A 115,343-nucleotide genomic window follows, 5' to 3' on the forward strand; every position below is an offset into this window, starting at 1 on the left:
CATGGATGATCCGGTCAAGGCGCGCAAGATCGTCGCGACCTTGCCACTTGCATTGTCGGGTTTGGCGGTAGCCAGCATTACGTCGGCCGGCACGCTCCCCGCGGCGGTCGCGCTGATCGCCGGCGCGCTGCTGTTTCTGACTGCGTCATGCCAGTCGATCTGGGCAATCCAGCACGAGATCGTTCCATTGCGCCGTCAGGGCGGCGTAGGCGGATTCATTCATTTTCTGAGTAACCTCTCCGGAATAATTGGACCCGCTCTGACCGGTTTTCTGATCCAGTATTTCGGCGGCTATCACAGCGCTTTTCTGTTCGGATCGCTGATTGATTTTGCCGGTGTGCTGGCCATGCTGTTTTTTATCCGGAGCCACCCGCCTGCGACCATACGCGCGGCCGCACGATCGGTTCTGTAAGCATCGCTATCTTTTTCGAGTCGATCTACTGCCATGAAACACGTCATCGTTGAGCCTGAGCAAACCGATTATCAGACACGTTCGCGGATCGTTGCGGTGGAGGCGCGCACCATCCGCGTGCCGCTTGACCGCCACACTGCATTCTCGACCCGTCTCGTCACTGCCCGCGACTACACGGTGGTGCGCGTGACGACAGCCGACGACCATTTCGGCATCGGCTTTTGCTACAGCGGCAACCGCGCCGGCATGCTGGTCACGTATGCCGTGCGCGAACTGTTCGCGCCGCTGTTGCGCGGGCGCTCCGCGCTCGATGTCGAAGGCTCGTGGTGCGCCATGTACGACGAGTCGCTGCTGCAAGGACGTGCCGGCTCGGTCATGCGGGCGCTGTCCATCCTCGATATCGCCTTGTGGGACCGCAATGCACGCGCCGCGGGCCTGCCGTTGAGCCGCTATCTCGGCGGCACCTATAGCCCCACCGTGCCGGCCTATGCCAGCGGCGGTTACTACCTTGAAGGCAAGACGCCCGAGCATCTCGGCGAAGAGATGGCGGGCTACGTGGCGCTGGGGTTCCGTGCCGTGAAAATGAAAGTGGGGCGGCTCGATCCGCGCAGCGAGGAAGCGCGGATCAGGGCGGCACGAGAAGCAATCGGCGACGACGTACTGCTGATGCTCGATGCCAACAACGCGTGGTCCGACGTTCCGACCGCACTCGAATACATGCGCCAGTACGAGCCTTTCAACCCGTACTGGATAGAAGAGCCGTTTAGTCCGGATGACATCGAAAGCCATGCGCAACTGAGCCGGCGCACGCCGGTGACCGTGGCGACCGGTGAGATAGAAGCGGGGCGCTGGCGGCATCAGGCGCTGCTCGACAAGCGCGCGGCCGCGATCCTCCAGTCGGACGCGGCGGTATGCGGCGGGATCAGCGAATGGCGACGGATTGCGGCGTCGGCCGCGGCCGTGGGTGTGACAATGTGTCCGCACTGGTTCCACGACCTGCACGTGCATCTGGTGGCATCGACGACCAATGCGCGCTATGTCGAATTTTTTCCCGACGATCAGGTGCTGAATTTCCGTCGGCTGGTGGATACGCAACTATCGTTCGCAGACGGCAAGTTGACTGTGCCGACGCGTCCTGGCCTGGGGTTCGACTTCGATGAAGCCGCATTGAACGAATACGCGCTGGACGATTGGGCGTGAAGCCGAAGCAATGAATAGCTGGAAAACCCGCCGGTTGCGCATGCAACCGGCGGATGTTTCTTCAGCGCATCAGGCGGTGACTTCGACCCCCGGCATCGAGAAGCCGACTTCGCGCAGTGCGCCGGCGAGCGCATCGCATTGCACTGGCGTGAGATCGACGAGAGGAGGGCGTACGACGCCCCAGTCGGGATCGTTCGAATACACGCCGATCGCTGCCTTGAGCGCAGGGATCATCGGGAACCTGGCGAACACCGCACGCGTGGCATCCAGTGCCGCCTGACGGGCATCGGCGTCGGCCGATTGCCAGTGACGATACAACTGCACGATAGCCGCCGGATTGACGTTTCCGGTCGCCGTGATGCAGCCGACGCCGCCCGCACGCATGGTGGCCAGCAGGAAGTTTTCGCTGCCGGCGAACACATCGAAGCCATGCGGCTGGAAACGCTCGAGCATGGCGTGGGTGTTGCTCCAGTCGCCCGAACTGTCCTTCACGCCGGCGATCACGCCCGGGAAAGCAGCGAGCAGCCGCTCGATGAGCGCGAGGCTGAGCGGCACCTGGGACACGGGCGGGATGTGATACAGATAAATGCGCAGTGCGTCGGAACCCACCCGTTCGATGATCTGCGCGTAGCTGCGGAACAAGCCTTCGTCGGTGACGCCCTTATAGAAGAACGGTGGCAGCGTCAGCACATTGTTCACCCCCAGCGACAGCGCATGGCGCGTCAGTTCGACTGTGTCGGTGAGTGCCGAGCAGCCTGTGCCCGGCATCAGACGATCGACCGGAATGTCTGCGCCAACCAACGTTTCGAGCAGCTTCATTTTCTCGCTGACGGCGAGCGAATTCGCTTCCGAGTTAGTGCCGAAAGCAGCGAGTCCGACGTCCTGTTCGATCAGCCATCGGCAATGACGGACATAGCGGTCGCGATCAGGAAGAAGGTCTTTTGTGAACGGCGTGACCACGGGCGAGTAGACGCCGCGGGGCCGGTTGACTGAGGTCATCGCGTGTTCCTTTTGATTGGGGTGGGGGTGTTTTGCGCCATTCAGCCGGCGATCTGTTGCGCAGACGAGCGGACGTGGAGCGCTTCGGGATTGACACAGGTCGACGAGAGCTGGCCGTCGAGTGCGTCGATGAGATTGCGTACCGCGCGCATGGCCATGTTCTCGCGCGTCTGTTGCGTAGCAGAACCGATATGCGGCACCGCTACCACGTTTGGTAACTGGAGCAGCGGCGAGTCCGGCGACACCGGTTCGCGTTCGAACACATCGAGACCGGCGCCGAGAATGCGGCCGTCACGCAGATGCTCGATGAGGGCGGCTTCGTCGACGACCTGTCCGCGAGCACAGTTGATGAGAATGGCCGACGGCTTCATGGTCCCGAGCTCGGTGCTGCCGATCAGTCGCTCGGTGGCGGGCGATAGCGGCACAAGCACGCAAACGAAATCCGCAGTCGCGAGCAATTCGGAAAGCGGCCGCCATTGCGCGCCGTAGCGCTCCTCTGCTTCGGGGTTGCGCGAGCGGTTGGAATAGATCACGTTCATGCCGAAGCCGAGCGCGGCGCGCCTGGCAACCGCGCTGCCAATGCGCCCAAGCCCGACGATGCCCAGCGTCTTGTGATGCACGTCGACACCGAATTGCGCCTCGCCGACCGTACGTGTCCACTGGCCGCGCCGCGTCCAGTCGGCGAGTTCGGCAATGCGCCGGGCGCTCGCGAGGATCAGACTGAACACGAGATCGGCGGTGGTTTCGGTGACTTCGTCCGGCGTATTCGTCAGAACAATGCCGCGACGGGAGAGTTCGGGGACATCGAACGCATCGAAGCCGGCCGAAATGGTGGACGCGACTTCAAGCAAGGGCGCCGCATCGAGGATCTCAGAGGTTATCTTGAGATTGTTCCCGACCATTCCATGAGCCGGGCCCAGGGCGCGCCGGAACGGCGCGAGGTCGCCGGAGGAAACGTCGACCAGTTCGACGGAACAGTGCTCACGAAGAAGCCCCAGCACGGCAGGAGGCAAGGAACGATAGGCCACGACATGCTTCATGAAGACCTCGGTGGAATGCTGTTGGAGAGAGTTGCCAGGCGGCATCGACCGCGACAAAAAAAGATTCGCTTGCGGACAGACTATAAGTATCGGTAAGATTCCCGTCAAGATTATTGATAATCTCATCGAAGATCTAGGAGCGGTAATGAGCGAGAAGAAAAGCGGCTTGCGGCAGGGCCTGACGAACTATGGCGATGAGGGGTTCTCGCTTTTTCTGCGCAAGGCGTTCATCAAGGGCGCGGGCTACACCGACGACGCGCTGTCGCGTCCCATCGTGGCCATCGCGAACACAGGCAGCGCCTACAACCCGTGCCACGGCAACGCGCCGCAGCTGATCGAGGCGGTAAAACGCGGCGTCATGCTGGCTGGCGGGCTGCCTGTCGAATTCCCGACGATTTCGATCGCCGAGAGCTTTTCGCATCCGACCAGCATGTACCTGCGCAACCTGATGTCGATGGACACGGAGGAGATGATCCGGGCCCAGCCGATGGATGCGGTGGTGCTGATCGGCGGCTGCGATAAGACGGTCCCAGCCCAGTTGATGGGTGCGGCGGCGGCGGGCGTTCCCGCTATTCAACTGGTAACGGGCGCCATGCTGACGGGCTCGCATCGCGGTGAACGGGTGGGGGCATGTACGGACTGCCGTCGTTTCTGGGCGAGTTTTCGCGGCGACCAGATCGACGAAGCCGAAATCGAAGCGGTCAACAATCAGCTCGTCGCAACGGTCGGGACCTGTTCGGTGATGGGAACGGCAAGCACGATGGCCTGCATTGCGGAAGCCTTGGGCATCATGTTGCCGGGTGGCGCGTCTGCGCCTGCCGTGACTGCCGATCGCATCCGCATTGCGGAGCGTACCGGCGCGCAGGCCGTGGCGATGATCGGACGGGACCTGAGTCCGGCGACCATCCTGACGCCCAAGGCGATTGAAAACGCGTTGCGGGTGCTGCTCGCCATCGGCGGCTCGACCAACGGCATCATTCACCTCACGGCAATTGCGGGCCGGCTCGGGATTCGCATCGACCTTGAGCAGCTCGACCGGATGGCGCGCGAGACGCCGGTCCTCGTCGATCTGAAACCGTCTGGACAGCACTACATGGAAGACCTGCATCGTGCCGGCGGCCTGACCACGGTCATGCGCGAGATGAAAGATCTGCTGCATCTCGACGCGCTCACTGTGACCGGGCGTACGCTCGGCGAGGAGCTGGATCTCGCCCCGGCGAGCTTCCCGCAAGAAGTCGTCCGCCCGTTCGCCCGCCCGATCTTCCCGCAAGGCGGTATTGCGGTATTGCGTGGCAATCTCGCGCCGGGCGGCGCGATCATCAAGCAGTCAGCGGCAAGCGCCAGCCTGATGGAGCACGAAGGGCGGGCCGTCGTTTTCGAGGACGCGGAGGACCTGGCTCGCCGTATCGACGATCCGGAACTCGACGTGCAAGCGCACGACGTACTCGTGCTCAAGCGGATCGGTCCGGTCGGTGCGCCCGGGATGCCGGAAGCGGGCTACATTCCGATCCCGCGCAAGCTCGGCCGCCAGGGTGTGAAAGACATGGTGCGCATTTCGGATGGCCGCATGAGCGGCACGGCCTCCGGTACAGTGGTCCTGCACGTCACGCCAGAAGCGGCGATCGGCGGTCCGCTCGCAATCGTACAAACGGGCGACCGGATTCGCCTGAGCGTGGCACAACGGTCTATCGAACTTGCCCTCAGCGACGAGGAAATTGCGGCTCGTCTCGCCGCGCTGCCGGCGCGCGAGGTCGATCCGGACGAGCGCGGTTATCGCAAGCTCTTCCTGAAGACGATCACACAAGCCGACGAGGGCTGCGACTTTGACTTTCTGCAAGCTACCCGGATGACCGCGACCGTGCCCGGCGACGGAAACAAGGGTTAAAGGTCATATTTTCGTATAGGCTCGCGGCTTAGATCATTTTGCGGATCCTTTTTTTATGAGCAACGCTGCCAGGCCCAAACGCTCTGATGCGCCCACTGCGAAGACGGTCGAACGCGACCGCAATATCGACGAGACGCTGCGCAGCGTCTCGGACGAACTCGAGGAGCAGATCGTCCTTGGCGTTCTGCATCCGCGCGAACGGCTTGTGGAAGACGATCTGTGCGAGCGCTTCAACCTGAAGCGGCACGTCGCCCGTCAGGTGCTGGCGGAGGTGGAGCGGCGCGGCCTGGTGGAGCGCCGCAAGAATGTAGGCGCGCTGGTCAAGTCATTTACACCGCGCGAGGTCACAGAACTGTATGCGCTACGCGAACTGCTGGAAGCAGACGCGGCGAGGCGCATCGTTTTTCCGGTCAGTGGCGAAGTACTCGATGCATTGACGGCAATTCAGGCAGAGCACGACGAAGCAGCCATCGCCGGTGATCTGCGGCGCGTGTTCCGCGCGAACATGGCTTTTCACCATGCGTTCTTTGCGTTGTCGGAAAGCCAGGTTCTAACCGAGGCGATTCACGAGTATGAACGCCGCACGCATGCCATTCGTTCGGTATCGATCGTGTTTCCTCAGTATCTGGAGAAGGCGCGTGCCGAGCATCACCAGATGATCGACGCGCTCCGAACCGGCGACCGGGAATCGTTGATCAAGTTATGCCGGGAGCACCTGGTTCCGTCGCGCGATGCGTATCTTGAAGCGCACCATCGCCGCTCGGCCGGCTACGCCGTACAGAAAGGCGAAACCGATTAACCGTGTTTACCTGAATCACAGAGAGGGTATCAATGACTCGAGTACTGATTACCGGCGCGGCCGGTCACATTGGACGTGTGCTCCGCGCCGGTTTCCAGGGCCACTATGCACTGCGCCTCGCCGATATTGCGCCGCAGGCGGCGGCGCAGCCAGGCGAGGAAATCGTGACTGCGGACATCACGCGGCTGGAAGATCTTCTGCCGGCCATGAAGGGCGTCGACGTCGTCGTGCATCTCGCCGGCATTCCTGACGAGGCTAGCTGGGAGCGCATCCGCGATATGAACATCGAGGGTTGCTACAACGTGTTCGAAGCGGCGCGGCAAGCAGGCGTCAAGCGCGTGGTGTTCGCGAGTTCGAACCATGCAGTGGGTTTTCATCGTCGCGACCGGATGATCGACAACAGCGTCGCGCCGCGCCCTGATAGCCGCTACGGCATCTCGAAGGTGTTCGGCGAGGCGCTAGGCCGGATGTACGCCGACAAGCACGGCATGTCGGTTGCCTGCATCCGGATCGGCTCGTTCCGCCCGGACGACCGGCCAACCGTGCCGCGCCACCTGTTCACATGGATCAGCCATCGCGATATGGTGCAGGTGGCGCGCCGCTGTATCGACTATCCGGACTTCCACTTCGCGGTCGTGTATGGCGTGTCCAATAACGCGCGTAATCGCTGGGACAACGCCAACGTGCGCTTTCTCGGGTTCGTGCCGGAAGATGATGCCGAACTGCATGCGGCTGAGATCGAGGCAATGGGAAAGGCGGAAGACGCGCGTGAAGCGCTGTTTCATGGTGGCCCCGGCTGCCTTGTCGAATTCGACGGCGATCCACTCCGGATCGAGTGAGCGCGGCGGGTTGAACATCCGCTTCCATACTCGAGTCGCCCTGCGAAAGTCGCCCTGCGACAAGTGCCCCTCGGTTCGCACCGGTGGCACCTGTTCGCAGGGCAGATCTTGCGGCTACTTCCCGCGCTTCGTTTAAACGACCAGCGGGCCCACCTCGAAACTGAAGGTCGCCACGCCATCCACTCCGCCCGCGACCTTAACGCCTGGGCGTAGTGCGCCAACGCCAGCGGGTGTTCCGCTAAAGATCAGGTCTCCCGGCTTCACAGTCACGGCCTGAGAGACATAGCTGATGATGTCTGCGACAGGCCAGATCATCTCGCTGAGATCGCCTTGCTGACGGACTTCGCCATTCACGGACAACCATATCCGGCCGCTGGATGGATGCCCCACCTCGGATGCCGGTTTGATCTCGCTCACCGGCGCGGACGCGTCGAAGCCTTTCGCCCAGTCCCACGGGCGGCTCAGTTTCTTCGCCGTCGCCTGGAGATCCCGGCGTGTCAGATCGACTCCGACTCCATAGCCCCAGACAAAATCGAGTGCGTTTTCGGGAGTGATGTCCTTTCCTTCCTTGCCGATCGCAATGACGAGTTCAATCTCATGGTGCAAGTCGGAGGTAAGGGGAGGGTACGGAAGTACGCCGCTCGCTGGCACGACGGCATCGGCAGGCTTGGAAAAAAAGAACGGAGGATCCCGGTCCGGGTTGGCGCCCATTTCGCGCGCATGGTCTGCGTAGTTGCGCCCGACGCAGAACACGCGGCGCACGGGAAAGCGGCTTGTCGAGCCGCTGACGGCAACGGAGGTGATCGTGGGTGGTGTCACTGAGTATTCGGTCATGGTAAGCCTCGCGATTGGTTTTGGCCTACCCACGATATCGCCCGGCGAACGCACCGTGCAGGACAAATCCGCTGATCACCAGGACGATCTTACGGCGCGCCTTTGCGCGCGGTTGCGCCACCGTTTAGTTGAGCCGCACTCCGGTCCGCACGCCGGTGCATGTCGCGAAAGTCGCTCGGAGATTGCCCCACTGACTGACGAAACCGCCTTGAAAAATAGGCTTCGTCGCGAAAGCCGACCAGAAACGCGATGTCCTTGATGCGCCGGTTGTCATGGGCCAACAGATCTTTTGCGCGTGCGATGCGTCGCTCGGTCACCCACTCGACAAATGTCCGGCCCGTCTCTTTCTTGATCAGATGCGTCAGGTAGTTCGGCGATAAAAATGCAGCGGCGGCGGCAGAGGTCAGGGACAGCGCGTCGCTTGCGAGATGTGCATCGACATGACGGTGCACGCGGACCAAAGCGTCTCGTCGGCCGAGTCTCTGGACGTTCCGCGAGGAAAGCCGGAGTAGCTGATCCGCATGTCGCTGGCAGACGATCCCTATGAGCTGAAGAAGGTACCCGCGCAGGAGGGCGGTCGCACCGAAGCGCCGCGTCTCGTTGACCTCCAGCATGCGTGACAGAACCGGCTCGATTTCGGCGAGATCGGCGTCCTCCAGAATGAAGTCGATGTGCTCCTGAAGCCTGAATGGGGCGAGTTCGGGCGCCCGCGTGATGGACACATCCTCGAGGTCCAGGGGATCCGCGATTCCATCCGTATTGGCGCGTAGAAACGCTTGCGTAAAGTTGATGACAATAAAGCGCGAATGCGCGGGGTGGGGAATCAGATGCAAGCGATGCGGCAGGATAAAAGCGACCGCACCCGCAGGAAACGGCCGGCGTACGCCACCGATGTGCTGTTCGGTATCGCCGCCGAGGTTGATCTGGATCTGAAAGTATTCGTGCTTGTGCGGCTCTTCAATCGCGGGGCGTGAGGATTGGTCGCGTATGTAGAAATCGAGGCGATCGCTTCGCTCGGGCATTGCATAAGTGCGTGATACCGCGGCCGGTGAAGCCTTCATGGCTGCGTGCTCCAATTGATTCATGGTCGCCGGCGCGTTGCACCCTTGACGGCGCCATCGGGCGCAAGGCTAGCCTGAGGATATGCATGGCTGCACCCGGGCGCCTGATGAGGCGCTTCCTCGCTGCGGACGATATACTGTATCAGACCATAAGTCGTCATGTGAAGACGTACCGCTGTGAAGCGGTGAGCACAGGCCGCTCATACGCGTGTGGATGCTTCCAGTTCCGCGAGACGTTTGCGCAGCAGGCGATCCTCCTGGAAGCGGCTGGTTTCATCACGGATCACGGCAACAATGCCGGTGAGCGCGTTCTGCGGCGAACGCAGCAAAGCAACCGTAAAGGCGATCGACAGCGCCCGTCCGTCCTTATGCACGGCGGGCACGCGCAGCACGTCGTTGCCATAGCGGGTTTCGCCGGTTGCCATGGTCTTGTGATAGCCATCCCAATGGCGGCCGCGCAAGCGTTCCGGAATGATCAGGTCCAGCGACTTTCCCAGCGCCTCGCCTGGCGTAAAGCCGAACATACGTTCGGCTGCGGGGTTCCACAATATGATGCTGCCGCCGGCATCGGAAATAATGATCGCGTCGCCGATCGCGTTGACGAGTTGCTGGAAGTCGATCGCTCCTTGCATGGCGCTCCCCTGAATGTAGAACCGCAGATCCTGTCCGCGGGCCCGAACACGCAAACGGGCCCGCGGCGTAACACAATTAAACCGCTTTGACTTCGCGCAGGTTGAAGATGTCCTGCTTGCTGTAGCCAAGACTCGTCAGCACTTCGTCGGTATGTTCGCCGAGCAGCGGCGACGCGGTGACTTCCGGTTTCATGTCCGAGAACTTGATCGGGCTGCCGACCGTCAGATACGAGCCGCGTTTCTTGTGCGGCACTTCGACGATCGTGCCGCTCGCGCGCAACGACGGATCGTTGGCCAACTCCTTCATTGTCAGCACCGGCGCGCACGGAATGTCGAACTTGCGCAAGATGTCGACCGCTTCGAATTTGGTCTTGTCGGCGAGCCATGCTTCGATGGTGCCGAAGATCTCGAAGATATGCGGTTGACGTGCTTCAGCCGTCTTGTAGGCTGGATCATCGATCCACTGGGGTTTGCCGAGTGCCTTGCAGATCGGGTCCCACGCATGGCCCTGGATCGTGAAGTAGATGTAAGCGTTCGGGTCCGTTTCCCAGCCCTTGCACTTGAGCACCCAGCCCGGCTGACCGCCCCCGCCCGCATTGCCGCCGCGCGGCACCACATCGCTGAATTCGCCGTGCGGATATTGCGGATATTCCTCGAGATACCCCACGCGATCCAGCCGCTGCTGGTCCCGCAGTTTCACGCGGCACAGGTTCAGCACGCTATCCTGCATCGACACCGCGACCTTCTGGCCCTTGCCGGTTTTGTCGCGCCCCAGCAGCGCAGTCAGAATGCCGATCGCCAGATGCATGCCGGTGTTGCTGTCGCCCAGCGCCGCGGCGCTGATGGTCGGCGGACCGTCCCAGAAACCGGTGGTAGACGCGGCGCCGCCTGCGCATTGCGCGACGTTTTCATAGACCTTCAGGTCGTCGTAGTGATGGCCGTCGCTGAAGCCCTTCACCGAAGCGACGATCATCTTCGGATTGAGTTCATTCAGGCGTTCCCACGAAAAGCCCATCCGGTCCAGCGCGCCCGGGCCGAAATTTTCGACCAGCACGTCGGATTCACGGATCAGCTTTTCGAGTACTTCCTTGCCTTCGGGTTTTTTCGTGTCCAACGTGAGCGACTTCTTGTTGCTGTTGAGCATCGTGAAGTACAGCGCATCGGCGTCGGGAATGTCACGCAACTGGTTTCGCGTGACGTCGCCTGAACCTGGTCGCTCGACCTTGATCACGTCGGCGCCGAACCAGGCGAGCAATTGCGTGCACGCGGGGCCGGCTTGAACGTGGGTGAAGTCGATGATCTTGATGCCTTCTAGAGGTTTGGTCACTTTGGTATCTCCGTGGTTACTCTGGATTACTTTTTCATCGCCGCGCTTTGCGGATTCAGATTGGTCAGGCGGCCGCTTTCGGTGCCCGCCGCTTCATCGATGACGGCATTGATCAAGGTCGGCTTGCCCGCTGCAATTGCTTCGAGCAGCGCCTTCGTCAGTTCTTCCGGTGTGGTCGCGTGGTAGCCGACACCGCCGAATGCCTCGATCATCCTGTCGTAGCGCGCGCCCTTGACGAACACGGTCGGCGCGACGTCCTTACCACCCGTCGGATTCACGTCGGTGCCGCGATACACGCCGTTGTTGTTGAACACGATCGTGCACACCGGTAACTCGTAACGGCAGATGGTTTCGAGTTCCATCCCGCTGAAGCCGAATGCGCTGTCGCCTTCGATCGCGACGACCGGCTTGCCGCTCGTCACCGCCGCGCCGATCGCGAAACCCATGCCGATGCCCATGATTCCCCACGTGCCCGAATCGAAGCGCTTGCGCGGCTCATACATGTCAATGATGCTGCGCGCGTAGTCGAGCGTGTTCGCGCCTTCGTTGACGACGTTGATGTCCGGGCGTGTCTTCAGCACATCGCGGATCGCGCGCAATGCGCTGTGGAAATTCATCGGCGACGGGTTCTTGTCGAGCGTGGCGGCCATCCTGGCGAGATTCTTGTTCTTGCGCTCGGCGATTGCGCCGGTCCACTCGGCGCCCGGCTTCGCAAAGCCCGCATCGAGGCCTGCGCGCAGTGCCGCCACGCACGAAGCGATATCGCCGATCACCGGTGCGGCAATCGCGACGTTGCTGTCGATCTCGGTCGGCGAAATATCGACCTGGACGAACTTCTTCGGCTCCGCGCCCCACGTTCTGCCCTTGCCATGTGACAGCAGCCAGTTCAGACGCGCGCCGATCAGCACGACGACGTCGGCCTCCTGCAGTACGAACGAGCGCGCCGCCGACGCCGATTGCTCATGCGTATCGGGCAACAGGCCCTTGGCCATCGACATCGGCAGATATGGAATGCCGCTTTGTTCGACGAACGCGCGAATCTCCGCGTCAGCCTGCGCGTACGCCGCGCCTTTGCCGAGCAGGATCAGCGGGCGCCTGGCGCTCTTCAGCACATCGATCGCACGCCTAACCGATTCCGGCGCCGGCAACTGACGCGGCGCGGCGTCGACCACTTTTACCAGCGACTGCTGCGCCTTCACAGCGTCCAGCGTTTGCGCAAGAAGCTTGGCCGGCAAGTCCAGATACACGCCGCCGGGGCGGCCCGACACGGCGGCACGAATCGCACGCGCCACGCCGATGCCGATATCTTCCGCATGCAGCACGCGATACGCAGCCTTCGCATACGGCCTGGCCGCGTTCAACTGATCCATTTCTTCGTAATCGCCCTGCTGCAGATCGACGATTTCGCGCTCGCTCGAGCCGCTGATCAGGATCATTGGGAAACAGTTGGTGGTCGCGTTGGCGAGCGCCGTCAGGCCGTTCAGAAAACCCGGCGCCGACACAGTCAGGCAGATGCCCGGCTTCTGCGTCATGAATCCCGAAATGGCCGCCGCGTTGCCCGCGTGCTGTTCGTGACGAAAGCCGATGAAACGCATCCCTTCCGCTTGCGCAAGCCGTGCCAGGTCGGTGATGGGAATGCCGACCAGTCCGAAGATGGTGTTGATGTCGTTCAGTTTCAGCGCGTCGATGACGAGATGGAATCCGTCGGTCGTCTCGGCCGCCTGTTGTTTCAGGTTATCTTCTGCTGCGGGCCTGTCGGCTTCTGCCATGACGTCTCTCCTTGGTGGCGGGGCATTGTGAAGTTCGTCGTGAGCCGCGCGCTCACGTTGTTATTCATTCAGGCGAGCTGCCGGATACCGGCTGCAGCCGCGCTTGCGCGACGAGCGTCGCAGCAGGCACTCCGGAGTTTTCGATCCAGCGCTTTCTCATGGGCGCGAGGATGAACTTCGCGCAAACGGCTGCCGCGATCGATACAACAGCCGCCGAAATGAACACGGTGCTCCACCCGCCGTTCGCCGAGAGCACGGATGCTATGGGCACCAGCATCGACGCCGTACCCTTCGCGGTATAGAGCGTCCCCGCATTGGCCGCGGCGTATTTGCTGCCGAAGGTGTCCGCGCAGGTCGCCGGGAAGATCGAGAAGATCTCGCCCCAGCACAGGAACACGGCGGCGGCGAAGAACATGAATGCGTACGGGTTGTGGCCGAACTGCATCAGCCCTAGCAGTGCGACGCCTTCGCCGAGAAAGATCATGAACATCGTATTTTCGCGGCCGATGCGGTCCGACAGGAAACCGCACAATGGACGCGTGAAGCCGTTGCACAAATTGTCTATGGACAGCGTCATCGTCAACAGCGGCAGCGTGATACCCATCAGACTCACCGGGAGCTTGGCAAAGCCGTATTCCTTCGCGATCGGCCCAAGCTGTGCCGTCGCGATGATGCCGCCGGCCGCGACCAACACGAACATCAGATACAGCACCCAGAAAAGCGGCGAACGGATCATCTCGCCAGGCGTGTAGTCGATCTTGCTGGCGACCACGCGTTTGGCCGCGACCGCGGTTGCGGGCGGCTTCGGCCGCGTCAGCATGGTGGCGAGCAGCAGAATGCAGACGCCCTGAAAAATGCCGAAGAACATGAACGTGTGCTCGTAGCCCGAACGCTGGATCATGTTGGCGATGGGAATCACAGTGACGGCCGCACCGGCGCCGAAACCTGCCGCGGTCAAGCCGGCCGCGAGACCGCGCTTGTCCGGAAACCATTTGAGCGCCGTGCCGACACACGTGCCGTACACGCACCCCGCGCCGATACCGGCGATCACTGCCGCGACGTATAGCTCGGCGAGACTGCTCGCATGCGCGTCGATGACCCAGCCGAGCGCCGCGCATAGCGAACCGCCGATCACAACCGGGCGCGGCCCGAACTTGTCGACGAGCCAACCTTCCACGGGCACGAGCCAGGTTTCGGTGACGATGAAGACCGTGAACGCGGTTTGAATTGCCGCCTGGCCCCAATGGTGCGCGTTGTCCATGGGTACGACGAACAGCGTCCACGCGTATTGCAGGTTTGCAACGAGTCCCATGCACACGATACCGATCGTCAGTTGGACCCAGCGGTTATGCCTGAGCGCCGTACTGCCACCCTCGGCTACGTTGGTATAGGCCATGTCTTCCGTCTCCTGTAGATTCCGTCGCGCTCGAGCGGCACGTTGGACTTACGTGATCGAATCGCTTCATCGCGGGTCTGTCTGCGGGCAATGAAGCGCCAATGGTCGGCCAGAAATTGAACTAACGAAAACCCTTACCCATTTGCCCGCAATAATTGAGTAAAAAGCGTTTGCAGGCAGCGCGTTTGAGGACATGCTGCGCGTGAACAGCGATAACTAAAAATTAAAACATTTTATGATTTGTATTAGGCATCCCTAATATATGGGCTCGCCGAGGCTGGCTGTGAGGTGCTGAGGCGTACGTATTACGCGGGAAGGAACAAGCGCCTGCCGCCCTTCGTGTCTACGTTTGAGGAATTTCCGATCAACGGGAGGCGCGGATTGCGAAGCTGACCTATATCGACGCGAAGCCATTGCTCAGACGGCTGGGCGGTGCATCGAGGGCCACTGTCCGGGCACGCAGATGTCGGCGCTGTCATAGCTCGACGGACGAATGTATAAATAAAACAATATCGTCTTCCGCAGAAGCTTTAACCATTGTTTATTGTTCTAGTTGAGCGTTCGTCTGACGAGCGCGGTCTCAGCTGCCTCCAGCTGCTCTGAAGCAGTTTATACCTTACTAAATGATAAAAAGGTATAAATTCGGCCGGCTGTCATTTATACCTTATAATCGAAAAATCAGGTATAGGTGCCACGATCATGCCGAACTTCCACAACGACGCGCTTCAAACCCTCTATTCCTCTGTCACCGAACACGCCAGCACACAAACGTCCATCCCCCTGCATTCTCCGGGCTCGGCTGCACAGAAGACAGTCGACGGGAAGACGTATCTTTACTGGCGAGTTTACCTGGCATCCGGCAAGCATAAGGAAACGTCGTTAGGCCGGTCGGGAGAACCGGCTACCGATGCGGCGCTCGAGGCCAAGGTGCTTGAGAGCGCGGAGATGCGGGCAATCGGGTCAGATGTTCAGTTGTTGCGTAAGGCCGGCTTTGCCGCTGCCGATAACTCTTCGGCGCTGACCATTGCAACGCTGTTCAACGCGGGCATCTTCAACCACGGCGGGGTGCTTGTCGGCTCGCACGCATTTGGCGCGCTTCTGAATAGTCTGGGCGTTCGTCTGCCGGCCAATTACAAGACCGAGGACATCGACATCGGAAGCACCGGTTCAATTTCGCTTGCCATCCCGGAAGACCGTAGCTTTCTCGAGATTCTGCGCGACAGCAGTATTTCGTTTCTCGAAGTACCCGAACTGGACGCACGTAGACCGTCAACGTCATTCAAGGCAAGAGGCCAGCCTTTGAAAGTCGATCTGCTGGTTCCGGGTACTGAGGCGTATGAAGCCAGGCCGCTGCCGCACATACGCGCGCACGCGACCGGGCTTCCGTATTTCAGGTACCTCGTGTCCGACACGACCCGTGGCTTTATCCTCGGCAAGGAACACGTCGTTCCGGTGCAGTTGCCTGATCCTGCGAGATTTGCCCTTCACAAGCTCATCGTCAGCACGCTACGGGACGCGTCACGCGCCGCCAAAGCGGATAAAGATCGTCGTCAGGCCTGTGTGCTGATTGACGCTCTCATGGAAAAATTTCCAGACTGGCTAACGATTGCGGCGGACGAACTGGAGGAGGGCGCCCGCCCGAAAGTTGCCCAGGCTTCGGCGCTCGCTTTGCGGCTCAGCCAGGGTTTGTCGGAGCGCACACGCGACTTCCTGGGCAATCTGGTCACTTAGGTATCCGGACGATGGCGCGACCGCAGCGTGCGCCGCCCGCGCCGCTTAGTCGTTGTGCCAGTCAGACTGGCGCGGCCGTCACGTTCGGACGGAACGACTACAACCTGAAACCGGCTGATGAACTCGGGCCGGGTTCGCATTAGTGGTTCAGACAGAAGCACGCGCGCGCGGCTTCGGCAGGCGACAGGCCGGTGTGGAAGTAAGCCTGCAATCGCCGGACGATCGCTTCATCAGGTTCCCATGGCACGCGAATGAAGCCTTCTCCGACGGCTTTTTCGTACACGGCGTTTGCCCATGCGCACAGGTCGAGTTCGGACGAAAGAGGCAGTGCTATCTGGTCGGACTGGATGAACATGACAATCTCCACAACATCGAAAATGCGCGTGGTCAAATCGCGCAGATGCGGATAACGGCAGCGGATAGATACGACATTTCCTCGTTTCAACGATTGGGATGCGCTATGGTCTTAATCATCGCAACAAGCGCAGTCGCCACGACGACAAGAAAGCTGGACATGTAGATAAGCACGATGGTCATCATCGGCTGCTCCTCCTTCAGAAATGCCACAATTGCAGCGGCCACCACCGGCTGACAGCATGGGCGCACGATTGCGCAGCGGGTCCACGGCCCAGGCCGCGAGACGAACAGTGAGCATCAATCGTAGAGAAACCGGATTCAGGTTCGCGTATCGATCGAACGAACCGGTGATGAACAGGACTGACCATGTCGCGCGCATCACGCTCGCACATTGGCCTTGAAAACAATGTACAGGTCGGAGGCACGCGAAACCATTCTACGAACGGTTCGAACGCCGGCGCATGTGGATAGGAATCTCATACCCGCGTATAACTCGCGCAACTGCTGAAGGCGACGAAATGTGTCCTTCGCAACGAAGTGCTTGTTCGAAAGGCAATATCCGCAGGCGTGAAGCCGTGCGGCCAGGAATCGTCCTGACGACGCGGGGGGAACTGAAGCTGTGCGGGTCTTGATTGTGTGGCTCGGCGCGACGGCAGTCTTCTGACGAGCTGGCAACGCGCTATGGCTGACCCAGCGCAAGATTGAGCAGCCGCTCGACAGTGGCGGCGTCAACGGGCTTCTCGAGGAAAGGAGGGGCGCCTCTGGCCTGAATTTTGGCCTCAAGGGCCGCAGTCGGGAATCCCGTGGTGAAAATGATCGGAAATGCGTATCCAAGGGCCAGCAGGCGGTCGTGCAATTCGATTCCGGACAAGCCCGGCATCCGTATATCCGAAATCAGGCATGACGTTTCGCCGATTAACCCGGATTCCAGAAATTCTTCCGCCGATGTAAACGCTCGTGCCTGCCACCCTAGCGAACGAACCAGACTTGCGGTCGCCACCCGGGAACCCTCATCGTCGTCGACAATGGAAATAATCTGAGAAGACACAAGCGACGGGCCTCGGCACACTGAAAGCGGAGCGTGCCAGACGGAATCGTGTGGCATGCGACTTAAATCAATCGTAGACCAGAAGCCGCCGCACGGAAATGATACGAATGTATAAACGGTTCATGAGCATAGCGCCGATTCGGGCGCGTCTCGATCGTGCTCTCGAGCATTACCGACTGTTGCCCTCGTTACCGTGCCGGTTTGCCCTTCAAGACGCGCCCCCGCTAATCGAAGGCAGGCTAAGCTGGAAGATGGCCCCGTGCCCGGCATTGTTGGACGCCCACACCTGTCCTCCGTGGGCTTCGATGATCGAACGGCAGATCGACAATCCCATGCCCATTCCTTCGGCCTTGGTGGTGAAGAAAGCGTCGAACAGCCGGTTGGCGCTTTCCGGATTGATGCCCGGGCCGGAGTCCTGTACAGCGACCACGACGTATCCATCGCTATCCCGATGGGACTCGATCAGTAGTTCACGTGGGTCATCACGGATGTCAGTCATCGCCTGGATACCGTTTATGACCAGGTTGATGAGGACTTGCTGAAGCTGAACCCGATCGCCGAGCAAGGGAGGCAACCCGGAGGCAAGCTTGAGGTGCAACGAAACACGTTGATTCAGGACTTCGCGTTGAACCAGGGATACAACGTCATTGACCACATCGTTGATTTCCAGTTGTGTCTTCCGCGGCGTGGCCTTTCTGGTGAGCGTGCGGATACGCCGGACAATTTCACTCGCGCGCCTACCTTCGCCAATCATATGCTCCACGCAGGCCCGCACCTCTTCTGGCTGCGGATTCCTGTGACCGAGCCATCGCAGGCAGGCTTCGCCACTGGTTACGATCGCACCGAGCGGCTGGCCTACTTCGTGGGCGATGGATGCACTCAGTTCCCCAAGCGTCGTTACGCGGGTTGCATGAGCCAGTTCCACCTGCAACGCCTGCAACTGCTCCTCCGCCTGTGTGGCCGCGGTCCGTCGCGCTGCGAGTTCCGCCTCGGCCGCTTTCTGATCGGTCAGGTCGAGCACGAACGCTACGCCGTTTTCCCCCGAGCCCTCCATTAGCGCGCCGCCGACCAGAACCGGGATGCGCCCGCCGTCCTTGCGGATATATTCCTTCTCATAGGGCTGGGAACGCCCGCGCTGCCGTAATTCTTCAAGCGCCCGCGCATCGGCGGCGCGATGTTCCGGCGGCGTCATGGCGGCCCATTGGACGTGGCCGGACAGCAGTTCCTCTCGCGAATAACCTACGATCCGAAGAAACGCGTCGTTCGCGTCGATGGCGACACCGGCCACGTTCCAGAAGAACACTCCGATGATGTTCGACTCGACCAGTCGCCGGATGCGTGCTTCGCGCTCGCGTAGCTCTTCCTCGGCGAGCTTGCGCTCGCTGTTCTCCCGCTGCAGGTCGGCATAAAGCAGCGCGTTCTCCAGCGAGATCGCCGCCTGGGAGGCCAGCAGTTCCAGCACGGTCACGCGTTCGGGTGTGAACGCATGCGTAGCCAGATTGTTCTCCAGATACAACAGGCCGATCAACGTGGAGCGCCGCATGATCGGCAGGCACAACACGGACTTCGGTTGCCGGCGGGCAAAATGGTCGTCTGCCGCAAAGGGGTTGGATTGCATGGCATCCGTCAGCAAGACCCGCTCCTGGCAGCGCCGCACGTAATTGATGATGGACGCGGGGAGCGCCGATTCGCGCATGGACGATTCCGGCAACGCCTGCGTGGACAGCGGCCACCCCAGATGCCGCCGTACCTGGATCGTCTGCTGGTCGACGCTCGCTTCGGCCGCGAGGACCAGGCTTTCGTTGCGGACGAGCAGCAAGTGGCAGGTCTGCGCCCCGGCATTTTCAAGCAGGATGTGCATCAGCGTGTCGACGAGATCCTCGAGCACGATCTGGCCGGAGATGGCCTGCGAGGCCTTGGTGACCGACAGCAAATCCAGTTGTGCAACATTGCCGAACGCAGTGGCCGCCGATAAAGCCGGCTCTTCGCGCAGTTGCGGCGCGTGCTCGTCGATCTGCCTGACCTTGCCGTCGGCGCCCCAGCGCGCAAAGCCGTCACGCGCTTTTCGCATGTATGTGTCGGCAATTGTCTCGAATCCACGCGTCCGGTAGAACGCCGATGCGCGCTCATAAGCGATTGCCTCGTTCTGAACGAAGTGGTGCTCGCGTGCCGATTGAATGGCCTGTTCGTAAAGCCGCATGGCGTCGGAGTCGCGCCCCTCGAGTCGGGCAATCTCCGCGGCTATCAGCACGGCGCGATCCGTGAAATTCTCGGGGCAGTTGTTCGCCCACTTCTGAAGTTGCCTATGGTGAGCGGACAACGCCTCCAGATGCCTGGCTCGTTCGTCAGCCGATACCGAATCGCAGTGTGCTGCGCGCGCCAGTGCGTCATAGTAATGATATTCCGCCACCTCGAAGCAGAATGGCGTCGTCCACAGCAACAGCTCAGCATTCGACGCCGCCGCGATGGCGCAAGCGTAGTCACCTGCATGGAAACGCGCTTGCAACTTGCGAATCCAATACCAGCAGGTGACGAGTGCCAGCTTCAGATCCGCGCCTAAATGTTGCTCGAACCGGCCTTCGTCGAACGCAGTATCGTTGAACGAACCGAAATTGGGCGTCAGACCGCGGAGCGCCTTGATCAGCCCGAGTTGCGCAGTCATGACATCGGCGACGAATTCGAACTGCATTTTGTGCGCGAGCTCGAGGCCGATTTCGGCTTCTCGCTGCACATCGCCGAGCGGATCTCCCGCACCTAGAAGATTGGTGACCAGGTTGTTGGCGCAATAGCCGGAAAACGTGAGGTCGCCGGTTTGGTTAGCCATGTCAAAGGCGAGCCGCAGTGACGCGCGACCCGCACGTATGTGCCCCGTCCAGGGAACGATGAAGGCGCCAAAGCACGCGTAGACACGGGCTTTGAAGCGATCCATCCTGTACTTCTCGACCAGATCGACGCCGAGCTTGCCGAACCGGAACCCGGCCCGGTAATCACCGAATTGCGGCCCGAGGGTCATGCCGAGCATGACGTAGGCGAATCCCGATCCATCACTGTTTCCGTGCTCGAGGCTCAGATTCGCCATTCGGCCGGCGATGAGGCAATACAGGTTCATGTCGGTGGCATGGGCGGGCGGCTGGACGGCTGTGAGTACGTCCAGGGTGGCGCGGCAGACCGGATCGGTCATCAAAGGCAAATCGAGAAGCTGCTCGATCGAGCGGTTGCCCAGTCGTTGCCACAATCGCTCGTACTCCTGTTGCACCTCCTCCTTCCGCGGGTGCGCCGACCACGTGACGCCGACGGCACGGAGATAGTCGAGGCTCACTTCAACGGCACGGTCGGCTTGTCCCGCGTTCATATAAAGTGCCATGCGCAGGCATGCGACGACAGCCTTATCGATAAGGTTCGCGGCGCGGTGCGAAAGCATCGACAGCCGTTGTTCCGCCGCCGTCAGGTAGCCGTTCAGGAATTCGCATTCGGCACGCTGAAAACCGAGCGAGAACGTGAGCGCATCGTGCCGGTTCGTGCCATCCTCTGACACCAGCGCGTCTCCGGCAGTAAAGTAGGCCAGTGCCGATGCATAGGCCGTCGCTGCCTTGGCACGCATGCCAGCGGTGAGATTAAGCTCAGCGACGCGCTCGCGCTCCGCCTGCGCCGTGATCAGCGCAGCGCCCCGGTTGAACTGGTTCGCCACATCGAACAGATGGTCGGCAAGCTCGTCGGTCGTCATGTTCGAGAGGAGCACGCGGCCGATACGCAGGTGTACTTCACTGCGGCGTCCTTCGGGAATCAGTGAATAAGCCGCTTGCTGGATCCGGTCGTGCAGGAACTTGCCGCTGCCGTGGGTGCGCAAGATCAATTTTTCGTGGACCGCGGGCGCAAGGTGATGCTCGACCTCGGCTTGGCCGCTGACCAGCGCGAGAATCCGCAGGTCGAACCTGTTGCCGAGGCAAGCGGCCAACTGCAGCGCTTCTTGTGCCGGGACCGGCAGTTGCCGTAACTTGCCCAACATCAGATCGACGACGTTGTCGGCAAAGTCTTTCGCTTTGATCTGTTCCAGGTCCCACTGCCATGCCTGGATCTGTGCATCACGCCGTAGCAAGCCCTCCTTGTGCAACGCATCCAGGAACTGGATAAAGAAAAACGGGTTGCTCTCGGTACGTTCGCAAATGAGGTGTGTGAGCGGCTCGCAGCTCGCGGGTGGCGCATGCAGCGTGTCGGCCACCAACTGGTTCAGATGTGCGGCGGATAACGGCGCGAGTTGAATGTCGACCACCGGCGTGCCACTGTGATGGATCGCAGCGAGGCTCTTCATAAGTGGATGCGTACCGCTCACTTCGTTGTCGCGATAGGCGCCGATCAGCAGCAGATAACAGGTGTCTGGGTGCGTGAGCAGGTGCTCGACGAGCGCCAGGCTGGCTGCGTCGATCCACTGCAGGTCGTCCAGGAAGAGGACCAGCGGATGTGCCTTGCTCGTGAACACGGTCACGAATTGCCGGAAGACCAGACGGAACCGGTTTTGAGCCTCAGTCGGCGGCAGCGCCGGCACCGGAGCTTGCGCGCCGATGATCAATTCGACTTTGGGCAGCACATCGAGAATGAGCTGGCCGTTGACCCCGACCGCAGCCTGCAGTTGTTGCCGCCAGCCGGCGATCCGCGCGGCACTTTCAGCCAGCAGTTGCTGCACCAACTCGCCAAACGCTTGCGTAAGTGTGGCATAGGGAATGTCGCGCTGGTACTGATCGAACTTGCCTGAAATGAAGTAACCACGCTTCGCGATAATCGGCTTGCGCAAGGCGTCGACCAGCGATGACTTGCCGATGCCGGAGTACCCGGACACAGTGGCAAGCGCTGCCCGGCCGGTGGCCGCCATGAGTTCGAACGCACCAAGGAGCGTATCCGATTCCTGATCGCGCCCGTACAGTCTGTGTGGAATCTGGAAGCGATCCGATAGATCGTCCATGCCGACGCCGAACCGCTCGATCCGGCCGGAAGCACGCCATTGCGCCAGACAGCGGTCAAGATCGGATTGCACGCCACGCATGCTTTGATAACGATCCTCCGGTAGTTTGGCCAGCAGTTTCATCGCGATGTCCGACACCGGTTGCGGTACTGCGGGCGCGATTTCGCATGGCGGCGGCGGCATACGGGCGATATGGCAATGCGTCCACTCCAGCGGATCGCTCGCCTGGAACGGCAACTGACCGGTCAGCATGCGATAGAACACCACACCCATCGAATAGCAATCGGTCCGGTGATCTACCGGTCGATTCATGCGGCCGGTTTGCTCGGGGGACATATACGCCCACTCGCCCACGGATACGACAACGTCCTCGGGCGAGACGGTGTGTTCGTGGGTCGTCGCGAGGCTGAAATCCACCAGCAGAACATTGCCGGCTTCTGGCGCAACCAGAATATTTGCCGGCCGCAAATCTCGATGGATGACGTGGGCGGTATCGATGCTTGCCAATGCATCGGCCAGGTGAAGGGCGATAGCGAGGCAGCGAGGCAGCTCCAGGCTCGGGCCGTGGCACAAAACCGTCTCGAGCGACTCGCCTGAGAAATCTTCCAGAACCGACACCAGGCGTCCGCGGTCATCGACCAGGGAGAGCGGCTTGGCAACACCAGCGATTTTCAACGTTTGAAGGAGCAGGTATTCGCGCTTAAAACGAGCGGCTTGGGCTGCGCCGGCGTGTTCGGGAAGGAGCTTCAGAAGCACAGGCATCCCATCGGTCAAGCGGCGGGCGCGGTAGAGGTCCGAGCCCGCAGTCATGTAGACCCGATCAATGGTCTGACAATTCGCAATGATCATTGCTCCCCCTTGTCTGCCGACGACCTGGCCCGACACCTGCACGTTGCATTCTGCTGTTGAATGGGGCGCAGGCCCGCACGAACGTTGGCCTCATCCAAAGTGATCGCGTGGTGACCCGCAACGATTTACAATTAGTTTACTCGGTTGCCAATGAGATGCATGAGCATTGGCAAGGTGTCGAGCGCAAGACGAGACGCCATCAGGAGGCGACAATCGTTCAGCTTCGCGAGGTGTCCAGATGACTACCAGACCGACCCGCCGCATGACGGACGAATCCGAAGCAACCGAAGGTTCCGTCGTCTACGTTGTCGATGACGACGGGGGAATCCGGCGGGCCCTTGACCTGCTTTTGCGCTCCGTAGGCTTGCGCGTCGAAACGTTTGAGTCCCCGGACGAATTTCTCCAGTTTCCTCACTCCGCAGGACCGAGTTGCCTCATCCTGGACGTGCGACTCCGCGGGAAAAGCGGCATGGCTTTTCACCAGGAGCTCGTTGATAGCGGCATGCATATTCCCGTCGTATTCATGACCGGTCATGGCGACATCGAAATGGGCGTGAAGGCCATGAAGGCTGGCGCGCTCGATTTCTTCGCGAAGCCATTCAAAGACCAGGACATGCTTGACGCAGTTGCTCAGGCCTTGGCGCGAGACAGCGAGCGGCTCGCGGCAGAAGCCGCGTTAACCGGTCTGCGCGCTTCGTACGGGTCTCTTTCGCCGCGCGAGAAAGAGGTGATGGGCTTTGTCTTGTCCGGTCTTCTGAACAAGCAGATTGCCTCCGAGATGAACTTGAGCGAGATCACGGTCAAGGTCCACCGTGGACAGGTCATGCGAAAAATGAACGCGCGCTCGATGCCGGATCTCGTCCGCAAGGCTGAATCGCTTGGTATCAAGCCCTGTCTGCCCGACGGCCGTCATAGCTGAGGGCGCATCTTCCGGAAGCGTCGCTTTACGGGGCAAGCTCAGTGAAGCCTCCTTGCTGCGCCTATACGTCCGTATAAGCGGGTTACGCTAATGCGGCATCGGCATATCCAACCGTAGAGTAGACTCGCCCTCCGGCTAAACCTACTCTTCTCTTATCGCGACACGCGCGCTGTTAATGCGACGCGGGGCTCGCAGTTCGGCCCGACCACCACATGGCACTTTGGATGGCCGCCCGACCGGTTCCCTTCCTACGTCTCCAAGGAATCATCGTGTCACATGTTCTACGCAGCTGGATCCATATCGGGAGCAACTCATATGGCGAGTACACGTTCGTGCCGTGGCTTGGCAGGACCATTTATCGCCGTACCGTCGACTTCTCCACCATATGCATTCAGTAGCCATAAGTCGTCAGTTATTCGGCCGCTACCGTTGTTCGACTGCTGCTTCACTCTTTGCTAAGGATCGCAAACGATGTTGAGCGATGAACCCAATACGACTTCTGACATCCTGCCGGAACGTGAATCTTGTCATGCGGCTGATTTCCCTGTGCTGTCCGCGTCCCGTCATCCATCATCGCATCCGCCCAGTTCGCCTGAGTCGAACGGTGGTGACGTGCGCACCTATACCGTGACGGTTGTGGAGGAGCTGTCCAATTCGCTGTTCGCGTTGCGCTGGCACGACGCCACGCTTTGCAACTACGAGGAGCAAATCTGGGCACCATGTCTCGCTCCCGCGGCGGGGCGTTGCGCCCTGTCTGGCGAACACATCCGCAAGGGTGACCCGGTCTATCGCCCCCGAATCCGCGGACGGTTCATCCCACTCAACAGCGATGCATTGATTCTGGCCAGCGAGCTGCACAAGGCCAGCACACGCGCCTGAGACGCGCTGCAGCTGGGCGTGGGTTGACTTAGACTCGTCAGTAAAGCATCGCCAGGGCGCTGGCCCTCTCAAGGTGCGCTCCACCTTTTGACCACAGACGGTTCAAGCTGAAACCAGGACGCGTATCGAGGATCGCGTGCAATTCGCGCGATCCTCGATCGCTGTCGTCATCGATGACGGAGAGCAGCAGCCCCGTCATTCACCGGATCGCCGGAGCGAAAGCGCTGCCGGTATTCAACGGGACTGATCTGAAGCCGGCGGCTAAATGTGCGCCGAAGTGTATCCGCGCTCTCAAAACCGCAACGCTTCGCGATTTCGCCGATCGGGTGGCGGGTGCTTTCGAGGTAACGGCGCGCGGCGTCGATGCGCGCGTCGTTCAGGAATGCGATGAGACTGACGCCGCATTCCTTGGTGAAGATGCGCGACAGGTTGCGGGGACTCATTTTGAGCCGGTGCGCAAGCGACGTGGTCGTATGATTCAGATGAAGGTTGTCGAGCAGGTATTGCTGAATCGACTGGATCTGGGAATCGCTGGCGGCCTGGGTTTCCAGCAGCGGGCTGAACTGCGACTGGCCACCCGCGCGGCGCACGTACACGATCAGATACTTCGCGACGTCGAGCGCCATTTGCTTGCCGAAGTCTCCTTCGATCATGACCAGCGCGAGATCGATGCCGGCGGTCACGCCTGCGGTCGTGTAGAGGCCGCTGTCGTTCACGTAGATCTGGTCGGGTTCGACCTTCGCCTTCGGAAACATCGATGAAAGACGCGTGGCGTCCATCCAGTGTGTCGTGACCGTCCGGTTATCGATCATGCCGGCGGCGCCGAAGGCAAAAACGCCGTTGCAGATAGCGGCGATCCGCCGGGTACTCTTGTGCTGCCTCGCGAGCCATTCGCTGAGCGTCGAGTCTTCAAGTACTTCGAATACACCGAGGCCGCCGGGCACGATCACCGTGTCGAAATGCGGACACGGATCGAAGATGGTCCGGTCCGGCATGACTGTCAGCCCGCTGGAAGACAGCACGCTGCCCCGCGTCGTGCCGATCGTCAGCATTTCGTATTCGCAGGCCCCCTGACTGAGCACGCGGACCTCCGCAAAGGCGTCCTTGGGGCCCGCGATATCGAGCAGCTGGAATCCCGGGTACAGGACCATTCCGACGGTGATCTTGCGCATAGGTGTCAGTCAAAATGGAGCCGAGCCTGGCGCGGCGCATGCCGCATGCGCTCGCCTAGCGACTCGTCTCGAGTTCGTCGAAGCGCCGGGTTCGGTAAAGCACCATCGATACGATCCAGCTCGCGGCGAAGATACCAATGATGATGTAGCCCAGCGTGCCGAAGTTGTCGTTCAACGTACCGATAGCATCCCACAGCTTGCCTTCGAGCTTCAAGTGATCAGAAATCAGACCCAAAGCCTCGATCGTGCCGACCAGCAGCGCGACCACGACCGACACCAGCGTGATCGTCATGTTGTAGTAGATCTTACGAATTGGCTTGAGATATGCCCAGCCGTAGGCGCCGAGCATCAGGTGACCGTCGAGCGTATCGACCAGCGACATCCCCGCGCTGAAGAGCGCCGGGAACACCATCACCGCCCAAGGCGAGATGCCGTGCGAAGCCTGCGACGCGGACATGCCGAGCAGGCTCACCTCGGTCGCGGTATCGAAACCAAGTCCGAACAGAAAGCCAAGCGGGAACATGTGCCAGCTACGCGCGACGAGCCGGAACATCGGGCGAAAGATCCGTGCGAGGAAGCCGCGATCGGCTAACAACATGTCGAAGTCGTCGTCGACGTAGGCGCCGCCTGCGCGTACGTGGCGCCATGCCTGGAAGATCGATTTCAGGATCAGGAGATTCAGGAACGCGATCGCGAACAGGAAGAGGGTCGATACCGACGTGCTGATCAGTCCGCCCAATTCCTTGTATTGGGCAAAGCGCGTGCTCAACGCGCTGGCGACTGCTGCGACCGCGAGCGAGGCGATGACGATGATGGTCGAATGACCGAGCGAGAAGAAGAAGCCCACGGCAACAGGGCGTTGCTTTTCCTGCATCAGCTTACGGGTCACGTTGTCGATCGCGGCAATGTGATCGGCATCGACGGCATGGCGCAAGCCCAGTCCATAGGCGATCAACGCGGTGCCGAGCAGGACCGGGTGGTCCCAGAACGACACGAACGCCCAGATCCACGCGGCGACATTCGTCACCAACAGCAGGCCGTAGATGCCGAAGAGCTTGCGCTGGACCTGTGGATCGGACCCGGTAAGTACATTGGACAGTTGCTTGAGCATGGTAGATATCCTGATGAAACTTCGTTTGACGATACGGCGGGCGTTTTCGTGCCCTTGTCTGAACGCCAGAAGCAAGGGCACAGATCAGTTGCCGGACGGACGCAACGCGCGCAGATTCAGCGACGCCATGTCTGTGGCCGACAGCACCCCAGCCTGCGTCACGGTCTTTTCGAGGGCGAGCAGAAAGCGCTCGTAGTAATCCCACGGCGGCTGCCCCGCGCAGTATCCGTCTTCCCATTCGGCGATCGACTCGATGAGGTTCTGACGGAAGTCTTCCCACTCGAAATGCCCGGCCTTCGACATCGAAAGCGCGAGCCCGAATACCTGCCGTTCCCATGGCTTGTCGAACAGCAGTTTGCCTTGCATGCGCGGCGGAGAGTCCGGATGTCCAAGCATGCTGCAGGCGGCATATTCCTCGAACCGGGTAAACATGATCAGACCGCCGGCCGTGGCGATGCAGAGGGCGAGGGCACCAGCGCCACACCCATCATCGCTTCGGGCGTGACGAGCGCGGCCAGTTCCGCTTCGCTCATGCCTTCGGTGCCGGCGGGCCGCTCCGGGATGACGAACCAGCGGATTTGCGCGCTGCTGTCCCATACCTTGACTTCCGTGTCGTCCGACACCGGCACGCCGAACTCCTTCAGCACGGCGCGCGGTTCGCGCACGCCGCGCGCGCGGAACACCGGGTCCTTGTACCAGTAGGGCGGCAGACCCAGCACGGGCCAGGGATAGCAGGAGCAGAGCGTGCAGATGATGAGGTTGTGAACGCCGTCGCCGTTAGCGACTGCGGCCATGTGTTCGCCTTCCGCGCCTTCCATCCCGGCCGGGAAATCCATCTCCGCAATGGCTTTCGGTGTGTCTTCGACGAGGCGTTCCCTGAACGCCGGATCGATCCACGCGCGCGCCACAATTTTCGCGCCATTGAACGGGCCAGCCATCGTTTCGAAATGACTGAGCACGGTATCGACCGAGTCGCTGCCCAGCACTCCTTTCTCGATCAGAAGCGCTTCGAGCGCCCGGACCCTGGCTGCGCTCGCGGCCTCGCGGTCGTCGTCGTATTTGAAAAGTTCGCTCATGTTAGTTCCGTACCAGATGATGAATGGAGAGATTCAGTTCGATGTGTCGAGATACGCTTCGTAAAGATCGGCGTAGATCGTCGTGTTCGGTTCGCTCTTGTCCTTGCCCCAGATGTCCTCGGCCTTGAATGCAACGCGATAGACGGGCATCGGCTCGCCGATGCCGTCGGGACCGGTGGATACGAAGTAGGAGTAGGCGCCCGCATAAACGAGGTCGATCACACCGCGCTTGTTGCGCAGATAGCCCGGCAAACGCGTGTGATCGACGGCGGCCGGATCGGCTATGCAGACCTCGGCGCCGGGTTCGAAGCGCGGCGTCTGCTTCAGTGCGTTCAGCCCTGAGTCACCTTTTGCGAGGTAGTCGTTGATCTGCGAGGCAATGGCCGGACTCGGCTGTGCAGGCAGCGGCGCATCTGGATGGGCGCGGTAATGCGCGGTCTTCTGCGCGAGTTCGTCGACCGATACATAGCCCTGATCGATGAAGAACTGCGAAATCCCCATCAGCCACTTTTCATAGTACCGGTACTTGAAGTATTCGAATGGCTGCATGCCTTCGGCGCCGGTGCGCAGCGACGCCCAGGTCCACGTATTCCTGAACGTGGTAGGCAGCGTCGCCACCGGGTACTTTGGCAGCGCGTCCGACAGATGCGCGCTTTCCGCCATCATTACCGTATGAATGCCGAAAATGCGCTTTTCCCACGGCTCGACGAAGACCCGTGTCTCGACATTGACGGGGCCGAGGTTTTCGAGGCCGCCAAGGCTGTGCTGTAGTTTCATGGTGTGCGGTTCCTGAAGTGCGAGGTCAGTTGAGTTGAGGCTGAGGTTTGTGGCTCAGTGCTTCGCCGAGCGCTTCGGAGACGATGCCGAAGACGGCGCCGGTGACGAGCGCGGCGGCGGCCACCAGCGCGGGATTCTGGATGCCGACCGTGGTAATCGCGCGGCCGGTGGCGACTGTGGTGCCGACCGTCGAAGCGAAGCCCCACACGACGGCGGGCAGCACACTCAGCAGCTTCAGTTTCGATACCTGCACCATCGCCGCACTCCCGACACCGACGCAGATCGCCGCGGCGAGCGGCGCCGGGCCGGTATGGGCGATCGCCAGCAGCGAGAGCGATGCGATCACCAGGCCGGTGAGGTTCGACGCGACACTCTGCACGAAGCCGCGCGGACCGCCACCGACCACGAAGAACGACGCCCACGCGATGAAGGTGACCCACACCGGGACCGGTAACACCGTTGCCGTGACGTAGGTGTCGACGACGGCGAGCACGCCGATACTGACGGTAAGCGCATCAGTCTTCTTCATTGCAGACTCCTTGAGGGTAAGTGGAGCTAGTGGATACAGCTGAGAAACGATTCGCGTAGTTGCGGAAAATCCAGATTGCGGCCGATGAACACGAACTTGTTCTCGCGCGGCTCGTCCTTCAGCCATGCGCGTCCGGGTTCGGCTTCCAGCAACATATGCACGCTGTGGAAATGGAATTGCCGGGCTTCGGCGTGGAAGTTGAGGACCCCTTTCATCCGCATCAGTTGCTGGCCTTGCTGCTGCACGAGTTCGTTGATCCAACGGTTAAAACGCGTCGCATCGAGTTCGCCCTTTTCGACCAGCGCGCATGACTGAATCGACGTGTCGTGTTCGTGGTCGTGAGCGCCTTCGTCGAGCAGATCGGGCTCGATCGCAAGCAGCGTGGGCAGAGAGTATGGTGTGGTAAAAAAAATGTGCTGGTCGATAACCAACGAGGCCAAGGCAGCGTCTTTGCGGAAATCGAACAGCACATATTATTCGGCTACAGGGTGCGGAGGAAGGCCATCAGGTCGGGCTGATCACGCCATTGTTTTTGTACTTCGGCATTGCCTTGCACTTCGCATGTCGCCAGCGCCCGCGCCTTTGTTTCCAGGTTGATCTCGGCATAGATGTTGGTCGTCTCCAACGACACGTGCCCAAGCCAGCCGCGTATCGTATTGATGTCGACACCGGCCTGCAGTAGTAGCGAAGCGGTTGTATGCCGAATCACATGTGGGTGCACATTCTTGCCGGCGAGTGACGGCGCGCTGGCTGCAGCACGAATAGCGCAGCGCTTCACCAGAGCATGAATGCCGGAGCGCGTCATCGTCTGGTGGAACCGGTTGAGGAACACAGGTTCGGCGGCGGCCCTGCCTTCAGTCTGTGAGCGCAACGCCTCGATTGTGGATTTCCAGAGCGGGCAGCGGCGATGTTTGTTCCCCTTGCCGACGATGCTGGCCGAACGCGTGTGCCAGTCAATGTCGCCAATCCTGAGCTGCGCGGCTTCGCTTGCACGCGCTCCTGAATTAAACATGAAGAGCAGTAACGCATGTTCGCGCTGCCCCTGTGCTGTATTCATGTCAGAGGCTGCGAGCAGGGCGTCCATTTCCTGCCTGCTAAGGTAGCTGATCTCCGGCCGACTGGTTCTCTTGACGGGAATCAGATGAATCTGTGCCCACCATTCGACGTATTCCGGTGCATGTTCGCCGATGAAACGAGCCAGCGCATGGATGCCGCCGAGCCGCTGATTTCGTGTGCTGACCATACAGTGGCGCTGTTCTTCCATGTGCGTCAGGAACAGGCGGACCATTTGCGCGGAGAGATCATCAACGCTCAGGCGGTCGATCCGTTTGTCGACCTTGGCGGCCAGATACGGAAGCAACAGCATGAGCATGTCGCGGTAACTTTTTTGCGTATTGATGGCAAGGTTACGTTCGCCCACCAGATACTCGATCAGGAACCGCCGGATCCACGGACCCAGCAGAGATGAGTTATTCATGATGCACCTCAAGGAAGTAAGTTTCAAAGCGCGTGCCCGCTTCATTCAGCAACTCGGGCGTCAGAGTGAGGTAGCGCTGGGTGCTCGCGAGATCGATGTGGCCGAGATAGGTGGCCAGTTGCGGTAACAACAGTTGCAACTCCACGCCACCGCGATACCAGGCGATTAGCCGGTGCACTGCGCCTGAGTGCCGCAAATCATGCAGCCTCGGCTGGCAGGACGCACAGCCTTCGCGTTGGATGTTTGCCAGGGCGCGCTGTCGCTGAAAGGCCTTGCACACAGCTTTCTGGGTCACAGGGCGACCATCGCGGAAACAGAAGAACGGCGCAGCCGGTGCCTGCCCAAATCTCTGGTTGCGTTGCCGGGCATAGGTTCGCATCGCACTATTCAGATCTGCGCCTAGCGGAACCAGCCTCGATTTATAGAATTTGCTCTCGTGCACATGCAGGACGGCTTCGTCGAGATTGACGTCCTGCATGGTTAGCCGCAAGGCTTCGCCATGGCGCAGGCAAGCGCCATACAGAATCAGAATGAGTGCACGCAAAACATATGCATCCAGCAGACCGTATGGACTGCATGCCGCCGGAGCCACGTCGAGCAGGTGCTTTAATTCCTGCTGCGAATAGATATAGGGTATCAGCGGTGGCGGCAATTCCGGACTGTAGGGAGAAAGTGGAGAAGCCGAGACATGCCCACGCGAGAGGGCAAAACGAAACAGGCAGTCAAGTACCGACCTTCTCTTGCGCCAATGGTTAGTCAGCGGCCTGTTGCCAGTCAGGAAGTCATGTACATGCCTGAGCGTGACCGACGTCACATCAATGTTGCCATCAACCCGGCGGCAGAATGAGGCAAGCGTGGCCGCTTCGGAATCAAAGCGCATGCCCAACGCCCGTTTGTGGCTCACGTATTGGGCGACAACTTCGGAGAGCGTCATAGCAAACTCCCCAGATCGATTTCGGCCACACGCCTCAGTCCGCTCAGGTCAACCTTCGCATAGGTTCTCGTCGACGAAGCGCTGCGATGGCCGAGATGATCGCCGATCTCCTTCAGGGCAAAACCAGCATCGAGTAAGTGCCGGGCATTGGCATGCCTCAGGCAATGTGCGCCACGCCGCGGGATGTCGATGCCAAGCACTGCGAGACGCGATCGGACAATGTCGCTTACGCGCGCAGGTGACAACGGTCGGATCGGCGCCTCAACCGACAGGAACAGCTCACGATGAGCGCTTCGTGGACGCGCCTCCTTCAAGTAACGCAGAATGGCATTCCCAACTGTTGCCACCAGCGGATATTGCTGTGTGCAACGCTGCTTGGGACGATGGACATGAAGGATCTCGCCGCACCAGTCTATATCCTCCAGACGGAGCAGTACCACCTCGCCGCGCCTCAGTCCGTAGACAACCAGCAGCATGATCATCGCACGGTTGCGTAGATCGATCGCACTGTCGCCGACAAAACTGGCGACGAATCTTTGCACGTCATCCCAATCTGGCCCGAGCGGCAAACCCTCCTCCCTATACACCACGGGTGCTTCAATGCCGCACGCAACGTTGGTGGCCCAGCCTTGTCCTTCTGCATACCGGAAGAAATTGCGCAGCGTGCTCGCAAGCGCGTGCAATGACACTCTGGACCAGCCATGGTTGCCCTGGTACGCGAGGTAGGTGTCGACGTCGTGGATAGTGAGAGCATCAATTGCCCTGTCAGGGCGGCAGACCATCGCCAGAAAATGACCGATCTCATCACGACAGTTTGAAATCGTAGCAGGAGAGAGTCCTCGCTGGTCGCGCATGAAATCGACGTAGTGTTCGACATAGCAAACAAATGGTTCTCTCGTGGGATGCCGTTCCTCCAGACGCCCCAGAAAACACAGCCAGGCCGTGGCGGTATGGATGAACAGAAGCCGCGAGCTGCGGGACTCGTTCGTGCGCTCACTTCGAACGAGACGAATCCGGTGGTCAACCGCAAACGCGATTTCCTCGTGCGTTATTAACCGCGGGCGGGACAGATCCATGCTCTGCGAAAAAACCAGCAGGACCCACGCGATCTTGCGGATCGACTTAGGCGGATAACCCAGTTCCTGACAATGTACGAGGAAGCGTTTCCTGGATTCCACGCAGGGTGCGAGCGTGTGGGCAGCAAGAACATGCGGACGCGTAAAGAGAGTCTCAAACATGATATTCCCCCAATGTTGATCAGTGGAATATCAGTATCAGCCTGAAATTATGTCGCCATAGACGCGTCAACCTGACAGGCAATACAGGGTCATTAAGAGGCACCGCGACATTTTTTTTACCACACCATACTCGTGATTATGGGCTCGAGCCCATAAAAACGAGAAGCGGCGCATACCCAGCAGAGCGTCCGCGCGGAGTTGCGAACGGGTCGAGGTGATGAGGGCGGCGGTCGGATTCAATGAACGGATCGTTCGTTCGATGGCGATTAGCTCGCCTTCCGTGATCAGGTCGAGCTTGTTGATCAGAATGACGTCGGCGAAGGCCACCTGTTCGCGTGCAATGTCGTCATCGAGTTGTCGGCGCAGATGCAATGCGTCGACCACGGTCACGACCGATTCGAGATCCACGGCTTCGCGCAGGTCGGGATCGGCGAGGAACGTTTGCAGGACCGGCGCCGGATCGGCCAGTCCGGATGTCTCGACGATCAGACGCTGCATCGGCTCCGCGCCGGTCCGCGGACGCGCCAGCAGCGCTTTCACACTGCTGACGAGGTCCGCGCGCACGGTGCAGCACACGCAGCCGTTATTGATTTCGACCAGCGCCCGTTCTTCGGCGACGATCAGTTGCCCGTCGATGCCTACTTCGCCGAATTCGTTGACGACCACGCCGATTGATCCCGGCGCGCGTTGCTGCAGCAACTGATTGACGAGGGTGGTTTTACCCGCGCCAAGAAACCCGGAGATGATGGTGACGGGAAGCTTGCGCGGTGTGGGTGTGCGATTCATGAGAGAGTCCGTTGCTGATCGAGACTGACTCAATAGAGCGAGTACCAGGCCTGTCGCCGTCATCCGTCTGTGCGGGAACCCAGCTTGTCCCGAAAGCGCTGAAAATATGGCGGTTTTTGTCCGGAACGGAAAATGCGGACAAAATGGCACGAAGAAGCGGCACGAATCCGATGCCAAGCGCTGGTGCAGACGGGGGATTCGACGCGCCGCGACGGTGCGCAATGCTCCGTGAATATGCGGCGCGATGGGGATGACCAGCCGGAAAAGCGCTATTGAAAGCGCGGATTTCGCAACAACGGACAGCGCCTATGGCTATTCCGCTCTTGTCGGGACCGGCGTTTGGAAATGCTCGACCAGGAATTCGATGAACGCCCGCGCGCGAATGGTCTGATTGCTTGGGCTCGGATAGTAGACATACAGATCAGCCGACGGCAGCACGAATTCTGGCAGCACCACCTTCAGCCTGCCGCTGTCCAGATACTTGGCCAGATCCCACTCCGAACGAATCGCGATCCCGTGGCCGTCCAGCGCCCATCCGAGCACGATATCGCCGTCGTTGCTCGACAGCATCCCGCGCACCTTCACGACTTCGCTCTGTTCGCCGTGCGTGAAGCGCCAGATGCCGTAGGCATCGTCGTTCTGCCGATGGATGATGCAGCGGTGATCGCTGAGATCGCGAAGGCTGGATGGCATGCCGTGCAGCTTCAGATAGCCCGGCGAAGCGCACAGCAAACGCCGGTTCGACATCACGCGACGCGCATTGAGGCGTTTGTCGGGCAGCAAGCCAAACCGGATTGCCAGATCAAAGCCGCTTTCAACCAGATCGATTGGCCTGTCAGTCACTTCAACCTGCACCGCGACGTCCGGATAGCGCCTGGCGAATTCGGAAACGATTGGCGCGATCGCCGTGCGACCAAAGCCGAGGGTGGCGTTCACGCGCAGCAGGCCGCGTGGCGCCGAGCGGCCGCTTGATACCACGTCTTCCATTTCGCGGACTTCGGCCAGAATCCGCGTCGCGTGCTGGAGGTATGTCTCGCCCTCGTTCGTCAAACTGACGCTACGCGTTGTCCGGTTGACGAGTCGCACACCGAGCCGGGTTTCCATTTGCACAAGCCGTCGGGTGGCCGCCGGCGGCGTGAGATCGAGCGCTCGGGCGGCCGCCGAGAGGCTGCCGTGCCGCGCGACCAGCACAAAAAACTCAAGATCAGAAGCGATGTCAGTTTTCACTGAGAGTAAATAAACAAGTGATTTGCAGTGAATTCTAAACGTGTATCCCGCGGATAAGCTATTACGTCCCACTTCACCGCCGCTGGACGGTCATTGATTTCTGATGCCTTCGATATTCGACCGTACCGACCACCGTTTGCGAGTAACCCGAGAATGACAAACAAGATTGCCGCACAGAACCTCCGCGAAGCCGCTCTCGATTATCACGAGTTCCCGACCCCCGGGAAGATCGCCATCGCGCCGACCAAGCAGATGATCAACCAGCGCGACCTCGCGCTGGCGTACTCGCCGGGCGTCGCGTTCGCGTGCGAGGAAATCGTCGAGAATCCGCTGAACGCCGCGCGTTTCACCGCGCGCAGCAATCTCGTCGGCGTCGTCACGAACGGCACCGCGGTGCTGGGTCTGGGCAACATCGGCCCGCTCGCGTCGAAGCCGGTCATGGAGGGCAAGGCCGTCCTGTTCAAGAAGTTCGCTGGCATCGACGTGTTCGATATCGAGCTGAACGAGTCCGATCCGCACAGGCTGGTCGACGTGATCGCCGCGCTGGAGCCGACCTTCGGCGGGATCAACCTCGAAGACATCAAGGCGCCGGACTGCTTTATCGTCGAGCGCGAATGCCGTAAGCGCATGAAGATTCCGGTGTTCCACGACGACCAGCACGGCACCGCCATCGTCGTCGCGGCGGCGATTACCAACGGTTTGAAGGTGGTCGGCAAAGACATCAAGGAGGTCAGGCTGGTCTCGTCCGGCGCGGGCGCGGCGGCGCTGGCCTGTCTGGATCTGCTGGTCGACATTGGCTTGCCGCTCGAAAACATCACCGTCACCGATCTGGCCGGCGTGGTCTACAAGGGTCGTGTCGAGTTGATGGACCCGGACAAGGAACGCTTCGCACGCGAAACCGAAGCCCGCACGCTCGCCGAAGCAATTGGCGGTGCGGACATTTTCCTCGGCCTCTCGGCTGGCGGCGTGCTCAAGCAGGAAATGGTCAGGCAGATGGCGGATAAGCCGCTGATTCTGGCGCTGGCCAATCCGACGCCAGAAATTCTGCCGGAACTGGCGCTGGAAGTGCGTCCGGATGCCGTGCTCTGCACGGGCCGCACCGACTACCCGAACCAGGTGAACAACGTTCTGGTGTTCCCGTTCCTGTTCCGCGGCGCGCTGGATGCGGGCGCGACAACGGTCACGCGTGAAATGGAAATCGCCGCGGTCAACGCGATCGCCGAACTGGCCCGCCAGGAGCAGAGCGACATTGTCGCGACGGCGTATGGCATTCAGGACCTGTCGTTCGGGCCGGAATACCTGATTCCGAAGCCGTTCGATCCGCGCCTGATCGTCAAGGTCGCGCCGGCGGTGGCGAAGGCCGCGATGGATTGCGGCGTCGCCGAGCGTCCGATCGAGGACATGGAAGCGTACGAACAGCATCTGCAGCAGTTCGTGTATCACAGCGGCACGACGATGAAGCCGATCTTCCAGGTGGCGCGCAGCGTCGAGCCGGACAAGAAGCGCATCGTGTTCGCGGAGGGCGAAGAAGAGCGCGTGTTGCGCGCCATGCAGATCATCGTCGACGAAAAGCTGGCCAAGCCGATCCTGATTGGCCGTCCGGCGGTGATCGAGGAGCGTATCGCGCGCTACGGTCTGCGGCTGATCGCGGGTCAGGACTACACGGTGGTCAATACCGATCACGACGAGCGCTTCCGCGACTTCTGGCGGGAATATCACCACATGATGGCGCGCAAAGGCATCAGCCAGCAGATGGCCAAGCTCGAAATGCGACGCCGCACCACGCTGATCGGCGCGATGCTGGTGAAGCGGGGCGAGGCCGACGGCATGATCTGCGGCACAGTCTCCACCACGCATCGTCACCTGCACTTTATCGACCAGGTGATCGGCAAGAAGGAAGGCGCGAAGGTCTACGCCGCGATGAATGCACTGGTGCTGCCGAACCGGCAGATTTTCCTGGTCGACACACACGTGAACGTGGACCCGACGCCGGAACAACTGGCCGAGATCACCATCATGGCCGCTGAGGAAGTGCGTCGCTTTGGTATCGAGCCGAAGGTCGCATTGCTTTCACATTCGAACTTCGGCACGAGCAATGCGCCGACCGCGCAGAAGATGCGCGATACGCTGGCTATCCTGCAGGAGCGCGCGCCGGACCTGCAGGTGGACGGCGAAATGCACGGTGACGTGGCGCTGGACGCGAATCTGCGCCGTGAAGTGCTGCCTGAATCGACGCTGGAAGGCGATGCAAACCTGCTGGTGCTGCCGAATATCGACGCGGCCAACATTTCGTACAACCTGCTGAAAACCGCCGCGGGCAACAACATCGCGATCGGGCCGATGCTGCTGGGCGCGGCCAAGCCGGTTCATGTGCTGACGCCATCGGCGACGGTGCGCCGTATCGTCAACATGACGGCATTGCTGGTGGCGGATGTTGTGGGCAGCTGCACAAACGGCTGATTCATCGCGCGGCCTGGTCACGCAGGGATGCAGCAAAGCATTCGCGCGTTGCACCAGGCCGACAAGGACACTCTCGATCCGGCAACGCGAGCCCCATCTACTCGAACGACCCTACTGCGCCTAACGGCGCGTTGACCGCGATGCACCCTGCTGCGCGACAAACTCTGACCGGATCCAACAACCATGAATCAATCTGCAAGCAAACCCGCTGTCGGCTTTATCGGCCTCGGCATCATGGGCGCCTCGATGGCGGCGCGGCTCGCCGCAGCCGGCTATCCATTGCACGTCTATAACCGTACCCGCGCGAAGGCGGAGCCGCTCATCGCGGCGGGCGCATCCTGGCACGCCACGCCGAAGGCGCTCGCTGAAGCGTCCGACGTGGTCATCACGATCGTCGGCATGCCGGACGACGTGCGCGCGCTGTACCTCGGCGACGACGGTCTGATCGCGAACGTGCGGCGCGATGCGGTGCTGATCGACATGACGACTTCGAGCCCGCAACTGGCCGAAGAGCTGGCCGCGCACGCTGCAGCTCGCGGCGTGCACGTGCTGGACGCGCCGGTTTCGGGCGGCGATGTCGGCGCGCGTGAGGGACGGCTGTCCATCATGGTGGGCGGCGCGGCCGACGCGCTCGCGCGGGTCGAGCCGATGCTGCGTTGCCTCGGCACGAACATCGTGCTGCAAGGCGGACCGGGCGCAGGTCAACACACCAAGCTGTGCAATCAGATCGTGATCGCATCGACCATGCTGGGTGTGTGTGAAGGCCTGGCCTATGCGCACAGCGCCGGACTGGATTCGCAGACCGTATTGAGCGCGATCGGCGGCGGCGCGGCTGGCGGCTTCCAGTTGAACAATCTGGGGCCGCGTATCGCGAAAGGCGATTTCGCGCCAGGCTTCTTTATCGAGCATTTCATCAAGGACATGCGGATTGCGCATGAGGAAGCCGCTCACATGGGACGCGAGTTGCCGGGTCTGGATCTGGTACGCAGTCTTTATCAGAAGCTCGCCGAGCAAGGCTTTACTCGAAACGGCACCCAGGCGCTGTTCAAACTCTACGAGCGCTGAGGAGCGGCGATGAAGCTAGCTGATCAATGCATTCTCCCCGCGCGACCCGAGGCCGTGTGGCGCGCGCTGAACGATCCTGCGGTGCTCGAGGCGTGTCTGCCCGGGTGTAAATCGCTCGCGATGATGGATGAGCGGCATTTCGAGTCGACCGTGCAGATTCGCGTCGGTCCGGTGGCGGCGACCTTCAAAAGCAATGTGGAGCTGTCGGATTTCGATCGCCGAGGGCTTACACGATTGTCGGCACGGGCAACGCGGGCGCGGTTGGCTTTGCGAAGGTCACTGCGCGCGTGCAACTCGAAGCGGAAGCCGAGACGGCCGTGCTGGCGTACGACGCGGATGTCGAAATCGGTGGAAAGCTAATGAGCGTGGGGTCTCGCCTGATTCAGTCCGCGGCGGGCAAGAATCTCGACACCTTCTTCGGCGCGCTGAAGGCGCACATTGAAAGGGAGGCGGCGCCCGCGGACGCTATCCAGGACATCGAGCCGGCGCCGCAAACGCAGCCGGACGACGCGCCACTGACCGGCGGCGTGCAACGTCAGGTGCAGGGCGAGACGAAGCCGTCCACCATCACGCCCAATTCCAGCCGCCCGATTTCTCGTTGCCGTTCGGCCAGAAGGACAACCGCCTGATGCTGGCAGCCGCTGAGACACTGGCCGTTCCGCTGCCGCTGGCAGGTCTCGTCCACGACCGATTCCTGACGTTGCGCGCGCAAGGGCTCGGCGCCGAGCATGACTGGCCGGCGGTGGCGCTTTGCGCGTTGTCCGATGCAGGCTTGAGCAACGCGCTTCGCGGCGGCTGAGCACAATGGGGACGATGCCGCTCGCCATGAGCGGCATTCGACGTCTCGAACAGCGCGCGAACCGAGATGTCGAGCATTAGCGGATCCAGGGTGCTATCCCGGGCTCAGCTGCGGCCCATATTCGGCTCCGCCGTCGTATCACGCTGACGTCGTGGTCTCGCGGTTTCCTTGAGCAACATGACGAACGCGCTTGTGCCAAGCAGACAGAGGCCCATTACCAGCAGCCCGGCGGAAAACGAGTGGGTAAGCGAGCGCGCGAAGCCGACGAAGTAAGGCCCTCCAAATGCCCCGATCATGCCGATACCGTTGATCATGCCGCTGATTCGGGCCGTCACTTCTGGGGGCACAAGATCGGTGGCAATCGACCAGAGTACCGGCTGCGATCCGTAAAGTGTCGCGCCGGCGATCACGAGCAGCGCCATGTTCGCGACGAACGAATTGGACTCAAAGGTTTCGCCGCCAATCAGGAGGGCCAGGCCGGAAATGGCCAGCGGTATCGCGGAAAAGAGGCGCCGGTCCAGTTTGCGGTCGGACCAGTAAGTCAGGATCGGCATGAGCACGATCGCGAACGCGTAGGGAATCGATGAGAGCCAGCCGATGTCTATCGGCGAAAGCCCCGGCTGTTGATGAATCACGCTGGGCAGCCAGATCACAAAGCCGAGGAAGCCGGTATTCCAAAGCAGGATCGCGGTTGCGAAGAGCCACACCGCGGGACGCCGCAACTGCGAACCAAACGAAACCCGTATTGGCGACGCCGCTTGCGGCGCGTGCCGCCTGTTTTCCGAGTCGAGGTGTTCGAGCAGTTGCGCGCGATCGGCGGCTTTTAACCACTTCGCGTTGCGCGGCGAATCGGCCACGCCCCACAGCCACACAAATACCCACACGAGCGGGAATACGCCCTCGACGATGAACAACGTGCGCCAGTCGCCGAGCTTCAGGATGTAGCCGGCGATAGGACCGCTCGCCATCGCGGCGAACGGGTAACAGAGTTGCCAGATGCCATTTGCGCGAGCACGCTCGGACGGCGCAAACCAGTTCCTGACGAACAGCAGGAATGTCGGGAATATGCCGCCTTCGAATACGCCGATCGCGAAGCGAACCGCGACCAGCTCCTGCGCATTGTGCACAAAACCCTGCGCCATTTCGATCACTCCCCACAGCACCATCAGCATGGCGATCAGCACCTTGCCGTGGCCCTTATCGGCGATCCAGCCGCCCAGAACCTGTGAAGCGCCGTAGCCGAGAAACAGCACGCCCGACGCGAATCCGAGAATCGAGGCGGTCAGCCCGAGCTCCTTGCCCATCGACGGTATCGCAAAGCCGATGTTGGTGCGGTCCATGAACGCGATGATAAGGGTCATCATCATCACGGGCAGTAAGCGAAACCATCTTTGCTTCATCGTCTGTCTCCATGTTTCGCGTGCGTGGCGACAGGGCGGCAACGAGCCCTGCGCGACAGCACGTGTTTATCTTTGTATCGCTATAGGTTGCGAACTATCCTGGCATTGCATCGCAACGGTCCAGGCCGCCTCAGCATGCGATGCACTGCATGAAATTCTGCTCAGGCGACGCAAGAATTGAATCCCGTCTGGCGCCGCCCTGAGCATCCGGGGCCAGACCTGCCGACTCACGTGTATCGATGCGGCGCCGGTTGCCACTTCTTCCAGAAGTCGGGATCGTGGCAGATCACCATTTCACCGCCGAAGAACTCGCACAGCAGGCGCAGCCGCGCGATCGATGCAATTGCCTGTTCGGTCGTGTGCGCATTGCCGGGCGGCGAGTCGGGTTCGAGGTTGGCCGGGCAGAACACGGCGTCGCCAGTCATCAACATGAGCGAGCCCGACGGCAGACGCACCATTAGCGATTGATGTCCCGGCGTGTGGCCCGGCGTCGTGAGTACGGCCACGCCGGGCTTGATCACCTGATCGCCGCGCAACAGTTCATAGTCGATGTGGCAATCGAAGTAGGCGCGCTCGTACGGCCGCGCGGCAAAGCTGTCTGGCTGATACGCAAAGCGGTATTCCGAACCCTGTACCAGGAAGCGCGCGTGTGGGAATAACAGGTTGCCGCCCGAATGGTCCCAGTGAAAGTGGCTGTTGATGACGATCCTGACGTCCTCTGGCGTACGACCGAGGTCGGCCAGCCGGGCGCGAATGTCGTCCTCCCGGTCATAGCGCGCGATCATTTCGGAAAAGCGCTTCATCGACAGGCAGCGATCGGCGCCATCGTCGCGTTCGCAGTCATGCGGCAGAAGACCGGTATCGAACAGAATATGTTCACCGTCCGTCATCTCGATCAATGCGCCGGTCACCGGCACCTCGACCCGCGAGCCCATGCCGCGCCGCATCGTCATCGACGACTGGTCGTTGATCAGCGTGCCCAGGTTGAATAGCGCAACGCTTTTGACAAGCGTTTCGCTTGCGCGGGATAGGCTGGCTGACACAGTTATCGTCTCCTTCTATGAATCCCAGGCGCTACCGGCCACGCCAACTCATTGCGCCCGCAGAACAGCCCGATGAGCGATGGCGCAGCCAGATTCGACTGGCCGCAGACGCGCCGGGGGAATGTTTGCGACGAGTATGCTAGTCATCGCCCCTCAGAAGAAGTAGTCTTTGCTTTCTTCAAAAGATAAGATTTCTTTCGATGGACTCCCGCTATCTTCAGAGCTTTGTCTACGTGGTCGAATTCGGCTCGATCGCGGAAGCCGCCCGCCGGCTGGATCTGACGCCGGCCGCGGTGGCACAACGCGTGAAGATGCTCGAAATGGAGCTGGGCGGTCAACTCGTGCGCCGCTGCGGACGCACGGTCGGTACGACGGAGGCCGGCGAGCGTATCCTCGAACGCGCTCGCAAGGTGCTGCACGAGATCCGCGACCTGAAGTCGGATCTGGAGAATCCGTCTACGCTGGGTGGACAACTGCGCCTCGGCGGCATGGGCACGATGATGACGAGTCTGATCCCCGTCATGCTTGCCGAGCTGCTGGCGCGTCACCCTGGAATCGACTTTTATCTGGAGCCTGGCACCTCGCACGATCTGTATCGGAAGGTGGTCAGTGGCGATCTCGACGCAGCGGTCGTCGCGCGGCCGCCGTTCAATCTGCCGAAAAATTGCGACTGGCACACGTTCAGGGAAGAGCCGCTCGTACTGCTGACGCCTGCGGCGATGAAGGTGACCGATCCGCACCTCACATTGCAGACGGAACCGTTTCTCCGTTACGACCGCAATGTTGTCGGCGGGCAACTCGCCGAGAGCTACCTTCGGCAACATGGCATTACGCCGCATCAACGCTGCGAGCTCGACGGGCTTGGCGCGATTGCCGCGCTGGTGGACCGCGGTCTTGGCGTTTCACTCGTGCCCGACTGGACGACCAAACCCCTCACCGACCTATCCCTTGCCAAATGGCCGCTGCCGTATCCCTTTCAGAAGCGCGTGGTCGGGTTGATATGGGGACGTTCCTCAGTCCGTATCAGACTGGTCCAGGCCTTTCTGCAAGTGGCCTCGGAGTTCGACTGCGGCTAAAGAAGCGTTCAATTCGCGCTGTGCTCCGTTGTTGCCGCGACGAGTGCCGGCGCTGCAGCCGCTTGAGCGAGTTCATCGCTCGACCATCCGCCGCCGAGTGCATGCAGGAGTTGCACATTCGCGCTCAGCTGGCGTGTCTGGATATCGAGCACGCCGCGTTGCGCATCGAGTGCGACCGTCTGCGCCTGCACGACATCGAGGTAACCCACTACGCCCTGGCGATATTGGCGTAACGCGAGGTCGACCGAGTACTGGGCGGCGTTTGCTGCATCCCGTTGCTCACCCAGCGCAGTGCCGAGATACGACAGCAGGGCAAGGTTGTCTTCAACCTGCTGGAATGCAGACAGCACCACGCTGCGGTAACGTTCTCCCGCTTCTTCGGTGGCCGCCTTGGCGGCATCGAGCTGCGCGCGGCGGTACCCGCCGTCGAACACGTACTGCACAAGCTGCGGGCCGACCGCCCAGAACAGATTAGGCGCGCTCACCAGGCCGGCGTAGGCTGCGCTTTGCACACCACCCTGCAAGCTCAGCATGATGTCCGGGAAGTAGGCCGCCCGCGCGACGCCAATTTTTGCGTTGGCCTCGGCCACCCGGCGTTCCGCCGCGGCGACGTCGGGCCGTCGCTGCAGCAGCGTCGAGGGCAGGCCGGTCGGAATCGCCGGCAACGCGATGGCGGCGGTCTGGGGCGGCAGGCTGAATTCGGACGCGGAGGTGCCAACCAGGACCGCGATCGCATGTTCAATCAGAGCCCGTTGCGCCAGGTTCTGCGACAGTTGCGACTTCGCCGACGAAAGTTGCGTTTGCGCTCGGGAAACGTCGAGGCCCGACACGATTCCGCTGTTGTGCAACGTTTCAGTAAGTTGCAGGGCCTTCGTATACGCCACGACAGTCTCGTTCAACAGCTCGGTTTGCTGGTCGAGGCCGCGCAGGCGCAGGCAACTGTCCGCCAGTTCGACCTGCAGGCTCAGCCTGACCGAGGCCAGATCGGCCTTGGTCGCCTGCGCCTCGTCCTTGCCGGCCACCACGGAGTCGCGCACGCGGCCCCAAAGGTCCAGGTCGTAGTTGATTTCGCCGCCAAGCGTGACGGAGTTGTAGTCGTTCGGGCCGCCCGCGCGCAACGGCCGGTTGTCGGACTGGCGTTCACGCAGCGGCACGGCGCTCACACTGACCGATGGGTAAAGTCCCGACTCGACCTGCGCCACGAAAGCCTGCGCTTGCGCATAGTGAGCGTACGCCGCGCGCAAGTCGGTATTGTTGGCCAGCAGACGCGCTTCGAGATCGTCGAGCTGCGCGTCGCCATACATCTTCCACCAGCCGTTGCGGTCGATCCGGTCGGCGGGCTGTGCCGTGGTCCACGGCCCGGACGTCTTGTATTGCGCGGCGATCGGCGTTGGCGGGACCCGATATTGCGGAGCGAGCGAGCAGGCGCAGAGCGCGACGACGCTCGCGAGAAGCGCGGGAAGTCCATACTTAACCATGTGCAGCTGCCTTCTTGTCGGTCGCCGTCGCAACCTGCACGCTGTCGCCGTCAGCGAGTCCGTCGGGCGGTGTATCGATCACGCGATCGGTTGCGGCAAGCCCTGAGCCAATCTCCACTGCGTTGCCCAGGTCGCGGTTGATCTTCACCTGCTTGAACAGCACGTGACCGTTCGCACCAAGCGTGGCGACCACGACGCCGCGGCTATCGAAGACGAGCGCGCTGGCCGGTACACGGAGCGAATCGGCGGAGGCGGGCAACGAGAATTTCAGGCTGGCGAACCCACCCGGCAGCAGCTTGCCGTTTGCATTGTCAACCAGCAATTGAACCAGCGTCGTTCCCGAACTCGAATTGACCGAGTCTGCCGCCGCCACCACGCGCGCGGTGAACTGCTGGTCGGGATATTCGGGAACGCTGAGGATGGCGGTGGTGCCGTCGTGTATCGCCGGTGCGTAATTCTGCGGCACCTGGACATACACGCGTAACTGCTTGACGTCGGAGACCGCAAACAGCTCCTGTCCTACCCCGCCGCTACCGGCGTTGACCAGCGCGCCGACGTCGGTATCGCGGGCGGTCACCACGCCGTCGAATGGCGCGACGATGCGCGCGAAGGCCTTGGTGGCGACGAGGCGGTCGACGTTGGCCTTCGCGGCCGCGACGATCGCCTCCTTGGCGGTGTAGTCAGCGGTGCGTTGATCGACATCCTGCTGGGCAACGGAATCGGTGCCGCTTAGCGCTTCCCAGCGCTTCGCCGTCGTACCCGCAACCAAAGCATTCGCCTGCGCGCTCTGAAGGTCGGCGCGTGCCTGCAATAGCTGCTGGTCGAGCTCGGGTGTTTCGATTTCGGCGAGCACCTGGCCTGCTTTGACACGCGCGCCGATATCGACACTCCACGATTTCAGATAGCCGCTGACCTGCGCGAAAATCGGCGCCCGCGTAAACGCTTCGAGGCGGCCGGGCAGTTGCAGCGAGGGGCCGTTGGCGTCGCGCAAGGGCTGGATCACGTTGACGGTCGGTATGGCCTGGGCATCGGTCCAGGTCTTCAGTTTGCGGGCATCGGCGGCTCGCAGCGTGACGCCGGTAACGACGATGCCTAAGACGACTAGCAGGCCGACCACGCCCGCTACCAGAAGCGGGCGGCGCGCCGCTGTATTAGTGGGAAAAGTAGATTCAGACGACATGAGCAGGACCTCCCGAGACGGATGCCGGGGTAGCCGCGCGCCCGGGGCGCGCGTGCACGATACAAAAAATGACAGGGACGAGGAACAGCGAAGCGGTGGTGGCAAACAACAGGCCGCCGATCACGGCGCGGCCAAGCGGCGCGTTTTGTTCACCGCCTTCGCCGAGGGCGAGCGCCATCGGCATCATGCCGATGATCATGGAGAGCGCGGTCATGAGCACGGGGCGAAAACGCGTGAAGCCCGCTTCGAGGGCGGCCTTGAACGGGTCGCCGTGGACGGCGAAACGTTCGCGGCAGAAACTGACGACCAGAATCGAGTTGGCCGTCGCCACCCCCATGCACATGATTGCACCGGTCAATGCGGGTACGGAGAGCGTCGTGTGGGTCGCGAACAGCATCCAGACGATACCTGCCAACGCGGCGGGCAATGCGCTCACGATCACGAACGGGTCGGCCCACGACTGGAAATTGACCACGATCAGCAGATAGATCAGCACCACCGCACCAAGCAGGCCGAACAACATGCCGGCAAAGGCGCTGTTCATCGTCTGCACCTGTCCCAGCAAAGCGACGTTCGAGCCCTTGGGCAAGGTGCTGGCGTTGTCGTGCACGATGCGCTGGATATCGGATGCCACCGCGCCGAGGTCGCGGCCTTGGGTGGTCGCGAAGATCTCGACCATAGGCTGGATGTTGTACTGGCTGACAACCTCATTGCTGCTGGTGCGTTCGACTCTCGCCAGACCACCGAGGATCTGGGCGGTGCTGCCGCCGCTGGCCGTGATCGGGAGATTTTGCAAGGCGGCGAGCGAATCGAGGCTGTATTGCGGCGTTTGCATCACGATCGGATAAGACACACCGTTCGCGTTGTTCAGCCAGAACGTGGGCGCGACCTGGCTGGAGCCCGCGAGGCTCACCACCATGCTGTTCGTCACGTCGCGCTCGGTGATGCCGAGCAATTGAGCGCGTGTACGGTCGACATCGACATTGAAAGTCGGGTTGCCGTGCGACTGCGCGATCCGCGCGTCGACCACGCCCGGAACATCGCGAACCTGGCGCAGCAGACGGTCCGCATACGCGTAGTTGGCGTTCAGGTTATTGCCGCGAATCTGCAGGTCGATCGGCGCCGGCGAGCCGAAGTTCAGGATCTGACTGATGATGTCCGCTGGCGGGAACGAAAACGTGACGCCGGGGAATTCCCGCGGCAATCTCTCGCGCATGGTGCGAACATACTCTTCGGTTGGACGATGGCCTTCGTTCAGTGCGATCTGGATGTCACCGTCCTGCGAGCCGACCGTACCGGTGTTGTTGTACGCGGTGTTGATGCCGCTGACCGGCAGACCCATGTTGTCGACCACGGTGCCGAGATCCGCTGGCGGAACGATGTGGCGGATCGCGCTTTCGACATCCGCAAAGATCTGCGCGGTTTTTTCAACGCGAACGCCAACCGGTGCGCGCACATGCATGAGGATTTGTCCGGAATCGACCGAAGGGAAGAAGTTGCGGCCGAGGAACGGCACTAGCGCAAACGAAAGGGCGACGAAGCCGAGGAAGCCACTGACGAACGGGCGCCGGTGGGTCAGCGCGAGTTCGAGCAAGCCGCGGTAGGCGCTACGCACCTTTTCAAAGCGCGCTTCGAAGCCACGCTGGAAACGCCCGAGCGGGCCGGGGCGCTTCGTTTCATGGGCGTGCTCGTCCTGCACATGCTGTTTCAGCAGGTATTTCGCCATCGTCGGCACAAGGGTTCGCGACAGGATGAACGACGAGATCATCGCGAAGATCACCGCTTCAGCCATCGGCACGAACAGGAAGCGCGCGACGCCGTCCAGGAAGAACATCGGCACGAACACAATACAGATACACAGCAGCGAGACGAACGCCGGCGTGACGATCTGCGCGGCGCCGTCGAGAATAGCCGTCTCCACCTCCTTGCCGTGTTCGAGGTGCCAGTTGATGTTCTCAATCGTCACCGTGGCATCGTCGACCAGAATCCCTACCGCCAACGCGAGACCGCCGAGCGTCATGATGTTCAAAGTCTCGCCGAGCGCGGATAGCGTGGCGATGGAGCCGAGGATGGCGAGCGGAATCGAGGTTGCGATGATGATCGTCGAGCGCCAGCTGCCAAGGAACAGCAGGATCATCAGGCTCGTCAGGACGGCCGCGATCACACCCTCGCGCGCCACGCCGGTGATGGCCGCCCGTACGAACAGCGACTGATCGCCGATGGTTTCGATCTGCAGGTTATCGGGCCACGACGCTTTCCCTGCAGCAAGCCGCTCCTTGATGCCGGAGATGATGCCGAGCGTCGAAACCGACCCGTTCTTGAGCACGGACATCAGTACCGAACGCCGGCCGTCGACGTGCACGATATTGGTCTGCGGCGGGCTGCCGTCGCGCACATTCGCAATGTCGCGAATATAGACCGTGGTGCCATTGACCGCCTTGACGGGCAGGTCGCCCAAGGCTCTGATTTCCGACGGCGCATTGTTCAGTTGCAGCGTGTACTCGTAGTCACCGATCTTTTCGGTGCCGACCGGCGTGATCAGGTTCTGGCCGGCAAGCGCATTGGCGACATCCTGAGCGGACAGGCCGCGCGCCTGGAGCGCCTCCGGGTCGACGTCGATCTGCACCTGACGTGTCTTGCCGCCGAACGGGTAAGGAATCGCTGCGCCCGCGACCGTCGTGAGAACCGGGCGCACCGCATTCAGGCCCAGGTCGCCGAGGTTCTGTTCAGAGAGTCCCTTGCCGGACAGCGCCAACTGGATGATCGGCACGGTCGACGCGTTGTAGTTCAGGATCAGAGGAGGCGTCGTACCCGGAGGCAACTGCCGCAATTGAGTTTGCGCGACTGAGGTCACCTGCGCGTTCGCCGTGCTGATATTCACGCCCGGCTGGAAGAAGATCTTGATGATCCCGAAGCCCGCAACCGATTCCGCCTCGGTATGCTCGACGTCGTTCACGGTGGTGGTCAACGTGCGTTCGAATGGCGACGTGATGCGGCCGACCATCTGGTCCGGCGGCAGCCCCGTGTATTGCCATACGACGCTGATGACGGGAATCCTGATATCCGGAAAGATATCGGTCGGCGTCTTCATCGCGGACAAAGGACCGATGATGAGAATGAAGATCGCCAGGACTACGAATGTGTAAGGTCGCCGAAGGGCGATGCGAACTAGGCCGAGCATGAGAATTCCGGGGCTTGGGGAAAAGATCAATCAAAAAGCTTGCGCGTATCTTTCAATTGCCTGGCGTTAGCAGAGAAGATATACGCAATGAAGAGGGTTGCCTTGGACACATGCCGATGTGCTGCAACGCACCCAAAGCGCGAATGTACACAAAGATCAGCATTCCTGCTGAAGGACAAATAAGACGCCAGGCACGTATGAGTGCCGGGCGAGTTCGCTGTCACAGCGTTCACGATGAACGTCACCGTAAATACGACATTTGCGCAAAACAGTTGTGTGCGAAACAAGTGGATTAGGAAGTGACTCTTGCGCCGCCGAGTCGATCGCCGGCGCGCGGCGATATCACCGGACGCGCGAAACGCGAGACTCTCCGTCGCGCTCGAGCTGGCGCGACGTCTTCGGATTTCTTTCGCGCTGTCGTCGGCGCCATGCCTGTCGTAGCAATTAGTTTCCGTGTGGAAAGTATGAAACCGTCAAGTGCCTTCTTGTGATCGCAAGATTTGGCTGAAATAATCGTCTCGCATGCTTGCTTGATCGGCATGTCTCAGTTCTTCTGATTGCGGCGTACCGAAGGCATAAAACGGGGGACCTGGGGGAGACCGTAGCGGCGCGCGACCAGTGAGTGTCGCGCGCCCGTGGCGGCATTGATCTCCGCGCGGACATTTCGGAGCGGCGGTCGACGAATTCTTTTCTAACGTACAAATTTTAAGTGCCGCTGCCCGAGAGCGTTCGGATCCGATCATGCTCGAAGCCGTCGGGCGAGCCTGGTCATTCAGCGGATTTCAAGTTTAAGTGCAGTGGCCTGCGGGGCGTATTGCCGCCTGCGGGCGTATCAAACTTCATTCGCGCAACACCATAAGCCTACAAAAAACCGCGCAGCTCGATCAATGCTGGAGCCAGTATTCTCTGCAACTGGGGAGGAGGCGACGCATTGTTGCAAACCAATGGCGGGTTGTGCGGGACGGCCGTTGGGTATTCTTGATCCTCGCAGATACGACTATCACGGGTGGAAAGGATGACGAAGCGAATCGTTGTTGTAACGGGCGGTATGGGCGGCCTTGGAGAAGTGATCAGCACGAAACTGCACGACGCCGGTTATGCCGTCGTAGTAACGCACTCGACGATCAATACGGGTTCGGCCGACTGGCTGGCCGGGATGGAATCTCAGGGGCGCATTTTTCGTGCATATCCGGTCGATGTGGCCGACTATGATTCATGCCAGCACTGTGTAGCAAGAATTCAGGTTGAAATCGGCCCGGTCGACATTCTGGTGAACAACGCCGGGATCACCCAGGACATGACACTCAGGAAGATGGACAAGGTCAACTGGGACGCGGTGATTCGCACCAATCTGGACTCGGTGTTCAATATGACGAAGCCGTTGTGCGAAGACATGGTCGCGCGCGGCTGGGGGCGGATCATTAACATTTCGTCCGTCAATGGTTCGAAAGGCTCTATTGGCCAGACCAATTACGCGGCAGCCAAGGCCGGCATGCACGGCTTTACCAAATCACTGGCGCTGGAAGTCGCGCGCAAAGGCGTAACGGTCAACACGATTTCGCCAGGCTATCTCGCTACAAAGATGGTCACTTCGATTCCACAGGAGATTCTGGACACAAAGATCCTGCCGCAGATTCCAGCCGGTCGTCTGGGCAAGCCAGATGAAGTCGCGGCCCTTGTCAGGTATCTGTGCTCGGACGATGCAGGCTTTGTGACCGGGTCCAATATCGCTATCAACGGCGGCCAGCATATGCATTGACGCGGCGGTCCGTGACATCGCAGCGTCAGCGCCGCCAACATCCAGCGTAAAGGCTTTTGCCAGTACGCTTTCGTTGATCCCTATCGTCACGTTGCCTCGTACGACCCGTCCCCTGTCTGAAGTGCCCGATCGCCCACACGTCCGGCAACGGAACGCAAAATCGCGATGAATTCCTGCATGGGCTGCGACGGCAACTCGTACTTGCGCGTGACGATACCGTAGCTCGTCATGGTCCGCTTGATGGCAACGGGCAGGTGCCCGAGCAGACCCTTGCTTACATATTTTTCGACGGCGGCACGCGGCTGCAGCGAGATCATGTCGGTCGCCTGCAGCAGTTCCAGTGTCGAAAAGATTGAAGGCGTTTCCACCATACCCACCGGCGCGGGAATGCCCGCGCCCGCGAACGTTTCGTCGAACAGTTGTCTGATAGCCGTTGCTTGCGGATAGAGAATCCATGGCCACGCGCCGAGATCGGCCAACTCCAGCCGCCGCCGCTGCAACAACGGATGATGCTGTCCGACGACCACCCAGACCGGCTCCCCGGACAGTACTTCGAAGTCGAACAGTACTTGATGGCGCGGCTCCGTCAGACGGCCAACCATCACGTCAAGTTTCCTTTCTTCGAGCCAGATCGCCAGTTGGTCACTGCTCTGTTCGACCAGTTTGATGACCAGTTGCGGCCGCTGCTGGCGGATCTCCCTGATGCCCGTCGTCACCACCTGAGCGGCCGAAGCCGAGATAGCGCCGATCGTGAGATGACCGTAGCCGCCATCGCTCAAGGTGCCGAACTCGCTCAGGAACTTGCCTAGATCGGCGACCGCCGTGGTCGCGTAGCGCACGGACAATACGCCGAGATCGGTTGGGCGCATCTCCCGTGGTAACCGTTCAAACAACTGGGCTCCGAACATCGATTCGATGTCACTCAGGATTTTTGTCGCCGCGGGCTGCGTGATGAGCATCTGTTCGGCCGCGATGCGCAGGTTGTGCGTGCGCCCGAGGGCATCGAGCAGTTGAAGATGTCTGAAGCGCAGCCTTGCCAGGACGCTCGACGTACGCACCGCAAATTGTCTGGACATGGGGTAAACACGCAAGAACTCATAACCGGATGGAATCGATTGTACGGAATAAGCGATTGGATGTTTATCGGTTCGCTGCCTAAAGTTGCGGCTGAGGTTGCGGCTGAGGTTGCGGCTGAGGTTGCGGCTGAGGTTGCAGCCGAGCGAATTAACGCGCGAACTGGCAGCAAGCCACGCGCGCCAGACCAACATCCGTGGAGACAGACATGACATCCCCGCTTTCACTCAGCGTAGCGGACACGCTTCCGTCGGACGGGTTGTCCGGCACACTCGTCGGCCGCGCCTGGGTTCCTGCCAGGCAATCAATGCCCGCAGGTCCCGCCGTAGTCGTTTTGCGCGCCGATGGCGTGTTCGACATTTCCGACGCAGCACCGACCATCAGCAGCTTGCTGGAGCGGGAAGATCCGGTCGCGACAGTGCGAGCTGCAAGTGGCCGCTGGATCGGCAAGCTGGACACGATCGTCGCCAATACGGCCGACGTAGCAGGCGGTGCGGTACGCAAACTGGAGCGCGCCCATCTGCTCGCGCCTTGCGATCTGCAGGTCATCAAAGCAGCAGGGGTGACCTTTGCGGCGAGCCTGATTGAACGGGTGATCGAAGAGCAGGCAAAGGGCGACCCACAAGGCGCGGTGCGTGTGCGGGACCAGATCAGGTCTCTCGTCGGCGATAGTCTCACCAGCATCCGGCCGGACTCCGCCGAGGCGCGCGAACTGAAGGCGCTGTTGGTCGAGCAGGGGCTATGGTCTCAATACCTGGAAGTCGGGATCGGCCCTGACGCGGAAGTCTTCACAAAGGCGCCGTTGCTGGCAGCTTTAGGTACGGGCACGGAGATCGGGCTGCATCCAGATTCGGCCTGGAACAACCCGGAGCCGGAAATCGTGCTGTCGATCGACAGTCGCGGCCGAACGCTCGGCGCGACGCTGGGCAACGACGTCAATCTGCGCGACTTCGAAGGACGCAGTGCGCTCCTGCTTGGCAAGGCGAAAGACAACAATGGCTCGTGTGCGATTGGCCCTTTCCTGCGGCTTTTCGACGAGACTTTCTCGATCGATGATGTGCGCCGTGCGACGGTCGATTTGCGCGTTGAGGGCAGCGACGGTTTTGTCTTGCGAGGATCGAGTTCGATGGATCAGATCACGCGCGACCCGCTCGATCTCGTTTCGCAGACGATCAGCTCGACCCACCAATACCCGGATGGTGCGCTGTTGTTCCTCGGGACGCTCTTTGCGCCCATCGAAGATCGCGACGCCGCTGGCGCTGGCTTCACACACAAGCTGGGCGACATCGTGAAGATTTCGAGCCGGCAGCTCGGCACGCTGGTCAACAGGGTTAACTACAGCGACCGCATCGAGCCATGGACCTTCGGTGTGCGCGCATTGATGGCGAACCTTGCTGCACGAGGACTACTAGGCACGGCGTCTCTCTGATCACGCACGAACCCGCTCTAAACCGCTATAACAGACCGGCATACCCGGCTTCCCCACGGAGACAGACGAGATGCAGACTCAACACGTTACACAAGAGCCGTTGGAAAGCGCAGTGCGCAAAGCGCGCCTGCGGCTCGCGCCCTTCCTCGCGCTGATGTTCGCGCTATCCATGCTCGACCGTTCGAACGTCGGCTTTGTCAAGCAGGCCCTTCAAGTCGATTCGAACATCGGCAACGCGGCGTTTGCGCTCGGAGCCGGGATCTTTTTCATCGGCTATGCGGTGTTCGAGATCCCGAGCAATCTGATGCTGCATCGAGTGGGTGCAAAGCTCTGGTTGAGCCGGATCATGGTCACCTGGGGGCTTGCGTCGGCGGCCATGATGTTTGCGCACAACGAGACCTCGTTCTATGTGCTGCGCTTCATTCTGGGCGTGGCCGAAGCAGGCTTTTCACCGGGCGTCATCCTCTATTCCACGTACTGGTTCCCCGCGCGTGAACGCGGCAAGGCGCTCGGCATCTACTACTTCGGTTTGCCCGTGGCGCTCGTGCTGGGCAGCCCGCTGTCAGGTTATCTGATGGAAGTCATGGGTGGCCGGCTCGGGCTGCACAACTGGCAATGGATGTTCCTTATCGAAGGTCTCGCTGCGTCAACGGTCGGCATCATCGCGTTCTTCTATCTGGTTAGCAAACCGCGCCACGCGAAGTGGCTGACGTCCGCCGAAAAGGACGCGCTGGAAAACGCCATTGCAGCGGAAGACCGGCACAAGGTCGCGCATGGGCCGGCTACTGCGCTTGGCGCGCTGCGCAACTGGAACGTGCTTCGCTTCGTATCGATCTATTTCGCCATTCAGGTCAGCGTATATGGCGTTATCTTCTACTTGCCGACGCGGATTTCGGAGCTGACCGGTACCGCCATCGGCTCGAAGGTCGGCCTTCTAACCGCCATTCCCTGGTTGTGCGCACTCATCGCATTGCGCTTCATCACCGGCTACGCGGACGCGAACGGGAAGCATCGGCAGCTCGCCGTCGCCATGCTGGCGATGGCCGCAGCAGGGATCGCACTGTCGACCCTCGGTAATCACATCGGACCCGTGCTCGTCGCATTCTGTATCGCAACGGTCGGCTTCGTTGTCGTCCAGCCGCTCTTCTGGACCCTGCCGACGGCCTACCTGAGCGGCACCGCGGCAGCGAGCGGCATTGCAATGATCGGCGCGCTCGGCAATCTCGGCGGTTTCATCGCACCGACTTTAAAGACGGCAGTGGAGACGCTCTTCCATAGCCCGCGCGCCGGCATGTTCACCCTGGCATTGGCAGGGGTCATCGGCGTGCTTCTGCTTCTGAGCATCGGCGTGCATTCACGCCGCGCAACCGAAGCGCCGATAGGCTCGCCTGAAGCGACGCTTCACTAGGCAGATGCAGGCACGCTGCACACGATTTAACCGGACATTCACATGAGCATTCTCGGACATCATTACATCGGCGGACGACGCAGCGTTTGCGTGTCGAATAATCCGCTCTTCAGCCTTGATGCCGTAACGGGCGAGCCAGTGCGCGCGGCGCAGATCGAGGAGTCTGCGTCATGATATTCGACGCCGGAAACGCAATGGCCGATGCATCGGTAACCGTAGAGCCAATCGTGCAACTGCATCCCGATGACGATGTCGGCATCGCGCGGCACCAGCTTGTCGCGGGCATGCGCATGCGCCGTGATCTTGCCGTACGTGGGTTGATTCCAGCGGGTCATAAGCTTGCTGTCCGTGGTATCGAAGCGGGCGCGCCAGTACGGCGCTACGGGCAAATCATCGGCTTCGCGACGCGTGACATCGAAGCCGGGGAGCACGTCCATACGCACAACCTTGCGATGGGCGGCTTCGATCGGGACTACGCTTTCGGCGCAGATGCAAAGCCCGCGCCGACGGCCGCAGCGACAGCTCGGTTCATGGGCATCGTACGCGCCGACGGACGTGTCGCAACGCGCAACTACATCGGCATTCTGACGTCGGTCAATTGCTCCGCAACGGCGGCTCGCGCCATCGCGGATTATTTCCGTCGCGATATCCATCCGCAAGCGCTTGCGGACTATCCAAACGTTGATGGCGTGATCGCGTTGACGCACGGTCAAGGCTGCGCGATCGATTCCGAAGGCGAAGCGCTGGAAATGATCCGGCGCACGCTCGGTGGTTATGCACGGCATCCTAATTTTGCAGGCGTACTGATCGTCGGGCTGGGCTGCGAAACCAATCAGATCGACCGGCTTGTAGAAAGCCAGGGTCTGACGCCCGGCGCGGCGCTGAAGACGATGACCATTCAGGCGACCGGCGGCACGGCGCGCACGGTGGCAGCGGGCATCGAACAGGTCAAGGCGATGCTCGTGGAGGCAAACAACGTGCGGCGCGAGCCCGTCGATGCAAAGCATCTGGTGATCGGCTTGCAATGCGGCGGCTCAGACGGCTACTCCGGCATTACTGCAAATCCGGCACTGGGCGCGGCAGTCGACCGTCTGGTCTCGCATGGTGGTACGGCGATTCTCTCCGAAACCCCCGAGGTCTACGGCGCCGAACATCTTTTGACGCGCCGGGCCACGTCACGTGAAGTCGGTGAAAAGCTCATCGAGCGGATTCACTGGTGGGAAGCTTACTGCGCACGCATGAATGCCGATCTGAACAACAATCCATCGGCTGGGAACAAGGCCGGTGGGCTGACAACGATCCTCGAAAAATCGCTTGGCGCTGTAGCGAAAGGCGGCACAACCAATCTTGTCGATGTGTACCAGTACGCTGAACTGGTCCGCGCACACGGTCTCGTTTTCATGGATACGCCGGGCTACGATCCGGTTTCGGCGACCGGGCAGGTCGCGGGCGGGGCGAACCTGCTCTGCTTTACGACCGGTCGCGGCTCCGCCTATGGTTGCGCGCCGTCGCCATCGTTGAAGCTGGGAACCAATACCGCCTTATGGCGGCGGCAGGAAGAAGATATCGACCTGAATTGCGGGTCGATTCTCGACGGCGAACGAACAGTCGACGAACTCGGTGAAGAGATCTTCCAGCTCATGCTTGCGACCGCGTCGGGCCAGGCGTCGAAAAGCGAGATTCATGGATACGGCCAGAATGAATTCGTGCCCTGGCAGATTGGCGCCATCACATAAGGGGGCGGTTGCGTTTCCTTTGGTTGCGTCTCCAGATGTCCGACGATAGCGGCGATTGAATTACCATGCCAATAGAAAGATATGATCCAATTGTGCGGGTATCGTGCTTAATCGTCTCTGCAGAAAGAGTGCCAACGTGGATAATTGCCCGCGGTGGCGACTGATGCCCGAGCAGCTCCGCGCGGAGGTATCGCAACCATGATTAGGACCGCTAGCTAGCGGGAGCCCGGTCGGTGACGCAGAAAAAACGTTCATGCTAGGATCGCCGCCTCACTGTTTTCCAACAGATCGGGATCGCAGGCGCCTGTTGTCGCCGCGATTCCGGCACCCAAGAGGATTCTGATGACTCATTCTGCCCTGACTCCGGGCGCCGTCGCCGTAATCACCGGCGGCGCCGCCGGCATCGGCCTGGCTGCTGCCAAACGCTTTGCACAGCTTGGGCTGCGCGTCTGCATTGCCGACCTCGGCACCGACCGCGTCGCGCGAGCGGCGGAGGAAGTCGCCGCGCTGAGCGCAAACGGCACGCAAGACGTCTTCGCGGTTGAGACCGACGTCAGCGTCGCCGACAATGTTCGCCGCCTGCACGCAAGCGTCGTCGAACGCTTCGGCGGAACAGATGTGCTGATGAACAATGCCGGCATTCAGCCCGGCAGTGGGATGTTCGGTCCAACCGAGAACTGGGAGCGCGTGCTGGGTGTCAACTTATGGGGCGTGATCCACGGCACGCAGGTATTCGTGCCGGACATGATCAAGCGCGGTCGTCCGGGGCTCGTGATCAACACCGGTTCAAAGCAAGGCATCACGACGCCGCCGGGCGACCCCGCCTATAACGTTGCGAAAGCCGGTTTGAAAGCGTTCACCGAAGCGCTGCAGCACGAACTGCGCAACACTGCCGATTGCCGGATCAGCGCGCATCTGCTGATTCCTGGCTTCGTGTTCACGGAACTGACCCGGAAGGGCCGCGTGGAAAAGCCCGTCGCCGCATGGACGCCCGAGCAGACCGTCGATTTCATGTTCGAGCGTCTCGACGCCGGCGACTTCTACATACTGTGTCCCGACAACGACGTGCCGCGCTCGCTCGATGAACTGCGCATTCTATGGGCGGCAGGCGATATCGTCGAGAACCGGCCTGCGTTGTCGCGCTGGCATCCGGATTACGCTACGGCATTCGAAGCGTTCATCAAGCAGGCCCGTTGACTCAAGGGTCGGCACAATGTGGCAATAAAGCGCAACCTGTCCCGATCCCGCAGTGGAAGTGCTCGATCCGCGAACCGCATCATGCCCGGTCGGCGGCGCCATCGCACGCCGCCTGGTCAAGATGCGGATTCATGCGGGTTCAAGGCGTGCGTTGGCGCTCGCTGAAGGGAATGCCGCCTCTTGACTTGGAGTCTGGTGGAGACTCCACGACCTGCACGACAACCTGTTCAGCGGTGACACCGAAGCTGTCAACTACAGCTTTGGTAATCCCCGACATCAGCGCTTTCTTTTGCTCGGCTGAGCGCCCTGCTACAGCGTAAACAACAACTTCCGGCATAACGTACTCCAGCGGGTTGGCAAGGAACTGCAGCTGCAATCATAGCGGCACTGCATGGAGTGTGCTCGGGCCCCGGCCCCCGAATCTACTCTACGGTGGGATATGCCAATGCCGCGTTGGTGTAACTTGCCTATACGCGGGTATAAGCGCGGTGACCAGCGCCACGAAAACTCGCGATCCGGGGCTGCGTTCATTGATAAATACAAGTTAAGACCAGGTTAAATGGACCTGAACGATCCATATGAAATTGCGGATAAACTTCGGACCCAGTTTTCCAGCTTGTCGGGACCTCCGATTGGAGAGTACTAACCTTCGGAGAAGAGAAATGAAAACTGGGAATGCGGCAATGTCGCTGCAAGTGCGTATTGCGTTGACGATGGGCTTTCTTGCTGTCCTGATGGTGACGATCGGTGTTCTAGGTTTGCTCGGCACCAGCCGGGCCAATCGCGCGAACCAGGATACCTACGAGAACAAGCTGACCGCCGCGACGAACATCGGCAACGCGGAAATTTACATTGCGCGTACTCGCCTCGTGCTGGACCGCGTCGCCTTGCATCCGGACGATCCGAAGGCTGCCGGACTGATCGAACGTGCCGTCGGTTATTTCGACGAGTCGGAGAAGTGGTGGCAGAAGTTCGTCGAGCAGCCGCACGAACCCAACGAAGCGAGTCTGATCGGTGATGCGAGCGAGCGCCGCAAAGCCATGCGAGGCGGTGTTTCCGCATTCATCGTTGCGATCAAGGCGAATGATCGCGTCCAGGCCGACAAGATCACGATGACGCAATTGGGCGATCTCTACAACGACATGAACATTGCGAATCAGAACGTCAAGCAGGCGCTGTACACCAACGCGAAGAGAAACTACGATGCGGCCGAGTCGAGCTTTCGCACGTTCTTTACGCTGTCGATTCTGATGATCGTGGTCGGTGTCGCGGCCGCCGCTCTGAGTTGGGCCGCCCTGCGCCGCGCGATCATGAGTCCGCTGAACCAGGCGCTCGGGCATTTCGAGGCGATTGCAGAAGGCGATTTGAACCGTCGCGTCGAGATCGCCAAAGAAGATGAAATGGGCACGTTGCTGCGCGGCGTGGAGATGATGCAGACGAGCCTCGCCCGCACCGTGCGAGCCGTGCGCGGCAGTAGTGAATCGATTGCGAGCGCAACGGCGCAGATCGCTTCGGGCACGATGGACCTGTCTTCACGCACCGAAGAGCAGGCAGCGTCGCTCGAAGAAACCGCAGCCAGCATGAGCGAATTGACAGCTACGGTGAAGCAGAACGCGGACAGTGCGCGCACGGCGAGCTCGCTCGCGGACAGCGCCTCGCTGGTCGCCACACGCGGCAATGAGGTGGTCGAGCGTGTGGTCGGCACCATGGGGAGCATCGAAGCGAGCTCCCGCAAGATCGCCGACATCACGGGGATTATCGAAGGGATAGCCTTTCAGACCAATATTCTTGCGCTGAACGCGGCCGTTGAAGCTGCGCGCGCGGGTGAGCAGGGACGCGGTTTCGCGGTGGTCGCCTCGGAAGTGCGCAGTCTCGCCCAACGCTCGTCGACGGCGGCGAAAGAGATCAAGTATCTGATCACCGAATCGGTACAGACCGTGGCGGTCGGTACCGAACTCGTGGCGGACGCGGGCAAGACGATGCAGGAAGTTCTGGATGCCGTGCGTCAGGTCACCGACATTGTCAACGAGATCGCAGCCGCCGCGGAAGAGCAGCGTACCGGCATCGAACAGGTTGATACCGCTGTCAGCCAGATGGATTCCATCACGCAGCAAAACGCCGCGCTCGTCGAGCAAGCGACTGCCGCCGCTCAGGCGCTCAACGAGCAATCCCGTAACCTGCACGGTTTTGTCGACGTGTTCAAGCTTGCCTGATTTTTTTCTCCGCCAAAACAACACAATAACGTTACCCAACGATCGCAGCCGGCGCAGCTTTCTCAACTACGGGCGGAAGCGTACCCGAGTGAGTTCTTCGCACGCCTGCCACAAGCGGCCGGCATTCGACGTGTCCTTTGCCTGCCTGCCGACGCTCGCCTCGCCAATCCTGCTTCCGCGTGCCTCCAGAAAGCCTTGTGGACCATAGTAGCCGCCGCCACTGACGTCACGCGAAGTAGCCGCGTAAAGGGTTGGCAGAGCGCCTGCGTAATCGGTGTTGAGCACGGCACCGATGAAATGACTAAGGAGCTCACGGGCAGCTCCTGAAATCGCGGAGCGATTCCCGCCCCGAAACAGATTGGTATTGGCGACGCCAGGGTGAGCGGCAACCGAGATAACACGGGAATTCGCAGCGCGCAAACGCCGGTCGAGCTCGAACGCAAACATCAGATCCGCGAGCTTCGACTGCCGATAGGACCGCATCGGCGAATAGGCTTTATTGGATTGGAGGTCGTCGAAATCGATCTGTCCGTGCTTGTGCGCGATGGAAGCAATCGTGACGATGCGTGGCCGGTCAGGCGATCCAGTTGCCGCCAGTTCGAGAGCGGGCACAAGGAGCGCAGTCAAGGCGAAATGGCCGAGTACGTTGGTGCCAAACTGCAGCTCGAAGCCGTCGGCAGTCTCGCGTCGCTGCGGCGGCGCCATGACGCCAGCGTTGTTGACCAGAATGTGAATGGGGCGTTGCCCGGTGAGTTCCCTCTGCGCGAACTGCCGTACGGACGCAAGGGATGCGAGATCGAGAATCGCCAGTTCGGCACGAACGTCGGGCGCGGCGGCGTTCAGACGGGACAAGGCCTCTTCTCCGCGTTGTTTATCGCGGCAGGCAAGTATGACTTGTGCGCCTTTGCGCGCCAGAGTCAATGCGGCATGGTAGCCAATGCCACTGTTCGCGCCGGTGATGAGAACTCGCTTGCCGATTTGCGGCGGTATATCGGCTATGGTCCACTGTCTGTTCATATTGCTCCGGGTCAGCATAGGCGTAGTCGTTCGAGACTACCATTAGTCAGTCTGGGACGTCGCTATCGGTCAAAGATTGTAGTTCCCGGCGATCCTGGACATGTGCGTCGCGTGCTGCGTTCGGGGGATTCTGGTGCGCGTATGAGAGGGCGTGGTCGTCAATGTGATTGGCTGAGAACAAGCTTTCGTTTTCGTAATCCTGCTCGACCTCGGCCTGCAAAGCGCACATGTCTCGAATATGGCGCGCAACCTGGCGGTGCGCAGCACTGCGATGAGCCGTGCCAACACGCTTTACATGACGATCCGCTTTGCGGGCGGGGCGACCGGCGCAACGCTTGGCAACTATGCGTGGAGCGTATGGCATTGGTCGGGCGTGTGCGGCGTTGGGCTCGTCTTTGCCAGCGCCGCGATGCTGCCGCAGATCATTCCCGCGTTCGGTCAGCGATCGCTTGCGGCGGAACGTGAGAAAAGCGCCGACCATGAGGTGCGTGAAGCGCGATAGGCAATCGAGCGATCGGATCAAACGGATCGCACTGTCTCAGGCGTATGGATGGACTCTTCGCTGATCACGTCGATGGCTGGAGCAATGCCGAAGCAGGTAACAACGTGCACTGATGTTCACGGCAAACCTCACCTGTTGTTCGCAGCGGCCGTTTTGGAGCGCGGTGAGAGCATCCAAAGAAGCTAACAAGTGCATTGCATGCGGTTAGCCGCGACTCAACTGGAGAACATCATGAACGCATCAGACACCTCGGCAAATAACGGCCATTTCCGTCAACTGGAAGGGAAGGTCGCGCTCGTTACGGGCGCAAGTTCTGGCATTGGCAAGGCAACGGCGATCCTGCTCGCCCAACGCGGTGCGAAAGTCATTGCCACGGCGCGGCGTCGAGCCGAACTGGACGAAGTCGTGGCCGCGATCACGGCGGCGGCCGGCGACGCGACCTCGCTCGTGGTCGATGTGACGAAAGAGGACGACATTGCCGCGATGGTGAGGCTTGCGGTCGATACTTATGGCAAGCTTGACATCGCGTTCAACAACGCCGGCACGGAAGGCATTTTTGCGCCGCTCGTCGAACAGAACAAGGAACGCTTTGACATGGTGTTCGAACCGAACGTGCGCGGTGTGTTCAACAGCATGAAATACGAGGCGGAAGTCGTGCTGAAACAGGGTTTTTGAAGCATTATCAACAATGCGTCGATGGGGGGGCGTGATCGGGTTCGAAAACGCGTCATTCTATATTGGCACGAAGCATGCGGTGATCGGAATCACGAAGACGGCATCGATCGAATGGTTCAGGCGCGGCGTGCGCGTCAATGCCCTGTGTCCGGGGCTGATCGAGACGCCGTTCCATCATCGTGGCATCTGGCCGTCGGTCGAAGTGCGGCATGCGTTCGCCGCCAGCACGCCGGCGGGCCGGTTCGGTTCCGCCGAGGAAATGGCGCCGGTCGTCGCGTTCCTCGCATCCGAAGATTCGTCGTATGTGTCCGGTCATGCGCTGCTTGCAGAGCCGGCTATTCCGTCGCCTGAAGGTTCCAGTGCGGCGCGCGGATCGTTCATTTTCAAGAGGTCATCATGAATATCAGCATCATCGGAGCGGGAAACATCGGCAAGGTACTCGCGCGCCGTTTCGTCGAAAACGGGCATGCCGTGCGTATCGCGAACTCGCGCGGAGCGGCATCGTTGGGGGACATTGCGAAGGAAACGGGCGCGACGGCAAGCGACGTGCAGGACATCGTCGCCGACGCGGACGTGATAGTCGTGACGATTCCGCAAGCCAAGGTGACGAATTTGCGGAAAGGTCTGTTCGACAACGCAAAGCCGTCGGCTGTCGTCGTGGATACAGGTAACTATTACCCTCGTCAACGTGACGGGCGCATTGACGGCATCGAGGCGGGCGTGCCCGAAAGCCGCTGGGTCGAGGAGCAGATCGGCCACGCCGTCGTCAAGGTGTTCAACAACATCTATGCCGCGCACCTCGAAGGGATGGGCAAGCCCGTCGGCACGTCGGGACGCATCGCGCTCCCCGTGGCAGGCGACAACCCGAACGCGAAGGAAGTCGTGTTCAGACTCGTCGATCAGATTGGCTTCGACCCAGTAGACGCCGGCACGATCGCTGACTCATGGAGGCAGCAGCCCGGCTCGCCTGTCTATACGGGCGATTTCGATGCACAAGGCGTCAAAGATGCGCTGGCGCGCGCGACGACGGAGCGTACCGAAAGCTGGAGGGCGACGGACACAAGTCCTGGCACGTTTGATCATCCGGCCTGACGTGATGTCCGGATGAACCGAGCCCGCGCGCGACCAGCAGTCAGTGTCACGCCAAGGCCGACTAGCGCCGACACATTCGGCGCTAGTCGGCCAACAAGAGCCGTTGACGATCTTGAGTCGGGTGGCGGAAATCAGTTTGATACCGGCCGTTCGACGGGAGAGGGGAAGGAGATCGGCAGTAGCTGCGCGAGTGCAAGCGCCCATGTTGCGATACTGCCGCGACCGCCGCCGTCACTCTGTTTCGCTTTCGTCGGTGTCGGCATTGGCAGCGTTGGCTTCATGGTCCATGGCAGCAGCGGCCAGTTGCTCCGCAAGTTCCGGGTGCGCTTCCTTGCGTTCGCTATAGCGGTCAGTGAGATATTCCGAACGGTCCCGTACGATCAGCGTGAACTTGTACAGTTCTTCCATGACATCGACGACGCGGTCGTAGTACGCGGATGGCTTCATTCGTCCGTCAGCGTCGAATTCCTGCCATGCCTTCGCCACCGATGACTGGTTGGGGACCGTCACCATCCGCATCCAGCGCCCTAGCACGCGCAGTGCGTTCACCGCGTTGAACGATTGTGACCCGCCACACACCTGCATCACTGCGAGGGTGCGCCCCTGAGTGGGACGGACCCCGCCGCTTTCCAGCGGTAGCCAGTCGATCTGATTCTTGAACACAGCGGTTAGCGTGCCGTGACGTTCGGGGCTGCACCAGACCTGGCCCTCTGACCACTCCGACAGATTGCGCAGTTCTACGACCTTTGGATGATCCGCGCCAACGCTATCCACAATTGGAAGGCTATGTGGGTCGAACACTCGCGTCTCAGCTCCGAAGTGCCGCAGGATGCGTTCAGCTTCGAGCGTCAGTTGGCGGCTGTAAGACGTAGAGCGCAGCGATCCGTAGAGCAGAAGAATCCGCGGAGCGTGTTGAAGCACGACGCGTGGCGTGAGCTTTTGCAGGTCGGGCGTATCAAGATGACGCCCACTGATGTTTGGCAGCGTGTCGATCACTTTTCGATTCTCCGGCCTTTGCTGTCGATTACTACCTCGCCATCTTCCTTCGTGAAGGGCTTGTTCAGTGGCTCGGGCAAGATTTCGAGAACGAGTTCGGAAGGACGGCAAAGGCGCACGCCATGCGACGTGACAACAAACGGGCGATTGATGAGGATCGGGTGTTTCAGCATCGCATCAAGTAACTGCTCATCGTTCAGGGATGGGTCGCCTAAACCGAGGTCGGCATAAGGTGTGCCTTTCTCGCGCAGCGCGGCGCGCACAGTGAGGCCCGCCTGCCCGATCAGCGTCTTTAGCGTGTCACGATCAGGGGGAGCATTCAGATACTCAATAATCTCCGGCTCAATGCCCGCGTTGCGGATCATTGCCAGCGTATTCCGTGACGTGCCGCAGTCCGGGTTGTGATAGATCGTGACGTTCATCACTTTTGTCCCTTGAGACGGCTATCTGCTTCGTACCAGTGCTGCGAAAGGTTCACCGCGCCAACGACCAGTAGCATGACGGGCACTTCAATCAGCACGCCAACCACTGTCGAAAGCGCCGCGCCCGACTGGAACCCGAACAGACTGATGGCCGTGGCTACCGCGAGTTCAAAGAAGTTGCTCGCGCCGATCAGGCTCGATGGTCCCGCAACGCAGTGCGCAACGCCCAGTCTGCGATTGAGCAGATACGCAAGGCCGGAATTGAAAAACACCTGAATCAGGATCGGGACCGCCAGCATCGCGATAACGAGCGGCTCCCTGACGATGGCCTGTCCTTGAAACGCGAATAGCAGCACCAGCGTCGCCAGAAGCGCGCAGATCGAATACGGACCGAGATGCGCGATGGTCCGCTGGAAATGAGCCTCGCCTTTTGCAAGCAGTCGCTTGCGCAGCACCTGGGCAAGGATGACGGGAATGACGATGTACAGGCCAACAGAGATAATCAGCGTGTCCCACGGCACTGTGATAGCGGACAGGCCCAGCAGTAGCGCGACGAGCGGTGCAAACGCCACGATCATGATCGAATCGTTAAGCGCGACCTGTGACAGCGTGAAGTACGGATCGCCCTTGCACAGTTGTGACCAGACAAACACCATCGCTGTACACGGCGCGGCGGCGAGCAGGATCAAGCCGGCGATGTAGCTGTCGAGTTGATCGGCAGGCAGCCACGGCGCGAACACATGACGGATGAAGATCCAGCCGAGCAAGGCCATCGAAAACGGCTTGACGAACCAGTTGACAAAGAGCGTCACGCCGATACCACGCCACTGGCTTTTCACTTGCGTCATGGCCGCGAAATCGATCTTGACCAGCATCGGGATAATCATCACCCAGATCAGTACGCCGACCGGCAGGTTGACCTGTGCCACTTCAATGCGGCCGACCGTCTGAAAGAGTTGCGGAAGTCGCTGTCCGAGCAGAATGCCGCCAACAATGCAGAGAGCGACCCAGACCGTCAGGTAACGCTCGAAAAATCCGATTGCCGGGCGTGCTGCGCGGACCGCTGTGTCAGTGCTGCTCATTTCATTCCTGCAATAGTGACCACGAATTCAGTCGGAGTGCTGCTGGCTTTGGAGATATCCGACCGTTCATGCGAATGGTGGTGTGACCAGCGCGAAGCAGCCCGATCGGTCAGTTCCCATTTGCAGTAGTCATACCGGGTCTCGGCAACAATTGGGTAAGTCGCTTGCTGCGCAGGCTGTGCCGGCGCAACAGTTCTCCGTCAGGAAACCGATCAGGCCCGTCATGGCGTCGAAATTCGCCGTGTAGATGACGAAACGTCCCTCCTGCCGTGGCTTCACCAGGTCTGCATGCGACAGATCCTTCAGGTGAAAGGAGAGACTCGACGGCGATAGCCCAAGCTGCTGTGCAATTTCGCCAGCCGCCATGCCTTCAGGGCCAGCAACGACCAATAGGCGGAAGATCGCAAGGCGCGATTCATGGGCGAGCGCGCTCAGGGCGCGTACAACGAGGTTTGAGTCCATGCCCCGAACAATAGAGCATTCATTTCTACATTTCAAGTATTATTGAAATGTTGGTTTCGCCCGACTCCGTTGAACTCGATCCAATCGGCCCTTCAGGGAAATGCAACGACTCTGGTAACGCGGTAAAGCGGTCACTCGGCCATCCGGGGCGCATGGCGTTTCAGAGTCGACAAGAGGCGGCCGTACCTGCTCGGCCGCGGCCATTCACCGAGCTTGCGTCGGGCGAGGGACGCATGGTCTAAGTTACACGATGACGGCAGTTGGTGCGTATTCCCGCCCACTGCCAACAGGCGGAAGTTGGCAGCAGAGCACGCCGTCGTGCCGGTCACGCTTGTCGACCGTTAGCGAGGCTATTCTTGAACAACACTTCGCGCCGGACAGCGCCGAACAAGAAAGCAAATTTTCGTAAGCATTCAGCCTGGTGATGACCGCGGACCAATCCCGACGCAGCGCGTGCATCGTCGATACATGCTGAACCAGGCAACCGGTTCTCCCTGTTCGCGCCACGCATAGCTCATAAGCTGACGTGCGTGTATTCGACAGCGCACTCGCAGCGTGTGGGATTCGCATGGTTTGAGCGTTACAAAGAAGTCCTCAGCGGTTCTTTCATCGCGCCCGTCGGTCTAGCCTTCTGGGTGTTTGCGGTCCAATAGGCCACGCGGATAAGAGAACCTTCTTTACTGCCTTTTTACTTGCCGCCGGGTTTGAACCGCGTCAAAATTTGAAGAACATCAAATGAAGGAGTGACGCCATGCGTAATCGATGTCGTCGACCGTCGAACAGCTTCACTGCCTGACCGGCAGGACGTCTGCGCGCCCTTTCCCAGCCGCCGTCTTGCCAACAGGCAGATGGTGTGCGCCGTAGTCACTCTCTCCGTGCACCCTGATTAGCGCCATCTGAACGCGGCGATTGCGTGCGTCCGCCTGGCACTGCGTCGCGAGCATCAACTCGCGGCTGTGCTCGTCCGCGCCCCTTTAAATTATTGGCGCGGTCGGGCGCGTGCATAAACATGTGCGTATCAGATGCCTACAAGGAGCCGCCATGCCGGACAGTGACAGTTACCCCATATGCCGCTCACTTTTACCTTTTGCCTGAGGGAAGCGAGTAGACGTTCGTCGCTGCGCGTATGACGCGCCCAAACTTCAGGTCTGCTGGCTTTCCGTGAACCGCGTTTAGCCAAATGCTCGGAGAAATATCATGAACTTCGGTCTCCTCGTGTCACAACTGCCCCGCGTCCAGGAATCGCGCGTCCACTACGAAGCCGTGCTTGCCGTGCATGCTCCCGAACCGCACAGATTCGTCGCATTCTGGCAGCGTCTCAAAACTCGCGCCTCATAGTTTTCAGCGCTAATTCGGCACACGCAAGAATGTCACGTACGAACTAGTGCGGCTGGCAGACAGCGACTGCTGAACACATCTTGACTCCCGCGTCGTCGTCGTAACGACGACATGCATGCGGGCGATTGATATACAACGTGCAAAGCGTCGGCGCCATACCGGAGGTTGGTCATGAAGGTTATTGAACGCAACAATGCTCCGGAAGCAGTGCAGTGTCTGAGTGCACATGAACTGGCGACGCTCCTGGTGCTATTTCAAGCACCTTGCGATGTGATGGCGGCTACGCCGGACGTAAGGGCACTTCGCGATGCCGGCTTCGCCAAACTGGTTGACTCTGGACAAGGCACAGCCAGGTTCGCGATTACAGACGAAGGAAATGTCGTGTTGCGGATACTAAGCGCTGGATGATTCGGCGGCTGAAGTTGCAAGCCTGGTGCCTGCGGTCACACTGCGACCAAACGAATGGGTGCGTTAATTTTCTGAGCCTGCGGCTCCATGACTCATGATAAGGCTGGTATTGCCACCAGTCCCAACCAACGCGGGAACCATACGGATGGAAATCGACCAGAAAGATAGAGTGCTTGAGACGCGGCTGGTGGGGGTGCGCGGCCTCGTGCAGGGCATTGGCTATCGGGAAGCCTGTGTACGCCGCGCCCACGCGCTGGCCGTCACCGGCTGGGTTCGTAATCGCATGGACGGTTCGGTCGATGCGATGCTGCAGGGCTCGCCAGAACAATTGGCAGCCATGTGCGCCTGGCTAAGCGAGCGCACGTCTGCTGCGCTGGTCGACGAGCTTCAAGAAACCGAGGCGGAGCCACCGTTTCCTCGCTTTGGCATCTTCGAGCGCTTGCCACCCTATAAGGAAGGCGACCGATTCGCCGCGCTATGTTTCATCTGAGTTGTCCGAGGGAACGGGCGACGCCGGAATCGCATCCGTGACACAATATTCATTGGCAGTTCTCGACCTCGCAGAGGTTGATTCCAGTGTATCGAGCGCGCACATTAACAGGGTGTTTGTGTGTAACGTAACGTCTCGCTTGAAAAATTATTGGAGTTGACCCCGTCCCGCCATGTCCACATGGACGCAACAGCACGACGTCTGCGCCGCCCCCTGGGCGCCAATGACTGTGGAAGCGTATGCTGCTGTAAATCATCAGGAGACGACCATGAGCCTTGCAGGCAAGACACTATTCATGTCCGGCGGCAGTCGCGGCATCGGACTCGCGATTGCACTCAGAGCCGCACGCGACGGCGCGAATGTCGTGATTGCCGCAAAGACCGCCGACCCAGACCCGCGGCTCGAGGGTACGATTCATACGGCGGCTGCCGCTGTTGAAGCTGCTGGCGGCAAGGCGCTCCCTCTTGTGGTGGATATTCGCGACGAAGAACGCGTGAAAGCCGCGGTTGCCGAGACCGTTGCTTTATTCGGTGGCATCGATATCCTCGTGAACAATGCCAGCGCCATTCGACTCACTGGCACGCTAGACACACCCGTCAAACGGTACGACCTGATGCATGGAGTCAACGGCAGAGGCACGTTCGTATGCGCGCAAGCGTGCCTGCCTCACCTCCTCAATTCGCCGAACCCGCACATCCTCACGCTGTCACCGCCACTGGTCAGCGACGCGAAGTGGTTTAGCGATTTTCCGGCATACACCATCGCAAAATACACGATGAGCCTATTCACGCTGGCTCTTGCCGGAGAGTTCAAAGACCGAGGAGTCGCAGTCAATTCGCTATGGCCTCGAACAGCTATCGCGACCGCTGCTGTGCGAAATGAGATTGGCGGTAAGGACATGATTGCCGCGTGTCGCAAGCCTGAGATAGTTGCCGACGCGGCCCACTATATCCTGACGCGCCCAGCTAAAGAGTGCTCGGGAAACTTCTTCCTCGACGACGAAGTCCTGCTCGCAGCCGGTGTGCGCGACTTCGCACAATACGACGTGCAGGCTGGGGCTGCATTGCAAGCCGATTTCTTTGTGGAGGCGTTGCCGGGCATGTTGCCGGCGGATAACATGATGAAGCGTACATCCCGCAACCCACCCCGCTAAAAAGTTATGGTGTGCGGAAACGGCCGCAGTCACTTACGCTGGAATCGCTAGCTTCGTTGACCCGGCCGAGCATTCCTGAGGTGCGTGGTTGCTCGATTCGCTGGCCGAACAGTGAGCGCGGACGGGCCCGCCGCAACCTCGCTCAAGCGAACGGATAGCAGTCGTTGCCCAACACCAACGCGGGTTGCGGCGACCGTCTACAATCAGCGAGGTGTAGAGCGTGAATGCGGACATGCGGCACAGCATATGCCTCACGCGCCGTGCCTACTGAATCCGGAGGAAGCATGAGTCAAACTGAGACTGCCCTGATTGTGGGTGCGGGAAAGGGATTGAGTGCCTCCCTCGCGCGGCTGTTTGCAGCAGAGGGTATGCAGGTTGCGCTCGCGGCCCGCGACACCAGCAAGCTGACGGACCTTGTCGGCGAGACTGGCGCGCTTGCCTTGAATTGCGATGCAAGTCGGTCGGACGATGTCAAGGCACTCTTTGACCGCATAGATAACGCATTCGGCGCTCCTGACCTCGTTGTGTACAACGCGAGCGGCCGCTATCGCGCTGCAGTCGAAGACATCGACCCAGAGAAACTTGAGGATGCGCTTAAAGTGACCGCCATCGGTGGCTTTCTCGTAGCTCAGGCCGCAGCGGTTCGAATGCTGGCGCGCGGCAATGGCACCATCATCCTGACCGGCGCGACTGCAAGCGTGAAAGGGCTACCTGGTTCGACGCCATTTGCGATGGGCAAATTCGCGTTGCGAGGGATGGCTCAAGCTATGGCCCGGGAATTCGCCCCAAGGAATATTCACGTTGCCCACGTTGTCATCGACGGTGGTATCGCCAGTAGCCGGGCGCAATCGGACGATGGCAGCACTGACGACAAATGGTTGGACCCTGATGCGATAGCAAAGGAGTATCTCCATATTCATCGTCAGCACCGCAGCGCCTGGACATGGGAGGTCGAACTTCGCCCTTGGGTTGAAAAATTTTGATGAGCATGTCGACCGAAGAATAGGGAAGGCGTCGGCTCCACATTGGCGGCATCGGCTTCGTACACCGACCCCAATTGCCGTTTCGTCCGACGCGCTGCAAGTCAAATGCGCCTTTGGTCAGCCTTCGAAAGGTGCTCGACGACGGACACGCAGGTATGAGATACGTGGCGAACGTCCCCGGGAGAGGCTATTGTTTTGTCGCCCCTGTTTCTCGCACCACTACGCCTGAGCGGCTTCAGCGCATGTCAGAGCAAAAGTGTTGAGACAGGACAGGTAACGGTTAAGCTTGTCTTTGACATCGAGGATGTAGAAGGCTTCAAGAAACAGTGTTCGATGCAGGGACTTGATTTTGGGTCCACACATAAAGCGGACGGATACTGTTTTGCGAACGCCAAAGATCCCGACGGAAACTCGGTCTCGATATCGAGCGGCTTTTGCCTGAGTAAAGGGCTCGGACCGATCGTGCATCGGTGTGAGACAATCGTCCGGTCTTGCAAAGGGGAAAATGATCTGCCCGCATGGGCGCCTCCTCTAATCAGACAACGTATTGCTCACGATTGTGGGATTTCAGGAGGCCGTTTCTGTCCTTGGGAAAGAAGCGGCTTTTCTTCCTGACGACGCGAGTGTTCTCTATGACAGAGGATTCCAGGTATATGCTGGAGTCGCTTCGCGAGGAGGCGGACTTCACACTCTACCGCGGCAGAGAGGTCGGCAATCCGATGCCGATCCTGGCCTTGGCGCTCGCCGCTGGACAGCCATCATCCCAGAGCCTGCGGCGCCTCGAACACGAGCACTCGCTAGCCGCCGAACTCGATGCGGCCTGGGCCGCCCAGCCGCTCGCGCTAACCCGTCACCAGGGGCGAGGAATCCTCATTCTCAAGGACCCTGGCGGTGAACCCCTGGATCGGCTAATCGGGCAGCACAAGGGACTCCCGCTCGATCTGACCCGCTTCCTGTGCATCGCCATCGGTCTGGCGGCAGCACTGGGCCAGGCTCACCGGCAAGGCCTCATCCATAAGGACGTCAAGCCGGCAAACGCACTAGTCGACGACGCCGGTCGCGCGTGGCTCACGGGCTTCGGCATCGCGTCCCGCTTGCCTCGCGAGCGGGTGCCGCCTGTGCCCCCCGAGATCATTGCCGGAACACTGGCCTACATGTCGCCGGAACAGACCGGGCGCATGAACCGCTCGGTCGATTCCCGCAGCGATCTTTATTCTCTCGGCGTCACGCTTTACGAAATGCTGACCGGCAGCCTCCCTTTCGCTGGTTCCGATCCGATGGAGTGGGTGCACTGCCATATTGCCAGACTGCCAGTATCGCCCCGCGAACGGATGCCAGATATCCCCCTTCCGGTATCGTCCGTCATTATGAAGTTACTCGCCAAAACCGCTGAAGAGCGATACCAGACGGCGGTGGGCCTGGAGCGTGATCTTCAGCGATGCCTCAAGGAATGGGAATCTGGTGGGCGCGTCGGTGAGTTTGCGCTCGGCGAGCACGACATGCCGGACCGGCTGCTGATGCCCGAGAAACTGTACGGGCGGGAATCCGAAATCAATACGCTGCTGGCGTCCTTCGATCGGGTCGTGGCGGGGGGGCATCCGGAGCTCGTTCTCGTCTCTGGCTACTCGGGTGTCGGCAAGTCCTCTGTTGTTAATGAACTGCATAAACCGCTCGTGCCACCTCGTGGTCTTTTTGCGTCGGGCAAATTCGATCAGTACAAGCGCGACATCCCATATGCGACGCTCGCGCAGGCGTTCCAGTACCTCATCCGTCCAATCCTGGTGAAGAACGAAGAGGAGCTGGGCCGCTGGCGCGATTCAATCCACGAGGCACTCGGGATAAACGGTCAGCTCATGGTGGAGCTGGTCCCCGAACTGAAGCTCATCATCGGGGAGCAGCAGCCGGTCCCGGAACTACCGCCACAGGATGCGCAAAACCGCTTCCAGCTGGTCTTCCGCCGATTCATTGGCGTATTTACCCGCGAGCGTCCCCTCGCGCTATTCCTCGACGATCTGCAATGGCTCGACGCCGCAACGCTGGATCTGATGGAGGATCTGCTCACGCATCCGGACGTGCAGCATCTGATGCTGATCGGCGCTTACCGCGATAACGAAGTGGCCCCCGCGCATCCGCTAATGCGCAAACTGGAAGCCATTCGGCAGACCGGCGCAATCGTGCATGACATCGTACTTGCTCCTCTGACCCGCCACGACCTGGAGGAGGTGATTGCAGATTCCCTTCACTGTGATCGGGGCCATGCTCGCCCATTGGCGAAACTTGTCGAGGAGAAGACTAGCGGCAACCCGTTTTTTGCCATTCAGTTTATTTCCGCTCTCTTCGAAGAGGGGCTGATCGTCTTTGATCACGCCGAAGGGCAGTGGTGCTGGGATTTGAATCGCATCCACGCCAAGGGTTATACCGACAACGTCGCGGACCTGATGGTGGGCAAGCTGAGTCGCCTGTCCATCGAGACACTGAAAGCATTGCAGCAGCTTGCGTGCCTCGGGAACAGTGCCGATTTCGCGATGCTGCGCATGGTTTACCAGGACTCGAGCGAGGAGATGCACGGACAGCTTTGGGAGGCAGTTCGAACGGGCCTCATTCTCCGCTCAGAAGATTCATACCGGTTCCTCCACGACCGAGTGCAGGAAGCCGCGTACTCGCTGATTCCGCAAGAATTGCGAGCAGCGACGCATTTGCGGATCGGCATGCTGATGGCTTCCCTCACCTCTGCCGACAAACTCGAGGAAGGGATCTTCGAGATTGCCAATCAACTCAACCGTGGCGCTCATCTGGTCACGTCGATTGCGGAGCATGAACGCATCGCAGAATTGAATCTCATCGCGGGTAGACGCGCGAAGATCTCAACGGCGTACGCCTCGGCCCTTAAGTACCTCCACGCCGGACGCGGATTGTTGACGGAGGAAACATGGAATCGAAACTACGATCTTGTCTTCCTGATCGAATATCTGCTGGCCGAATGCGAATTGCTGACCGCAGACATGGCTTCTGCCGAAGGCCGGCTTTCCCTGTTGGCCGAGCGGGCGAAAAGCGCCCACGATATTGCGCTTGTCACACGTTTGCGCCTGACGCTCTACACCCTTCTGGATCGCAATGACCGCAGCGTGGAGGTATTCATCGAATACGAGAGGGGTCATGGCAGGGACTGGTCGCCACATCCGATCGAAGAGGACGTATTTCGGGAATACGATCAGCTCATGTCTTTTGCGGAAGCCCGACAAATCGGGGCACTCGTTGACTTGCCCCTGATCACCGATCCCGATGTGCTCGATGTTCTGGATGTTTTCACGGAGGTTGTGATGTCGGCGATGATCACCGATAAAAATCTCCTCGCTCTCGTGATTTTCCGGATGGTCGGCCTCAGCCTCGAGCATGGCAACAGCGACGCCTCGTGCTTCGCCTACGTAACGTTGGGCATGCTCGCTGGGGCTCGTTTCGGCAATTATGAGGCCGGATTCCAGTTCGGCAAGCTCAGCTACGATCTGGTGGAGAAGCGTGGATTGCATCGCTATCAGGCGCGCGTCTATCTGCGATTCGGTAACTGTGTCATGCCGTGGAACCGACACGTCAAGGCGGGACGAGAGCTCGTGCGGCGCGCATTCGACGTCGCGAACAGGTCTGGCGATCTCACTTATGCGGGATATAGCTGCAACAATCTGAACACCAATCTGCTTGCGACGGGAGATTCTTTGGCGGAAGTGCAGCGTGAAGCTGAGAAGGGCCTGGAGTTCGCAGAGAACGTGCGGTTTGATCGCGTCATTGACCTGATCACCGCGCAGCTCGCGCTTGTCCGGACACTGCGGGGTCTGACGGCGAAGTTTGGTTCGTTCAATGACCGGCACTTTGATGAGCTTCAGTTCGAACGTCATGTGTCAGGTGGCTCTAGAGAGAGCTGGTATTGGATCCGCAAGTTACAGGCGCGTTTCTTTGCGGGAGACTACGCTTCCGCAATCCAGGCATCACTGAATGCCAAACGGCTTTCCTTGGAACCGGACTCCTACTTTGAAGTGGCGGAGTATCACTTTTACGCCGCGCTCGCCCGGGCAGGGGCTTTTGATTCCGCAACCGGAAGCTCGCAACAGGAGCATTTCAAGGCTCTGGCCGATCACCACAGGCAGCTTGCAATATGGGCAGAGAATTGCCCGGAGAATTTTGAAAACCGTGCCGCACTGGTGGGCGCGGAAATCGCCCGCATTGAAGGGCGTTTCCTTGACGCCGAACAATTGTATGAAACGGCTATCCGCTCGGCGCACATGAATGGCTTTGTGCACAATGAAGCGGTAGCGAATGAAATTGCCGCGCGCTTCTATGCGGCACGCGGATTCGACAAAACTGCCCGTGCGTACCTTCGTGATGCCCGGTACTGCTACCTCGACTGGGGCGCGGATGGCAAGGTAAGGCAGCTTGACCAGCTCTATCCGCACATCAAGGACGAACAACCGGTTCCGGGCTTGACGGGCACGATTGAGGCGCCGTCCGGGCTTCTGGATCTGGCCACGGTGATCAAGGTCTCGCAGGCACTGTCGAGCGAGATCGTCCTTCCCAGGCTAATCGAGAAGTTGATACGAATCGCGGTAGAGAATGCGGGTGCCGAGCGGGGTCTGCTCATTCTGCTTAGGGGTACTGCCCAGGCCCAGGGCGGCGAGCCGCGGATCGAAGCGGAGGCGATCAGTGGACCGGGCGGGATCGAAGTTGCGGTTCGGCAATCGGCCATTACACCGTGTGACCTCCCGCAATCCGCACTGCATTATGCGATCCGGACGCAGGAGCGCGTACTCCTTGGTGATGCCTCGGCCGATATCGTGTATTCAACGGACGAATATGTGCGGCGCAAGCGCTCACGCTCCCTACTGTGCCTGCCAATCGTCAAACAGGCGAAGCTTGTCGGCGCACTTTATCTGGAGAACAATCTGGCACCGGGCGTCTTCACGTCGGACCGGGTCGCCCTGCTGCAGCTGCTGGCCTCGCAGGCCGCTATTTCACTGGAGAATGCCGCCCTCTATACCGACCTGCAGCGCAGTGAAGCTTTCCTCGCTCAAGGACAAAAGATCAGCCACACCGGCACCTTTGGCTGGAGTAATGCGAGCGGAGAGTTTTACTGGTCGGAGGAAAACTACAACATCTTTGAATATGATCGAGGCGTCAAGGCCTCTGCTGAACTCGCATTTCAACGAATGCATCCCGACGAGCGGAATTCTGTCCGTCAAGCTTTTGACGAGGCGGTCAGGGAAAAGACAGATTTCGACAATGAACATCGTATGCTGATGCCGGACGGGAGAATCAAACACGTCCACACCACTGGCCGGACGGTAAATACCGGCAACCTCGACTTTGTGGGAGCCGTTCGTGACATCACGGAACGCAAGCAGGCGGAAGAGGCTTTGCGTCAGGCGCTGACCGATCTCGCACGCATCAACCGCGTGACAACCATGGGCGAACTCACGGCTTCGCTGGCTCATGAAATCAATCAGCCGATTACCGGCGCTATCACCAACGCAAGCGCCTGCCTGCGATGGCTCGATCGCGACAAGCTGGATCTCGATGAAGTGCGTGCGGCTGTCACCAGAATTGTGAAAGACGGAGAACGTGCTACACAGATTATCGGCAGAATCCGTGCACGATTCGAGAAGGGTGCGCTGAACCGGGAGGTCTTTGGTATCAACGAGATTATTCGGGAAACGGTCGGCCTACTGCGCGGCGAGGCCGTACGATACGACATATCGGTCAGGAAAGAACTGGCGGCCGATCTTCCGCGGACCGTCGGAGACCGCGTGCAATTGCAGCAGGTCGTGATGAATCTGATCGTCAACAGCATTGAAGCGATGAAGGACGTAGACGGCATACGGGAAATGGTCATCAGGTCGCAGCAGGCTGAAAACGAGCAGATTCTAGTTTCAGTCAGCGATACCGGCATGGGGGTTCCGGCGCAGCTCGCCGAACCGATTTTCGACCCATTCTTTACGACCAAACCCCACGGCACTGGCATGGGACTTCGCATCAGCCGTTCAATCATCGAGTCGCATGGCGGGCGTTTATGGGTCACCGGCGCCCCGGGGCGGGGCGCAAGTTTTCAGTTCACCCTGCCGGCTACGGTTGCGGACCATAGCTAATCATCAAGCTGTCAGACGGCGCTCTGAAGTACGCAGTCGCGCGTTAGCTTCCAACTATGACTGTCCCCGTTCATTTGAATCCGAATCGAGCACTGGTTCGCTCAGCGCTGGACGATAACCACGTGCGCTTTGATCTTTCCGTCGATCGGTCCCGTGCCGAATCGCCTGGCGATCGCCTTCGCGGATGCTGACGTGGCATCGTCCAAACCTGAGTCGGAACGGGCCTCAATCTCATTGCGCAAAGGAGTGCCCAGGCAAAAGGCGACGGCAGGCACGCGAGCCGATGCTGCGCGGCTACGCGCCGCAAGTGTCTCGAAGCGGGGCGCCGCCCTAAAGCCCGCATCGGCCAAGTCACTTGAGATTACTTCCGGGTCGAAATAGCCGTGCGGCGTGCGAACCATGAAAAGTGGAGGATCTGCTTCGAAGAGACTAGCAAGCGCTTCCGTGACGGTATTGGCGAACTCGTTTTCTTCAATGCGATCCCAGACGTTGAACAACAGCAGGCCATTGCGCCGAAGTACGCGCCGGGCTTCGGAAAACGCGCGTGCTTTCTCTGGGAAGAACATTGCCCCGAACTGGCAGACGACGATGTCGAAACTCGCATCGTCGAACGGTAGCCGGGCAGCGTCTGCCTGTTGCCAATTTACCGGCCTCGGAGTGCCGATTGCCGCGGCACGATCCAGCATCGGCTGGTTCAGGTCGGTCGCAACCAGCTCAACATCCGTAGGCAATGCATACGCCATCGCGCGGGTCACGACACCAGTGCCGGCGGCAGTCTCAAGCACCCTTGTTGGATGACGTACCGCTACCCTCTTCGCGAGATCTGCGGCATAGGGTTCGAAGATCAGTGGCACAAGGTGACTGTCATAAACCTCAGGGATCGAGCCGGCAAAGCGAGTGTCGGTGCTAAAGTTGTCCATGTGCCTCCCTCTTGCTCTTGCAGCAATCTTAGGTGCGGCGGGACAAATTGAACAGTTATATTGAAGGCGCGCCCGTTGGAGGCAAGCCTTAAAGCAAGCGTTTTGGCGACGGCTCTATTCTTCGCATGAGGGCGAGTCGCTTTCCTTTTATTCTCCCGCCAAATACGTTTGCTTCGCCGCGCATTGATAAGGAAAACGAGGACTATGTGTGACGTTCAATCGCCGGGCGCTCGTGCAAAATACCGCCTCATCACGATCGGGACGAGAGGCTCTCGCTTCGAGGCTGAACCTCATACGGCGGACATGTGGACAGGCGTTGGTCGTCTATCGCACGGCCGACGGTGAAGTGATACAGGCTCTGCCAGGCGCGATCTTCCACGCCGAGCAGTGCGTGCATTTCATCATCGAAAAAGCAGCCAATCCCTGTCGCGCGCACGCCGGCGGCTTCGGCCTCGAGATAGAGCGCCTGGCCAAGAATGCCGCATTCCCAGAACAGATGGCGATAATGCCATGGCTGCTTCAACGCGATTCCGAATCCCGCGATCATCCCCAGCGCAAAGCAGGAATCTGCGCCGATATCCTGGTGGCAGCAGATCAACTTTGCCGTGGCGCGCAAATCGTAAGGCAGCAGAAGATAGAGCGGCAGATGATCGGGGCCGGCCTTTCGCCACAGCCATTCTGGACGTAGAGACCGCTTGAGATCCGGCAGCGCGCCCGGATTTCTCACGAACATATACAGGCCCGGCTCCAGGTCGCCCACGCGGTGCACCATTAGCGCTGCATGCACTGCCGCAGGAGACATCAGCGCATTCCACGGCGGCGTGTCATGACGTGGCAACAGGCACGCCAGCATGCTGAAAAACGCCGCCTTGGCGACGCACGTCGTACCGTCGAAATTTACCGCGCTGCGGCGCTGCCGCGCGATCCGGGCAAAGCTGAGATCAAGGGCGGGCGACTCGGGCGACGGGTGCTCTTCCGGATTCGGCCAGGTCGGTTCGCGAGTACAGGCCTTGTGCGTGGCGCGATGGATCGAATCGATATCCGGCCACTTGACATGTCCCGGACTCAGCTGATTCGCGCGTCCGTGCCACTGTGCGCTATCCAAAGCGATCAGCATGCGCTCAAGATCAGGCCGCAATTCAGGGTTGCCGATCCAGAGCAAAGCATCCGGCGCCTCTGCTTCTGCCTTCCCGAAATCTTCTCCGCGGTTCAATCCAAGCAGGTTGGCCACTGCGTCGTCCGCAGCCGCCTCCACCAGCCGCGTCTGCCAGCCAAGCGCTGCCGCTGCGTAACTCACCGCGGCGATGGCATGGCCGCAGTCGTGCTGGCAGTAGCGCCAGGCGCGCATGCCGTATTTCCACGCCTCGCGCCAGAGGATCGAGCTTATGCCGACCAGGACGCCACTTTGCGGGAACGCCTCGCTCCATCGTTCGTCTTCCATTGCAGCGCGACATTCAAGGGAATGGTCCCGGCTCAGGTAATGGTAGACCCCACCGGACAAGCCGGGCAGCGTCGGACACAGAAGATAGCCCTCGGTCGGATGCAGATTTCCGCTCGAAGGGTTGCAGCGCAGTGCCCACCGCTGGGTGCCGTAGGATTTCCACGCCGAGAGGCCGAGCGAAAGTTCGAACAGGATTGCCAGACTGGAAAGATCGAATCTGCGCGCGGGCGGCAAAGTGCCGCAGCGCAGTTCGTTGTAGCGTGTAGTCAGGCTATCCGCGGCTAGCGGCAGACCAATGCGCGGTGCGCCGTGAAACACCCGGAACGGATCCGGTTGGGTTGCCCAGTCGAGTTTCCCGGGGCCAGGGGCATAGCCGCTGACGCGATGCTTGCTGCGCTCGTGATATTCAAGCATCGCATGCTTTAACGGGTCCATGTTCCCCCCAGACGAGGAATATCCGCACATGCGGCTGTACAGAACCGGCCGGCTGGTCGTTGGGGCGCAGTCGTCATCAAGTCGTGGAATCGACCGCGCTTCGGCGAACTGCTACTGCGTTCGGCGCCTCCTGTACGATGCCCCGGCAATCGGGTTGTCTTCACGAAAGCGGGGGGTGTTTCCAGCGCTCAGGTCACCCTTCAGGTGTCTTCGGCTTGTCGCGAGTGCTTGCGCGCAGTGACTGCGACAGATCCACGGCTGACTTCTGCGCCGACCTTGAAATCGGCTTTGCGCCCGGTACGGATAAGGGCACATCGATAGAACGTGTTTCATTGTCCTCCGAAAGGAGTCTCTGGGGCGCAGGCATCGAAGCACACGGCGAGCACCGTTTTCTCGCCGCTCGGGGGTGCTGATTGCAGAGCTGACCGGCGGCGCCGCAATCGATGTGATTCCGGTCCGAACGCGTAGGGTGAATTTCAACACCCGTCGCGAGCGCTACCTGAACTCAACGCTTCGGTCCCCTCATACCCTCGGTTTCCATCGCAGCATTCCGCTCCTCGCAGGCTTCAATGGGTTCCATGGTCTCGTCGATGGAAGCTGTCGCGCGTTCTGTGGCCGCCTTCGTTTCGTCGACGGTGAAACCGAGTCCTCCGTCGTCGTCGCTCGGGGGCTCCAGCATGTCTCGAAGCATGGCCTCCAACTCCGGCGTGTCCCACGGCGCGCCATGCTGCTCTTTCTTCTTTATGTAGTGCCTGACTTCTGCGTCCTGCTCCGGCGTCAGGGGAAGGCCGCGAAATGTGCTTTGGGGGGTAGCGTCGGTCATGGTATTGCTCCGGAATTTATCCCATTTTAAGTGTAGCCCTGTTGTGGCCGGCCAGCGTCAACTATCCGGCTGCGCATAGACTGATCCGTCCGTTGGCTGCTTTCCATACTCGAAGCTCACTGCTGCGCCAGGAAAAGCGGACCATGCTGACCAGCCGCGTGGTACGGCGTCACTATGGTTGGGTCGGGGAGCGGCGCCTCGAAATGGATACGCTCTTTGCGGTGCCAACGCACGAGCTGGCGGTGACTCGCGCAATCCGGTCAACGCGGGATGATCAGACGGCGATTCTGCTCGTGACCGAACACTGGGGCCCGGCGATTCATACGCTCTTGTGGGACCGGCGCCTGTTCCCGGGCAGATTCCGCAGCTTCGTGCTGCCTGGCGTCGTCAAAGTGCAGGCGGACACACTCGGCACGCCGGTGGCCTTCCTGCGCAAGCGCGAGCTACTCCAGGCTTCACTGGATCAGCTGGAAGCGTTTTGCTGGAAAGCCGGGCTGGGCACAGACCCCATGATCGGGCACGGCACGGATGCCATCGCGGAGTTGGAGAGGCTGATAAAGGACGCGGCAGTCCGGCGAGCGACACTACCATGAGCCAACGTTCGCCTGGCCGACGGGTTGATTTCAATCCCTCGTATCCGTTACTCTGGCGAAGACATGGTTATCGCGATCGGCTGTTGTCATGAATCTGGATTTTCGGCAAGCTGCATCCGGAGACTCGGAGTGGCTATTTCACACGTATCGGCGAACGATGAAGGATTTCGTCACTTCTGCGTTTGGATGGAACGAGGACCAGCAAAGAGCAGGGTTTGCAAAAAGTATTCGCCAGGGCTCCTGTCAAATAATTACGTGGGATGGCAACCGATGCGGGTTTGTGCACTGGGAAGTCGAACCAGATCTCGTATGGTTGAGGATGCTATGCATCGTACCGGAGATGCAACGCAGGACGATCGGCAGTAAAGCGATCGCCAAGGTCATATCATTGTCCAGACTGCTGGAAAAGCCCCTCTACCTGAATGTCATGGTATGCAACCGGGGTGCCTGTGATTGGTACAGAAGAATCCAGTTTGTCGAAATCGAAAGCGATAGCAAGGTCTCCACTCTGGTGCTCCCTCTTTCGTCATGACCGGCCCTTGTGCGGCCATTCGCGACCAATGGGGATCATGATCCCGCGAATAGGCGCTTCGCTCGACGACCGGCTGGCCCGGCCGGGTAATCTTTCACGCGTTATCTCTTACCCTGCGAGCTAGTGCCACCGAGAGCCTCGAGCAGCGGCCGCAAGGCATCCAGTTCCGCGCCGAAACCACTCCAGTCTCCCGCCTTCAATCGCTCGATCGCACGATCATAATGAGCAAGCGCTTCTTGGGCACGCGCGTCCGCTCTGCCCTGAGGCGGGGATGCGAACGGGGCGCTTTCCTTGAAGAGCGCCGCCAGCGCTGCGCCCAAGGTCTCTTCCATCACCACGCGGTCGCCGTACGCGGCGATCACCCGCTTCAACTCGGGTAACTGACCCGACTCCGCACGCAGGTAGAGCGGAGAGATGTAGAGGATGGAGTGCTCAATCGGCACGACGAGAAGATGGCCGCGAATGACGCGCGAACCCATTTGGTTCCACAGCGAAATCTGCTGCGAAATCTCGGTGTTCTGCTGGATGCGCGCCTCGATCTGGAACGGCCCATAGACGAGCTTGTCTTTCGGGAACGAGTAGACGATAAGCTTGCCGTAGTTGGGTGGATCGCAACGCGCAGCGAGCCACGCGATCATATTGTCGCGCTGGCTGGGCACCATCGGCAGGATCAGGACGAACTCCTCGCGCGGTTCCTCGGGCAGCCGCATGATCATGTAGTAGGGCGTCATCGGTGTGCCGGGACTATTCGCACCATTAATGCCGACCAATTCCCGGGGAATCTGCCAGAGATCCTCGCGGTTGTAGAAGACCTCCGCCGCATCCATGTGGTAAACCCGATAAAGTTGCGCCTGAATCTGAAACAGGTCTTCGGGGTAGCGGATATGCTGCTGCAGATCTTGCGGCATCGCCGCGAGAGACTTGAACAGACCTGGGAAGATGCGCTGGTAAGTGCGCAGGATCGGATCGGCAGGATCGCTGGCATAGAAATCCACCGTGCCGTCATACGCGTCGATCACAACCTTGACTGCGTTACGGATGTAGTTGGCGCCATCGCCGAAACCCGGCTGGGCGTAGGGGAACCAGCGGCTTGTCGTGTAGGCGTCCTGCAGCCAGAAAAGGCGCCCGTTGCTTGTGACGAGATAGGGATCATGGTCGAGGCTGAGGAATGGGGCGATCATGCGCACCCGGTCCTGAATGTTACGGTGCAGCAGGATGCGGCTGGCGTTCGTGACGTAGTCGGTCAGCAGGATGTTCGGATCGTCGAACTGCCAGGCGAAGAGACCGCGGCGCGCGGTGCTGCCGATCGCAATACCATCGCGCCCGGTGTAAGTGGTGTAGACGTTGTCCTTGCCCTTGGGGTAGTCGAATTCGGGGACGCTGCCTTTTACGATGACATAGCCTTCACCGCCTTCACCGCCTTCACCGAAATAGAGACGCGGCTCGCGAACAGCCGGCCCGCCATGGGCGACAGGCGGAATATCCTGCAGATAGAAGGAAGGCAAGCCTTCCGTCGATTTCTCGGTGACCGGTGACATCACGACCCCGTTGCCGTGCGTAAACAGGAGGTGAAGGTTCACCCAGGTCTGCGCGTTCGCGGGAAGCATCGATGGCTCCAGTTCGCGGGCCGACAGCATCACCTGCCGGTAACCGGTATCGAGCCGGTAGCGGTCGATGTCGACGGAAATGAACTTGTAGTAAGTCCTGATCTCCTGTAACTGCGCGTAGGTATCCATCAGCGGCTGCACATCCCACAGGCGGATGTTGTCGATGGTCGGGCGATCGGCCTCGAGCGAGGCGAGATTCAACCCCTGCTCGGCCGGAAACGGCTTTACCGCGATCTGGTTGAGGCCGTAGGCCATTCGCGTTAGCGCGATATTGTGCTTGATATAGGGCATCTCCAGTTGCAGTTCGCTCGGCTTGACATAGAGGCGCTGGAATAGCGCCGGGTAAATCAGGGCGAACACGAACGATGTGCCGAACACCAGCATCACCGAGGCGGCTGGAATCCGGTAGTCCGGCCGGCGCAAATTGACCCATGATGCGAGGGCCGCGGAGGCGGCAAGGACGACGAGTGCCCATAGGACCGGGAGTTCGACGTGGATGTCGGTATAGCCGGCGCCGACCACGACGCCGTTATCGCCGTAGAGCAGCAAAAAGCGGTCGAGTGTGTAGGACCAGGCCTTCAGGACGAAGAACGCACCGAGCAGCACTGAACCATGAGCCGCGGCAGCGGCCGAGAGTCCGCGCGGCGGCCGCTCGAACGTGATGTCGCCGCGTATCCCGTAGACCACGCCTGCAACGATCAAACTGCAAAAGAGCAATTGCAGCAGCCAGTTCTTGAACGCGATATAGGCGGGCAGCGAGAACAGATAGAAGCTGATGTCCTGGTCGAAGACAGGATCGCGCTCGCCAAAGGGCACCTGATAAAGGAAGCGCAGCACCAGGTCCCAGTTGCCGATTTCGCCAGCGGCGATGATCAGCCCCAGGACGATGGATATGCCGGCAATGCTGGCGCGCCAGGGAATGTACGGCGCGAACTGGTCCGCCAGTCCGCTGATCATTTCCGGCGTAGCTGACGGAGGAGTGGGCTCCACTTGCCAGCTACCGGGACGCCGCGCGTAATGATGCGCGAGCAACCCTGACGCGCTTATCGCGCCCGCCGAGGCGGCGAACACCGCGGCAAACAGAAGTGTCCGGGCGGAGATGACCGTCCAGAAAACTTTGGCATAACCGATTGAAGAAAACCACAACCAGTCGACCACGATACCCGTGATGCGCCCGACGGCGATCAGGCCGACGACGATGACCACAACCGTGACTGCGGTGCGTTTGAAGCGCACGCGGGAGCTTGCCTGCGAACGCATCAACCCTCCTTCGCCGGGACGTTACTCATGGCTCGCTGCAAGAGACTGGAATTTCATTTCCTGGCGCCTCTTCATTTTGAACACCGCACCTTTGTAGGTGACTACCGCAACTGATGAGCCGTTAAGGTTTGAAGCTGTGCGAGTTCCCCTGGTTGCGTACCTTGTTCGCAACTTTCTCTCGTGGATGAAGTTTAAGCCTGCGCCGCCAGCGAATTCTGAGGTTCGAGAATTTCGCTGCTGGCGCGGCACTTTTAATAATAATTAAGCCAAATAAATCAAAGACATAGCTTTGTTTTCCGACCATCGATCATTGGCAGTTGCTTCTTGAATGAAACCGGGAGTGCGTCTGTCGATGCACGCCAACATGAAGTGTGGCGCTTTTGCGGTATCGCGATGGACGAGGTGCTAGGACAACGCTCGCTGACCGATGTCGCGTGTGCCGCGTTGATTGGGGGCAAGCCCGATGAAGCCGAGCTCTTCGGATTCCAGACACTCGTCGGCGTGCTGCTCACTAACGGTCCGGGGGCGATCTCCGCGCAGGGAGCGAAGGGCGCGGTATCGGCAGATGGTTCCGAGCTTATTCGGCTGAGGCTGAGGCGCTGGCGGAGGCCACGCCGGGGCGCCGGTGGTGATCGTGTCCGACGTCCGGATGCCGGGGATCGACGGCCTGAAGTTGCTTGAACGCGTCCTCGCGATCGATGCGCAGATCCCTGGATGTACGGAACAAAGGTCTGCTTTGGAGCAATGCGAATGTCGCTTGAGGGTCGCACTGTGTCGGCTGCGATGGCGTACTGCGGTCACGCCCGTCGTGTCGGCGTGCATCGCTTCCTTCACCAACAACCGGCATTAGCGGGTAACGCTCTTTCCGAACTATTGCGTCCAGCCGATGATGGTCGACGTGCACCACCAGAAAAAGGGCGGGGCGCCCGTAGTCTTCGAGCGCTCGCATCTCGACCTCATCGAGCGCAATCGCTCTGGAGATGACCAGTCGCGAGTCGTTCAAACACACCACGGTCATACTCGCGGGAGGTCGGTGAGCGGCATATGGAGTTCGCCGGTCACCGTGAGGACGTTTTCGTCAATTTCTGTGAGCTTGCCGTGCGGCAAGACTTTCTACTGCTGAAAAGGCTTGGTCATCGTTGGGCTGCCTTTCTGGAGGCAGTCACCTTGGACATGCAGTGCGCGCGCAATTGGAGGACCGTCGGCCCAATGCCTTCTGGTGCCAGTCAGGCGCTGTATCTTTCTTTCATCACACAATTGTCCTAGGATGAAATGATTGAGGCACCACAGTCTGCTAGCCGAGCGACCACAAGGAGCGACATGCCATGCACGCTGATCCCGTGGAATACAGGACATCTATGATCATGCCTCTGGCCCCGATTTCCATGCCTGGCTACGCAGCGACAGCGATAGTTACGCACCGGAACGGCAAACGCGAAACATTTGGCATTCTGGGTTACTTCGCATCCGAGAGCGCGGCATGCACGTTTGCGATTGAATACGCCAAAGCCCATATCGACGGGCGGCGACGCCCGAGGCCGCCGTTTTCCCTCCGATAAACTGCGTCGGCCGCGTGTGCCGTCGAAGTCAGCGGCGCCGGATGGCCCGCGCAAACAGGCAGCATTGCCGCACCTGTCGTGGCGCGGACATATATGTCAATTGCTCGCGCGGGCATTGCAGAATGACCACAGGGCCGGTCGTCCGGCGCTCAGATGATGTTCCCGGAGTTTCCCTTGGCCGGTTCTCGGCAGGATGTCGTTCCGCTATGGCGATGGGTCACTATACGCACTGGCGAAGTTATTGTTGTTCGCCTCGCTAGCCGATTACGCATGATGCGTAGACATACTTCTGAAGAATCGGGGCTATTACCGAGAGACGCCTCCAACCGCCATCCTTACACTTGTAAGAATTGAGTTGTTAGATCGTCGCTGCCCGCGCGTCGATTCTTTGTACGGAGGAAGTTGATGCAAAACGCCGAGGTAACCCATAAGACTTTCACACTCACGCCGCTAGCGGCGTACGACGAGGGCATGTACGCGGCTCTCCTCATAGTACGGAAGCCTGACGGCACCCAGCGCGCAACGAAGGAATTAGGGCGGTTCTCTAGTGCTCTGGACGCGTGCAGGTTTGCGATTGCTCACGGGATGGCTGAGATCGATGCCAGACGATTGCCAGAGCCGGACTGGCAGCCGCGCGAAAGGTGGGAATTAGATTAGCAAATCACCGGTGGATGGCCGTCACACTTTCGGGATCCCATCGGCTTTCTTGGACGTACGACTCTTATTCAATGGCAATGGCAATAGCAATGGCCATCGATAAGAAGCTCGACGATGAGGCCCACGCCGAATTACTCCGCTACCTGGTAGTCGCCCAACGCGTCGGTCACGCACGCACCGGCGAGTGAGACGTGATCACGTCGTGGAGTCAGCGCGGGTCTGGCTGACATCCAACGCTGCGGACTGCGACTGGTTTGAACGGCTGGCACTGATGCGCATGTGTGCTGGTCTCGGGCCGCAGTTTCTGGTGTTCCTGTACGTCTGGGACGAAGAGACACTTGCCCAACTCTTCACCTAGGGACGACGGCTGTGAACTACTGGTGGCTGCCCTGCGAGGCATCCACGATGTGTGCCTGGAGGGTGTCGGCACGAGCGAAAGTTTGCGCGATCACTGCCGGCATACCGGTTAGGGACGACGAATCGTACGTCCCGTTCGGCCCAAAGCACCCCTGTATCTGCAATGAGCGCCTGCCTGAGCGTCGCATCCACGAGGTCCCGGGCAGAGAATCCGGACGACTGGCGCGCGACGTGCTGAAGGCGCGTGGCGGTGACCCGGACAATCTCGCTCACGATCTCGCGTGACGGATTGTGGAACGCTGCGAAACCTTCGCTTCAATGAATCGTCATGCAGCCTTGGTAGGATGCCCATCCCCCGTTCCACTCAAAGGTTTCCACGAAAAAGGAAGCAACTCTCGCTCGCAGCGGTAGTTTTAACCCTGGCGCAGTCGCACCTGCATACGCCGACGATCATCAGCATCACGTTTGTGAAGGTGCACGGCCACGGGCAAACCCGCTGTCATTAACCAGTTTCGCCTGATCTGCCCTGGTTCGCGCGGGCTTTTCGTTCCTGCCTGCGTCAAGGCCTGCGGTGTAACCAGTCGCGCATAGGGTGCGTGTCGAGCCAGCGAAGTCGCTGATTCCTGTGATGTTCGCGTCTGTAGTGCTCCGCAACCAGGATGGCAGCCATGATCAGGACGATCGCCCCAAGCAACATCCACGAAATTGACTCGACCATGGCCGTCTCCTTGCTTGTCGCGATCATGCCTATATTTTAGGTGATGGCCACAAGCGGGGACGATGAATATCCGGGCCGCTGAAGGGCGTACCAACGCTCACCAAACTACCAGTACGGCTCGTGAGATGGTTGTCTGAGAATGACCGCCATCTATCCCAATGGTTGGCATCCCGCGAAAATTGGCCTAGAGTATTTATCAGACGTAAAGCTACGATTGCGGGCCAAAAGCGGATACGGGGGCGCACATGGGTATGTTCTTTGACCAGGACATCGCGCATATTGCACGCGTGATGGTGCCATCACTTATAGGAAACCTCGGGGGGCCAATCCTGCCGGCCGAATATTGGCGCGGGCGGCTCCACAAGCTTCTGGATGCGACTCACCTCACGCGCGCCCAACTCTGTGCGCTGGATAGGCTGCTGTTTCAACTGGACGACTTCGAAGCCAGGGCCGGTCGACGCTAGCGGGAAGCACTTGTTCATATCACTCGAAAACCCGATGGACATGGAACGCCGCAGCAGGAGCATTTCCTGACCTTGGCCCTGCGGATTTCCACTTGTGAATGGCGGTCAGGAAGCGCGTTCAAATGGCGGCAGACTGCTTTCCATAGATCCCCGCGTGCCTTTCAATCAAGACATGCGCGGTAGGGGGACTGCGCCGCTTGCAGACCTGGCAAACGGCAATATCTAGATCGCCCATCTGCGGCTCTCGAAATGGTCGAAGCCACCGGGCGACCGCTGAACTTCGTCAAAATGGCACCCCCATCCCCGTGCAGCGCCGCCTCCGTTCACGGGAGCCCAGTCCCTATCCACCAAGGGTTTCAGCCCGGCCGCCCGGTGCGTTGGACTCACTGGTAAACCACTATCGCGCGTGGATTGGTATGCCAGTACTGTCAGACGGGAACGCGTATACGCATGCCCTTCTTTTCGCTTCGAGGAGGCGCCGTTGAAAAGCTCCTTCTGCAAGTCCGATCCAGTCCCGCTATAGCAACTCCGCAAGGTTCCGTGCTTCACGCACACCGTGCCGGCAGTCCACGACCAGCCATGTGCGCAGGCAATCGGTACGTCCAATCGAACAAAAAGGAGGCAATATGCTTTCAGGAATCCACGTGCTTCGAGCGGCGGCGAGCGCCGCATTGGCGCTCTGCGCAAGCGGGGCTTTCGCGCAGGCTTCGATCGTTTCAGGGCCGTCCAGCGATCCCACCTGCATGGTCCCCTGGAAGAGCGACACGAAGTTCATCAAGTATCCGAAGAAGAACGCGCCTTACCGGATCGCACTCGTGAACGGCTATATCGCGAACACCTGGCGTATCCAGATGATCAGGACGGCCAAGGCCTACACCGCGCAACCGGCCGTTGCCGCCAAGCTCAAGGAATTCAAGGTCGTCTCGACCGGCGAGGACGTTCCGGCGCAGATCTCGGCTGTCAACAACTTCATCGATGCCGGCTATGACGCCGTCATCGTGAACGCGCAGAATCCCTCCTCATTCGGCCCCGCGATCCGCCGCGCGAAGAACGCCGGTGTGGTGCTGGTCGCTTTCGACAACACGCTCGACAGCGCAGACGCGATCAACGTCAACGTCGACCAGTATGGGCTCGGCGCGCTGTGGGCCAAATGGCTCGCGGGCCACCTGCCGAACGGAGGCAAGGTGCTCGAAGTTCGCGGGGTGGCGGGCACGTCGGTTGACACGGACCGGCACAATGGTTTCACGAAAACGCTGGACGACACCGGCAAGAAGTGGAACGTCGTCCAGGTCTACGGCAAGTGGGACGACGGGGTCGCGCAAAAGGTCGCCGCCGACGCGATTGCCGTGCAGGGTCATTTCGATGGCATATCGGCGCAAGGCGGCGACACGGGCGTCGTGCGCGCGATGATCGATGCGAAACACCCGTTCGTGCCTTTCGGCGGCGAGACGGAGAACGGCTTTCGCAAGTTCTGCGCGCAGTATGGGAGCCAGGGCCTGAAGTGCACGTCGGCGGGCACCGGGCCCGCGCAGGTGGCCGTGGCGATCAAGACGGCACTCGCTGCACTGGATGGCCAGACGATTCCCGTGGCGATCAAGCTGCCGCTCGACGTCACCGACGATTCGATGCTGAAGTCGGGCGTCAACTATTTTCCGAACGACTCCGACAACTTTTTCGTCGGCAACTCGTTTCCGACATGCGGCATCAATTTCTCTGCGCAGGAAATCATGAAGCAGAACCAGGGCAACCAGTGACCGGATGATGGCCCGCGCTGTGACCGGAGACGAAGCATGCTGCAGGATGCAGAGAAGCCGTTCTTTCAGATGTCTGGCGTGTCGAAAAGCTACGGCGGCGCCGTCGCGCTGGATCACGCCGAACTCACGGTGCGCAGAGGCCGCATTCACGCGATCCTCGGCGAGAACGGCGCGGGCAAGTCCACGTTGCTGAAGGTGATGTCCGGCGTCGTGCAGCCGGACGAGGGCACGATGCATTTCGATGGCCGGAGGGTCTCGTTCGCGTCGCCTGCCGAGGCGAACGCGGCCGGTATCGTCTGCGTGTATCAGGAACTGTCGCTGATCCCCGACTTGAGCGTGGCGGATAACATCTACGCTGCGAACCCGCCGCGACGTTTCGGGATGATCGACCGGCGGGCCCAACGCCGCCAGGCCGAGGAGGCGCTCGCGCGAGCGGGCGCCGTCGACATCAATCCGCTTGCGAAAGTCCGGGCCCTGCCGCTGTCGCGCCAGCAGATGGTCGAGCTCGCGAAGGGGCTGGCACACGCGCCGCGCATTCTGATCCTCGACGAAGCCACCTCGGCGCTGACCGCGGCCGACGTCGCGCGCGTGATCGAGGTGCTCAAGCGCCTGCGCGAAGAGGGGCTCGCGCTGCTGTTCATCTCGCACCGCATGCACGAGGTGAAGGCGCTCGCGGACGAATGCACGGTCTACCGGAACGGTCGCCATGTGATGAGCTTCGAAGCTGGCACGCGCTCCGACAATGAGATTGTCGAAATGATGATCGGCCGGAAGTACCAGCATGTGTTTCCTGCCAAACCCGCGGCCAAACCGGCGGACCAGCCCGCGGACGCCCGCGGCACCGCGCCGGTTCTCGCCTGTCATGATCTCGCATGGAGCGACACGCTGCGGGGCATCAGCTTTTCGTTGCAGCCCGGTGAAATCCTCGGACTGGGCGGCCTCGACGGACAAGGCCAGCGCGAACTGCTGCTCGCGCTGTTTGGCGTGTTGCGCGGCTGCGCTGGCAAGATCGAGATCAACGGCAAAGCCGTGTCGATCGGGAGCCCGACGGCCGCGCGCGCCAACGAAATCGGTATGGCGCTGATACCCGAGGACCGCAAGACCGAAGGCTTGATGCTGCCGATGTCGGTACGCGAGAACCTGTCGTTTGCCGCATTCGATCGCATGTCCACCGCGGGCATAATCGATCGCGACCGCCAGCAGTCGCTCGTCGAGCAGGTGATGGAACTGCTTGCGATCAAGTCGTTCAGCGTCGACGCGCCCGTGGGCTCGCTGTCGGGCGGCAACCAGCAGAAGGTCGTCATCGCGAAGTGGCTGATGCGGCAGCCGAGGATCCTGCTGCTCAGCGACCCGACGCGCGGTATCGACGTCGGCACCAAGCAGGAGCTCTACCAGCTGCTCAGGCGTCTTGCCGACGAAGGCTCCGCGATCGTCTTCTATTCGACCGACTATGACGAGCTGATCGGCTGCTGCGACCGCGTGCTCGTACTGTACGAAGGCAGGATCAAGAAGGAACTCGTCGGCTCGGCGATCACCGAGCAGAACCTGATTGCCAGTGCTCTCGACCTGCCCGTCGGACAGATTGTGCCTTCCACGGGAGTGGCGCTATGAGCGGGCTGCGTTACTGGTATGCGGAGAATCGCGGAGCGGTGTTCGCGTTCGGCCTGTTCGTGCTGATGTTCGCGATCTATCTCGTCAACTATCCGTCGGCGTTGTCGGCCAACGTATTTCAGACGGCAGCGAACAAAGCGGTACTACTCGCGCTCGTCTCGATGGGGCAGGCGCTCGTCGTGCTGACCGCCGGCATCGACCTGTCGATCGGCATGATGCTGGTGCTGACGAATTGCATCGGGTCGTGGATCGTCACGGGCGACTCGCTGCACAGCGCACTCGGCATCGCCGGCGTGCTCGGGGCGGGTGCGCTGTGCGGCGCGCTGAACGGCGTGATCATCATTTTCGGCCGGCTGCAGCCTATCGTGACGACGATTGCGACGGGCGCCGTCTACTACGGATTGGCGCTGCTGCTGCGCCCTGTGCCCGGCGGATCGATCAACGAGGACCTCGCCGACGCACTGACGGGCAAGGTCGCCGGCGTTCTGCCAGCGAGCTTGGTGATTCTGCTCGCCGCGATCGTGATCGTCTGGATTCCTTTCAAACGCTCGGCGATCGGGCGAGCGGCATACGCGACCGGGTCGTCCGAACCCGCGGCTTTCCTGTCCGGCATGCCGATCCGCCGCGCGAAGTTCGCGAGCTATACGCTGGCCGGCCTGCTCGCGGCAGTCGGCGGCCTGTTTCTGACGTTCTTCACGGACACCGGCGAAGCGAGCCTCGGCAGCGCGAACTCATACACGCTGTTTTCGATCGCCGCAGTAGTGATCGGCGGCGTGTCGCTGCTCGGCGGCAAGGGCAGCGCGATCGGCGCGATCTTCGGCGCATTCGCGTTCCGTTGCATCGGCGATCTGCTGTTCGTGTTCAACGTCGATGCGCTGTGGCAGCCGCTATTTCAGGGCATGATTCTTCTGCTTGCTGTCGCGATCGGCGCGTGCGGATTGTTCAGGGTGCGCAACCGTCTGGAGTGGTTTCAATGAGCCACGCTTCCGCGACCGGCCGGACCACGTTCGTGTCGAGACTCACCCGCAGAATCGACAAACCGATCGTGATCGCATTCGCGTGCATCGTCGCGCTGCTGCTCGTCGGCGGGATGTTTTCGCGCAACTTCATGTCGCCGGAATACATCCTGCTGCAACTGAAGGTCGGCGCATTCCTCGGCATCATTGCGACCGGCCTGATGATGGTGATCCTGCTCGGCCACATCGACCTGTCGCTGCCGTGGACGATCACCGTCGGCGCGATGATGGCGTGCGCGGTCGCGGGGCACGGCGATCTCGGGCGCGTCCTCGCGATTCCGGTCGGGATCGGTTGCGGCGTGCTGATCGGCATCGTCAACGGCATCCTCGTCGCACTGCTGCGCATTCCGTCGATGATCGCGACGCTTGCGACCAATGCGGTCGCGCAAGGCATCATGATTGTCTATACGGGCGGATCGTCGCCGCAGGATTCCGCGCCGGAGGTGATGCGCTGGCTCGCGGCGGGCTGGCTCGTACCGGGCGTGCCGAATGCCGTCGCGCTGTGGGTGGTGATCGGCGGCGCCACGATGTTCCTGCTGTCGCGCACGACCTTCGGCCGCACGCTTTACGCGATCGGCAACACCGAGCGCGCGGCGTATCTTTCGGGCATCGATACGCGGCTCGTCACGGTGACCGCCTTCGCCGTGTGCAGCGCGTTCGCCGCGTTCGGCGGCGTGCTGCTCGCGGGCTATGCGTCAAAGGCCGCACAGTCGATGGGCGATGCTTACCTGTTGCCGGCGATCGCGGCGGTCGTGCTCGGCGGCACGTCGATTCTGGGTGGACGGGGTTCATACCTGGGCACGGTGGCCGGCGCGATCCTCATCACACTGCTGCAATCGATCCTCTCGGTCGCGCAGATGCCGGAGGCGGGGCGTCAGATCATCTACGGCGTGGTGATCGCGGCGATGCTCCTGCTGTATGGGCGAAGCAAGCGAGAGGCGTAGGTCGAGCCGCTGGCCCGCCGGTCGCGCTCAATCAACGAGTGCAACCGGCCAGTGGCGGTCGTTTGATTTCTGCGCGAGAAAGGAAGAATCTGCCGCAACAACGGTCATTCGGAATTGAGAGACGCGAGCGAAGTTGCGAACTGTACGGCCCGCTGCGCGGACTGATCGAGCATTCCGGCGCGGCCTTCGACATCGCCGCGCACAAGCTGCCGTGCAACGGCACGGGCGGCATCGACTTCGCCCGCTTCTCGGCCGAACAGGAACGGGTCTGGCGATTCTTCGTCGAACGCTACTTCATTCCGACGAATGCTCAGATTCGCGCGCTCATCCGTACGAAAATGCATCTGCTCGAGGACGGCAGGCTGCCGGCCAGCTTCGTCGAATTCTTCCGGCACGAGGCGAACTTCGAAGCGCTGCGTCAGATCTGGAAGGACGAGGGCATCGAATCTCTCGACATCCAAAGCCCTGCGTGGCCCGCGAATTTTCAGGGCGATGTCGAGCGCACGCTGGCGTCGCTGCGCAAACGGCACCAGGATCTGCTCTAACGCGTGCGTGACTGCGCACTCGCCTCAGTCGCACAACACCGCCGCCGAGGAAGCTCGCGTCGGCAGTGCGCCGGCGACCATTTGCGCTTCGACGCAGGCGTGGCGAAGCGACTCGGCGGACGAGCTGCCGTTTCGGACGTCAGACCGGTAGCCGCGTCCGACGCGTCGCAGCCAACTACGGACGTTGGCCCACGCTTTCACCCGGACGTTCGAACGTCGGCTCCGCCCAGATCGGGGACTTTCGTGCGCGTCATGTCAGTCGTGTCGTCGCCAAGAGTGGCCATTCGGCTCGACCTAAGACAGTCGCTCGCCTCCGAAACGGCCACGGGGGAATACGTCGACGGCGGGGTTATCTCGCACCGTAGAAATGACGGTACTGCCACGATGCCTGCTTCTTCAACTCATCGTCTGGCCATGGCCCGGTGCCAAATCTGCTGGCCGAAAGAGGCGTCAGGTCAATTGGAGGCGCGCCGTCGATGATCCAGGTGGCAAGCGCTTCGCCCAGTGCCGGGGCAATGGACAGGCCCGCGACATTGCAGCCGCTCGCAAAGTAGAATCCGCGAATTGCCGACACTGGCCCGACAATGTGCTGCCCATCTGCAGTCATCGTTGGCAGCCCCCCGCGATGCTCACGCACCGCTGCCTTGAGAAGGACGGGAAGTTGAGCCTCGACGTCGCGACCGTAGTGCCAGAGCACCCCCGCATCAAGCGACAGATCCTTGATGTCGAAGTTGGTGTCGAAGTCGTTCATGTCGAAGAACGTCGGGTTGTCCTCGTAGACCCCCCAGAGAAAACCGCCATCACAGGGCCGCATATAGACGGCAGCGTCCATGATCCGGACCATCGGCAATTCTGGTCGGGAACCGGGCACCGGCTCGGTGACGAACAATTGCTGCGCTGTCGGGATAAGGGGAACACGAATTCCGCTGGCTTCGGCCACTTGTCGTGTCCAGGCGCCGGCTGCATCGACGACAACCGCGGCGCGCATGCGACCGCGCGTGGTATCGACACCCGCGACCTCGTCATCCTCGATCAGGACGCGCGTGACCGTAGTCTTCGGCAGTACTTCCGCACCGCGCGCCTGTGCCGCACGAGCGAAGCCGACGGCCAGTTGGGTGGGATTGAAATACATGTCGTCGCCGATGCGCATCACCGCCGCTACTCCCATTGTTTCAAGAAACGGGTTGAGCCGGTGGGCCGCGTTCAGGGAAAGCTCCTCCACGTCCAGGCCGTGGCGCCGGCCGCGCAGGATGTCTTCCTGAATGACCTCGGCATCTTGCGGGCGGCGCGCAACCTTCAGACTACCCGACTGCACCCAATCCAGAGGCTGGCCGGTGTCCGCAGAGAATCGCCTGATCTTGCTTGCCGCCGACGTGATCAAGTTGATCATCAAGTCATTCTTGCGCAAGCAACTGACCATGCCAGCCGCTCGCGGAGAAGTCTGTGAACCGATTTCGTGCCGCTCGAGAAGCGCGATGCGGTGGGTGCCACGTTTAGCCAGGTAATACGCTGTGGCCGCTCCAAGTCCCCCGGAGCCAATCACGATCACATCCGCGGATTCGGCCATCAGTGCTTCTCCTGCTGGTCGCGCCAGTCGACCTGTCAATCGGGGCATTTCAACTATGATATGCCTCAGTAGCGGGACTGGGGAAGGCCGCGACTTTAAGGATGATGCTTGGACATCGAAAGCTGCCCTTCATCCCGTGTAACGTTCAACGGCAGAAGTGGGTCGCGTGCTGCTGATCGAAGCCTGGCGAGGTTAAAGCTGCATATACCGATTGTATGAGGCAGCACGCGGCCACGAGCGGACGATCGCGAATAGCAGCTATCCTGTGCCCCTGGTGTGGTCTGAATCTCTCGCGTAGCTCCTCGCGCGGATACCCCTGAGCTTGAGCGGTAGCTCAGGTCGGCAGCGTTACGATCGACGCTTCAGCTAAGCGCCAAGGAGACATCATGACGGTGAAGCGTATGGACAACGTCGGCATCGTGGTTGAAGACATCGATGCCGCCATTGAGTTTTTTGCCGAACTCGGCCTTGAGCTCGAGGGGCGCGCCCCAATCGAAGGCGACTGGGCAGATGGCGTCGCTGGATTGCGCGGCATGCGCGTCGAAATTGCCATGATGCGTACGCCGGACGGTCACAGCCGGCTCGAGATATCCCGATTCCTTGCGCCACCTGTGGTCGCCGATCACCGTCGCACCCCGGTGAATGCCCTTGGTTACCTACGCGTCATGTTTACCGTGGAGGACATCGACGATACGCTCGCCCGTCTCGGTAAACGTGGCGCGGAACTCGTCGGCAAAGTGACCCAGTACCAAAACATGTATCGGCTCTGCTACATCCGAGGCCCCGAAGGAATCCTCATCGGGCTCGCTCAAGAGCTCGGGCATGGCGCCTAACCCCTCCATCGAGCGGACGTTAGCGACGGGCCGCTTCCCCCGCAAAAGAAATTCGGAGCGCTGCTCCACGTCCCGACATTCGCCGAACGCCCATGGGTTTGCCAGCCAGCTTACCGCCGGAGTACGCTTGCCGTGCACCAAAAATCAATAGGCCCTGACCACCTGGCCTCGGGGACAAACGCCGAAATTGAGCATCTATCGCGCGCGATTTTAAGGTCTCCGCTTTTACACGGCTGCGTTACTGGCCGGTAGGCTTGATCTCGTTACGTGATGCCGGTCGCACACCATATGCCGTATTCCCGAACGCGATGCGCGGAGTGTGGCTGTAGCGCTTTGCAAATGCTGGGTTTTGGCTCGATCAGCTATGGAGGAAGACTACGGGTTGTGCAAGTGAATCCTTTGCAGAACTTCTATGCGTCCTGGCCAACGCCCAACGGCCAACGCCCAACGCCCAACGCCCAACGCCGGGCGTTCGTCAATAGGGCGCAGAATCCATGAACGCAAAACTTAAGCGCATCAGCCTGAGCACCTTCCTGGCCGGCTCATTGCCATGTTCGCAGCGACAGTTCAAGCAGCCGACATTAAGGTCATGAGCGACAGCCCACTCGAGCCTGCGTTGACGAAGGTGGACGATCGTCGGCGATGGTCGCAACCACTGGCCTGTCGTTCACGTCGATGATCTCGCCACGGCCTACCTGAGCGCGATGGAGCGGGCGGCCAGTGGGGAAGGTCGAATCGTGGGACAGATCTTTAACGTGGTCGCGGAAGATGCCGTTGCCGTTGCCGAAATGGGTGAAGCGATTCGGGGCTCGGTCGGCGTCGACCGCGTCGAATTTTGGCCGCTCGACGATGCTCGCAAATTGCTTGGGCCATTTGCTGACGCACTGGCGCTCGACCAGACCGTAAGCGGCCAGCATGCCCGGCGAGTTCTTGGGTGGGAACCCCACGGCCCCGGTCTGATTGCGGACCTCTCTGCACAGAAGCACTTTCAGCAAAGCAACGGAGCATGACCATGGCGTGGAGTAGTGCATCTTTCGAATCGATTCTCGCGACGATCGTAGCGGTTCTGTTTGCGGTTGCTGGGGTGGTCAATCTCGCAGGACGCGGCGCGGTGAAGCGTGACTTCGCACGCTGGGGTTACCCGGCCGCTGGCGAGGGGACCCCACGTCGACCGGCAGAAACGGGTCGGCTGCACGCGGGGAATGACCCGGCATTTCTCTAACGACGTACAAGACATAACGGGGTATTTCCTCTCACGTATTTCCGTGATTTTTCGCTCACGCCTCGACGATCGCGCCGCTTTCCGGTCCTGCGAACGAAGGTGGCATGGGCGGCACAGGACCCTATTTTGTGGTCTAATCTCGCGCTTACATTGAGTTTGTTTACAATAATAATTTGCGAGCATTGTCAATTTCGGGTTATTTGGACCCGACAACTGACATGATTTGAACGGGATCACCGGTGCCCCGGCGAGCGAGCGCCGGAAAATTGCAAGCTGTCAAGAGGTATGAGTGCCATGAAACATCCAGAGACGGGGCCACAAGGCTTGTCCGGGAGAAAGGCGGCAGCGCCGTCAGCGCGCACCGGGTCGGCCAGCCGCCATCTGAAAACGCTGCCGGAGCAGATCGCCGAGCGCATCTTTACGGACATCGCGAACGGCGATTACGAACCTGGCGAGCGCATCCGCGAAGAGAAACTGGCCGAGCAGTTCGAGGTCAGCCGCGGGCCGATACGCGAAGCTTTACGGATTCTCGAGAGGGATTCGGTGGTCCAGATACTGCCTAACCGCGGCGCGCACGTCACCCAGCTTTCGATCCGGGAGGTCAGCGATATCTTTGAGGTTCGCCGCAAGTTGGCCGGCGTCCTGGTTGGTCGGCTGACCGTCGAGGAGGCGGCGCTGCTGGCAGCAACCATCGACACGGACATCCGTGCGCTTGAAACGCTGGCACCCGATCAGGGCGAGGTAACCGCGTACATCGAGACCACCTTCCGCCTCAGCACCATGCTGCGCGACGCTTGCAGCAACGAGCGTCTGGCCGAGATTCTGGATTCCCTGGCGCGCCAGACACTGCGTTATACCCAGCTCGGCCTGGCCACGCCGGCACGGCGCAAGGAGTCGGCACGTACCTGGCGAGCCATGCAAAAGGCCCTGAAGGCGGGCAATCTGGAAGCGGCGGCCGAGGGGGTTGAAAAGCTGGTCGAGGAATCGCATCGGGAGGCTGTCAAGCAGCTCGAGGCGCGTCAGGCTGCTACCGAGGCGCGCGCCGGCGGCGCCTGAAACGGCGGGCGCCTGTCGCGGCTACTGCTCCGCCGCAGCACGAACACGGAACGCCGCGACAGCGTCTTCGAGCCGGCACGCCTGCTGCTCGAGCGACGAGGCTGCTGCCGCCTGTTCGACAAGCGCTGCGTTCTGTTGCGTCACCTCGTCCATTTGCACGATCGCGCGATTGACCTGCTCGATGCCAGCCGATTGCTGATCGGACGCCCCGCTGATCTCGGCCATGATGTCGGTGACCTGTTTCACCGCGAGCACGACGTCGTTGATCGTGGCTCCGGCGTGAGCGGCAAGTTCGTTGCCGCTCTCCACTCTGGACGCGGAGTCGGTGATCAGCTGCTTGATTTCATGCGCGGCGGTCGCCGAGCGCTGCGCAAGATTCCTCACTTCGGCCGCCACGACCGCGAAGCCGCGTCCTTCGCTGCCGGCCATCGCGGCTTCGACCGAAGCATTCAACGCGAGCATGTTGGTCTGGAACGCAATGCTCTCAATGACGACAATGATCTTCGAAATCTGCCCGGAGCTTGCCGAAATGCCGCCCATCATCTCAATGCCCTCCAATGACGTCGGTCACGAGCGCTTCGTACTTTCGCCGCAATGCATCGGACAGCGCGCGTTCGTTGTCGTCTGCCGGCTGTCTTGCCAGAAGCGGCGTCAGCCGTGCCGCGCTATCGCCGAGCAGCTTGCGAGCCTTCGCCAGGACCGGCGCGGGATCATCACCGAGGCGCCCATCCGTTTCCGCCTCGCCGAGTGCAAGCCGTGTCTGCAACAGGCGCTCGACGCCGGTTCTGAGGTCGACCAGCGCGACCGTGTCCTTGCTTTATATCTCTTCTAGTTCGACGTCGCGGCGGTGAACGCCGACATGGGCCGTCGTGATCGAGGCAAGCACGACCAGCGTGCAGATCACAATCGTGATGCTGAGCCCGGCGCGTATGGTAAGGTTCTTGAACATGGTATCGAATGGCGCGTGTCAAGGTCGGTGAGACGCGGCAAGTGGTCCTTTCTCCTGAGATTCATTCCTGAAGGTTTGACGGCGCGCCGTACCAGGTGTCATTCGGTAAACACCGGCTCGCACACAAAGGGTATGTGAGCCGGTTTCAGGATCAATCAGAAAGAGTGGCGCATTCCCAGCATGACTGCAGTGGTGCCCATGCCCGGCGCCACGGGTGCGCCATAGCCGATGGTCGTGGTCGCATTGCCTTTGTTGTTCACGTAACCCACCTGAGCATAAACCAGCGTGGCTTTGGAAAGGCTGTAGTCGGCTCCGGCTGCGACCTCAGTGGACTTGGTAGCGGAATTGTTCCGGTCGTGCAGGTAGTAGACTCCGCTGGTGATCTCGAAGGCCGGCGTGAACCGATAGCCGAGCCCAAACGAATACAGGTCGAGGTTGACCAGGTTCGAGTGCGCGGGATTCTTGCCGTTGCTGTACGACGCTGAAACGGAGAAACCCTTGATCGTGTAGAGCGCGCCCAGATACCAGAACCGGTTGTTGTCGAGCCCGGTGGGCACGGTCGTCGGACCAGGGTTCGTGTCGTGGCCGTTGTAATACACCGCCGATAGCTTCAGGCCGTAGTTCGAGTACTTCAACACTGCCGACTCGCGCGTGCCGCCCTGGAAGCTTCCGGCGACGCCGCCTGGCGCGTATTCGAGCGCGGCGCTAACGCCGGCGAAGCTTGGCGACTGATAGACGAGCGCATTGCTGTCGTACAGCGCGCCGATTGACCCGTTGGTGCTGGTGCCGGGCCAGCCAGCAGCCGTGTTCATACCGATCCAGGCGGTCAGGATACTGCCGAAGTACTGGCCCGATCGAACGTCGGTTTCCGCCATTGCATAGGCCATCGGCACGATCTGGCGGCCCGCGTTGACTGAACCGAACGGGCCGGACACCCCAACGCTCGCGACCTGATTGAAGATCGCCCCGACGCCAGGCGTATCGGACAGGGCGAACTTGCCCGTCCCACTGTCGAACGAGTTCTGCAGCCTGAAGTTGACAGAGTAGCCGCCGCCGATGTCCTCAGTGCCCTTCATCCCCCAGACGCTCGAGTAGATGCCGCCGTCCTTGTAGCGATACACATGGCCCAGGTCTTTCGCCGTCGGGCTGAACGAGGCTGCCGAGGTGCTCTGATACATCAGACCCGCATCCAGGACGCCATACAGCGTCACCGAAGACTGCGCATACGCCGAACTTCCGAATGTAGCCATCGCGGCCACAGTTACCCATTTCAACTTCATTTCGTCTCCTTTGTGTATTGCTTTAACTAAACGACAACCACCCCGATCCATGTTTGCAGCGTGATACCCGCGGGCGTGCTGGATCCCATGCCAAACGTTTTTTAAAAATTAGTACTACTTTTTGTTGCGCAGCTTCTAATGCAACTACAAGTTGTCGCCTACGTGCCCGCCAGGCGATTCGTCGTCTGGCAGCAGACCGGCAAAGACGAATCGCGCGACGTATCCTCCCGCCGAACCGCTTGATCACCCTTAGTTCAGATCTCGATCGGCTCCCGCGGAGAGTCGAACGTCAGATCGATGAAAGGAGCCCGAACCTGGCACGTCGGCTTCACCTCGCGAAGCTAGTCCGCAGCGCCCAGAACCATGACCATGTACGCTGACATCACCAGCCCCCCCGCCTGCACCAGACAGTTGCGCGCACCTGGTATCTGGCGTTCGCCGCAATCACCGCGCAGTTGACGCACCGACTCGATCGTCAGCGGCATGCCGAACATGCCGCCGTGATTGAAGGACAGGCCGCCTCCTGAGGTATTCATCGGAAACGCGCCATCCGGCGCAATCCGTCCGCCTTGTACGAAGGCGCTACTCTCGCCGCGCTCGCAGAAGCCCAATTCCTCAAGGCCGGTCAGCACGTTGATCGAGAACGCATCGTAGATCTGCACGATGTCGATCTCCGAACGGGTCAGCCTGGCGCGGTCCAGCGCCAGTTGACCCAATTCGGCGAGCACGCCGTTGTCGATCCAGTCGTCGGTGCCGAATGGCGTGGCGTGATGGAGATAGCGGTCGGCAAAGCCTTGCACCAGGACGGGCGGTCGGCGCAGGTCGCGCGCGCGTTCGGCCCGTACCAGCACCATAGCGCCGGCGCTGTCGGTAACCTGGCAGATGTCGAGCTTGCGCAGTGGGTCGGCGATCAGTGGTGAGGCCAGGTAATCTGCCATCGTCAGCGGCGCATGGGCGACCGCGTTCGGATTCAGCTGTGCCCAACGCCTTGCCGCCAGCACGACTTCGCCCAGATCCTCCGCTCGCGTGCCGTAACGCTGCATGTGCAGGCGCGCCTGCATCGCGTAAAAGCCGATCGGGCTCAGCATGCCGTACGGAAGCACGAACTGGCCGTTCGGCATGCGGGCGTCCTGCGCCATGCCTCCTCGCACGCGGCTCCGGTCCAGGCGCTGTGTGCTGCCATAGGTGATCAACGCCACGTCGCAGAGACCTGCCTCCATCGCAGCCATCGCGTGAACGATGTGGGTCAGGTTCGATTGCCCACCCACGACCGTGCTGTCGACATAGCGCGGCTTAAGTCCCATGTACTCCGTCACTAGCAGTCCGGCCGCGCGATCGTCCCAGTGGGCGAATACCGCGTCGATGTCGGTGGGTTTCAATCCCGCGTCCAGAATTGCCTGCCGCGCGGCTTCGCATTGCAGCGATAGCGCCGTGTCGCCAGGCTGAGCTTTGCCCATACCCGTCTCGCCGACGCCTGCGATCGCGTAGCGACCGCTCAGTTCTTTCGGGTCCATGTCTGTCCTTTCAGGTCGACGTCGCCGCGTCCGTAAGCTGCGCGCGCACATCCTTCTTCAATACTTTGCCGACCTGACTGCGGGGCAGTGCGGACCAGAACTCGACGTGCTTGGGTGTCTTCAGGCTGCCGAAACGCTTTCGACACAGATCGAGAATCTCGTCGGCCGTGACGCTGTTCCCAGGTTTGAGTTCGATCACGGCGGTCAGGCGTTCACCCCAGTCGGCGTCGGGCACGCCGACTACAGCACAGTCCTGCACTGCGGGATGTCCCCAGATCACCTGTTCGATCTCGCTCGGATAAATGTTGAATCCGCCGGAGATGACCATGTCCTTTTTTCGGTCGACCACATACAGATAGCCGTTCTCGTCGAACACGCCGATATCGCCGGTGTGATGCCAGCCGAAGGCGCGGGCCTCGGCGGTTGCGTCCGGGTTGTTGTAATAGCCGGGCGAGACCAGGTCGCCGCGAGCCACGATCTCTCCGCGTTCACCGGTGGCCACGATATTCCCGGCGTCGTCCATCAGCGCCACCTCGCATGCGCCGGACGGGCGACCGGCGGAGGCGAGATGCTTGTCGAGCTCAGGGTCGTTGTGCACGAAGTGGTCCTTGCGCGACAGGCAGGTAATGACCCCGGGCACTTCCGACTGGCCGTAGGTCTGCATGAAGACCTGACCCCACCGGGCAAGCCCCTCGCGGAGCTTGTCGACAGACATTGGCGCGGCGCCGTACATCACGTACTCCAGCGAGGAGCAGTCTCGTGTTGCGACATCAGGATGCGCGAGCAGGCGGTAAATCATCGTGGGCGGCAGGAAGATGTGCGTCACACGCTCGCGCTCGATCGTCTCCAGAATCACGCTCGGGTCGGCCGATGGGGCGATCACGTTGCGCGCGCCAATGCGTGCCAACGCGACCATCGTCGCGCCCGCGGCATGCGTGAGTGGCGCGACGACAAGATGTACCGGATCCTTGCGCGGTGGCATGAACTGGTTAGCGGTCCTGTATGCCGTCTCAAGCGATCTGTGGCTCTGCATGATCGCCTTCGGGCGCCCCGTGGTGCCGCCAGACGATTTGATGATCGCAATGTCGTCGGCTTCGCGCCGCACGGTGGCTCGTTGACCGGCAAAGTCGTTCGCCCATTGCGCGATGCAGTGGCCGTCCTGTTCCAGCGGTTTCGTCAGCCCGATGATGCGCTTGAGCGATGGAATCTCGCGCTTCAGGCGTTCGAGATGCGGCGCATACTGCTCGTGGCAGATCAACACCGCGACGTCGCAGAATCCGGCGAACCAGATGATGTCCTCAATCGCGTCCCGTGCGTTTAGCGGTACGAAGACCGCGCCGCTGCGCATTACGCCCAGCATTGCCGGCAACACCATGGGATGGTTGGGCGAGAGCACGGCGACGTGAGCGCCCGGTTGCACATCGCGCACCAGAGCGGCGGCGACCGCGTGCGATGCATCGGCCGCTTCACGGTAGCTGAGATTCAGGTCGCCGCCCTGGACGAAGATGCGGTCTGGAAATGCCGAGGCACCGGCGTCGAAAGAATCAATGATCATGTTGTCTCCGGTATCGGAAATGGGGTGGGCGCGGGCGTTCTCATGCGCCCGGCGAATCGCCACCCGTGAGCCGGAACATCGGCAGTGCGAATTCGTCGCTGATGCGTTCGAAGCAGACCTGCACCGGTGCGCCGACGGCCAGGCGTTCCATGTCCGAATCGACGATGCCTGCCAGCATGCGCACGCCCTCATCGAGTTCGATCATGGCGATTGCATAAGGGACACGCGATTCGAAGGCTGGATGTCCGGCGACATGGCACACCGTGTAGGTATAGACTCGCCCGCGGCCATTCGCCTGTACCCATTCGATTTCGTCGGACAGGCATTGAGTACAGAAACGGCGTGGGTAGAACTGGTGCCGGGCGCATGCGCGGCAATACTGGATATCGAGCCGGTTTTCGCGGGCCGCCTGCCAGTACCGCTCGGTCTCGGCAGTGGGCACCGGTTGGGGGCGCAAAGGGGATGAGTTCATCAGATTCTCCTCAATTCGCGCTCAGCGAGAAGCCGCTACCCGACACCTGCACCTGCGTCTTGCGCGGGCGCGTTGCCAGGCCCGCCACGAGATCGACGACAGGGTGGTGGACGCTGAAGCTGTCGCCCGTCGACGTCGGCGTCAGGCCGTTAATCTTCTCGTCGCCGTACATGTATCGCAGCAGCAGTTCGTCGTCGCCGATATTTTTGTAGCGTTGGCGCAACCCCGGCAACACAGGTTCGATGACAGGCGGCGTCAGGGTCACATCCTTTGAGCCGTTGGCAATGACCCGGTCCTTCACGTTGCCGTCGACCGGCAGCGGCAATGCGCCGAAATAGCCGCAGACGTACTTTTTCACTTCGTCCGGGACGACCTTGTAGCGCTCGTTGTTCAGAACGTTCATCACCGCCTGTGCCGCGACGATCGCAGGATAAGGCGTGACCATGATCGGTGAGCCGAGCTCGACGCGCACCCGGCCGATCTCTTCCAGCACTGCAGGCAGCTTGTCGGCGATGCCGGCGAGCTTGAGTTGCGATTCCAGGTTGCTCATCGCGCCGCCCGCGTACTGGGTGATGTAGTGGCTCGGCTCGTATTCGGCCGGCACACCGACCGGATGGCCTTCGCGTTCTGCCGACGCGCCGAGGTAGTCGCCCACCTCGTCGAGAAGGGCATCGTCGACCACCACATCGAAGCCGATCTCGCGCAGGTTGCGCGCAATCATCTGGCTGGCCGGCAGCGAATTGCCATTGGCCATCGGATCGACGGCTGTCAGGATGCTGTCCGCGCCGTGCACGGCCGCCTCGATCGCGAGCAACGGCCCGAGACCGGTGAGGCAATGGGTATTGAATTCCAGTCGCTTTTCGCCGATCGCCTGCTTGATTGCCGGTATGAGTGTGCGAACGCGTTCTATCGTCAGGATGCCGGCCGCATCGGCGAGCGCGACGGTATGAACGCCGAAACGCTCCACCGCTTCGCGCGCCTTGCTCGCGTACAGGGCGTCGTCATAGCCGGGCGCGATGTTGTAGCCGAGCAGCAGCGTCACGTCGGCCCCGAGCCGGCGCGCCGTGCCGATGCTCGACGCGAGGTTGTCATTGCACATCAGCGCATCGAAGACGCCGATTTCGCGGATGCCGTTCGCGATCTGGCGCTCGACGAAGAGGTCGGTGATGTCGTCGGCCACCGGAAAGAAGCCGCGCATCAGGTTGCTGCGGATCGCCGCGCGCAGTGGCGTGCGCGTCATCCGCTCGCGCAGCAGGCGAATGCGCTCGAAAGGATCCTGGTTCAGGAACAGCACACTTGCGTCGAACTGGACCAGCGCGATTGCCTGTAGAGAGACGAAGCCGGCCCGGTCCATGCGCTCGGCGATCGGTAGCATGTGCTCGGTGCGCATGCGGGTGGCCCAGAGGCACTGTTGCCCGTCGCGCAGCGTGTCGTCGGTGAGGTGGATCGTACGGCGCTTGCCGGTGCGTGCCGTTTCAGCCGCAACGAGTTGTTTCAGGTATTCGAGCATGGCGTCAGCCCTCGATGCCTTGGAGTTGGATCGACACGCCGGGGCCACGCACTTCGAGCTGCGCATAACGCGCGGCACGGGCGGTGAGCCCGGCAAGGAGTGCATCCGCCGGCGATGTAGAGACGTAGCGCAACGCTTCCGTGCAAGCCGGAGCGGGCAGCGCTTCGGGCGCCACACCACAGGTCTGTGCCACGACGAGCGCGGCGTCGCTTGCTTCGGGGTGTGCTGCGTGCAGTGCGGCAAGCGACGTTGCAGGCGCCTTCGGCAGCGCGCCGACGCGTTGCGCCAGCCGCGCGTCGACGCCGCCTGGCGTCACGCCGTAGACTTGCTGCAAGGCGCGACGCACGCCGGGCCGGAGCTCGGCGTAGTGGGGCATACCCTGCAGATGCAGCAGCGCCTGTTCGGCAATCGGCCGCGCAAAGGGCGCCAGCATCGGCGGCGCGCCGACGTCGTTGCGCACACGAGCGCACTCATCGGCGAAAGCGTGCAACTTGTGCTGCAACCCCAGCGCCGTCAATTGCTGCATGAAGTCCACAGCCACTTCCCCCGGCAACTGGTGCACGTACGGCGCGAGGTCGAATACCCAGGCGCGGGCCGGCCCAAAGCCGTGGCGATCGGCAAACTCGGCGAGCAGCCGGTTGGCCTCGCCGATGGCGTGGAGCCCCTGATCGCTGACCGGTGCTCCCAAGGTCAGCAAGCGCAGCGACTTGAGCAGCGTGCCGAGCGCCGGCACGGACGCGCCGTTGGCCAGCGGCGCGAACGCGGTGTCGAGCCCATTGACGCCGAGCCGTACCGCCTCGAGCGCGACCATCGGGCCGAGCGCGGTCTGACAGCGTAGGTGCAAATCGAGCGGTGTGGCACCGAGCCCGGCGCGCAGCGCGGGGAGCAACGTGGCCAGCCGGTCGACGGTCAGCAAACCGGCTTCGTCGCGGAGCATCACGCGCTCGGCGCCGGCGTGTACGAGGGCTGCGGCCTGTGTGCGTAAGTCGGTGTCGCTACGCGTCGATTCCTGCGTGAACGGCAGTGCGGCGATGGTTGTCAGGCCGAGCGCCCGGGCTGCCTTCAACGCCGGTGCAATGCGTTCGATCACCACCAGCGGGTCGATCAGCACGATCTCGGACACGCCGCGCTGCGCCAGTTCGGGCAGCCACAGCGTGGCAACTTCGGTCGAAATCACGTCGATGCCGCGCTTACCGTGTTCTGTCAGCAACGCGACCGCTGCACGCAGCGCGACACCGGGACAGCGCTCGCGCAGCAGTTCGATGCGTTGCCACGGGTTTTCGCCACGCGCCACGCATTGTTGCAGGATGGCCGGCGAGGCGACCTCGATCGCCGCAGGGCCGGCCGCCGCCAGCCGGCTGGCGACGGCAAGCATCATCGGCGTCGTCATGGCGCCCGCCCAACGCGCGCTCTGGCCGTCGGTCAGACTAACGTCGGTGTAACGCAGCGAGGTTTCCGTCATTGCTTCACCTCGATGGCCCGTTTGGCGGCGTCCTTCGCGGCTTTCTGCGCGGCCTTGCGCTGCGGCAGGAAGGTTTCTTCGACCCAGCGGGTCGTGACGTTGCCGTTCAGGAAGTCCTCGTGCGCCAGCACCGATTCATGGAACAGGGCAGTCGTTGTCGGTCCTTCAACCCGCAGGCCCGCGAGCGCTTCACGCATGCGATCGATGGCCTGCTTGCGTGTGGCCGCATGCACGATCAGCTTGCCGAGCAGTGAATCGTAGTAAGGGGGCACGGTGTAGCCCGAATAGCAGTGCGAATCGACGCGGATGCCTTCGCCGTCTGGCACTTCCCAGTGGGAAATCAGCCCTGGGCGCGGCAGGAAGTTGCGCTCCGGATCTTCGGCATTGATGCGGCATTCGATCGCATGACCTTGCAGCTTGACGTCGTCCTGCGTGAAAGACATCGGCAGCCCGGCCGCGACGCGGATCTGCTCTGCGACCAGATCGAAGCCGGTGACCATCTCCGTCACCGGGTGTTCGACCTGGATGCGCGTGTTCATCTCGAGGAAGAAGTAGCGGTTGTCGCGCTGATCGACCACAAACTCGATCGTGCCCGCACCGCAATAGTTGGCGTTGCGCGTCAGGCTCACTGCGCACTCGCCCATGGCTTGGCGCATGGCTTCGTCGACAACCGGTGACGGCGCTTCTTCGATCAGTTTCTGATGGCGACGTTGGGTCGAGCACTCGCGCTCACCCAGATAGACGACGTTGCCATGGGAATCGGCCATCACCTGAATTTCGATGTGGCGCGCGTGTTCAATGAACTTTTCCATGTACAGCGTGGCGTCGCCGAATGCGGACTGCGCTTCGTTGGCTGCCGAGCTCATCAGCGATTCGAGTTCGCTCTCGTCCCTGACGATTCGCATGCCGCGGCCGCCGCCGCCGGCGGTCGCCTTGATGAGCACCGGATAGCCGATCTGCGCCCCAACGCGCCGCGCGTGCGCGACATCGGTTAGTGCGCCCGAGCCCGGCACGCGCGGCACCCCGGCCTTTTCGGCGAGGCTCACTGCTGTGATCTTGTCGCCCATCGCGTCGATGGCTTCTGCGGACGGGCCGACGAACACGAGCCCGGCGTCGACGCAGGCGCGCACGAACGACGAGCGCTCGGACAGGAACCCATATCCGGGGTGGACCGCGTCGCAGCCGTTGCACAACGCCGCCTCGACGATCCTGTCGGCACGCAGATAACTTTCTGCGGCGAGCGGCGGCCCGAGCACGACCACATCGTCCGCTATCCGGGCGGCGAGCGTATCGATGTCGGCTTCGGAGACGCCAACCACCGTCTCGATACCCAGGGTGCGGCAGGCGCGGATCACACGCACGGCGATCTCGCCGCGGTTGGCGACGAACAGGCGTCGGATGTCGCGCGTCGCGACAGGGGTGCAGGCAGTTCTGTTCATATTCAACCCTCCTGCGCCGGCTTGATCAACATCACGATCTGGTCGTGCTGCACCGGTTTGCCGTCGCTGATCAGAATGCGCTCGACTGTGCCGCCTGCATGGGCCTGGACCGAGTTGAACATCTTCATGACTTCCACCAGACACACAGTGTCGCCTGCCTGCACCACGCTGCCCACTGCAACGAATGGCGGCTGATCGGGACTCGGGCGCAAATAAAAGGTACCGACCATCGGGGCTCTGACCGCGATCAGGCCCGGGGGCGCTTCTGCCAGCGGCGCCTCGACTTCGGCCACGGCCGTAGGCGCGTCGGCGGCGGGCGTCGCCGCCTCAATCGCGCGAACGACTGCAGCCTGAGTCGCCGGCTGGCGTATTGACCTCACGGCGCCGGGTTTGCGAGCGTGAAGCTCGAATTCACCGACCGTAATGTCTAAGGATTCGAGATTTGCGGCGGTATCGAGAATCTCGAGGATGCGACGTACGTCGGCATGGGAAAGCGTCATAGCTTATCTCCGGGTTATCGGAAGTGTGCGCGCCTTTCGTCAGCGCATGGCGTATTTAAACATGATCACATTAAGATTGTCTACAATCATAATGTAGAATATAGTGTATGGCATCCGACGTGGGTCGGGCTACGTTGAGGGACTTCACATGACAACAGAGACGATTCGATCCGATATCACCGGCACGGTGTGGAAGATCGTGGCGGAGCCGGGCGCTGCGCTCGAGGCTGACGACACAATCATGATTCTCGAATCCATGAAGATGGAAATTCCGGTTATCGCGCCCGAAGCGGGACGGGTGGTCAAGCTGCTCGTCGCCGAGGGCGAGCCGGTACGCGAGGGTCAGGAAATAGCGGTGTTTGAAGAAGAATGAGTGCCGTAAAAAATTCAGGCGAGGATTCGCGGGCATTGGCCGCCCTGAAGGCGGACTTGCCGCCAGGGCGCGCCAGAGTGGCGGGTCGTCAACTGAAGACTCTGCCGGAACAGATCGCCGAAAGGGTCTTCATGGCCATAGCGAGCGGCGAGTACGCGCCGGGCGAGCGCATCCGCGAGGAGATGCTCGCGGAGAAGTTTGAAGTCAGCCGAGGTCCCGTGCGTGAAGCGTTGCGAATCCTGGAGCGGGACGCGGTCGTTCACATCCTGGCCAACCGCGGCGCACGCGTCACGCAGTTGTCGATCAAGGAAGTCAACGACATCTTCGAGATCCGGCGCAAGTTATCCGGCGTCATGATCGGCCGGCTGACTGTTGCGGAGGCGGGCGTGCTCGCGACCGCCATTGAGGTGGACATTTGTGCGCTCGAAGCGCTGGCGCAGCAGCCGGATCAAGCCGCCACCTACTTCGACACCACATTCCGCCTGAGCCGCACCCTGCGCGAATCATGCGGTAACGAGCGTTTGGCCGAGATCCTCGGCTCGCTAGCGCGCCAGACATTGCGCTACACCCAATTGGGCCTGGCCACCCCGGCAAGACGCAAGGAGTCGGCACGCAATTGGCGAACCATGCAAAACGCGCTGAAGGCAGCAAACCTGAAAGCCGCCGTCGTGGCGGTCGAAGACCTTATTTGCGCGTCGCAGCACGAAGCCATCAGGCAGCTGCAAGTGAACAACATGCGACATGACGCGGGCAACGCGGTCAGCCAGACACAGGAGACTCTTCAATGAACTCGAAAAGAATCGCAGGGTATGCCCTGTCGTGGGCCGCGGGGCAATTTCGCGACCGGCCCGCGGTCGTATTTCGCGACCGCAGCTTCAGCTATACGCAGATCGAACGGCGCAGCAATCAACTGGCCAACGCGCTGATCGGGCTCGGCCACGGTCCCGGTGAGCGGCTTGCAGCTCTCCTTAACAATTCGGTTGAGAGCATCGACAGCCAGTTCGGTGCTGAAAAGGCGGGGCAGACCTACGTCGCCCTGAACGCGCGTCATACGCTTCGAGAACAGGCGGGGATTCTCAATGACGCGGAGGTGTCAGTGCTGATCGTCGGCGTTGAATTCCGTGAATTGGCGCTGCAGCTCAGATCTCTTGTTCCGTCACTGCGTCACGTGATCGGAGTAGGTTGGCGTGATGCCGATGTACTCGAGTTCGATGCGCTTCTGGCCCGCGCGTCAGACCAGGCTCCGCAACTCATGGTACCCGACGACCTGCTGCTGAGGATCGCCTACACGTCGGGCACGACCGGCCAGCCGAAGGGCGTTGCCTACAGCATTAAACGCTTCGAGGCGCGTCTGGCGAATCATTTCAGCGCAATGGAATACGGCCTCGGTGTCGACGATGCGATGCTCCATGTGGGGCCGCTTACGCACGCGGCCGGCGTGCACCTGCTGCCGTGCTACCTGCGGGGAGCGCGCAACATCGTGGCCGACCGCTTCGATGCCGAAGAGGTGCTGGCGCAGATCGCGAGGGATCGCATTACGCAGTTGATGGTCGTACCGACGATGCTGAACCGCCTGCTGGAAGCGCTGGCGGCTGACCCGTCAGCCGACATCTCAGCGTTGCGCCGCGTGCACTACGGGACCGCGCCCACGCCGACGAGCACAATGCACGAGGCGTTGGAGCGGCTCGGCCCGATCCTGCGCCAGCAATACGGCATGACCGAGGCCGTCCAGCCTCTGTGCGTGCTGTACCCGCACGAGCATCTGGAGAATGGCCGGCCCTCTGGGCGCATCAAATCGTGCGGCCGGCCGGCCATGAACGTCGACGTCACGGTGCGCGACGCCGATGGTCGTGCCTTGCCGACCGGCGAGGTGGGCGAGATTGCGCTCGCACACCGCGGCATCGGCGAAGTCGCGTTCTGGCGCCGGCCTGACCTGGAGCGTGAATCGATCCGCGACGGGTGGTATTACAGCGGCGACCTTGGCAGCTTCGATGACGAAGGCTTCCTCTACATCGTGGGCCGCAACAAGGACATGATGATCAGCGGCGGCTTCAACGTCTACGCACGTGAAGTCGAGGATGCACTGCAGACACATCCGGCCGTCGCTGAGGTGGCCGTGCTCGGCCTGCCGGATGCCGAGTGGGGGGAGGTGGTCGCTGCATTCGTCGTTCGCCGACCCGGGAAAACAAGCGATACCAACGCGCTCGCGCAGCATTGCGCAGGGCTAATCGCCGGTTACAAGAAGCCGCGTGTGATCGAATTTGTCGACGCGCTACCGCGTAATCACGCCGGCAAAGTGACCAAGAACGATTTGCGCGACGCCTACCTGGCGCGCCGTCCCAATGGAGTAACTTCCAAATGAACACAACGCAACCATCCCAGCCCACAGCGGGCGAGTGGACCGAGGACCTGAACGAACTGGCACAGCGTCGCGCGATCGCGCACGAGCTGGGCGGAGAAGAGCAGGTGGCGCGCCATCACGCTCAAGGCAAGCTCACGGCGCGCGAGCGCATCGATCACCTGCTCGATGCCGGCAGCTTCGCCGAGATCGGCGTGCTGGCGGGTGCCGTCAAATACGGTGCGGATCGCAAGCGGGAGCATTTCACGCCCAGTAACGCTGTTGTCGGCATTGGCAGGATCGATGCCCGGCGAACCGTAGTCGCAGCTGACGATTTCACGATCCGCGCCGGCTCATCCGAAGGTTCCGTGTCGGAGAAGTGGATCTATGCCGACCGCTACGCCTGGGAATACAAACTTCCGATCGTGCGCATGGTTGATAGCGCCGGCGGCAGTGTCAAGCTACTCGACAAGCTCGGCCATACCAAGATTCCCGGCTACGCCATGCTGCCGATGACGCAACTGCTTGGCGCAGTGCCGGTAGTGGGCATCGCACTGGGCGCCTGCGCAGGCCTCGGTGCCGTGCGCGTCGGCTCGGCGCATCTTTCCGTCATGATTCGCGGCAAGAGTCAGGTATTCGCCGGCGGCCCACCCGTCGTGAAGCAGGCGCTGGGCCTCGATATCGACAAGGAGGGGCTCGGTGGCTACGACGCGATGCATCGCTTCAGCGGCGCGGTGAGCCTCGCCGTCGATAGCGAAGAAGAAGCATTGCGGGTCACACGGCGCTTTCTTTCTTATCTCCCCAGCAACGTGTGGGAACTGCCGCCCCGCGTGGCTTGCGAGGATCCGGTCGATCGCTGCGACGAATGGCTCAATCGGGCGATCCCAGCCGACAGGCGCAAGATCTTCCAGCCCCGCAAGATCCTGAAGGCGATCTTCGACGAGGGGTCGATCTTCGAGATGTCGCCCGACTTCGGCGGCTCGACCATCACCTGCCTAGCGCGTCTGAACGGCCACGCGGTGGGCGTGATGACGAATAATCCCATGGTGATGGGCGGTGCGCTGACGCGCGCTGCAGCCTTGAAAATGGCGCGCTTCGTCGACCTGTGCGACACCTTCCACTTGCCCATCATCAATCTGGCCGATCAGCCGGGCGTCATGACCGGTCCCGACGCCGAACGCGAAGGCACGCTTTCAGCCGCATTGCAGGCCATGCATGCGATCGAGCAATCGGGCGTGCCCTGGCTGGCAATCGTGTTGAGGCGCTGCGTGGGCCTCGCCGGTGCCATGCTGAGCCCGTGGCACGGGCCATCGGGCACCGCGCTGCCGAACCGCTATGCGTGGCCGTCGGCGCGCTGGGGTTCGATTCCGGTCGAGGGCGGCGTCGCGGCGGCCTATAAGCAGGACATTGCTGCTGCCGCCGACCCGGTCGCGCATCGCCTCGACCTCGAGGCGCACTACCACGCAATCTCGTCGCCCATGCGCACGGCCGAACGCTTCGGTGTGCTCGACATCATCGAACCTGCGACGACGCGGCCGTTGCTGTGCGCCTGGGTCGAAGATGCTTATCAGGCGACAAGCCGCCGCCTCGGCCCTGTTGGCCGGACGATGCGCTGAACGAGGAGAATTGCCATGAAATCCTATCGACTGTTCAACTGGCAGACCCCACCACGCCTGGTGGAGTGATGAAGCGGCGTCCAATCAGTTGCAGGACGCCTGAAACCAGACAAGGATCCCACGTGAATTGTGCTCTCGCCCCGGTAGGCCCTGCCTCCGATGACCCAGTTGCCGACCTCGGCACGTATGATGAACAACGCGCACAGCTGGACGCCCGTGTCCGTGTCGCCCTCGCGATGGGTGGTGCGGCCAGGCTCGAGCAGCGCCGCGCCACCGGCAATCTGAACGCACGCGAACGCATAGAGCAACTGCTGGACGCAGGCTCGTTCAGCGAAACCGGCATGCTGGCTGTGTCTGTACTGCCCGCCGACCGCGACACCTCGCCGGCCGATGCCAAGATTACCGGCACCGGTCGCATCGAAGCGCGGCGCGTGGCCGTCGTGTCGAACGACATGACGGTCAAGGGCGCGTCGTCGTCGGCCGTCAACATGCGCAAGATCAGCCGTCTCAAGGAGACTGCCACCCGCAACGGTATGCCGTTGATCTTCCTTGGCGAGTCGAGCGGCTCGCGGGTGCCTGATAGCCTGGGCGCGGAAGCAATGTCTGCTGCGGGTCAGGATCCGCAGCAGTATTGCCGCCGCCGCGAAACGCCGTGGGTCAGCGCCGTGCTCGGGCCATGCCTGGGTTCATCGACCTGGTACACCTGCCTCTCCGACTTCGTGGTGATGCGCAAGGGCGCGTTCCTCGCCGTGTCGAGTGCGCGGGTCACCTCGCTTGCGATTGGTGAAACCGTGGACCCCGAAGAACTGGGTGGCTGGAAGCTGCATGCGGAGCACACGGGGTTAGTGGACATGGTGGTCAACAGCGATGCGGAAGCACTGGCAGCGATTCGCCGCTTCCTGAGCTATCTGCCGTCGCATGCAGGCGCGCGCCCTCCCAGCCTGCCGCCAGCGCAGGTTGTTGCGCCCGACGCGAACAGGCTCCTTGAACTCGTACCGGCGGCGCGCAGCAAGACCTACGACATGCGCAAGGTCATCGCCGGCATCGTCGATGAAGGCAGCTTCTTCAACCTGAAAGATCGTTTTGGCCGCGCCGCTGTGACCGCATTAGCCCGTCTGAACGGCGAAAGCGTGGGGATCGTCGCGTCGAATCCGATGTTCAAGGGCGGTGCGATGGACCCTGAGGCCTGCCGCAAGGTCAGCTCGTTCCTGGTGATGTGCGATTCGTTCAATATTCCGCTCATTTTCCTGGTCGATACGCCGGGCTTTCTCGTCGGTATCGAGGGCGAGCGCAAGTCCGCGCCCGCGCACATCATGAACATGATCCACGCCGTGCAACTGTGCAGCGTGCCCAAGCTGTCAGTGATCATACGCAAGAGCTACGGGCAGGCCTACATCAACATGGGCGGCGGCCGCAACAGCGACGAGGTGGCGGCCTGGACCAGCGCGGATGCCAGCTTCATGGATCCGCAGATCGGTGTCAGCGTGCTCTACGGCATCAAGCGGGAGGACGATCCCGCGCGCTTCGATCAGTTGAAGGCCGAACTGACGCGCGACACCTCGGCTTACGCACTGGCCGGCGCGTTCGGCGTGCAGTCGGTGATTGCCCCGCAACAAACCCGGGCCTGGCTGATCGACGCCCTGGCCACGCATCGCCGTGAGCGCAGCGGTGGCATTGGCGAACATGAGATGCGATCCTGGCCGACGTACATCTGATCGTCCTTCGGTCCAGGCATACACAGCCGCAATCAGAGATTGCCGCAAAACAAATAAGGAGACTCTTGCTATGAAAACCACTTTGTCGGTCGTCGCAGCCGACTCTTATTCACCCGACTCTGCCCGAGTGCCGCGAGTTTATGCGTGGGCGGTATTCGCGCTCACATTCGGCCTGATGCTGTCCGATTACGTATCGC

96 protein-coding genes and 4 pseudogenes (2 of these 100 only partly in view) are annotated in these 115,343 nt (G+C 60.9%); 46 read left to right on the top strand and 54 right to left on the bottom strand.

What is annotated here, in order from left to right:
• Both PQR27_RS37145 and PQR27_RS37150 read left to right on the top strand, forming a co-directional pair.
• A protein-coding gene (locus PQR27_RS37145; protein WP_408528647.1) for an MFS transporter crosses the window boundary here: on the top strand, positions 1–412 show its end. The gene continues 878 nt to the left of window position 1, outside the view; the window shows 412 of its 1,290 coding nt (coding positions 879–1,290); its start codon lies off the left edge, out of view; its stop codon occupies positions 410–412.
• Positions 413–445: 33 nt separating this feature from the next.
• Complete coding sequence (locus PQR27_RS37150; protein WP_408528648.1) at positions 446–1,612, top strand: mandelate racemase/muconate lactonizing enzyme family protein; 1,167 nt, start codon at positions 446–448, stop codon at positions 1,610–1,612.
• Between the two features lie 69 nt (positions 1,613–1,681).
• Here PQR27_RS37150 and PQR27_RS37155 read toward each other — a convergent pair whose 3' ends face one another.
• Both PQR27_RS37155 and PQR27_RS37160 read right to left on the bottom strand, forming a co-directional pair.
• Positions 1,682–2,611 carry a dihydrodipicolinate synthase family protein gene (locus tag PQR27_RS37155; protein WP_408528649.1) on the bottom strand — a complete coding sequence of 310 codons (930 nt, stop codon included), beginning with the start codon at positions 2,609–2,611 and terminating at the stop codon, positions 1,682–1,684.
• 41 nt (positions 2,612–2,652) lie between these two features.
• Positions 2,653–3,651, bottom strand: a complete 999-nt coding sequence (locus tag PQR27_RS37160; protein WP_408528650.1) for a 2-hydroxyacid dehydrogenase — start codon at positions 3,649–3,651, stop codon at positions 2,653–2,655.
• A 145-nt stretch (positions 3,652–3,796) separates the two neighbouring features.
• Here PQR27_RS37160 and PQR27_RS37165 point away from each other — a divergent pair, with 145 nt between their 5' ends.
• From PQR27_RS37165 to PQR27_RS37175, 3 genes are read left to right on the top strand one after another with little or no spacing between them, the layout of a single operon-like run.
• On the top strand, positions 3,797–5,536 hold the full coding sequence (locus PQR27_RS37165; RefSeq protein ID WP_408528651.1) for an IlvD/Edd family dehydratase: 1,740 nt from the start codon (positions 3,797–3,799) through the stop codon (positions 5,534–5,536).
• A gap of 55 nt (positions 5,537–5,591) precedes the next feature.
• On the top strand, positions 5,592–6,335 hold the full coding sequence (locus tag PQR27_RS37170) for a GntR family transcriptional regulator (protein WP_408528652.1): 744 nt from the start codon (positions 5,592–5,594) through the stop codon (positions 6,333–6,335).
• 32 nt (positions 6,336–6,367) lie between these two features.
• Positions 6,368–7,174, top strand: coding sequence for an NAD-dependent epimerase/dehydratase family protein (locus PQR27_RS37175; RefSeq protein ID WP_408528653.1), 807 nt, complete (start codon positions 6,368–6,370; stop codon positions 7,172–7,174).
• A gap of 132 nt (positions 7,175–7,306) precedes the next feature.
• On the opposite strand, the gene PQR27_RS37180 is transcribed toward PQR27_RS37175, so the two are convergent.
• The 6 genes from PQR27_RS37180 to oxlT form a co-directional block, all read right to left on the bottom strand.
• Positions 7,307–8,008, bottom strand: a complete 702-nt coding sequence (locus PQR27_RS37180; RefSeq protein ID WP_408528654.1) for a fumarylacetoacetate hydrolase family protein — start codon at positions 8,006–8,008, stop codon at positions 7,307–7,309.
• 89 nt (positions 8,009–8,097) lie between these two features.
• Positions 8,098–9,069 (bottom strand): helix-turn-helix transcriptional regulator, encoded by a 972-nt coding sequence (locus PQR27_RS37185; RefSeq protein WP_408528655.1) that lies wholly within the window; start codon positions 9,067–9,069, stop codon positions 8,098–8,100.
• A gap of 200 nt (positions 9,070–9,269) precedes the next feature.
• Positions 9,270–9,701, bottom strand: a complete 432-nt coding sequence (locus tag PQR27_RS37190) for a PAS domain-containing protein (RefSeq protein WP_408528656.1) — start codon at positions 9,699–9,701, stop codon at positions 9,270–9,272.
• Positions 9,702–9,777: 76 nt separating this feature from the next.
• On the bottom strand, positions 9,778–11,028 hold the full coding sequence (gene frc, locus PQR27_RS37195; protein ID WP_408528657.1) for a formyl-CoA transferase: 1,251 nt from the start codon (positions 11,026–11,028) through the stop codon (positions 9,778–9,780).
• 26 nt (positions 11,029–11,054) lie between these two features.
• Positions 11,055–12,797 carry an oxalyl-CoA decarboxylase gene (gene oxc / locus PQR27_RS37200; protein WP_408528658.1) on the bottom strand — a complete coding sequence of 581 codons (1,743 nt, stop codon included), beginning with the start codon at positions 12,795–12,797 and terminating at the stop codon, positions 11,055–11,057.
• Between the two features lie 64 nt (positions 12,798–12,861).
• Positions 12,862–14,193 carry an oxalate/formate MFS antiporter gene (gene oxlT, locus PQR27_RS37205; RefSeq protein WP_408528659.1) on the bottom strand — a complete coding sequence of 444 codons (1,332 nt, stop codon included), beginning with the start codon at positions 14,191–14,193 and terminating at the stop codon, positions 12,862–12,864.
• Positions 14,194–14,892: 699 nt separating this feature from the next.
• On the opposite strand from oxlT, the gene PQR27_RS37210 reads away from it, so the two are divergent.
• Entirely contained in the window at positions 14,893–15,924 is a 1,032-nt protein-coding gene (locus PQR27_RS37210; RefSeq protein ID WP_408528660.1) for a GSU2403 family nucleotidyltransferase fold protein, read from the top strand.
• Between the two features lie 139 nt (positions 15,925–16,063).
• Here PQR27_RS37210 and PQR27_RS37215 read toward each other — a convergent pair whose 3' ends face one another.
• From PQR27_RS37215 to PQR27_RS37230, 4 genes and pseudogenes are all read right to left on the bottom strand, one after another.
• Complete coding sequence (locus PQR27_RS37215; RefSeq protein WP_408528661.1) at positions 16,064–16,279, bottom strand: hypothetical protein; 216 nt, start codon at positions 16,277–16,279, stop codon at positions 16,064–16,066.
• 681 nt (positions 16,280–16,960) lie between these two features.
• The gene (locus PQR27_RS37220) at positions 16,961–17,329 is read right to left on the bottom strand and encodes a response regulator transcription factor (RefSeq protein WP_408528662.1); all 369 of its coding nucleotides are present in this window, start codon (positions 17,327–17,329) and stop codon (positions 16,961–16,963) included.
• A gap of 208 nt (positions 17,330–17,537) precedes the next feature.
• A complete protein-coding gene (locus PQR27_RS37225) occupies positions 17,538–21,548 on the bottom strand; it encodes a trifunctional serine/threonine-protein kinase/ATP-binding protein/sensor histidine kinase (RefSeq protein ID WP_408528975.1) in 4,011 nt (1,336 codons plus the stop codon).
• Positions 21,549–21,740: 192 nt separating this feature from the next.
• Positions 21,741–23,135: pseudogene (locus tag PQR27_RS37230) on the bottom strand (ATP-binding protein); the annotation flags it as partial.
• A gap of 238 nt (positions 23,136–23,373) precedes the next feature.
• Between PQR27_RS37230 and PQR27_RS37235 the strand changes: the two are divergent.
• Positions 23,374–24,054 carry a response regulator transcription factor gene (locus PQR27_RS37235; RefSeq protein ID WP_408528663.1) on the top strand — a complete coding sequence of 227 codons (681 nt, stop codon included), beginning with the start codon at positions 23,374–23,376 and terminating at the stop codon, positions 24,052–24,054.
• Between the two features lie 471 nt (positions 24,055–24,525).
• Positions 24,526–24,933 (top strand): DUF3331 domain-containing protein, encoded by a 408-nt coding sequence (locus PQR27_RS37240; protein WP_408528664.1) that lies wholly within the window; start codon positions 24,526–24,528, stop codon positions 24,931–24,933.
• 167 nt (positions 24,934–25,100) lie between these two features.
• On the opposite strand, the gene PQR27_RS37245 is transcribed toward PQR27_RS37240, so the two are convergent.
• The 12 genes from PQR27_RS37245 to PQR27_RS37300 all read right to left on the bottom strand — a co-directional run bounded on the left by PQR27_RS37245 (position 25,101) and on the right by PQR27_RS37300 (position 35,260).
• Positions 25,101–26,105, bottom strand: a complete 1,005-nt coding sequence (locus tag PQR27_RS37245; protein ID WP_408528665.1) for a GlxA family transcriptional regulator — start codon at positions 26,103–26,105, stop codon at positions 25,101–25,103.
• A 55-nt stretch (positions 26,106–26,160) separates the two neighbouring features.
• Positions 26,161–27,216: a HoxN/HupN/NixA family nickel/cobalt transporter gene (locus PQR27_RS37250; protein WP_408528666.1), complete on the bottom strand. Its 1,056-nt coding sequence runs from the start codon at positions 27,214–27,216 to the stop codon at positions 26,161–26,163.
• Between the two features lie 84 nt (positions 27,217–27,300).
• The gene (locus PQR27_RS37255) at positions 27,301–27,648 is read right to left on the bottom strand and encodes a nitrile hydratase accessory protein (RefSeq protein WP_408528667.1); all 348 of its coding nucleotides are present in this window, start codon (positions 27,646–27,648) and stop codon (positions 27,301–27,303) included.
• A gap of 2 nt (positions 27,649–27,650) precedes the next feature.
• Complete coding sequence (gene nthA / locus PQR27_RS37260) at positions 27,651–28,292, bottom strand: nitrile hydratase subunit alpha (protein WP_408528668.1); 642 nt, start codon at positions 28,290–28,292, stop codon at positions 27,651–27,653.
• A 33-nt stretch (positions 28,293–28,325) separates the two neighbouring features.
• A complete protein-coding gene (gene nthB / locus PQR27_RS37265) occupies positions 28,326–29,069 on the bottom strand; it encodes a nitrile hydratase subunit beta (protein WP_408528669.1) in 744 nt (247 codons plus the stop codon).
• Positions 29,070–29,094: 25 nt separating this feature from the next.
• Complete coding sequence (locus PQR27_RS37270; protein WP_408528670.1) at positions 29,095–29,598, bottom strand: DUF1097 domain-containing protein; 504 nt, start codon at positions 29,596–29,598, stop codon at positions 29,095–29,097.
• 26 nt (positions 29,599–29,624) lie between these two features.
• A complete protein-coding gene (locus PQR27_RS37275) occupies positions 29,625–30,038 on the bottom strand; it encodes a CobW C-terminal domain-containing protein (RefSeq protein ID WP_408528671.1) in 414 nt (137 codons plus the stop codon).
• Positions 30,039–30,079: 41 nt separating this feature from the next.
• Positions 30,080–31,075, bottom strand: a complete 996-nt coding sequence (locus PQR27_RS37280) for a tyrosine-type recombinase/integrase (protein ID WP_063500947.1) — start codon at positions 31,073–31,075, stop codon at positions 30,080–30,082.
• On the bottom strand, positions 31,068–32,009 hold the full coding sequence (locus tag PQR27_RS37285) for a tyrosine-type recombinase/integrase (protein ID WP_408522924.1): 942 nt from the start codon (positions 32,007–32,009) through the stop codon (positions 31,068–31,070). Before PQR27_RS37285 ends, PQR27_RS37280 begins: the two co-directional genes overlap by 8 nt.
• A complete protein-coding gene (locus tag PQR27_RS37290) occupies positions 32,006–33,247 on the bottom strand; it encodes a tyrosine-type recombinase/integrase (protein ID WP_046564875.1) in 1,242 nt (413 codons plus the stop codon). The genes PQR27_RS37285 and PQR27_RS37290 overlap by 4 nt, the downstream gene beginning before the upstream one ends.
• Before the next feature lie 66 nt (positions 33,248–33,313).
• A complete protein-coding gene (locus PQR27_RS37295; RefSeq protein ID WP_408528672.1) occupies positions 33,314–34,255 on the bottom strand; it encodes a CobW family GTP-binding protein in 942 nt (313 codons plus the stop codon).
• Positions 34,256–34,345: 90 nt separating this feature from the next.
• Complete coding sequence (locus PQR27_RS37300) at positions 34,346–35,260, bottom strand: LysR family transcriptional regulator (protein ID WP_408528673.1); 915 nt, start codon at positions 35,258–35,260, stop codon at positions 34,346–34,348.
• Positions 35,261–35,413: 153 nt separating this feature from the next.
• On the opposite strand from PQR27_RS37300, the gene PQR27_RS37305 reads away from it, so the two are divergent.
• From PQR27_RS37305 to PQR27_RS37320, 4 genes and pseudogenes are all read left to right on the top strand, one after another.
• Positions 35,414–37,720, top strand: a complete 2,307-nt coding sequence (locus tag PQR27_RS37305) for an NADP-dependent malic enzyme (RefSeq protein ID WP_408528674.1) — start codon at positions 35,414–35,416, stop codon at positions 37,718–37,720.
• 183 nt (positions 37,721–37,903) lie between these two features.
• Positions 37,904–38,785, top strand: coding sequence for an NAD(P)-dependent oxidoreductase (locus PQR27_RS37310; protein WP_408528675.1), 882 nt, complete (start codon positions 37,904–37,906; stop codon positions 38,783–38,785).
• A gap of 9 nt (positions 38,786–38,794) precedes the next feature.
• Positions 38,795–39,414: pseudogene (locus PQR27_RS37315) on the top strand (SRPBCC family protein).
• Positions 39,414–39,584, top strand: a complete 171-nt coding sequence (locus PQR27_RS37320; RefSeq protein ID WP_408528676.1) for a hypothetical protein — start codon at positions 39,414–39,416, stop codon at positions 39,582–39,584. The pseudogene PQR27_RS37315 and the gene PQR27_RS37320 overlap by 1 nt, the downstream one beginning before the upstream one ends.
• A 104-nt stretch (positions 39,585–39,688) precedes the next feature.
• Here PQR27_RS37320 and PQR27_RS37325 read toward each other — a convergent pair whose 3' ends face one another.
• Both PQR27_RS37325 and PQR27_RS37330 read right to left on the bottom strand, forming a co-directional pair.
• On the bottom strand, positions 39,689–40,984 hold the full coding sequence (locus PQR27_RS37325; RefSeq protein WP_408528677.1) for an MFS transporter: 1,296 nt from the start codon (positions 40,982–40,984) through the stop codon (positions 39,689–39,691).
• Positions 40,985–41,211: 227 nt separating this feature from the next.
• A complete protein-coding gene (locus PQR27_RS37330) occupies positions 41,212–42,027 on the bottom strand; it encodes an N-acyl homoserine lactonase family protein (RefSeq protein ID WP_408528678.1) in 816 nt (271 codons plus the stop codon).
• 200 nt (positions 42,028–42,227) lie between these two features.
• Here PQR27_RS37330 and PQR27_RS37335 point away from each other — a divergent pair, with 200 nt between their 5' ends.
• On the top strand, positions 42,228–43,103 hold the full coding sequence (locus PQR27_RS37335; RefSeq protein ID WP_408528679.1) for a LysR substrate-binding domain-containing protein: 876 nt from the start codon (positions 42,228–42,230) through the stop codon (positions 43,101–43,103).
• An 8-nt stretch (positions 43,104–43,111) separates the two neighbouring features.
• Here PQR27_RS37335 and PQR27_RS37340 read toward each other — a convergent pair whose 3' ends face one another.
• Genes PQR27_RS37340 through PQR27_RS37350 form a run of 3 tightly spaced genes read right to left on the bottom strand, consistent with a single transcriptional unit; the run spans position 43,112 to position 48,942 of the window.
• Complete coding sequence (locus tag PQR27_RS37340) at positions 43,112–44,581, bottom strand: efflux transporter outer membrane subunit (protein WP_408528680.1); 1,470 nt, start codon at positions 44,579–44,581, stop codon at positions 43,112–43,114.
• A complete protein-coding gene (locus PQR27_RS37345) occupies positions 44,574–45,761 on the bottom strand; it encodes an efflux RND transporter periplasmic adaptor subunit (protein ID WP_408528681.1) in 1,188 nt (395 codons plus the stop codon). The genes PQR27_RS37340 and PQR27_RS37345 overlap by 8 nt, the downstream gene beginning before the upstream one ends.
• Positions 45,751–48,942 carry an efflux RND transporter permease subunit gene (locus PQR27_RS37350; RefSeq protein ID WP_408528682.1) on the bottom strand — a complete coding sequence of 1,064 codons (3,192 nt, stop codon included), beginning with the start codon at positions 48,940–48,942 and terminating at the stop codon, positions 45,751–45,753. The genes PQR27_RS37345 and PQR27_RS37350 overlap by 11 nt, the downstream gene beginning before the upstream one ends.
• Positions 48,943–49,957: 1,015 nt before the next feature.
• On the opposite strand from PQR27_RS37350, the gene phbB reads away from it, so the two are divergent.
• Positions 49,958–50,701, top strand: coding sequence for an acetoacetyl-CoA reductase (gene phbB, locus PQR27_RS37355; protein ID WP_408528683.1), 744 nt, complete (start codon positions 49,958–49,960; stop codon positions 50,699–50,701).
• A gap of 86 nt (positions 50,702–50,787) precedes the next feature.
• On the opposite strand, the gene PQR27_RS37360 is transcribed toward phbB, so the two are convergent.
• Positions 50,788–51,777 carry a LysR family transcriptional regulator gene (locus PQR27_RS37360; protein WP_408528684.1) on the bottom strand — a complete coding sequence of 330 codons (990 nt, stop codon included), beginning with the start codon at positions 51,775–51,777 and terminating at the stop codon, positions 50,788–50,790.
• A 206-nt stretch (positions 51,778–51,983) separates the two neighbouring features.
• On the opposite strand from PQR27_RS37360, the gene PQR27_RS37365 reads away from it, so the two are divergent.
• The 5 genes from PQR27_RS37365 (at position 51,984) to PQR27_RS37385 (ending at position 57,545) form a co-directional block, all read left to right on the top strand.
• Positions 51,984–53,204: a fumarylacetoacetate hydrolase family protein gene (locus PQR27_RS37365; RefSeq protein ID WP_408528685.1), complete on the top strand. Its 1,221-nt coding sequence runs from the start codon at positions 51,984–51,986 to the stop codon at positions 53,202–53,204.
• A 70-nt stretch (positions 53,205–53,274) separates the two neighbouring features.
• Entirely contained in the window at positions 53,275–54,612 is a 1,338-nt protein-coding gene (locus PQR27_RS37370) for an MFS transporter (RefSeq protein WP_408528686.1), read from the top strand.
• 42 nt (positions 54,613–54,654) lie between these two features.
• Positions 54,655–54,786, top strand: a complete 132-nt coding sequence (locus PQR27_RS37375) for a hypothetical protein (RefSeq protein ID WP_408528687.1) — start codon at positions 54,655–54,657, stop codon at positions 54,784–54,786.
• Positions 54,783–56,348: a D-arabinonate dehydratase gene (locus tag PQR27_RS37380; protein ID WP_408528688.1), complete on the top strand. Its 1,566-nt coding sequence runs from the start codon at positions 54,783–54,785 to the stop codon at positions 56,346–56,348. The genes PQR27_RS37375 and PQR27_RS37380 overlap by 4 nt, the downstream gene beginning before the upstream one ends.
• Before the next feature lie 342 nt (positions 56,349–56,690).
• Complete coding sequence (locus PQR27_RS37385) at positions 56,691–57,545, top strand: SDR family NAD(P)-dependent oxidoreductase (RefSeq protein WP_408528689.1); 855 nt, start codon at positions 56,691–56,693, stop codon at positions 57,543–57,545.
• A gap of 139 nt (positions 57,546–57,684) precedes the next feature.
• Here the strand turns inward: PQR27_RS37385 and PQR27_RS37390 are convergent, their stop codons facing one another.
• A complete protein-coding gene (locus tag PQR27_RS37390) occupies positions 57,685–57,882 on the bottom strand; it encodes a tautomerase family protein (protein WP_408528690.1) in 198 nt (65 codons plus the stop codon).
• Positions 57,883–58,207: 325 nt separating this feature from the next.
• On the opposite strand from PQR27_RS37390, the gene PQR27_RS37395 reads away from it, so the two are divergent.
• Positions 58,208–59,758 carry a methyl-accepting chemotaxis protein gene (locus PQR27_RS37395; RefSeq protein ID WP_408528691.1) on the top strand — a complete coding sequence of 517 codons (1,551 nt, stop codon included), beginning with the start codon at positions 58,208–58,210 and terminating at the stop codon, positions 59,756–59,758.
• Between the two features lie 66 nt (positions 59,759–59,824).
• Here PQR27_RS37395 and PQR27_RS37400 read toward each other — a convergent pair whose 3' ends face one another.
• Positions 59,825–60,793: an oxidoreductase gene (locus PQR27_RS37400; protein ID WP_408528692.1), complete on the bottom strand. Its 969-nt coding sequence runs from the start codon at positions 60,791–60,793 to the stop codon at positions 59,825–59,827.
• 253 nt (positions 60,794–61,046) lie between these two features.
• Here PQR27_RS37400 and PQR27_RS37405 point away from each other — a divergent pair, with 253 nt between their 5' ends.
• The 4 genes from PQR27_RS37405 to PQR27_RS37420 all read left to right on the top strand — a co-directional run bounded on the left by PQR27_RS37405 (position 61,047) and on the right by PQR27_RS37420 (position 63,044).
• The gene (locus PQR27_RS37405; RefSeq protein ID WP_408528693.1) at positions 61,047–61,277 is read left to right on the top strand and encodes a hypothetical protein; all 231 of its coding nucleotides are present in this window, start codon (positions 61,047–61,049) and stop codon (positions 61,275–61,277) included.
• A 231-nt stretch (positions 61,278–61,508) separates the two neighbouring features.
• Positions 61,509–61,952, top strand: coding sequence for an SDR family NAD(P)-dependent oxidoreductase (locus PQR27_RS37410; RefSeq protein WP_408528694.1), 444 nt, complete (start codon positions 61,509–61,511; stop codon positions 61,950–61,952).
• Between the two features lie 79 nt (positions 61,953–62,031).
• Positions 62,032–62,352, top strand: a complete 321-nt coding sequence (locus PQR27_RS37415) for an SDR family NAD(P)-dependent oxidoreductase (RefSeq protein WP_408528695.1) — start codon at positions 62,032–62,034, stop codon at positions 62,350–62,352.
• Positions 62,349–63,044 (top strand): NADPH-dependent F420 reductase, encoded by a 696-nt coding sequence (locus tag PQR27_RS37420; RefSeq protein WP_408528696.1) that lies wholly within the window; start codon positions 62,349–62,351, stop codon positions 63,042–63,044. Before PQR27_RS37415 ends, PQR27_RS37420 begins: the two co-directional genes overlap by 4 nt.
• A 231-nt stretch (positions 63,045–63,275) precedes the next feature.
• Here PQR27_RS37420 and arsH read toward each other — a convergent pair whose 3' ends face one another.
• The 4 genes from arsH to PQR27_RS37440 all read right to left on the bottom strand — a co-directional run bounded on the left by arsH (position 63,276) and on the right by PQR27_RS37440 (position 66,006).
• Positions 63,276–64,040 (bottom strand): arsenical resistance protein ArsH, encoded by a 765-nt coding sequence (gene arsH, locus PQR27_RS37425; protein WP_408528697.1) that lies wholly within the window; start codon positions 64,038–64,040, stop codon positions 63,276–63,278.
• Positions 64,037–64,462, bottom strand: a complete 426-nt coding sequence (gene arsC / locus PQR27_RS37430) for an arsenate reductase (glutaredoxin) (RefSeq protein WP_408528698.1) — start codon at positions 64,460–64,462, stop codon at positions 64,037–64,039. Before arsC ends, arsH begins: the two co-directional genes overlap by 4 nt.
• Complete coding sequence (gene arsB, locus PQR27_RS37435; protein ID WP_408528699.1) at positions 64,462–65,544, bottom strand: ACR3 family arsenite efflux transporter; 1,083 nt, start codon at positions 65,542–65,544, stop codon at positions 64,462–64,464. Before arsB ends, arsC begins: the two co-directional genes overlap by 1 nt.
• Before the next feature lie 129 nt (positions 65,545–65,673).
• A complete protein-coding gene (locus PQR27_RS37440; protein ID WP_408528700.1) occupies positions 65,674–66,006 on the bottom strand; it encodes an ArsR/SmtB family transcription factor in 333 nt (110 codons plus the stop codon).
• Between the two features lie 1,509 nt (positions 66,007–67,515).
• Here PQR27_RS37440 and PQR27_RS37445 point away from each other — a divergent pair.
• From PQR27_RS37445 to PQR27_RS37465, 5 genes are all read left to right on the top strand, one after another.
• A complete protein-coding gene (locus tag PQR27_RS37445; RefSeq protein ID WP_408528701.1) occupies positions 67,516–67,752 on the top strand; it encodes a hypothetical protein in 237 nt (78 codons plus the stop codon).
• 145 nt (positions 67,753–67,897) lie between these two features.
• Positions 67,898–68,242 carry an acylphosphatase gene (locus PQR27_RS37450; protein ID WP_408528702.1) on the top strand — a complete coding sequence of 115 codons (345 nt, stop codon included), beginning with the start codon at positions 67,898–67,900 and terminating at the stop codon, positions 68,240–68,242.
• A gap of 268 nt (positions 68,243–68,510) precedes the next feature.
• Positions 68,511–69,395, top strand: a complete 885-nt coding sequence (locus PQR27_RS37455; protein WP_408528703.1) for an SDR family oxidoreductase — start codon at positions 68,511–68,513, stop codon at positions 69,393–69,395.
• A 284-nt stretch (positions 69,396–69,679) separates the two neighbouring features.
• Entirely contained in the window at positions 69,680–70,378 is a 699-nt protein-coding gene (locus tag PQR27_RS37460; RefSeq protein ID WP_408528704.1) for an SDR family NAD(P)-dependent oxidoreductase, read from the top strand.
• A gap of 653 nt (positions 70,379–71,031) precedes the next feature.
• Positions 71,032–76,509, top strand: a complete 5,478-nt coding sequence (locus tag PQR27_RS37465) for a trifunctional serine/threonine-protein kinase/ATP-binding protein/sensor histidine kinase (protein ID WP_408528705.1) — start codon at positions 71,032–71,034, stop codon at positions 76,507–76,509.
• A 101-nt stretch (positions 76,510–76,610) separates the two neighbouring features.
• Here the strand turns inward: PQR27_RS37465 and PQR27_RS37470 are convergent, their stop codons facing one another.
• From PQR27_RS37470 to PQR27_RS37480, 3 genes are all read right to left on the bottom strand, one after another.
• On the bottom strand, positions 76,611–77,429 hold the full coding sequence (locus tag PQR27_RS37470; RefSeq protein WP_408528706.1) for a class I SAM-dependent methyltransferase: 819 nt from the start codon (positions 77,427–77,429) through the stop codon (positions 76,611–76,613).
• Positions 77,430–77,679: 250 nt separating this feature from the next.
• On the bottom strand, positions 77,680–79,305 hold the full coding sequence (locus PQR27_RS37475; protein WP_408528707.1) for a SagB/ThcOx family dehydrogenase: 1,626 nt from the start codon (positions 79,303–79,305) through the stop codon (positions 77,680–77,682).
• A 505-nt stretch (positions 79,306–79,810) separates the two neighbouring features.
• Positions 79,811–80,128, bottom strand: coding sequence for a hypothetical protein (locus tag PQR27_RS37480; protein WP_408528708.1), 318 nt, complete (start codon positions 80,126–80,128; stop codon positions 79,811–79,813).
• 143 nt (positions 80,129–80,271) lie between these two features.
• Between PQR27_RS37480 and PQR27_RS37485 the strand changes: the two genes are divergently transcribed.
• Together PQR27_RS37485 and PQR27_RS37490 are read left to right on the top strand one after the other, a co-directional pair.
• On the top strand, positions 80,272–80,721 hold the full coding sequence (locus PQR27_RS37485; protein ID WP_408528709.1) for a hypothetical protein: 450 nt from the start codon (positions 80,272–80,274) through the stop codon (positions 80,719–80,721).
• A 157-nt stretch (positions 80,722–80,878) separates the two neighbouring features.
• Positions 80,879–81,253, top strand: a complete 375-nt coding sequence (locus tag PQR27_RS37490; protein ID WP_408528710.1) for a GNAT family N-acetyltransferase — start codon at positions 80,879–80,881, stop codon at positions 81,251–81,253.
• Positions 81,254–81,354: 101 nt separating this feature from the next.
• Here the strand turns inward: PQR27_RS37490 and PQR27_RS37495 are convergent, their stop codons facing one another.
• A complete protein-coding gene (locus PQR27_RS37495) occupies positions 81,355–84,120 on the bottom strand; it encodes a UPF0182 family membrane protein (protein ID WP_408528711.1) in 2,766 nt (921 codons plus the stop codon).
• A gap of 575 nt (positions 84,121–84,695) precedes the next feature.
• Between PQR27_RS37495 and PQR27_RS37500 the strand changes: the two are divergent.
• Together PQR27_RS37500 and PQR27_RS37505 are read left to right on the top strand one after the other, a co-directional pair.
• A pseudogene (locus tag PQR27_RS37500) lies at positions 84,696–84,832 on the top strand (Fis family transcriptional regulator); the annotation flags it as partial.
• Between the two features lie 1,688 nt (positions 84,833–86,520).
• Entirely contained in the window at positions 86,521–86,694 is a 174-nt protein-coding gene (locus PQR27_RS37505; RefSeq protein WP_408528712.1) for a hypothetical protein, read from the top strand.
• Between the two features lie 558 nt (positions 86,695–87,252).
• On the opposite strand, the gene PQR27_RS37510 is transcribed toward PQR27_RS37505, so the two are convergent.
• Positions 87,253–87,411: a hypothetical protein gene (locus PQR27_RS37510; protein ID WP_408528713.1), complete on the bottom strand. Its 159-nt coding sequence runs from the start codon at positions 87,409–87,411 to the stop codon at positions 87,253–87,255.
• Positions 87,412–88,501: 1,090 nt separating this feature from the next.
• On the opposite strand from PQR27_RS37510, the gene PQR27_RS37515 reads away from it, so the two are divergent.
• From PQR27_RS37515 to PQR27_RS37535, 5 genes are all read left to right on the top strand, one after another.
• Positions 88,502–89,629, top strand: a complete 1,128-nt coding sequence (locus PQR27_RS37515) for a sugar ABC transporter substrate-binding protein (RefSeq protein WP_408528714.1) — start codon at positions 88,502–88,504, stop codon at positions 89,627–89,629.
• Between the two features lie 36 nt (positions 89,630–89,665).
• Entirely contained in the window at positions 89,666–91,240 is a 1,575-nt protein-coding gene (locus tag PQR27_RS37520) for a sugar ABC transporter ATP-binding protein (protein WP_408528715.1), read from the top strand.
• Positions 91,237–92,217, top strand: coding sequence for an ABC transporter permease (locus PQR27_RS37525; RefSeq protein WP_408528716.1), 981 nt, complete (start codon positions 91,237–91,239; stop codon positions 92,215–92,217). The genes PQR27_RS37520 and PQR27_RS37525 overlap by 4 nt, the downstream gene beginning before the upstream one ends.
• The gene (locus PQR27_RS37530; RefSeq protein WP_408528717.1) at positions 92,214–93,200 is read left to right on the top strand and encodes an ABC transporter permease; all 987 of its coding nucleotides are present in this window, start codon (positions 92,214–92,216) and stop codon (positions 93,198–93,200) included. Before PQR27_RS37525 ends, PQR27_RS37530 begins: the two co-directional genes overlap by 4 nt.
• Before the next feature lie 62 nt (positions 93,201–93,262).
• Entirely contained in the window at positions 93,263–93,745 is a 483-nt protein-coding gene (locus PQR27_RS37535; RefSeq protein WP_408528718.1) for a hypothetical protein, read from the top strand.
• 349 nt (positions 93,746–94,094) lie between these two features.
• On the opposite strand, the gene PQR27_RS37540 is transcribed toward PQR27_RS37535, so the two are convergent.
• Positions 94,095–95,312, bottom strand: coding sequence for an NAD(P)/FAD-dependent oxidoreductase (locus PQR27_RS37540; RefSeq protein WP_408528719.1), 1,218 nt, complete (start codon positions 95,310–95,312; stop codon positions 94,095–94,097).
• Between the two features lie 386 nt (positions 95,313–95,698).
• Here PQR27_RS37540 and PQR27_RS37545 point away from each other — a divergent pair, with 386 nt between their 5' ends.
• Positions 95,699–96,145: a VOC family protein gene (locus tag PQR27_RS37545; RefSeq protein WP_408528720.1), complete on the top strand. Its 447-nt coding sequence runs from the start codon at positions 95,699–95,701 to the stop codon at positions 96,143–96,145.
• 587 nt (positions 96,146–96,732) lie between these two features.
• Here the strand turns inward: PQR27_RS37545 and PQR27_RS37550 are convergent.
• The gene (locus tag PQR27_RS37550) at positions 96,733–97,176 is read right to left on the bottom strand and encodes a hypothetical protein (RefSeq protein ID WP_408528721.1); all 444 of its coding nucleotides are present in this window, start codon (positions 97,174–97,176) and stop codon (positions 96,733–96,735) included.
• A gap of 485 nt (positions 97,177–97,661) precedes the next feature.
• On the opposite strand from PQR27_RS37550, the gene PQR27_RS37555 reads away from it, so the two are divergent.
• Complete coding sequence (locus PQR27_RS37555; protein ID WP_408528722.1) at positions 97,662–98,423, top strand: GntR family transcriptional regulator; 762 nt, start codon at positions 97,662–97,664, stop codon at positions 98,421–98,423.
• 21 nt (positions 98,424–98,444) lie between these two features.
• Here PQR27_RS37555 and PQR27_RS37560 read toward each other — a convergent pair.
• The 11 genes and pseudogenes from PQR27_RS37560 to accB form a co-directional block, all read right to left on the bottom strand.
• Positions 98,445–98,972 (bottom strand): annotated as a pseudogene (locus PQR27_RS37560) (methyl-accepting chemotaxis protein); the annotation flags it as partial.
• On the bottom strand, positions 98,968–99,222 hold the full coding sequence (locus tag PQR27_RS37565) for a Tar ligand binding domain-containing protein (RefSeq protein ID WP_408528976.1): 255 nt from the start codon (positions 99,220–99,222) through the stop codon (positions 98,968–98,970). The gene PQR27_RS37565 and the pseudogene PQR27_RS37560, both read right to left, overlap by 5 nt.
• Before the next feature lie 18 nt (positions 99,223–99,240).
• Positions 99,241–99,372, bottom strand: a complete 132-nt coding sequence (locus PQR27_RS37570) for a hypothetical protein (protein WP_408528723.1) — start codon at positions 99,370–99,372, stop codon at positions 99,241–99,243.
• A 155-nt stretch (positions 99,373–99,527) separates the two neighbouring features.
• Entirely contained in the window at positions 99,528–100,652 is a 1,125-nt protein-coding gene (locus tag PQR27_RS37575) for a porin (protein ID WP_408528724.1), read from the bottom strand.
• A gap of 341 nt (positions 100,653–100,993) precedes the next feature.
• The gene (locus tag PQR27_RS37580) at positions 100,994–102,166 is read right to left on the bottom strand and encodes a thiolase C-terminal domain-containing protein (protein ID WP_408528725.1); all 1,173 of its coding nucleotides are present in this window, start codon (positions 102,164–102,166) and stop codon (positions 100,994–100,996) included.
• A gap of 10 nt (positions 102,167–102,176) precedes the next feature.
• Entirely contained in the window at positions 102,177–103,721 is a 1,545-nt protein-coding gene (locus tag PQR27_RS37585; RefSeq protein WP_408528726.1) for an AMP-binding protein, read from the bottom strand.
• Between the two features lie 40 nt (positions 103,722–103,761).
• A complete protein-coding gene (locus PQR27_RS37590; RefSeq protein WP_408528727.1) occupies positions 103,762–104,193 on the bottom strand; it encodes a Zn-ribbon domain-containing OB-fold protein in 432 nt (143 codons plus the stop codon).
• 10 nt (positions 104,194–104,203) lie between these two features.
• Positions 104,204–105,703 carry a carboxylase gene (locus PQR27_RS37595; protein ID WP_408528728.1) on the bottom strand — a complete coding sequence of 500 codons (1,500 nt, stop codon included), beginning with the start codon at positions 105,701–105,703 and terminating at the stop codon, positions 104,204–104,206.
• 4 nt (positions 105,704–105,707) lie between these two features.
• Complete coding sequence (locus tag PQR27_RS37600) at positions 105,708–107,165, bottom strand: hypothetical protein (protein ID WP_408528729.1); 1,458 nt, start codon at positions 107,163–107,165, stop codon at positions 105,708–105,710.
• Positions 107,162–108,604: an acetyl-CoA carboxylase biotin carboxylase subunit gene (gene accC, locus PQR27_RS37605; protein WP_408528730.1), complete on the bottom strand. Its 1,443-nt coding sequence runs from the start codon at positions 108,602–108,604 to the stop codon at positions 107,162–107,164. Before accC ends, PQR27_RS37600 begins: the two co-directional genes overlap by 4 nt.
• 2 nt (positions 108,605–108,606) lie before the next feature.
• A complete protein-coding gene (gene accB / locus PQR27_RS37610) occupies positions 108,607–109,104 on the bottom strand; it encodes an acetyl-CoA carboxylase biotin carboxyl carrier protein (RefSeq protein WP_408528731.1) in 498 nt (165 codons plus the stop codon).
• Positions 109,105–109,252: 148 nt separating this feature from the next.
• Between accB and PQR27_RS37615 the strand changes: the two genes are divergently transcribed.
• From PQR27_RS37615 to PQR27_RS37640, 6 genes are all read left to right on the top strand, one after another.
• Positions 109,253–109,477 (top strand): biotin/lipoyl-binding carrier protein, encoded by a 225-nt coding sequence (locus tag PQR27_RS37615; protein WP_408528732.1) that lies wholly within the window; start codon positions 109,253–109,255, stop codon positions 109,475–109,477.
• 35 nt (positions 109,478–109,512) lie between these two features.
• Positions 109,513–110,265, top strand: a complete 753-nt coding sequence (locus PQR27_RS37620) for a GntR family transcriptional regulator (RefSeq protein WP_408528733.1) — start codon at positions 109,513–109,515, stop codon at positions 110,263–110,265.
• Complete coding sequence (locus PQR27_RS37625) at positions 110,262–111,839, top strand: class I adenylate-forming enzyme family protein (RefSeq protein WP_408528734.1); 1,578 nt, start codon at positions 110,262–110,264, stop codon at positions 111,837–111,839. The genes PQR27_RS37620 and PQR27_RS37625 overlap by 4 nt, the downstream gene beginning before the upstream one ends.
• A complete protein-coding gene (locus PQR27_RS37630; protein ID WP_408528735.1) occupies positions 111,836–113,431 on the top strand; it encodes an acyl-CoA carboxylase subunit beta in 1,596 nt (531 codons plus the stop codon). Before PQR27_RS37625 ends, PQR27_RS37630 begins: the two co-directional genes overlap by 4 nt.
• A gap of 122 nt (positions 113,432–113,553) precedes the next feature.
• Positions 113,554–115,146 carry an acyl-CoA carboxylase subunit beta gene (locus PQR27_RS37635; RefSeq protein ID WP_408528736.1) on the top strand — a complete coding sequence of 531 codons (1,593 nt, stop codon included), beginning with the start codon at positions 113,554–113,556 and terminating at the stop codon, positions 115,144–115,146.
• 70 nt (positions 115,147–115,216) lie between these two features.
• Positions 115,217–115,343, top strand: partial view of an MFS transporter gene (locus PQR27_RS37640; RefSeq protein ID WP_408528737.1) — the beginning only. The gene runs 1,190 nt beyond the window's last position; 127 of the gene's 1,317 nt are visible here — the first part of the coding sequence; it begins with the start codon at positions 115,217–115,219; its stop codon lies off the right edge, out of view.

This window comes from Paraburkholderia fungorum, assembly GCF_046027215.1.
Taxonomy (GTDB): Bacteria; Pseudomonadota; Gammaproteobacteria; order Burkholderiales; family Burkholderiaceae; genus Paraburkholderia; species Paraburkholderia fungorum_D.

Bases quoted from the DNA above. Each gene is read 5' to 3' on its own strand.
- PQR27_RS37390 (WP_408528690.1), bottom strand. From the start codon at position 57,882: ATGCCGGAAGTTGTTGTTTACGCTGTAGCAGGGCGCTCAGCCGAGCAA.
- PQR27_RS37625 (WP_408528734.1), top strand. From the start codon at position 110,262: ATGAACTCGAAAAGAATCGCAGGGTATGCCCTGTCGTGGGCCGCGGGG.
- PQR27_RS37305 (WP_408528674.1), top strand. From the start codon at position 35,414: ATGACAAACAAGATTGCCGCACAGAACCTCCGCGAAGCCGCTCTCGAT.
- accB (WP_408528731.1), bottom strand. From the start codon at position 109,104: ATGACGCTTTCCCATGCCGACGTACGTCGCATCCTCGAGATTCTCGAT.
- oxlT (WP_408528659.1), bottom strand. From the start codon at position 14,193: ATGGCCTATACCAACGTAGCCGAGGGTGGCAGTACGGCGCTCAGGCAT.
- PQR27_RS37385 (WP_408528689.1), top strand. From the start codon at position 56,691: ATGACTCATTCTGCCCTGACTCCGGGCGCCGTCGCCGTAATCACCGGC.
- PQR27_RS37290 (WP_046564875.1), bottom strand. From the start codon at position 33,247: ATGTTTGAGACTCTCTTTACGCGTCCGCATGTTCTTGCTGCCCACACG.
- PQR27_RS37245 (WP_408528665.1), bottom strand. From the start codon at position 26,105: ATGCGCAAGATCACCGTCGGAATGGTCCTGTACCCGGGATTCCAGCTG.
- PQR27_RS37470 (WP_408528706.1), bottom strand. From the start codon at position 77,429: ATGGACAACTTTAGCACCGACACTCGCTTTGCCGGCTCGATCCCTGAG.
- PQR27_RS37310 (WP_408528675.1), top strand. From the start codon at position 37,904: ATGAATCAATCTGCAAGCAAACCCGCTGTCGGCTTTATCGGCCTCGGC.
- PQR27_RS37450 (WP_408528702.1), top strand. From the start codon at position 67,898: ATGGAAATCGACCAGAAAGATAGAGTGCTTGAGACGCGGCTGGTGGGG.
- PQR27_RS37325 (WP_408528677.1), bottom strand. From the start codon at position 40,984: ATGAAGCAAAGATGGTTTCGCTTACTGCCCGTGATGATGATGACCCTT.
- accC (WP_408528730.1), bottom strand. From the start codon at position 108,604: ATGAACAGAACTGCCTGCACCCCTGTCGCGACGCGCGACATCCGACGC.
- PQR27_RS37165 (WP_408528651.1), top strand. From the start codon at position 3,797: ATGAGCGAGAAGAAAAGCGGCTTGCGGCAGGGCCTGACGAACTATGGC.
- PQR27_RS37340 (WP_408528680.1), bottom strand. From the start codon at position 44,581: ATGGTTAAGTATGGACTTCCCGCGCTTCTCGCGAGCGTCGTCGCGCTC.
- PQR27_RS37160 (WP_408528650.1), bottom strand. From the start codon at position 3,651: ATGAAGCATGTCGTGGCCTATCGTTCCTTGCCTCCTGCCGTGCTGGGG.
- arsC (WP_408528698.1), bottom strand. From the start codon at position 64,462: ATGAACGTCACGATCTATCACAACCCGGACTGCGGCACGTCACGGAAT.
- PQR27_RS37215 (WP_408528661.1), bottom strand. From the start codon at position 16,279: ATGTTCATCCAGTCCGACCAGATAGCACTGCCTCTTTCGTCCGAACTC.
- PQR27_RS37235 (WP_408528663.1), top strand. From the start codon at position 23,374: ATGACTACCAGACCGACCCGCCGCATGACGGACGAATCCGAAGCAACC.
- PQR27_RS37575 (WP_408528724.1), bottom strand. From the start codon at position 100,652: ATGAAGTTGAAATGGGTAACTGTGGCCGCGATGGCTACATTCGGAAGT.
- PQR27_RS37335 (WP_408528679.1), top strand. From the start codon at position 42,228: ATGGACTCCCGCTATCTTCAGAGCTTTGTCTACGTGGTCGAATTCGGC.
- PQR27_RS37555 (WP_408528722.1), top strand. From the start codon at position 97,662: ATGAAACATCCAGAGACGGGGCCACAAGGCTTGTCCGGGAGAAAGGCG.
- PQR27_RS37410 (WP_408528694.1), top strand. From the start codon at position 61,509: ATGAACGCATCAGACACCTCGGCAAATAACGGCCATTTCCGTCAACTG.
- PQR27_RS37370 (WP_408528686.1), top strand. From the start codon at position 53,275: ATGCAGACTCAACACGTTACACAAGAGCCGTTGGAAAGCGCAGTGCGC.
- PQR27_RS37185 (WP_408528655.1), bottom strand. From the start codon at position 9,069: ATGAAGGCTTCACCGGCCGCGGTATCACGCACTTATGCAATGCCCGAG.
- PQR27_RS37545 (WP_408528720.1), top strand. From the start codon at position 95,699: ATGACGGTGAAGCGTATGGACAACGTCGGCATCGTGGTTGAAGACATC.
- PQR27_RS37580 (WP_408528725.1), bottom strand. From the start codon at position 102,166: ATGGACCCGAAAGAACTGAGCGGTCGCTACGCGATCGCAGGCGTCGGC.
- PQR27_RS37540 (WP_408528719.1), bottom strand. From the start codon at position 95,312: ATGGCCGAATCCGCGGATGTGATCGTGATTGGCTCCGGGGGACTTGGA.
- PQR27_RS37490 (WP_408528710.1), top strand. From the start codon at position 80,879: ATGAAGGATTTCGTCACTTCTGCGTTTGGATGGAACGAGGACCAGCAA.
- oxc (WP_408528658.1), bottom strand. From the start codon at position 12,797: ATGGCAGAAGCCGACAGGCCCGCAGCAGAAGATAACCTGAAACAACAG.
- PQR27_RS37525 (WP_408528716.1), top strand. From the start codon at position 91,237: ATGAGCGGGCTGCGTTACTGGTATGCGGAGAATCGCGGAGCGGTGTTC.
- PQR27_RS37360 (WP_408528684.1), bottom strand. From the start codon at position 51,777: ATGTCCAGACAATTTGCGGTGCGTACGTCGAGCGTCCTGGCAAGGCTG.
- PQR27_RS37445 (WP_408528701.1), top strand. From the start codon at position 67,516: ATGAAGGTTATTGAACGCAACAATGCTCCGGAAGCAGTGCAGTGTCTG.
- PQR27_RS37320 (WP_408528676.1), top strand. From the start codon at position 39,414: ATGCTGGCAGCCGCTGAGACACTGGCCGTTCCGCTGCCGCTGGCAGGT.
- nthA (WP_408528668.1), bottom strand. From the start codon at position 28,292: ATGAGCGAACTTTTCAAATACGACGACGACCGCGAGGCCGCGAGCGCA.
- PQR27_RS37350 (WP_408528682.1), bottom strand. From the start codon at position 48,942: ATGCTCGGCCTAGTTCGCATCGCCCTTCGGCGACCTTACACATTCGTA.
- PQR27_RS37170 (WP_408528652.1), top strand. From the start codon at position 5,592: ATGAGCAACGCTGCCAGGCCCAAACGCTCTGATGCGCCCACTGCGAAG.
- PQR27_RS37520 (WP_408528715.1), top strand. From the start codon at position 89,666: ATGCTGCAGGATGCAGAGAAGCCGTTCTTTCAGATGTCTGGCGTGTCG.
- PQR27_RS37395 (WP_408528691.1), top strand. From the start codon at position 58,208: ATGAAAACTGGGAATGCGGCAATGTCGCTGCAAGTGCGTATTGCGTTG.
- PQR27_RS37270 (WP_408528670.1), bottom strand. From the start codon at position 29,598: ATGAAGAAGACTGATGCGCTTACCGTCAGTATCGGCGTGCTCGCCGTC.
- PQR27_RS37440 (WP_408528700.1), bottom strand. From the start codon at position 66,006: ATGGACTCAAACCTCGTTGTACGCGCCCTGAGCGCGCTCGCCCATGAA.
- PQR27_RS37600 (WP_408528729.1), bottom strand. From the start codon at position 107,165: ATGACGGAAACCTCGCTGCGTTACACCGACGTTAGTCTGACCGACGGC.
- PQR27_RS37495 (WP_408528711.1), bottom strand. From the start codon at position 84,120: ATGCGTTCGCAGGCAAGCTCCCGCGTGCGCTTCAAACGCACCGCAGTC.
- PQR27_RS37465 (WP_408528705.1), top strand. From the start codon at position 71,032: ATGCTGGAGTCGCTTCGCGAGGAGGCGGACTTCACACTCTACCGCGGC.
- PQR27_RS37585 (WP_408528726.1), bottom strand. From the start codon at position 103,721: ATGATCATTGATTCTTTCGACGCCGGTGCCTCGGCATTTCCAGACCGC.
- PQR27_RS37280 (WP_063500947.1), bottom strand. From the start codon at position 31,075: ATGAATAACTCATCTCTGCTGGGTCCGTGGATCCGGCGGTTCCTGATC.
- PQR27_RS37400 (WP_408528692.1), bottom strand. From the start codon at position 60,793: ATGCTGACCCGGAGCAATATGAACAGACAGTGGACCATAGCCGATATA.
- nthB (WP_408528669.1), bottom strand. From the start codon at position 29,069: ATGAAACTACAGCACAGCCTTGGCGGCCTCGAAAACCTCGGCCCCGTC.
- PQR27_RS37150 (WP_408528648.1), top strand. From the start codon at position 446: ATGAAACACGTCATCGTTGAGCCTGAGCAAACCGATTATCAGACACGT.
- PQR27_RS37455 (WP_408528703.1), top strand. From the start codon at position 68,511: ATGAGCCTTGCAGGCAAGACACTATTCATGTCCGGCGGCAGTCGCGGC.
- PQR27_RS37615 (WP_408528732.1), top strand. From the start codon at position 109,253: ATGACAACAGAGACGATTCGATCCGATATCACCGGCACGGTGTGGAAG.
- PQR27_RS37250 (WP_408528666.1), bottom strand. From the start codon at position 27,216: ATGCTCAAGCAACTGTCCAATGTACTTACCGGGTCCGATCCACAGGTC.
- PQR27_RS37155 (WP_408528649.1), bottom strand. From the start codon at position 2,611: ATGACCTCAGTCAACCGGCCCCGCGGCGTCTACTCGCCCGTGGTCACG.
- PQR27_RS37570 (WP_408528723.1), bottom strand. From the start codon at position 99,372: ATGTTCAAGAACCTTACCATACGCGCCGGGCTCAGCATCACGATTGTG.
- PQR27_RS37375 (WP_408528687.1), top strand. From the start codon at position 54,655: ATGAGCATTCTCGGACATCATTACATCGGCGGACGACGCAGCGTTTGC.
- PQR27_RS37630 (WP_408528735.1), top strand. From the start codon at position 111,836: ATGAACACAACGCAACCATCCCAGCCCACAGCGGGCGAGTGGACCGAG.
- PQR27_RS37210 (WP_408528660.1), top strand. From the start codon at position 14,893: ATGCCGAACTTCCACAACGACGCGCTTCAAACCCTCTATTCCTCTGTC.
- PQR27_RS37175 (WP_408528653.1), top strand. From the start codon at position 6,368: ATGACTCGAGTACTGATTACCGGCGCGGCCGGTCACATTGGACGTGTG.
- PQR27_RS37480 (WP_408528708.1), bottom strand. From the start codon at position 80,128: ATGACCGACGCTACCCCCCAAAGCACATTTCGCGGCCTTCCCCTGACG.
- PQR27_RS37240 (WP_408528664.1), top strand. From the start codon at position 24,526: ATGTTGAGCGATGAACCCAATACGACTTCTGACATCCTGCCGGAACGT.
- PQR27_RS37590 (WP_408528727.1), bottom strand. From the start codon at position 104,193: ATGAACTCATCCCCTTTGCGCCCCCAACCGGTGCCCACTGCCGAGACC.
- PQR27_RS37515 (WP_408528714.1), top strand. From the start codon at position 88,502: ATGCTTTCAGGAATCCACGTGCTTCGAGCGGCGGCGAGCGCCGCATTG.
- PQR27_RS37190 (WP_408528656.1), bottom strand. From the start codon at position 9,701: ATGCAAGGAGCGATCGACTTCCAGCAACTCGTCAACGCGATCGGCGAC.
- PQR27_RS37460 (WP_408528704.1), top strand. From the start codon at position 69,680: ATGAGTCAAACTGAGACTGCCCTGATTGTGGGTGCGGGAAAGGGATTG.
- PQR27_RS37285 (WP_408522924.1), bottom strand. From the start codon at position 32,009: ATGACGCTCTCCGAAGTTGTCGCCCAATACGTGAGCCACAAACGGGCG.
- PQR27_RS37530 (WP_408528717.1), top strand. From the start codon at position 92,214: ATGAGCCACGCTTCCGCGACCGGCCGGACCACGTTCGTGTCGAGACTC.
- arsB (WP_408528699.1), bottom strand. From the start codon at position 65,544: ATGAGCAGCACTGACACAGCGGTCCGCGCAGCACGCCCGGCAATCGGA.
- phbB (WP_408528683.1), top strand. From the start codon at position 49,958: ATGACGAAGCGAATCGTTGTTGTAACGGGCGGTATGGGCGGCCTTGGA.
- PQR27_RS37550 (WP_408528721.1), bottom strand. From the start codon at position 97,176: ATGCACTACTCCACGCCATGGTCATGCTCCGTTGCTTTGCTGAAAGTG.
- PQR27_RS37485 (WP_408528709.1), top strand. From the start codon at position 80,272: ATGCTGACCAGCCGCGTGGTACGGCGTCACTATGGTTGGGTCGGGGAG.
- PQR27_RS37420 (WP_408528696.1), top strand. From the start codon at position 62,349: ATGAATATCAGCATCATCGGAGCGGGAAACATCGGCAAGGTACTCGCG.
- PQR27_RS37380 (WP_408528688.1), top strand. From the start codon at position 54,783: ATGATATTCGACGCCGGAAACGCAATGGCCGATGCATCGGTAACCGTA.
- PQR27_RS37405 (WP_408528693.1), top strand. From the start codon at position 61,047: ATGAGCCGTGCCAACACGCTTTACATGACGATCCGCTTTGCGGGCGGG.
- PQR27_RS37180 (WP_408528654.1), bottom strand. From the start codon at position 8,008: ATGACCGAATACTCAGTGACACCACCCACGATCACCTCCGTTGCCGTC.
- PQR27_RS37255 (WP_408528667.1), bottom strand. From the start codon at position 27,648: ATGTTTACCCGGTTCGAGGAATATGCCGCCTGCAGCATGCTTGGACAT.
- PQR27_RS37475 (WP_408528707.1), bottom strand. From the start codon at position 79,305: ATGGACCCGTTAAAGCATGCGATGCTTGAATATCACGAGCGCAGCAAG.
- PQR27_RS37345 (WP_408528681.1), bottom strand. From the start codon at position 45,761: ATGTCGTCTGAATCTACTTTTCCCACTAATACAGCGGCGCGCCGCCCG.
- PQR27_RS37595 (WP_408528728.1), bottom strand. From the start codon at position 105,703: ATGCTCGAATACCTGAAACAACTCGTTGCGGCTGAAACGGCACGCACC.
- PQR27_RS37365 (WP_408528685.1), top strand. From the start codon at position 51,984: ATGACATCCCCGCTTTCACTCAGCGTAGCGGACACGCTTCCGTCGGAC.
- PQR27_RS37510 (WP_408528713.1), bottom strand. From the start codon at position 87,411: ATGGTCGAGTCAATTTCGTGGATGTTGCTTGGGGCGATCGTCCTGATC.